The 94,796-nt window shown below is 36.9% G+C and carries 78 protein-coding genes and 1 pseudogene; 45 read left to right on the forward strand and 34 right to left on the reverse strand.

The window, feature by feature from the left end:
• The 7 genes and pseudogenes from B0A80_RS21110 to B0A80_RS02685 all read right to left on the reverse strand — a co-directional run.
• A pseudogene (locus B0A80_RS21110) lies at nt 1-158 on the reverse strand (DUF7507 domain-containing protein); the annotation flags it as partial.
• Between the two features lie 11 nt (nt 159-169).
• Nucleotides 170-2,302 (reverse strand): DUF11 domain-containing protein, encoded by a 2,133-nt coding sequence (locus B0A80_RS02660; RefSeq protein WP_124020554.1) that lies wholly within the window; start codon nt 2,300-2,302, stop codon nt 170-172.
• A gap of 363 nt (nt 2,303-2,665) precedes the next feature.
• Nucleotides 2,666-3,286, reverse strand: a complete 621-nt coding sequence (locus tag B0A80_RS02665) for a response regulator transcription factor (RefSeq protein WP_124020555.1) — start codon at nt 3,284-3,286, stop codon at nt 2,666-2,668.
• A 47-nt stretch (nt 3,287-3,333) separates the two neighbouring features.
• A complete protein-coding gene (locus tag B0A80_RS02670; protein WP_089076318.1) occupies nt 3,334-5,178 on the reverse strand; it encodes an ATP-binding protein in 1,845 nt (614 codons plus the stop codon).
• 301 nt (nt 5,179-5,479) lie between these two features.
• Nucleotides 5,480-8,302, reverse strand: a complete 2,823-nt coding sequence (locus tag B0A80_RS02675; RefSeq protein WP_233430690.1) for a M16 family metallopeptidase — start codon at nt 8,300-8,302, stop codon at nt 5,480-5,482.
• 251 nt (nt 8,303-8,553) lie between these two features.
• Complete coding sequence (locus B0A80_RS02680; protein ID WP_089076320.1) at nt 8,554-9,456, reverse strand: hypothetical protein; 903 nt, start codon at nt 9,454-9,456, stop codon at nt 8,554-8,556.
• On the reverse strand, nt 9,453-9,881 hold the full coding sequence (locus B0A80_RS02685) for a DM13 domain-containing protein (RefSeq protein WP_089076321.1): 429 nt from the start codon (nt 9,879-9,881) through the stop codon (nt 9,453-9,455). Before B0A80_RS02685 ends, B0A80_RS02680 begins: the two co-directional genes overlap by 4 nt.
• Nucleotides 9,882-10,063: 182 nt before the next feature.
• Here B0A80_RS02685 and B0A80_RS02690 point away from each other — a divergent pair, with 182 nt between their 5' ends.
• Nucleotides 10,064-11,029 carry a hydrogen peroxide-inducible genes activator gene (locus tag B0A80_RS02690; RefSeq protein ID WP_017497551.1) on the forward strand — a complete coding sequence of 322 codons (966 nt, stop codon included), beginning with the start codon at nt 10,064-10,066 and terminating at the stop codon, nt 11,027-11,029.
• A 447-nt stretch (nt 11,030-11,476) separates the two neighbouring features.
• Here the strand turns inward: B0A80_RS02690 and B0A80_RS02695 are convergent, their stop codons facing one another.
• Complete coding sequence (locus B0A80_RS02695; RefSeq protein WP_165769213.1) at nt 11,477-12,274, reverse strand: alpha/beta hydrolase; 798 nt, start codon at nt 12,272-12,274, stop codon at nt 11,477-11,479.
• Nucleotides 12,275-12,344: 70 nt separating this feature from the next.
• On the reverse strand, nt 12,345-12,764 hold the full coding sequence (locus B0A80_RS02700; RefSeq protein ID WP_017497553.1) for an OsmC family protein: 420 nt from the start codon (nt 12,762-12,764) through the stop codon (nt 12,345-12,347).
• Nucleotides 12,765-13,229: 465 nt separating this feature from the next.
• Here B0A80_RS02700 and B0A80_RS02705 point away from each other — a divergent pair, with 465 nt between their 5' ends.
• Nucleotides 13,230-13,823 (forward strand): hypothetical protein, encoded by a 594-nt coding sequence (locus B0A80_RS02705; protein ID WP_089076323.1) that lies wholly within the window; start codon nt 13,230-13,232, stop codon nt 13,821-13,823.
• 29 nt (nt 13,824-13,852) lie between these two features.
• On the opposite strand, the gene B0A80_RS02710 is transcribed toward B0A80_RS02705, so the two are convergent.
• Nucleotides 13,853-14,620 carry a methyltransferase domain-containing protein gene (locus tag B0A80_RS02710; RefSeq protein WP_089076324.1) on the reverse strand — a complete coding sequence of 256 codons (768 nt, stop codon included), beginning with the start codon at nt 14,618-14,620 and terminating at the stop codon, nt 13,853-13,855.
• 566 nt (nt 14,621-15,186) lie between these two features.
• Between B0A80_RS02710 and ribB the strand changes: the two genes are divergently transcribed.
• The 5 genes from ribB to B0A80_RS02735 all read left to right on the forward strand — a co-directional run bounded on the left by ribB (nt 15,187) and on the right by B0A80_RS02735 (nt 18,237).
• Complete coding sequence (gene ribB, locus B0A80_RS02715) at nt 15,187-15,849, forward strand: 3,4-dihydroxy-2-butanone-4-phosphate synthase (RefSeq protein WP_089076325.1); 663 nt, start codon at nt 15,187-15,189, stop codon at nt 15,847-15,849.
• Nucleotides 15,850-15,916: 67 nt separating this feature from the next.
• Complete coding sequence (locus B0A80_RS02720; protein ID WP_089076326.1) at nt 15,917-16,495, forward strand: Crp/Fnr family transcriptional regulator; 579 nt, start codon at nt 15,917-15,919, stop codon at nt 16,493-16,495.
• A gap of 175 nt (nt 16,496-16,670) precedes the next feature.
• A complete protein-coding gene (locus B0A80_RS02725; RefSeq protein WP_089076327.1) occupies nt 16,671-17,234 on the forward strand; it encodes a Crp/Fnr family transcriptional regulator in 564 nt (187 codons plus the stop codon).
• 74 nt (nt 17,235-17,308) lie between these two features.
• Nucleotides 17,309-17,635 carry a DMT family transporter gene (locus B0A80_RS02730; protein WP_017497559.1) on the forward strand — a complete coding sequence of 109 codons (327 nt, stop codon included), beginning with the start codon at nt 17,309-17,311 and terminating at the stop codon, nt 17,633-17,635.
• 254 nt (nt 17,636-17,889) lie between these two features.
• A complete protein-coding gene (locus B0A80_RS02735) occupies nt 17,890-18,237 on the forward strand; it encodes a hypothetical protein (protein WP_089076328.1) in 348 nt (115 codons plus the stop codon).
• Nucleotides 18,238-18,336: 99 nt separating this feature from the next.
• Here B0A80_RS02735 and B0A80_RS02740 read toward each other — a convergent pair whose 3' ends face one another.
• Complete coding sequence (locus B0A80_RS02740; protein ID WP_124020556.1) at nt 18,337-18,651, reverse strand: hypothetical protein; 315 nt, start codon at nt 18,649-18,651, stop codon at nt 18,337-18,339.
• A gap of 41 nt (nt 18,652-18,692) precedes the next feature.
• Here B0A80_RS02740 and B0A80_RS02745 point away from each other — a divergent pair, with 41 nt between their 5' ends.
• The 5 genes from B0A80_RS02745 (at nt 18,693) to B0A80_RS02765 (ending at nt 24,663) form a co-directional block, all read left to right on the forward strand.
• A complete protein-coding gene (locus B0A80_RS02745; RefSeq protein WP_233430691.1) occupies nt 18,693-19,166 on the forward strand; it encodes a DUF4625 domain-containing protein in 474 nt (157 codons plus the stop codon).
• Between the two features lie 10 nt (nt 19,167-19,176).
• Complete coding sequence (locus tag B0A80_RS02750; protein ID WP_233430692.1) at nt 19,177-21,603, forward strand: TonB-dependent receptor; 2,427 nt, start codon at nt 19,177-19,179, stop codon at nt 21,601-21,603.
• Between the two features lie 37 nt (nt 21,604-21,640).
• Nucleotides 21,641-22,543, forward strand: coding sequence for a DUF4625 domain-containing protein (locus B0A80_RS02755; RefSeq protein ID WP_165769214.1), 903 nt, complete (start codon nt 21,641-21,643; stop codon nt 22,541-22,543).
• A gap of 24 nt (nt 22,544-22,567) precedes the next feature.
• On the forward strand, nt 22,568-23,782 hold the full coding sequence (locus B0A80_RS02760; protein ID WP_089076333.1) for a hypothetical protein: 1,215 nt from the start codon (nt 22,568-22,570) through the stop codon (nt 23,780-23,782).
• A 296-nt stretch (nt 23,783-24,078) separates the two neighbouring features.
• The gene (locus tag B0A80_RS02765) at nt 24,079-24,663 is read left to right on the forward strand and encodes a hypothetical protein (RefSeq protein ID WP_070908423.1); all 585 of its coding nucleotides are present in this window, start codon (nt 24,079-24,081) and stop codon (nt 24,661-24,663) included.
• Nucleotides 24,664-24,770: 107 nt separating this feature from the next.
• On the opposite strand, the gene B0A80_RS02770 is transcribed toward B0A80_RS02765, so the two are convergent.
• Nucleotides 24,771-26,468, reverse strand: a complete 1,698-nt coding sequence (locus tag B0A80_RS02770) for a ribonucleoside-diphosphate reductase subunit alpha (RefSeq protein WP_017497565.1) — start codon at nt 26,466-26,468, stop codon at nt 24,771-24,773.
• Nucleotides 26,469-26,485: 17 nt separating this feature from the next.
• Nucleotides 26,486-27,460, reverse strand: coding sequence for a ribonucleotide-diphosphate reductase subunit beta (locus B0A80_RS02775; protein ID WP_089076334.1), 975 nt, complete (start codon nt 27,458-27,460; stop codon nt 26,486-26,488).
• Nucleotides 27,461-28,062: 602 nt separating this feature from the next.
• Between B0A80_RS02775 and B0A80_RS02780 the strand changes: the two genes are divergently transcribed.
• The 5 genes from B0A80_RS02780 (at nt 28,063) to B0A80_RS02800 (ending at nt 37,971) form a co-directional block, all read left to right on the forward strand.
• A complete protein-coding gene (locus B0A80_RS02780; protein WP_089076335.1) occupies nt 28,063-28,617 on the forward strand; it encodes a GNAT family N-acetyltransferase in 555 nt (184 codons plus the stop codon).
• Nucleotides 28,618-29,001: 384 nt separating this feature from the next.
• The gene (locus tag B0A80_RS02785; RefSeq protein WP_089076336.1) at nt 29,002-30,564 is read left to right on the forward strand and encodes a histidine kinase; all 1,563 of its coding nucleotides are present in this window, start codon (nt 29,002-29,004) and stop codon (nt 30,562-30,564) included.
• Between the two features lie 105 nt (nt 30,565-30,669).
• Nucleotides 30,670-33,270: a zinc-dependent metalloprotease gene (locus tag B0A80_RS02790; RefSeq protein WP_089076337.1), complete on the forward strand. Its 2,601-nt coding sequence runs from the start codon at nt 30,670-30,672 to the stop codon at nt 33,268-33,270.
• Nucleotides 33,271-33,295: 25 nt separating this feature from the next.
• Nucleotides 33,296-36,640 (forward strand): SusC/RagA family TonB-linked outer membrane protein, encoded by a 3,345-nt coding sequence (locus B0A80_RS02795; RefSeq protein WP_089076338.1) that lies wholly within the window; start codon nt 33,296-33,298, stop codon nt 36,638-36,640.
• 11 nt (nt 36,641-36,651) lie between these two features.
• Nucleotides 36,652-37,971 (forward strand): RagB/SusD family nutrient uptake outer membrane protein, encoded by a 1,320-nt coding sequence (locus tag B0A80_RS02800; RefSeq protein WP_089076339.1) that lies wholly within the window; start codon nt 36,652-36,654, stop codon nt 37,969-37,971.
• 166 nt (nt 37,972-38,137) lie between these two features.
• Here the strand turns inward: B0A80_RS02800 and B0A80_RS02805 are convergent, their stop codons facing one another.
• Nucleotides 38,138-38,569 (reverse strand): response regulator, encoded by a 432-nt coding sequence (locus tag B0A80_RS02805; RefSeq protein ID WP_070908431.1) that lies wholly within the window; start codon nt 38,567-38,569, stop codon nt 38,138-38,140.
• Nucleotides 38,570-38,581: 12 nt separating this feature from the next.
• Nucleotides 38,582-39,892 carry a sensor histidine kinase gene (locus tag B0A80_RS02810; protein WP_089076340.1) on the reverse strand — a complete coding sequence of 437 codons (1,311 nt, stop codon included), beginning with the start codon at nt 39,890-39,892 and terminating at the stop codon, nt 38,582-38,584.
• Between the two features lie 646 nt (nt 39,893-40,538).
• Between B0A80_RS02810 and B0A80_RS02815 the strand changes: the two genes are divergently transcribed.
• Nucleotides 40,539-41,297 (forward strand): LytR/AlgR family response regulator transcription factor, encoded by a 759-nt coding sequence (locus B0A80_RS02815; RefSeq protein WP_089076341.1) that lies wholly within the window; start codon nt 40,539-40,541, stop codon nt 41,295-41,297.
• A gap of 34 nt (nt 41,298-41,331) precedes the next feature.
• On the opposite strand, the gene B0A80_RS02820 is transcribed toward B0A80_RS02815, so the two are convergent.
• Entirely contained in the window at nt 41,332-43,683 is a 2,352-nt protein-coding gene (locus B0A80_RS02820) for a TonB-dependent receptor (protein ID WP_089076342.1), read from the reverse strand.
• Nucleotides 43,684-43,893: 210 nt separating this feature from the next.
• On the opposite strand from B0A80_RS02820, the gene B0A80_RS02825 reads away from it, so the two are divergent.
• Together B0A80_RS02825 and B0A80_RS02830 are read left to right on the forward strand one after the other, a co-directional pair.
• The gene (locus B0A80_RS02825; protein ID WP_233430693.1) at nt 43,894-44,982 is read left to right on the forward strand and encodes a sensor histidine kinase; all 1,089 of its coding nucleotides are present in this window, start codon (nt 43,894-43,896) and stop codon (nt 44,980-44,982) included.
• A gap of 4 nt (nt 44,983-44,986) precedes the next feature.
• A complete protein-coding gene (locus B0A80_RS02830) occupies nt 44,987-45,691 on the forward strand; it encodes a LytR/AlgR family response regulator transcription factor (protein WP_089076343.1) in 705 nt (234 codons plus the stop codon).
• An 18-nt stretch (nt 45,692-45,709) separates the two neighbouring features.
• On the opposite strand, the gene B0A80_RS02835 is transcribed toward B0A80_RS02830, so the two are convergent.
• Both B0A80_RS02835 and B0A80_RS02840 read right to left on the reverse strand, forming a co-directional pair.
• Entirely contained in the window at nt 45,710-46,723 is a 1,014-nt protein-coding gene (locus B0A80_RS02835; protein WP_089076344.1) for a zinc-binding alcohol dehydrogenase family protein, read from the reverse strand.
• A 165-nt stretch (nt 46,724-46,888) separates the two neighbouring features.
• Entirely contained in the window at nt 46,889-47,767 is an 879-nt protein-coding gene (locus B0A80_RS02840; protein ID WP_089076345.1) for an NmrA family NAD(P)-binding protein, read from the reverse strand.
• A gap of 81 nt (nt 47,768-47,848) precedes the next feature.
• Here B0A80_RS02840 and B0A80_RS02845 point away from each other — a divergent pair, with 81 nt between their 5' ends.
• The 6 genes from B0A80_RS02845 to B0A80_RS02870 all read left to right on the forward strand — a co-directional run bounded on the left by B0A80_RS02845 (nt 47,849) and on the right by B0A80_RS02870 (nt 51,922).
• The gene (locus tag B0A80_RS02845) at nt 47,849-48,217 is read left to right on the forward strand and encodes a winged helix-turn-helix transcriptional regulator (protein ID WP_017497582.1); all 369 of its coding nucleotides are present in this window, start codon (nt 47,849-47,851) and stop codon (nt 48,215-48,217) included.
• A 70-nt stretch (nt 48,218-48,287) separates the two neighbouring features.
• Nucleotides 48,288-48,725, forward strand: coding sequence for a DoxX family protein (locus tag B0A80_RS02850; RefSeq protein ID WP_089076346.1), 438 nt, complete (start codon nt 48,288-48,290; stop codon nt 48,723-48,725).
• Nucleotides 48,726-49,011: 286 nt separating this feature from the next.
• Nucleotides 49,012-49,254, forward strand: a complete 243-nt coding sequence (locus B0A80_RS02855; protein WP_124020557.1) for a hypothetical protein — start codon at nt 49,012-49,014, stop codon at nt 49,252-49,254.
• A gap of 188 nt (nt 49,255-49,442) precedes the next feature.
• Nucleotides 49,443-50,279 (forward strand): sulfite exporter TauE/SafE family protein, encoded by an 837-nt coding sequence (locus tag B0A80_RS02860; protein ID WP_017497585.1) that lies wholly within the window; start codon nt 49,443-49,445, stop codon nt 50,277-50,279.
• Nucleotides 50,280-50,283: 4 nt separating this feature from the next.
• Nucleotides 50,284-50,673, forward strand: coding sequence for a DUF1634 domain-containing protein (locus B0A80_RS02865; protein WP_233430694.1), 390 nt, complete (start codon nt 50,284-50,286; stop codon nt 50,671-50,673).
• Nucleotides 50,674-50,899: 226 nt separating this feature from the next.
• Nucleotides 50,900-51,922, forward strand: a complete 1,023-nt coding sequence (locus B0A80_RS02870) for an LLM class flavin-dependent oxidoreductase (RefSeq protein WP_089076348.1) — start codon at nt 50,900-50,902, stop codon at nt 51,920-51,922.
• A gap of 143 nt (nt 51,923-52,065) precedes the next feature.
• Here the strand turns inward: B0A80_RS02870 and B0A80_RS02875 are convergent, their stop codons facing one another.
• Nucleotides 52,066-54,453: a TonB-dependent receptor gene (locus B0A80_RS02875; protein ID WP_233430695.1), complete on the reverse strand. Its 2,388-nt coding sequence runs from the start codon at nt 54,451-54,453 to the stop codon at nt 52,066-52,068.
• 210 nt (nt 54,454-54,663) lie between these two features.
• On the opposite strand from B0A80_RS02875, the gene B0A80_RS02880 reads away from it, so the two are divergent.
• From B0A80_RS02880 to B0A80_RS02895, 4 genes are all read left to right on the forward strand, one after another.
• The gene (locus B0A80_RS02880) at nt 54,664-55,944 is read left to right on the forward strand and encodes an acetyl-CoA C-acetyltransferase (protein WP_089076350.1); all 1,281 of its coding nucleotides are present in this window, start codon (nt 54,664-54,666) and stop codon (nt 55,942-55,944) included.
• Nucleotides 55,945-56,091: 147 nt separating this feature from the next.
• Complete coding sequence (locus B0A80_RS02885) at nt 56,092-57,192, forward strand: hypothetical protein (protein ID WP_089076351.1); 1,101 nt, start codon at nt 56,092-56,094, stop codon at nt 57,190-57,192.
• Between the two features lie 387 nt (nt 57,193-57,579).
• A complete protein-coding gene (locus B0A80_RS02890) occupies nt 57,580-59,490 on the forward strand; it encodes a fumarate reductase/succinate dehydrogenase flavoprotein subunit (protein ID WP_089076352.1) in 1,911 nt (636 codons plus the stop codon).
• Between the two features lie 17 nt (nt 59,491-59,507).
• Nucleotides 59,508-60,254, forward strand: a complete 747-nt coding sequence (locus B0A80_RS02895; protein ID WP_089076353.1) for a succinate dehydrogenase/fumarate reductase iron-sulfur subunit — start codon at nt 59,508-59,510, stop codon at nt 60,252-60,254.
• 230 nt (nt 60,255-60,484) lie between these two features.
• Here B0A80_RS02895 and B0A80_RS02900 read toward each other — a convergent pair whose 3' ends face one another.
• Entirely contained in the window at nt 60,485-61,234 is a 750-nt protein-coding gene (locus B0A80_RS02900) for a 4-hydroxy-tetrahydrodipicolinate reductase (RefSeq protein WP_089076354.1), read from the reverse strand.
• 428 nt (nt 61,235-61,662) lie between these two features.
• On the opposite strand from B0A80_RS02900, the gene B0A80_RS02905 reads away from it, so the two are divergent.
• The 10 genes from B0A80_RS02905 (at nt 61,663) to B0A80_RS02950 (ending at nt 71,133) form a co-directional block, all read left to right on the forward strand.
• A complete protein-coding gene (locus tag B0A80_RS02905) occupies nt 61,663-62,013 on the forward strand; it encodes a hypothetical protein (protein WP_070908460.1) in 351 nt (116 codons plus the stop codon).
• Nucleotides 62,014-62,304: 291 nt separating this feature from the next.
• Entirely contained in the window at nt 62,305-63,000 is a 696-nt protein-coding gene (locus tag B0A80_RS02910) for an ABC transporter ATP-binding protein (RefSeq protein WP_070908461.1), read from the forward strand.
• A gap of 34 nt (nt 63,001-63,034) precedes the next feature.
• On the forward strand, nt 63,035-65,335 hold the full coding sequence (locus B0A80_RS02915) for a TonB-dependent siderophore receptor (RefSeq protein ID WP_089076355.1): 2,301 nt from the start codon (nt 63,035-63,037) through the stop codon (nt 65,333-65,335).
• An 8-nt stretch (nt 65,336-65,343) separates the two neighbouring features.
• Entirely contained in the window at nt 65,344-66,792 is a 1,449-nt protein-coding gene (locus B0A80_RS02920) for an ABC transporter permease (protein WP_089076356.1), read from the forward strand.
• A 1-nt stretch (nt 66,793) separates the two neighbouring features.
• Nucleotides 66,794-68,149 (forward strand): DUF3526 domain-containing protein, encoded by a 1,356-nt coding sequence (locus B0A80_RS02925; RefSeq protein ID WP_089076357.1) that lies wholly within the window; start codon nt 66,794-66,796, stop codon nt 68,147-68,149.
• Between the two features lie 288 nt (nt 68,150-68,437).
• Nucleotides 68,438-68,764, forward strand: a complete 327-nt coding sequence (locus B0A80_RS02930; protein ID WP_070908465.1) for an ArsR/SmtB family transcription factor — start codon at nt 68,438-68,440, stop codon at nt 68,762-68,764.
• A 57-nt stretch (nt 68,765-68,821) separates the two neighbouring features.
• A complete protein-coding gene (locus B0A80_RS02935) occupies nt 68,822-69,286 on the forward strand; it encodes a DUF6428 family protein (RefSeq protein WP_089076358.1) in 465 nt (154 codons plus the stop codon).
• Between the two features lie 151 nt (nt 69,287-69,437).
• A complete protein-coding gene (locus B0A80_RS02940; RefSeq protein WP_455550103.1) occupies nt 69,438-69,845 on the forward strand; it encodes an arsenate reductase ArsC in 408 nt (135 codons plus the stop codon).
• Nucleotides 69,846-70,020: 175 nt separating this feature from the next.
• Complete coding sequence (locus tag B0A80_RS02945) at nt 70,021-70,674, forward strand: VOC family protein (protein ID WP_089076360.1); 654 nt, start codon at nt 70,021-70,023, stop codon at nt 70,672-70,674.
• A gap of 60 nt (nt 70,675-70,734) precedes the next feature.
• Nucleotides 70,735-71,133, forward strand: a complete 399-nt coding sequence (locus B0A80_RS02950) for a tautomerase family protein (protein WP_089076361.1) — start codon at nt 70,735-70,737, stop codon at nt 71,131-71,133.
• A gap of 102 nt (nt 71,134-71,235) precedes the next feature.
• Here the strand turns inward: B0A80_RS02950 and B0A80_RS02955 are convergent, their stop codons facing one another.
• From B0A80_RS02955 to B0A80_RS02995, 9 genes are all read right to left on the reverse strand, one after another.
• The gene (locus B0A80_RS02955; protein ID WP_089076362.1) at nt 71,236-73,224 is read right to left on the reverse strand and encodes a heavy metal translocating P-type ATPase; all 1,989 of its coding nucleotides are present in this window, start codon (nt 73,222-73,224) and stop codon (nt 71,236-71,238) included.
• Nucleotides 73,225-73,461: 237 nt separating this feature from the next.
• Nucleotides 73,462-74,694: an efflux RND transporter periplasmic adaptor subunit gene (locus B0A80_RS02960; protein ID WP_089076363.1), complete on the reverse strand. Its 1,233-nt coding sequence runs from the start codon at nt 74,692-74,694 to the stop codon at nt 73,462-73,464.
• A gap of 1 nt (nt 74,695) precedes the next feature.
• Nucleotides 74,696-75,958, reverse strand: a complete 1,263-nt coding sequence (locus B0A80_RS02965; protein ID WP_089076364.1) for a TolC family protein — start codon at nt 75,956-75,958, stop codon at nt 74,696-74,698.
• A gap of 155 nt (nt 75,959-76,113) precedes the next feature.
• Nucleotides 76,114-79,239: an efflux RND transporter permease subunit gene (locus B0A80_RS02970; protein WP_089076365.1), complete on the reverse strand. Its 3,126-nt coding sequence runs from the start codon at nt 79,237-79,239 to the stop codon at nt 76,114-76,116.
• Between the two features lie 107 nt (nt 79,240-79,346).
• Entirely contained in the window at nt 79,347-79,670 is a 324-nt protein-coding gene (locus B0A80_RS02975; RefSeq protein ID WP_035746830.1) for a DUF6660 family protein, read from the reverse strand.
• 1,089 nt (nt 79,671-80,759) lie between these two features.
• Nucleotides 80,760-81,809, reverse strand: coding sequence for an NAD(P)-dependent alcohol dehydrogenase (locus B0A80_RS02980; protein ID WP_070908472.1), 1,050 nt, complete (start codon nt 81,807-81,809; stop codon nt 80,760-80,762).
• 153 nt (nt 81,810-81,962) lie between these two features.
• Nucleotides 81,963-82,367, reverse strand: a complete 405-nt coding sequence (locus tag B0A80_RS02985; RefSeq protein ID WP_089076366.1) for a cupin domain-containing protein — start codon at nt 82,365-82,367, stop codon at nt 81,963-81,965.
• Nucleotides 82,368-82,462: 95 nt separating this feature from the next.
• Nucleotides 82,463-82,879: a (R)-mandelonitrile lyase gene (locus B0A80_RS02990; RefSeq protein WP_089076367.1), complete on the reverse strand. Its 417-nt coding sequence runs from the start codon at nt 82,877-82,879 to the stop codon at nt 82,463-82,465.
• 184 nt (nt 82,880-83,063) lie between these two features.
• Complete coding sequence (locus B0A80_RS02995) at nt 83,064-83,936, reverse strand: helix-turn-helix domain-containing protein (protein WP_089076368.1); 873 nt, start codon at nt 83,934-83,936, stop codon at nt 83,064-83,066.
• 214 nt (nt 83,937-84,150) lie between these two features.
• Between B0A80_RS02995 and B0A80_RS03000 the strand changes: the two genes are divergently transcribed.
• The 3 genes from B0A80_RS03000 (at nt 84,151) to B0A80_RS03010 (ending at nt 86,886) form a co-directional block, all read left to right on the forward strand.
• Nucleotides 84,151-84,741, forward strand: coding sequence for a TetR/AcrR family transcriptional regulator (locus B0A80_RS03000; RefSeq protein WP_089076369.1), 591 nt, complete (start codon nt 84,151-84,153; stop codon nt 84,739-84,741).
• Between the two features lie 65 nt (nt 84,742-84,806).
• Nucleotides 84,807-86,357, forward strand: a complete 1,551-nt coding sequence (locus tag B0A80_RS03005; RefSeq protein ID WP_089076370.1) for a DHA2 family efflux MFS transporter permease subunit — start codon at nt 84,807-84,809, stop codon at nt 86,355-86,357.
• Between the two features lie 145 nt (nt 86,358-86,502).
• On the forward strand, nt 86,503-86,886 hold the full coding sequence (locus B0A80_RS03010; RefSeq protein WP_089076371.1) for a hypothetical protein: 384 nt from the start codon (nt 86,503-86,505) through the stop codon (nt 86,884-86,886).
• A gap of 397 nt (nt 86,887-87,283) precedes the next feature.
• Here the strand turns inward: B0A80_RS03010 and B0A80_RS03015 are convergent, their stop codons facing one another.
• Nucleotides 87,284-87,763: a hypothetical protein gene (locus tag B0A80_RS03015; RefSeq protein ID WP_089076372.1), complete on the reverse strand. Its 480-nt coding sequence runs from the start codon at nt 87,761-87,763 to the stop codon at nt 87,284-87,286.
• Nucleotides 87,764-87,832: 69 nt separating this feature from the next.
• Nucleotides 87,833-88,327, reverse strand: coding sequence for a TlpA family protein disulfide reductase (locus tag B0A80_RS03020; protein ID WP_089076376.1), 495 nt, complete (start codon nt 88,325-88,327; stop codon nt 87,833-87,835).
• 229 nt (nt 88,328-88,556) lie between these two features.
• On the opposite strand from B0A80_RS03020, the gene B0A80_RS03025 reads away from it, so the two are divergent.
• Entirely contained in the window at nt 88,557-88,859 is a 303-nt protein-coding gene (locus B0A80_RS03025; protein WP_017497055.1) for an ArsR/SmtB family transcription factor, read from the forward strand.
• 6 nt (nt 88,860-88,865) lie between these two features.
• Nucleotides 88,866-89,972, forward strand: a complete 1,107-nt coding sequence (locus B0A80_RS03030; protein ID WP_089076373.1) for an NADH:flavin oxidoreductase — start codon at nt 88,866-88,868, stop codon at nt 89,970-89,972.
• Nucleotides 89,973-90,203: 231 nt separating this feature from the next.
• Here the strand turns inward: B0A80_RS03030 and B0A80_RS03035 are convergent, their stop codons facing one another.
• The 3 genes from B0A80_RS03035 to B0A80_RS03045 all read right to left on the reverse strand — a co-directional run bounded on the left by B0A80_RS03035 (nt 90,204) and on the right by B0A80_RS03045 (nt 94,725).
• Entirely contained in the window at nt 90,204-91,340 is a 1,137-nt protein-coding gene (locus B0A80_RS03035) for an acyltransferase family protein (RefSeq protein ID WP_089076374.1), read from the reverse strand.
• A 227-nt stretch (nt 91,341-91,567) separates the two neighbouring features.
• On the reverse strand, nt 91,568-92,218 hold the full coding sequence (locus tag B0A80_RS03040; RefSeq protein WP_070908481.1) for a DUF1349 domain-containing protein: 651 nt from the start codon (nt 92,216-92,218) through the stop codon (nt 91,568-91,570).
• A gap of 290 nt (nt 92,219-92,508) precedes the next feature.
• Entirely contained in the window at nt 92,509-94,725 is a 2,217-nt protein-coding gene (locus B0A80_RS03045; protein WP_089076375.1) for a glycoside hydrolase family 3 C-terminal domain-containing protein, read from the reverse strand.
• Nucleotides 94,726-94,796: the final 71 nt, after the last annotated feature.

The raw sequence follows: 94,796 nt of genomic DNA on the forward strand, positions 1-94,796 counted from the left end.
AAACTAGACGAATCTGTTGCACCTGGAGCTAAACTCGCTAAACTTCCGCTTACCACTGCGTTAGCATCGGTAATGGTTACCGGAGCCAAGGTTACGTTACCTGTGTTGGTAACTGTAAAAGTATAGTCAATTCTATCGCCTACGTTTACAATACCATCTGCATTAGCATCTACATAAACTCCTTTTTTGCTACTTCAATTTTTGGTGATGCTATAAAAATAACCGTTAAAACATCTGTTTTTACGTTATTACAACCCACACCGCTAGGCGTTCCGTCACATTCTACATCAGGATCTACCGGAGGTGTACCGATATGTGTATCTGCTGTGGCATCCGGATCTGTTAAATCTGCGGGACGCATGATCGTGGCTTTAACCGTAGGATTACTTCCAGCTGCTGCTAATACTTTTGCGACAATTGTGAAAGTAATAGTGGCGTCTTTTGGCAAGTCAACCATAGCATCAAGCACACCGCCAGTAATCGTCTGTGCTGTAACAGCGCCTCCCAAAGTAGAAGACGAGGTAAAAGATTGTACCGCTAAATTTGCCCCTGAAGCTAAATCTGAAAATTTAAACTTTGCTCCAGTTACATTATTCGGTCCTCCAATATTTTTTACAACTACTGTATAGGTAACATTTGATCCAACATTACCACTGACCACATCACTAATACTCGTTACCGCTAAATCGGCCTCATTTTGTACAATTGGTACAGATATTGGCGGCCCGGGTGTAGTATACACATAAGCCCATGTATCCAGTAATTGTAAGTCTCCATACCCTGAAGAACGAGACGAACTAGTAGTCCACTTATGTGTACCAGCTAAACTACTATTGTTTAAGGTACGCGAAGAAGCATCCAACAAATTTGGAGGAAATTTATCGGTACTACCCGTATCTGTTCCAATCGGCGTGTCGTTCCAATACACATTACTATTAGGATCCGGTCCATTCGATCTGGTAATTATAATACCGTTAGTATTTCGTTCAGCATCTAAATATGGAAAGTGTACCTCTCCATTGAAAAGGACAATACTTAATTTTAAACTAGTATTATTGGTTATAGGATTACGCGCACCATCTCTACCATCCCATCTTACTTTATTTGCACCCGCAATAGCAGTACCTGTCAAAGTTACATCTATGGCATCTGTCATCAATCCATTTCCATTAACATCAATTTCGATAAGATAATTAGCGTTAACAGTAGCCGTAAAATTGATAAAAGCTCCTAGAGGATAAATTCCCATCCCACTGGTGCCTTCTACTCCATTTACCGAAATAGCTGAAATAGCTTGTGTAACAATAGGCACATTCAACCAGGTTGTGGAAGCTGTGCTCCCCGGAAAAAAAATAGGCGCAGAAGCCGGTAAGCTTGCGTCCGGTAGATTAAAAAATATTTTGGATGTCGTATTGGTTAAATCATCAACAATTGTAGGATCCTGAAAAGAAAAATCAGTTTTAGTATTATCTAAATTATATAAACTCGCCATAGACGTGCTTTTATAACTTGGAGCTCCTGTTGCTGCTGAACCAGTTCTAACCCCTTTATTGTTACAAAAAAAAGCAAAGTAATAAGGTGTCATACCATTAGGTTTAACCGTATACCTAAAACCATCATTTGTAATAATATTACAAGTAGACATAAAGCTATTTGAAGCAGAACCTAAAGATCCTGTTAAAACATTAGTATACACACGCCCTTTTTGTGCAGTTCCTCCTTCATTGGCTACTGTAATATCCCAAGCAACAACATAAGGACTATTATTAGCTTGTGTCCAGTTTCCGTCAGCTGTAAAAGTATGAGCAGCGTAAATAACATTAGCAGGATCTAAATTTACATTAGGTGATATAAACTCTACTACCCACACTCCCGTTTCTCCTGCCGGTACTTTAAAACTATATGGTGTATAACCACCCGTAGTCAAATTTACAGGACCATTAATTTCTTGCGTCCTATTGGTAATTAAACCAACTGTAGTAGAGTTCCCACTACTAAAGCTAGTATCACCGGTTGGACTTGTCAAAAGAATTGTTCCTCCGCGAATACCTTGAGCAGAAGACCCTAAATAAAGGGTTTCGTTGGCTTTCGCATAAACAAACATTCTTCCTTTGTTTACAATTGCGGTACTAGTAGGTGCTATTCCAGAACTAGACAACATCATTCTATTCCCTGTTGCCCCACTGGGAAACAAATCCTTAGACCCTTCAGCAAAGACATTCCATCCGTTAAAAAGAGAAAGGAAGCACAGTATAAAGGTCAGCTGCAATTGCCTTAATTTTAATGTAATTTTATTCAACATTTTAATAGTTTTGATTAGTAGTAACTGCTATAGTATTTATCTCCCGATAACAACCTGAATGCAACTTTAATTCCTGCTGCCGTAGCGAATGCATGAGAGGAAAAGAAAGATTTTTAATACGTGTACCGAGTGAAAAACGATTACTTTTTCGGATAAAAGCATCAAAATCAAGCGAAGTAAAAGAGATTAAGAAACCCTCCTTCAGAGCGCTTCTTCTAACAAAAAACCGGGTTATAAAAAAAGTAAAGTTCACCATATAATAAATAATTAAAATTCCATACAAAGTCTTTTCAAATATCCCTTGATATTCAAAAATTACAGCGATTAGACTCAAGTCGAAGGGACCTAAATCATCACTATACTCTAGTTGATATGCCCCAGTTTTGATGCCTCTCGCACCATACCGGCAACATTACTCACATCGAGTTTGCTAAAAATGTTTTTTCTGTGATTTTCGACCGTATTGACCGAAAGTTTTAGTTCGCCGGCAATATCGGCTGTAGTAAATTCTCTAATAATGTATTGCATGATCGTAAGCTCTTTAGCCGTTAGCGTAATTGCCGTGCCTACCCTATTTTGTTTAGATAAAAAGGCATAGTCGTCCGGCAGATAAACTCCGCCTTCCCATACTAATCTAATAGCTTCTAAAAGATCTTCGCTGTCCTGGTTTTTATTAACGTAACCTTTTACGCCCATAGCCAATAGGTTTTCGACTAATATGGGACTCGAAAGAGAGGTAAAAGCAATTACTCGCAAATCAGGGTGATTTTTATGAAGGTATTCATAAACTTCCAGTCCCTGCACATCACTTGCAATCAGATCTACAATAATTAAATCTAATCCTGAATGCTCCTGAACTTTAAGATATAAATCTTGCTTATTTGTCGCGTAAAAAAACACTTCCAAATCTTTCTGATTTGAAAAAAAACTAGTAAGACCCCCACAAACAATAGGTTGGTCTTCAAAAAATGCAATATGTATCATAGTACAAATTAGCGACAAAAAAATTGTTAAATAAATAGCGGTTTTCCCTATTTCGGCAAGATAATTTTGAAAGTACAACCTGCTGATTCATTGTTAAAAACAGCAAGTGTTCCTTTGTTTTTCAGCATTAATTCCTGACATAAATAGAGCCCGATTCCAAACCCCGATTCCAAATTAGTGCCTAGTCCCGGATTTATTTTCTGTTTGAATAATTTGTCAATCTTTTTTTGCTCAATTCCTTTCCCCGAATCTGTTACGATTATTTCATGATGATCATATTCTATAACAATAATACTGTCTGCATAGCTAAACTTAATGGCATTGTTAATAACGTTTCGCAAGACTATACTTAAAACAGCCGAGTTAAAAATAATGATTGTACCTTTTGCTACTTTAAGTTCAATTGTAATATTCTTAGCCTTTACCTGATGCCCTAACTCCTTACAGGCCGCGCTGATAAGGTTGTGCAGCATGATCTCGCTATAACCCGATTGTGCAGTAATCAGTTCCATTTTGGCCCAATCGAGTAAACTGGTAAGCATGGCATCCGATTGTTCCAATTGCTGCCCAATAGCTTTCATGTAGGTTGAAACAATCTCATTTTCATTTTTAAGTATCTCTTCTTTCTCTAATAAAATTTTTAAGGTTGTGATTGGTTCCTTAAAGTCATGAGAGATTACGGTAAAAATCTTTTGGTGTAATAAATTAAGACGTTTAAGATCATTATTTTTTACTTCAATTTGCTCTTTTTGCAGTTTTAGTGTTTCATTGGTAATTCGTTGCTTTTTGGTCAATACTACAATCGAATACAACAATATAATTAATAAAGTAATTCCGATTAACGAAGCAATAAGAGCCACTTTCTGTTTTTGCAGACGCTCTTCTTTATTATCGTTGATTCTTTTCAGGTAAGTATTCTGCTGTTCTTTTAACTTGATTTTGTTCGCAATTTCAAACGAATCGATTCGGCTGTTTCGAATCTTCGTATCCTCTATTCCTACTAATCGATCCAGCCTTTCGAATGTTTTATGAGCAGCTTCAAACTCTCCCTGCTCAACCATAATTTCTCTTAAGGTTCGTAAGGCGTTAATTTTATTCTCTAAATCATTGCAGCTGTCAGCCACTCTTATACTTTCGGTAATCGCTTTTTTTGCTTTTTCTATTCTATTTTGCCTACTGTACACACGGGCAGTTTTAACATAAACTTCCGCAAGCTTACATGGATTATATTTTTTTGCCACACGTTCTGTGAGCAAAAATTCTTCCATACTTTTCTTGTGATCGTAATTGATGTAATAATAGTATCCAATAATTAAATGCAGTACTATATAATTGCTCGGACTGTCAGCTGGAGAAATTTCGTTTTGGCATAAATTGGCATAGTAAAATGCTTTTTTATAATCTTTTTTAGTAAATAATAAATCCGATAATATATAAAGACTCCTATAATACGTTTTCAGCGATTCTCTTCCTTCACCTTTCAGTGCAATAGATTTATTTAAAGAAATGATCGCATCCGATGATCTACCGATGATTTTATAGTAATTCGCCTTAAAAAAATGCAACAATTGAAGTTCATATACAGTCAAATCAGGCTTTGTTAGATGTTTATCAATTAAGTAACTGATACTGTCTGTTTGATTGCGATTATCTAAATTTCTTAATTTCTCTCCTAGCAGTTTGATTCGGGGTGTGATTTCCTGAACCTGAGCCTGAGAATGGAATGAAACTAAGAAAAAAGCGAGAATGAAATACTTTACGGAATTAGTTAATTTTACCTTATTGTCAGGTAATATGGATCTAAAGCTAAAAAAAGAAAGGAATTCAAAAAAAATACTCTTAAAAAGAATAAAAGACTTCTGAATATGTTTGGGCCAATTGTCTACGGTCATAAAATTAACTTACATTTTTTAGTAAATCTCTTCACAACTCAACCCCTATCCATTTAAAATTTACAGCAGCAAAATTATCAATAACAACCTAATCCATTGCTATGAATTCAATAAAATAAACCATTTAAATTTAAAGAAATTGCCTTTAATTCAATTTTTAATAAATTAACAAGATATTTAGCAATAATTTAAAAGCAATTAAATATAATCCTACTGTGTGATTCTTTTATATACCCAGTCTTTATAACCTTTTAAAGGTAATGACATTTTAAACAAAGTCCCCCTCCTATACCAATACCCGCTACTTCAACGGTTTAAAAACAATTTCGTAAGACTTGGCTTTGTTTAGAAATGCATTAGCAAACTCCTGAATGTCTTTTTCAGTGATGCTATTTACAATATCTACATAAGCTGCAGGATCATCCATGTTTATATTGTACTCAAAAAAATTGTATAATAAACTCAAACTGTAGCTGTTGAAATTTTTACTGTCTTCTCTTGATTTCAAGTAGTTGCTTTTGGTTTTCGTAAGGTCCTCTTTTACCAAAACGCCTTTTTTAATTTTGTTAATTTCGTCGTACACTATAGGAAGTAAGCTGTTCACTTTGATCGGATCTGAATCAAAATTTATCGATAGGGCAACCGTATTTTTTGGAAATCTTGAAGCTGCCGCACTGACCTGAACACCATAAGTTCCTCCTTCTTTTTCTCTAAGATTCTCTGTGTAGCGTAAAGTCAAAATGTCACGCAGCATATCCGCCAAAACAGCATTTTTGGAAGTGTATTTAAAATCGCTTTCAAACTGAATATTGACAGTACTTTTAGGCGTTTCCATTTTAATTAAAACTTCTTTGTTAATTTTATTGGAACTCCAGACAGGTGTTTTGTCTTTGAATGTTTCTTCTCTTTTTATACCGGGAATACTGGCGATGTATTTTTCTAATAGTGGTTTCAGCACTTCCGGTGTTACATCACCTACAATAAAAAACTCAAAGTTAGAAACATCACAAAATCGTTCTTTATAAATTGCTTCTATTCTTTCAAAAGACAAATCATCAATAAACTGCTGATCCAAAATTCTTACTCTGGGATTATTTTTTCCGTAAACGATTGCATTGATACTATCGGTCATTTTTGCATTGATATCCTTGTCTTTGTTTTCGAGATAATTTTGAAGATCTAATTTCTTAATATCATAAATTTCCTTGTCGAAACGTGGCTTTACAAAACGCAGATGCACCAATTGCAGCATTGCTTCGAGATCCTTTACTTTAGCATTACCCGAAACCGTCTCATTTAAAGCTCCTACATTTATTCCCGTACCGACAACCTTACCTGAAAGGATTTTTTCCAAATTAATATTAGAGAATGCTCCCACACCTGAAGCATCTGTCAAACCGTTCAGTGCAAATGTCGATGGCAGATCTTTGAGATCATATAACGACGCCCCCCCGAAACTTTCCGCATACAACTGTACATCATTTACATTTTTATTTGCAAATTTATAATGCACCTTTACACCATTGCTTAAAATATAAGTAGTAGCACCGATTTCTTTACTTTCCTTTTCAGCAGTAATTTTGCCCGGAACAATTGTCACATCAGTCAACAGTGACTTATCATTAAAACTGTCTGCATAAGGCTTTAAATTAGGATTGTTTTCTGATTTGGCAATAATAGCAAAAGCGTTCTCTTTTGTTAAATTGGTTTCATTTTCCATCCCTTCAACGGTCACTACTCTGTTTTTTGAAGTATATCCACTAGTTAATTCGACCTGAAGAGCTTTTGAATCGATATCTTTCAAAATAGATTGTATCATTTCAAACTCGCTTTTAGTATCTGTAAACAGTCGATGTAAAAGATAATCTGATTGTATACTATTGGCAATACTGCTATGTGAAACTTCTTTCTCTGATTGGATATAGTTTTCGTAAAAAGACCTAATAAAAGTTACTTTTCTTTGAATTTCACCTTCCGAAAAACCAAATTTTCCGGCACGTATATACTCATCCATAACTACAGCTAAAGCTTCTGCCTGTTTATTTGGTTTTGGAGCAATATCCATCCCCATTACATCATTCACTCTTCTAAAATTAGAATAATAAGCCTCCGCATTTTTAAACGGACAATTTTCTTTCTGTGCTAATTCATTCAATCTGTCGTTGAGCATCGAAAACGCCATTATCCTCGTTATTGACTGCTTCAGATCAGCAAAAGTCTGACTCTGACCTGCGCCATTTTGAATGATTTTAAAAGATATAGTCGAATTTGTTATTTCTTTATCGAGTGCTAACTTAAAAAAAGGTTCCTCATGATCGGGAATTGCGACCTCAAATCGTTTCTTCGGGTTTTTAGCTTTCGGAATATCAGCAAATAATGTTTTTATTTTTTGCTCAATTTCTTCAGCATTTACATCCCCAACAACTGCAATTGCCTGCAAATCGGGACGGTACCATTCTTTGTAAAAATCTCGTAACAAAGCGTAATCAAAATGTCTTACAATATCCATATCACCAATAGCAACAAGGTTTGCATACAGCGAATGGTTATACAAATAAGGGTTGAATAAATTAGAAATGCGGGTTGCTGCGTTTTGCCTGGTTCTCCATTCTTCAACAATAATACCACGTTCGGCATCAATTTCCTCATTGGTCAATAGTAATGAATGAGACCAATCGTGCAAAATCAGCAATGCAGTATCAATTACTTTAGGATCTGTTGATGGAATATTGTCAAAATTATAAACCGTCTCATCAAAACTGGTGTAAGCATTTATATTATCTCCAAAAACAGCCCCTTGTTTTTCGAGAGTCGTCAAAATTCCTTTTCCGGGAAAATTTTTAGTTCCGTTGAAAGCCATGTGCTCCAGAAAATGTGCCAATCCTTTCTGATTGTCATTCTCTAAAATAGAGCCTACGTTTTGAATAATATAATAACTTACTGTGTTTTTATTTACCGCTGTTGGATAAATATAATATGTCATGCCATTGGATAGTACTCCTTTTTTAAGAGTTTTATTTCCAATTAAGACATCAGCAGGTTTGTAGTTTTGAGCATTTATGGAAGCAACTCCAATAAATAATAATAGTAAGTGTAAAATTTGAGCGTGTACAGATTTCATCATTTTTGATTTCGGCATTTAAAGTAAGAATATATTATTCCACATCAGTTGAGAGTATAAGTATTTCCCCTACTTAGAAACATCTTCGCATAAGGACGGGCATAGCTCTTTTTCCGTTCATCTGATCATGGTTTGCGCAAAATAATTAAAAATGATGTACGAAAAAATTTGCGTTACTTATTTAACACATTAAATTTCTGTGCGACACTATTTCTGCTCAACCTATTTATACTTGAGTCACCATCCCATTTTTTTTAAAAACGCACTTTATAGCTCACCCCTGCTGTCCATGCCCGTGTAAGTCCGTCCGGTCTCACTTCTCTCACTACAAAAGGCGTCGCAACCGAGGCTTCGATACTGCTTCCGGATGAAAAATGATATCCTGCAATTAGATTTCCATTAATGGTAAGTCCGTCAGAACCTTTAATCGTCTGTCTTTGTCCGTAAATATCTTCATAAGTATCTTCCCCTAAATGATAAATGAAAAGCAAATTCGGCTTGAACGAAAATTTACGATTGGCTGTATTTGTGGTGTAGGTTCCGCGTAAAAGAACGTCCGGTTTTCTCTCAAATAAATTAGTGGTCACGAAATCATCTGTACCGGAATATTCGCTGAAATAGGAATTCTTGTTTAGATTAATCACAGGCAATTGTATCGCAGAATTAAAATCCCAGTTTTTATAGTTCAGATTCACACTTCCCAAAAAATCAAAAGTTCCAAGACTGCTTTGGTAATCCATTGGAAGTGGATGATCGTTTATTTTGAGATTACTTTGATTAAACGGAACTTTAATCCCCGAAGTAAAACTCCATTTGTACAATTTTATCGTAACCGGAGTATAGTTTGCCGTTAAAAAAGCATCTCCAACCGAGCCCCTTCCTCCGAAACTTCCATTGGCATACTGAGAAGTCACTTTTACATTTCCCGACCACTTTTCATTAAAACTTCTGGTGTAAGCAATATAGCCCGACCAATATTTCACATCTACATCGCCTTTCCCCAGAACAGTTCCAAATTCGATATGGTTATTTTTCTTCTCTTCGTTTTCGTGAAATGCTCCTCCAATACTGCAAATACCGGCGTCACTACAGCCTTGTGCTTTACTATAATTGAATATAAAAAACGTGGCTAAAACCATCAAAAAATTAATTTTCATAATGAGTTGGATTTTAAAGCAGCAGTAGCAAAAAGATGATTGAATTGCTGACAATGAATTAATACAAAAGGATAGGCCATTAAATTTACTCCTGGCGGAATCGTATAGGTCTGTGAATTTCCTGTTCCTAAACTTCCCAGGTTTACAAAACTGTCCTGCCGGTTGGTTTTAGAAAGATAAACCTTAAGATCAGGCCCACTGGAAATGCTAAAATCTTTAAGTGATAATTTGTACAGATCTCCTTCTTTGTAAATTTGGGCAGAACCACTAACGGTATTGCCTCCCTCAGCTTCAAAAGTTCCTGCAGAAAGCAAAATTGCTTCTGAAGAAACTACCATTGAGCCAATTTTTTCTCGGGTCAGTTCTCCTTCAGATTCACATCCGAAGAGTATTAAAATAGCTATAAAAGAAAATAGTGTTCTCATGTGATATCATTTAGTAAATCGAAATTAAGAACTCTTACAGTCTCCTAATGTCGGCTAGTTTACATATCCTGAACATTTTTGATATTCTCCGTTTGTATTTTACATTTTCTCGTGCTTAGATTAAAAAACACCGAAACGCTCCGTTATATTTTTCTACCTTTATATCCAATATACCAATCGAGATGACAATTCAGCAATTAAAATATATTGTAGCATTAGACGAGGAACGTCATTTTGCAAGAGCCGCAGAAGTTTGCCTGGTATCACAGCCCGGACTAACCATTCAGCTAAAAAATCTGGAAGAAGAAATTGGAATTAAAATTTTCGATAGAAACAAAGTTCCGTTAACCCCTACAGTTCTAGGAACCGAAATTATAAACCGAGCCAAAAAGATACTTCGTGAAGCCGATGAAATCAGAGATTTTGTGGTGAATGAGAAAAACAAACTGGAAGGCGAAGTTAAAGTTGGAATCATTTCGACTTTATCCCCTTATCTGATACCACTTTTTATTCAGGCCATGAAAAAAGCCACTCCAAAAATGCAATTCATTATAAAAGAAGCCAATACCGGACAATTGATGAATGATGTTATGACAGGAGCTTTGGACGTAGCTATTATGGCAACTCCTACCGGAAATCCTCATTTAATGGAGCATCCGGTTTTTAAAGAACCTTTTGTGGCGTACTTAAATACGGTACATCCTATGGCCGCAGCATCGCATTACGAATTGCAGCCTTCAGACCGGGCCGAATTGCTTCTGCTTCAAAACGAATATTGTTACAATGCACAGCTCCTTGATATCTGTGATATCAAAAGTACGGGAAAAATTAAAGAACAATTCAGTTATGATATTAGCTCGATTGAAACCCTTAAAAATTTGGTACGAGCCGAATTAGGATTCGCCATAATCCCTCAACTTTCGATGATTAATGAGGTAGAAACCGGCCTTTTTAAACATTTTAAAGATCCTAAACCCGTACGCGAAATCAGTCTGGTGGTGTCTGACACTTTTTCTAAGAAATTATTGCTTGAAAAAATGAACGAAGCCATCTGGAATTGCTTACCGGAATCTTTGCAGCAAAATTTTGCTTATCGTAAAATAAGATGGAACGATTCTCCCTATTTTATTAAAGCTACTACCCGATAAATAGCTATCGGGAATCAATATAAAAAAGCCAAAATACCTTGCAGTACTTTGGCTTTTTGTATTTAGAAAAATGCTTCAATTAGTAAGATCAATGGGGAAAAAAACGTCATCAAATTAAAACAATCAAAAGTTCTTTCATGCAGATTCTGCAGATTGAAACAGATTCATTAAGATTTTATTAATTGCTCCGCGTACATCTGCTCAAATCTCTTTTAAATCTGCGGGAAACCAAAAAAATACATCATCAAATTAAAATAATCAAACCTTTTTTCTCGCAGATTCTGCAGATTGAAACAGATTCTATAAGATTTTATTAATTGCTCCGCGTACATCTGCTCAAATCTCTTTTAAATCTGCGGGAAACCAAAAAAATGAATCATCAAATTAAAATAATCAAACCTATTTTCTCGCAGATCTCGCAGATTGTGCAGATTCTATAACATTCTATTATTTTCCGCTTAGATCTTTAGCTGCACCAATAATTACGTTTGCCACAGCTTCCGGTTGTGAGATAAAAACACAGTGACTTCCTTTTACTTCTGTCGCTTTCGTTTTCGAACGTTTGTACATGGCACGCTGAATGGAAGGATCGATACTTTTGTCCTGTGTAGCAATTACTGCATAAGCCGGTTTATCTTTCCAGGCCGCTTTTGTAATAGGTGTGATAAAACCTTTGGCATAAAAAGCACCTTGCGAAGCGTACATAAAAGCGGCATCTTCTTTACTAATGTCCGCACAGAAACCGGCATGAAACTTGGCCTCATCATAATAAACGATCCCTTTATCATTTGGAGCCAAAACACCATTCTCGGGAGCGGGAGCAGCCGTTTGCAGCCATTGCAAAGCCGATTCTCCGTTATCCGGCTGAAAAGCGGCTACATATACTAATCCCACAACATTAGCGTGATTACCGGCCTGTGTAATTACAGCACCTCCCCAGGAATGTCCTACCAAAATCGTTGGGCCATCCTGATTGTCCAATACCACATTGGTTGCTGCTACATCATCTTCAAGAGAACTTAACGGATTTTGAACAATGGTAACTTTATATCCTTTTTTTGAAAGTACATCGTATAAATTTCTCCATCCTGAGCCGTCAGCAAATGCTCCGTGAACCAATACTACATTTTTAACTTTCGCCGGCGCAGTTTGTGCGATTGAAGTGGCAGACACTAATAAGGTCAAAATTAAAGCGGCAGACATGAATAAGCGATTCAATTGTCTTTTTAGATTTATTGTTTTCATTTTTTTATTTTTTTAAGATGTTGCTTGTTAGATTTAAATTAAAGTTGAGATACCCTGTAATGACAATTATTTAAGACAATAAAGACACGTTTAAAGCGATCTCTGTATTTAGCAATTTTGAAATAGGACAAATCTCCTTTGCTTTTTGAGCTGTTTTCTCAAAATCATCTGTAGTAATCCCCGGAACCGATCCCGAAAGTTCAAGTGTAATTAAAGTAATCGTTCCGTCTTCAAAAGTTACTTTGGCTGTAGTATTAAGATCTTCGGGAACAAAACCCGCCTCTGATAATAAAAAGCTCAATTGCATTGTAAAACATCCCGCATGTGCGGCAGCTACTAATTCTTCAGGGTTAGTTCCTACTCCTTCCGCAAAACGGGTTTTAAAAGAGAGTTGAGCATTGTTTAAAGTAGTACTTTGTGTCGTGATGGTTCCTTTTCCTTCCATTCCTGTACCTTTCCAGTTTGCGTTTGCGTTTCTTGTAAATTTCATGATTAAAGTTTTTAATGTTATCAATTTTTAATTTTCAAACCGTTGTTCTGATTTGATGAGACAAATTTATGGCGGACATCTTCATAAATCAAATTGATAATTTTACAACCTTATAAAATATAATTATAATCTTAACTTAAAATCTTGAAACTTTATCTGATTTCTCTAGCTTCAACCCAATTTATCAGAAAGTATTAACGGCAAGATTCTTGTTTACTTTTTAATGCAATTTATTTTCTCCAAATCATAATGAAGAGGAAAACAACAACTAAAAGAGATTTGTATTCATATAAACAGCATAAGCATCTGCGAAAAAAAACGTAAATTTATAACTGATTGTCTGCATGTTACAAAACACTAGAAATAATTAACTTTCAGTAAATGCAATAAATAGTTATACTTAAATGTTATCTATCCGGATACAAACACATTCGTTTGATGTTTGTCTTAAAACCTTAAAATAATATGAAAAAGATACTATTAACTATTATACTAACCGGTGCTGTTTTACAGGGATATGCGCAGAAAGAACTCGGTGGCAAATACAAGCCCATTGATTCGAAAAATGTTGAATTAAAAGACGTACCACCTCCAACAGAAACTCCGTTAAATCCCGATCTTCCGCTGCCAAAAGAGCCTACCGTTTTAAAAATCAATCCGGAAGATTTGTATAAAAACAACAGTCTGTACAAACCGGAAGCCAATGTGGAAGGGATTTTTTACAGAAGAAATGAATATTTGGGAGGTTTTGTCACCAATACGGCTGTATCTACTGTTCGTTATCGTGATGCTGCTTTTGTAGATGGCGATAAAATACGTGTATACCTGAATGATAAAGTAATTGAACCCGAAGTAAGTTTAAACGGAGATTATCAGGGTTTTAAAATTACCTTGGTAAAAGGAATGAACAAAATTGACTTTGAAGCTTTAAATGAAGGTTCTGCTTCACCTAACACAGCTGAATTTCAAGTGTATGACGACAAAGGAAAAGTGATTGAAGCAAGTCAGTGGAATGTGGGAAAAGGTTACAAAGCAACTATTATTCTCTATAAAGAATAAAGTTTTCTTCACAAGTAAATATCCTTTCGTTAGGTTTTACGACCATAAAGTAAGAGTCTTTTAAAAGAATAAATAGCGGGAAGTTTGGGAAAACCTTCCGCTATTCTCTTTTTATAGGTTTCAATAAAAAGTAGCTTCTCCTCTCCTTCCAGTCTTTCTGTATACGGAATCAAAGCCGATCCCGAGATGAAACTAAAAAGGGTTTCATGATCTTTGGCTATAATTGGATATACTTTTTGCTGAATCTGAAGATCTTCCAATCCGCCATCAAACAAAATTTGTGTGTACTCATCGATACTTAAAACCGGGGATTCTCTTTTAAATCCTTTTAAGAAAGAGACGAAAGGCTCTTCCTGTACCAGCTCTAAAAGGATTTTATTGAGTTTGTTTTCCGTCTGTACCGGCATTTGTACAGCGAATTGTCCTTTCGGGGTTAACTGTTGCAGCAATCTGGTAAATAACATCTCATGATTGTCTGACCATTGTAAAGCCGCATTACTAAAAATCAGATCCCATTTTTCACCCGATTCTATTGTTTCTTCTGTGGTGGCTTTTCTGAAATGCAAACGATCCGTTTCTAAAGACTTGGATTGTTCCAGCATTTCCGGCGAAGAATCGACTCCCAAAAAGTACGCTTCTTCAAATTGATTAGACAGAATCGCCGTTTCTTCTCCTGTGCCACAACCTAAATCAATGGCTTTCATTCCTTTTACTGGCTGAATAAAATTGGCCAAATCATAAAATGGCTGATAACGAATATTTTTAAACTTATTATAAATTTCGGGATTCCAGGGCATTGCTCACTTATTTTGTAATTCATACTGATTACTAAAAAGTTTATAATCAGTACAGATCTAGATTAATAAAGACTAAGATACAAAATTATTAAAGGAAGATGTAACAATAAAAACAGACATTACAATGCGTATTTATACGGCTTTTAGTAAAAGTATGTCGTTTCGTAGTAGATTGATTTAAACATTTACAAATCCGACAGGTTTTAGAAACCTGTCGGATTTAAAATAATAAGTATTTATACGTTTTTAACTATCCATGACCCAGTAGTAAAATTAGCCACAGATTAGAAAGATTTCCACAGATTTCTTTAATAATAGTAAGTAAAATGGATTTAAATTTATAAAATCAGTGGCAAAAAGTATTCTTAGTACTACTAAGAACGATTATATTAATTTAAGAATGTAAATCCGACAGGTTTTAGAAACCTGTCGGATTTGGGATAATCGGTATTTATACGATTTTTACCTTTTAAAGAATCCTCCTCATTTTATTGACCTAGATCAAACTTTTGTGTCTGAAACAAGTCTAGCTTTGCTGCTCTTTAATTCAAAAAACGCAACAAAAGATGATCAGCACATTATCCTATCCTTTAGAAAAATTTGGTTTAACCAGTGTCGAACGTGTCGAAAATGCTTTACGACAACTGCGAAACGGAAAAGGAATTCTATTAACTGATGACGAAAACCGCGAAAACGAAGGCGATTTAATTTTTTCGGCACAACACATCAACGTACAAGACATGGCCATGATGATACGAGAGTGCAGTGGAATTGTCTGCCTTTGTCTGACCAATGAAAAAGCCGATCAGTTGGAATTACCCTATATGGTGAAAGAAAACACCAGTAGTTTTCAGACGCCTTTTACCATTACAATCGAAGCAAAAGAGGGTGTAACTACGGGAGTTTCGGCAGCAGATCGAATTACAACCATTAAAACTGCGGTTGCTCAAAATGCAAAACCCACAGATCTTGCAAAACCCGGGCATATCTTTCCTCTACGTGCCAAAAACAACGGCGTCCTTGAACGAAACGGACATACTGAAGGCAGTGTAGATTTAATGAAATTAGCAGGTCTAAAACCGGAAGCCGTCCTATGCGAATTAATGAACGAAGACGGAAGCATGGCTAAACTGGACAAAATCATTAGCTTTGCAGTACAACACGATTTGGTAGTACTTTCAATAGAAGATATTATCTACTACCGAAAATATGTAAAAGACTATGTTTAATGGTTAATTGTTGATACTCATCATCTAATTATACAACAATCTAATTATCTAATCATCTAATTAAAAAATGCCCTACAAACAACTTGGTGCTTATATAAGAAGTCGTATTGCAGTTTCTGATAAAGATCTCAATATTATTTTGTCGCACTTTAAACCTGTACAGCGGGACAAAAACGACCTGTTGCTTTCGGCCGGGCAAACGAGTCAAAATAGTTATTTTGTAGATAAAGGCTGTTTGAGAATTTATTACATCAACGAAGAAGGAAAAGACGTCACCCGGTATATTGCATTCGAAAATCAATTCGCTACGGCTTTGGTGAGTTTTATTACCAAAATGCCTTCGACAGAATACATACAGGTTATCGAGAAATCGGAGTTATTATATATCAGTCATGAAGATTTCAATCATTTGATGGAGATTGTTCCTCAATGGAGGGAGTTTTATTGTTCGTATCTCGAAAAAGCCTATGTCAATAATACCAACAGACTAATGTCGTTTACCACTATGGGGGCTTTAGAAAGATACACCCAATTGCTCAAAATCAATCCCACAATTGTAAAACGATTGCCCAATAAAATTGTAGCTTCCTACATCAATATTTCGCAGGAAACACTAAGCAGACTGAAATCTAAGGTTTTAATTTAGCTTCCTGTAAATCTGTGAAATGCGAAATCTTTTTAGTGAGATGTGAGATATTAATAGTCAACGCCCCAGAGTAAAGAATAAAGAGTAAAGAATAAAGAATAAAGAATAAAGAGTAAAGAATAAAGAGTAAAGAGTAAAGAATGAAGAATCAACCATCAACAATTAACAATTAACAATGCACATCGATACCATTCTTGACAACATCTTTCAGCTTCCTGAGGAGTCCAAAAATGCACTAAAGCTTTGTATTAGTGAAATAAAATATCCCAAAGGACATATACTGTTAAATGCCGGAAAGGTTGAGTCTGCACTCTATTTTATAAAAAAAGGAATTGTGCGGGCGTATGTTGAGGAGAATGATAGTGAAGTTACGTTTTGGTTCGGAAAAGAAGGACAAACCGTTGTTTCGATGAAAAGTTATGTTGAGGAACAAAAAGGTTATGAAACGATTGAACTTCTGGAGGACTGCGAACTCTACGAATTAAAAAAGACACATCTTCAGCAATTGTTTGATACCGATGTTCATATTGCCAATTGGGGCAGAAAATTTGCCGAACAAGAACTTGTTAAAACCGAAGAACGTCTGATTTCAAGGCAGTTTAGAAATGCCACTGATCGTTACTTGGAACTTATGAAATACCATCCTGAACTACTTCAAAGAATTCAATTGGGACATATTGCCTCCTATCTGGGTATCACGCAGGTTAGTCTGAGCAGAATCAGAGCTGATCTGAAATAAATTCATTTTTTATCATTTGTTAAATTTTTATTGCGGGAGTTAAAGGAACTTTGCGCCATAAAATTATTACACTTATGAACTGGATTATTCTAATTATTGCGGGACTGTTTGAAGTCTCTTTTGCAACTTGTCTCGGAAAAGCCAAAGAAGCAACCGGTACCGATGTTTATTTATGGTACACCGGCTTTTTTGTATCACTAACCATAAGCATGCTGTTACTGATTAAAGCCACTGAAACCTTGCCTATCGGAACGGCCTATGCAGTATGGACAGGAATTGGAGCTGTTGGAACGGTATTGATGGGTATTCTTGTTTTTAAAGAGCCTGTTGACTTCTGGCGATTATTTTTTCTGTTTACTCTGGTAAGTTCTATTATTGGATTAAAAGCGGTATCACATTAATCAGACCACAACATTTACCATAGTTACTTCAAATTCAAATGTCAATCAGGGAACGGAAATTTTATTCAGTACAAGCTGATTTTTTTGCCATTTTTCGTTCCCTGAAGCGACAAAAGAGACCTACAACTGTCTTTTTACTTATAAGATTTATCCTTTTATTTTTTTCTTTATTTTTTTAATGAAACAATGTTGCATTTACAAATAAGAATTCTATATTTGTACTTCATTGCTTTATTAGCTATGGATTCATTAGAATGAAAAAGAAATTTAAATTTATAAATCTTTTGATGCCGTTGGTGGTAGTATTTGCCATACTATTTCCGGCGATACATTCATATGAACACATACACAGTCACACTTCCACTGCTAAAAAAGTCGTACTTTATCCTACCGATAAAAGTGAATTTAAAATGCAGGATCACTCTAACGAAGAGTGTGCTATTTGTCATTTCAAATTCAGTCCGGTCAGCACTTTTGACTTTGTAACTTTTCAGTTTTATAAAAATAGTACACCAATTCCTTATGTACATTTTTATTCCAAATCATTTGCTCCTTTTTTCAAAGGTTCTTTATTTGCCCTTCGTGCACCTCCTATTGCCTAAAACGACAAAAGTAAATCATTTCAATTTTGAGAGGATGTGCTGTTATGCGTTTTAGATACTCTCCACACTGAAAAAGTATTTCACTTTTTCACTACAGCTTTATTTTATGTCTTTTTCTATATTTAGAAAAATACTTTGATCGATACTGATTGACTCTATTATTCCTTTTTTAGGAATACCACTTTCGTACAACACTATTGTTTCAAAAAGAACTTTGCTGTCGGTTGATTGTCTGCAACTGTACAATTCAATACCTGTAATTGGGTATTGCGTTGGGTCCCCTGTACACCCTTTTACTTTTGTTTCCCAATTTCCTTCCCGATGAAAACAATGCTTTTTGCGGCCTAATCCTGTGCCCAAAAACTGCCATTTTCCTAGTATTATCGGGTTTGGAATATGCCTTTTGTAACCCACAATTTTCACATATGAATACCACAAAACTCAAACCAAATCGAATGAGAATTTCAAAAATGCTTTTGGCTTTTTTGGCGACTGGCTTTGCTTTCACAAGCTGTGACAGTGATAAAACCGAAATTGATACCGAATATCCTGTAATTGATGTTTCTGCTGCGAATGCATTTCCGATACAATGCAGTACAATCACTCGCGGGCAAAAATTTACTTTCAGAGCAAAGTTTTCAGACAACGCACAACTGGGATCTTATAGTCTGGACATTCACCACAATTTCGACCATCACAATCACAGTACCGAAGTAGCCTCCTGCAATGAGGATCCTATCAAAAAACCGGTAAACCCGATGCTTTACATCAATTCTGTTACGATTCCTTCCGGGCAAAAGAGTTATGAAGCAGTTCAGGAAATTGAAATTCCACAAAACATTGATGCCGGAGATTATCATTTCCTGATTCGTTTAACCGATAAGGAAGGCTGGCAGACGATCAAAGGTTTGAGTATTAAAATTTTATAAATTGATTTTGATGAACAAGACTAAGTCAAATCAATTGCGGACTTATTGCGTGCTGCTCTTTTGTTTTGTTTTGGTTACAAAAGTAGCAGCCCAATCCGTTCGTGTTTCCGGCACCGTATTTTCTAAAGATCAAAAACCTTTGGAAGGTGCTTTGGTCACGCTGTATCCGGCTCATATTAGCACTATAACCAACAAAAAAGGAGCGTATTTCCTAAATCAGGTTCCTAAAAATACAAAGCGAATAATGGTAACCTATTCCGGCTATGCTTCTTATGAAACGGCAATTGCTATCAGTCAAAACACAATTGTGCTCCCTGCTATTTTCTTAAAACCGGAAATACAAGAGTTATCAGAAGTTGTCATTAGTGAAGGTTACGAAGTACGTCGCAAAAAGCAGGAATCTCTTAATCTTGAAATCGTAAACAGCAGCTTTATCCAACGTAATCTTGGCGGAAGCTTAATGCAGTCTTTGCAAAGACTTCCGGGTGTTAAGACCATTTCTATTGGTTCCGGCGGTTCAAAACCACTAATTCGCGGACTGAGTTTTAATCAGGTTATTTTGGTTGAAAACGGTATCAAACACGAAGGTCAGCAATGGGGAGCAGATCACGGTTTAGAAATCGATCAATATGCTGTAAACCGCGTGGCAATCATCAAAGGTCCATCATCGTTTATGTACGGCTCTGATGCCATTGGCGGTGCCATAAACATACAACCTGTACCTTTTCCTGCTCAACATGTTTTGGGCGGAACAGTTGATTTTACAGGTAAAAGCAATAATGAACAATTCGGAGGATCTGTCAATCTTTACGGTAGAAACGAAAAATGGTTCTTTGATTCCAGAATAACTGCTATGGATTACGGAGATTATCGCGTTCCCACTGATACGGTACACGTATACAATTATGCTGTTCCTTTATACAAAAATCACTTGCGCAACACGGCAGGGCGAGAACTCGATGTACACGCCAGTACCGGTTATGTGACGGATCAATTGAAATCGGTTTTCTATTTCAGTAATATTTATACCAAAAGTGGCTTTTTTGCCAATGCACATGGACTCGAACCACGAAATGTAGACATCCAACTGCACGATCGTTCCAGCAGAGATATTTTAATGCCATTTCAGGAAGTTACACATACCAAAATCAGTAATACCACTTCCTTTTCGTTAGGTTCACACCGTTTCGAAACACAGTTGGGTTTCCAAAAAAACTTTCGTAGGGAATGGAGTCATTATGTCAATCACGGTTATATGCCACCCCTGTATCCTTCTGATATGTATGCTCCGAAAGATCTGGAAAGGCAATACGATAAAGAAGTATTTTCTGCTGCTTTTAAGGATGAGTTTTCCATCCAGAATCATCAATTCACCGCAGGAATCAATGCCGAACAGCAACAAAATAGCATTAACGGCTGGAGTTTTCTGATTCCTGCTTTTAAACAATTCAATGCCGGAGGATTTGTTTATGATAAAATTCAGCTTAACGAATTATGGCTGCTTCATGCCGCTGTACGGCTCGATTATGGCAAAATCAAAATGAAACAGTATTCAGATTGGTTTCCTAGCCAAGTCACTGAAAACGGTCAAACAACTGCCGAATATTTGAAACGTTCTGAAAACCTGACCCGTACTTTTCAGAGTTTCAACTGGTCTGCAGGCGTTAATTATACACCGGGACAATGGTCCTTAAAAGCCAATCTTGGAACGAGTTTCAGAATGCCAATTGCTAAAGAACTGGCTTCAAATGGGGTAAATTATCATTATTTCAGATTTGAAAAAGGCAATCCCAATTTAGCAGCTGAACGTTCGTATCAATTGGATCTTGGTATGGAATGGAAAAATGCTAAGTGGTCTTTTCAACTGAGTCCGTTCTTCAATTACTTCCCGAATTACATTTACCTCAATCCAACTTCGCAACATGATATTTATTACGGAGCCGGCAATCAGGTATTTGAATACGAGCAGAGTAAAGTCATGCGTTATGGTGGTGAATTACAGCTACGTTATCAGTTTTTGGAAAATTTAAGCGGTGAAGTTTTAGCAGAATATCTGTATAGCGAGCAAATGTCGGGAGATAAAAAAGGATACACATTGCCCTTCTCTCCGCCCCCATCGGTTTTGTTTGGCATCACTTACAATCCAAAAATAAAAAGTTTAAAAGACACCTATTTCTCTCTTGATTATCGCTTTACTGCCGAGCAGCATCAGATTGTCCCGCCTGAAAAGAAAACGGCAAGCAGTAACGTCTTTAACCTGGCCATGGGAACTAAACTAAAAACCGGACAACAGGATTTTATCATTAGTCTTCAGATTCAGAATCTGTTCAACACAAGATACCTGAATCACACCAGTTTCTACAGGTTAATAGAACTTCCTGAAGCCGGAAGAAACATCATTCTGTCGCTTAAAATTCCATTCTTAATACACAAATAAATACCCTATGAATTTAATTAATCAACCCAGTACCCTAATGAAAACGCTAAAACTAATACTGCTCTTTCTGGCTGTTAATCTATCTTTTACAGCCTGTAGTAACGATGACAACAAAGAAATTATAAAGCCCAAAGCTGAAAATATTGAAATTGGTACCGCCAATAATAAAAAGGCCTTAATTGGACGTGACTTTCACTTTAATGCTGACGTGCTTGCCGGAGATAAAATTGCCGATGTACAGTTGAAAATCCTTCCCATAAAAGGTGAAACTTATACCAAAGACTGGAAGTTTGAACTGTCCTGGGCGGAATTCAAAGGCGCAAAAAATACTAATGTACACAAACACTTCAATATTCCGACTGATGCCCCGGAAGGTAAATTTGATTTCCTTTTTATTGTTACAGATGAAAACGGATCTAAACTCGAAATTAAAGAAGTCGTTACCATTACAGATCCTGCCAACTTGCCTGTCGATCCCGTAATTGGCCGCGATAATCTCTCCCGAAACGATAATCTGATTTACTACATGAATACCTGGGTTGAACCGGAACTTATTTTCAAAAAAAATGATCTTCTGACTGCGCATGCACAGGTAAGTCAAATTATGGGAGATGGAATTTTATATTCTGTTTTGATTAAAAAAAGTGCCAATTACAATCCAGAAAGTATCGACAAGCTCGATTTGAAGAAAATCATTGTCATTTCAAAAGTCGAACATAAAGGTCTTGGGGCTGCTTCAAAAATTACTACACTTCAAAAAATAAACGGTGTTTTGGGCGGTCAAAGCATCACTATTGGTGCAGCTACAGATTTCGAAGGAACTCCAATAACCGGAGACAAAGCCTGGCAATCCGGAACCTACAACTGGGTTATACTCTATAAAAACACTACACACAATATCAGCGTCTATAAATCGATGCCTATTACCATTAATTTTTAAAAATCAACTTTAATTACCTTTACCATGAAAAACAATTTTTACAAACTCATTTTCCTATTCGCCTTATCTGCAACTCTATTTTCCTGCAGCAATGACGATGACAATACTCCTGAAACTCCCAAAGAAGCTTTAACCGAGTATAAATTCTTAAGGATTTTACTTTCTGATGAAAAAACAACTGAGATCACATTAGTTAATCCGGTTGAAGCCACAATAAGCTCTTTTAATGCTAAATTTGCAAAATCTACTGTTTATACTTCAGAATCCAAACGATATGCCGGAATCATTCACAGAGCCAGCAATACAGTTGAAACTTTCGACAGCGGTTTTGAAGGTCATGGTGATCACGTGGATGTAGACGGAATCCCTAAATTTGGTGCTTTAATTGGCCAGTCGCCTATGCCTACCCATTTTAAAAGCAAAAGCGGAGAGTTAATGACTTTTAATGACGGCGACGGAACATTGGCTGTTGCTAAAGAATCTGAAATTAATACTGTGGGAGCTAAATTTAAGATTATAAATGCTGGTTTATTAGCTCATCACGGCGCAATGGCTACTTTTTCTAATGGTACTTATGCTATTACCGAAAAAGACAATTCGGTAGCAGGAACACTCCCGGAAAAAGTCAAAATCATTGATAATTCCGGTAAGACTCTTTTTAATGCGACAGTTGCTACGAAAGGAATTCACGGAAATGCTTCAGATGGAACGTATGCCGTTTTCGGATCAGCAAGCGGTGTCCTTGTAGTGGAAAGTACCGGAAAACAAAAGCTTATCGCACTCCCTGCTGATTTTGGAACTGCCTGGTTTGGAACTATTCTGGAAACAAAAGCGCAAGGAAAATTTGTGGGATATACTGCTGCAAAAGGAGCTTACTTAATTGACGTGGCAAGTGAAACGATTAAACCTATTTTAGCAAGTACTGCTATCATGCAATGTAAAGTGAGTTTTAATGCTACTAAACTGGGAATTCTATTGCATACGGGCGAATTCAAATTGTACAACCTTACCAGCCTGCAACTTGAAAAGGAAGGTAAAGTTATTGCCGAAACTGCCACTGATGCGCCTTTAAAACCACAAATTCAGTTAACAGAGAACTTTGGTTATATTACTTCTCCAACTACAGGAGAATTACTGCAGCTGAATTTGTCTACCATGGCAATTACAAAGAAAATCAAGGTTTCGAATACACCTTATATGATTACGATTCTTGGTTTTGAAAACAGTAAAGGCCATTAAAAAATACTATCTGCATCCATTTTATCAAAAGGTCGGGCTTTACCCGGCCTTTTTAATTTTATTCCAATATAAAGACTTTCCTCGCTCTCTCTTACTAAATGCTTTTTGAATGAAAGCTTTTAGATATGCATTCCAAAAACACCATTTTAACCAAAAAAATATTATTTTTACAAATACAAATCAATGATAAACAAATAATTACACACGAATTCTTCAATTTCTATATTATTATTTCACGACAAACAGGTACACTCTTAACAAACAAAATACATGTTAACCCTAAATAATTGAGTACTATGAAACAAGTGTTATTAAAAAATTTAGACGAGAGCAGAAGTAAAGATATTTTTCCATCGCTCGAAATAAAAGAAAATTTAGTCAATGCTTTTTTTCCGGAAAATACCCTTACACTTACTCAGAACTTATCGAGTGTGACTGCGGGTTTTTACGGTCTGCTATTAAAGAATATTGGTACCGCTTTCGGAAATGATAAAATAGACGGACATTCTAAGAAATTATTCTTTGAATTAGGAAAACTGAAGACCATGCAGGCTTTTCAGCTATACCCCGCTCTGGAAAAAGATACAAGAGCATTTGCTGCAGTTGTTATTTATACGATATACAATTCAAGTCCGGAATACAACTTCAGATTATTAAAGTACACCGCCGAAAATACCATTTTAGAACTTACGGGAGTCGATCGGTATTTGAAAATTTTAACGGAGTTGGGAATCGAAGAACACATTACTATCCCCACGTTCTTGCCCTTTGTGGACGGAATTAAAGAAGTCGTAAATATTCCCTGTCAGGTCGATTATACGTTTGAAAGAACCAATCAGGACTTTGCCATTAAATCGGTGTACAGTATCAAACGGCTTTAATAATGGAAGCGTAGATTCAAAAATACAGCATTACAATCACGAATAATCAGCACCTTACCACATATAACTCAAAAATAAAGACCGGATGATACATCCGGCCTTTTTGTTTATGATTCACAACTGCTGCAGCTCACCAAACTGGTTACCAATTCTTTCGAGACACTTTGACTGCGTTGGTAATACAAACTTTTGATACCAAGCTGCCAGGCTTCAATTAGCAGTCGGTTTACTTCCTTAATGGGTAAATCGGCAGGAATGTTCAAATTGATACTTTGCCCCTGATCTACAAACTTCTGACGTATGGAAGCCTGCTGTACAATTTCTAACTGACTGATTTCTTTAAAGGTTTTAAAAACGTCTTTCTCTTCTTTTGTCAGCTGAGTCATGTGTTGTACACTTCCGCCATTCAGCATAATTTCTCTCCAGACTTCTTCATTGTCGAGCCCTTTTTTCTCCAGTAACATTTTAAGGTATTTGTTTTTACGCATAAAATTTCCTTTACTCAGACCGGCTTTGTAATAATTACTGCTGAAAGGTTCAATTCCAGGTGAAGTTTGTCCTAAAATAGCCGATGATGATGTTGTTGGCGCAATAGCCATAGTGGTTGTATTACGTCTTCCATATCCTTTTAACAGTTCTGGTTCTCCATAAATTCTGGCCAGATCCTGAGTGGCTTTATCGGCTTTATCACTGATATGTTGGAAAATTTCGGTAGTTTTCATCTTGGCTTCCATTCCTTCAAACGGAATCATATTTTTTTGCAGATACGAATGCCATCCCAGTACACCAAGTCCAAGTGCACGGTGTCTTTTGGCAAATCGATTGGCTGCCGAAAGGTAATAATTACCTTCTGTTTTTTCGATAAATTCCTGCAATACGGCATCCAGGAAAAAGATCGCTAATTTTACGGCTTCAGTATCTTTCCATTCGTCGTAAAGTTCAAGATTCATTGACGAAAGACAGCAAATAAACGATTCGTCAATGCTTGAAGGCAACATAATTTCGCTACACAAATTACTGGCATTAATGCGCAGGTTTTTGTCTTTGTAAACTTGTGGTTTGTTTTTGTTTACGTTGTCACTAAAGAAAATGTATGGCAATCCTTTTTGCTGACGGCTTTCTAACACCTTAGCCCAGATTTGTCTCTTGTCGACATCACCATCAATCATTTCCTGCATCCAGTAATCCGGCACACAGATTCCGGTAAATAAATTCTGAATCGGGTTTCCGATACTTTTAATCTTCAAAAATTCCTCAATATCCGGATGATCAACATCTAAATAAGCTGCAAATGCTCCACGGCGAACTCCTCCCTGAGAAATGGTGTCCATTGTAGTATCAAAAAGTTTCATAAAACTAACAGCACCACTGCTCTTACCGTTATCTGTAACAGCACTTCCTCTTTCGCGTAATTCGCCGAAGTATCCCGATGTTCCGCCGCCAATTTTGGTTTGCATGATCACCTCTCCCAATTTATGTGTAATTCCTTCTATTTCATCGGGAACATGCACATTAAAGCACGAAATTGGCAAACCGCGTTCGGTTCCCATATTGGCCCAAACGGGAGAGCTGATACTCATCCAGCCACGTTCGATCATTTCTACAAAAGATTCTTTTAGTTCGGGTTTGTATAATCTTCGGGCCGCAGCGGTACAAATTCTGTCAATTGCACCTTCTACAGTTTCTCCCTTCAAAAGATAACCACGATTTAAAATTTGCTCACTTTCAGAGTTTTTCCACCACATTTTATTCTCGGCTTCACTTAACGGAAGGCTGTTTGCTGAAGTTGTGTCTATTGTATTCATCATTGTAATTTTGCTTTTTAGAACAAGTCGTTTGCGGTAATGCTTTTGTCGTGTTTAGTATATTCTACCGGTCTTTTGGCAAAGAAATCGTCAAGGCTGTTGGCAAAAACTTCTTCTTCAAACCAGGCCATCGCTTTATAATCATCTACCGGAACATTAAAAATAGTCGGGATATTGATCTGAACCAGACTTTCGTCTATTCTGAATTTCATGAAATTAACCAAATCAGTCTTATTGATTGTTTCAATCTCACCTTCTTCAAAAATCCAGTCTAATATATCAGCTTCTACTTCTATTGAATTTTTAACGGCTTCACGAATAAGGTTTAACGTTTCCTCATCGAAATAATCCGGAAACTCTTCACGTATTTTGTTTACGATATAAATTCCGCCATTAGCATGAATTTGTTCATCGATAGAAGTCCACGCAATAATATTACTCACATTTTTCATGTAGCCTTTGAATCGCGTAAAAGACAGTAAAATTGCAAACTGACTGAAAAGCGACACATTTTCGATCAGAATACTAAACAAAATCAGTGAAACTACATACTTTTTATTGTCCTGAGATTTGGTATCCTTAAGCACATCCGAAAGATAATCGACACGTTTGCGGATAACCGGAATCTCCATCAGTTTTTCAAATTCATCATTATAACCTAAAACTTCCAGAAGACGTGAATAAGCCTCAGAATGTCTGAATTCACATTCGGCAAAAGTAGCCCCTAGCCCGTTGAATTCCGGTTTTGGAAAATGCTCATAGATATTTCCCCAAAAACTTTTCACGGCTACTTCTATCTGTGCAATCGCCAAGAGACTATTTTTAATGGCGGTTTTCTCTGCAGCATTTAAATGAGAATGAAAATCCTGTGTATCGGCTGTAAAATCAACCTCTGTATGAACCCAATACGCTTTATTTATGGCTTCTGTAAATTGCAAAACCTCCGGGTACTCGAAAGGTTTATAATTGATTCTTTTATCAAATATAGACATATATATAAGTATTAAATGGTGAATGAACCTGGATAAAAATGCTTCGTTCTTGGGGAGGTATTTAACGACATTTTTATAGTTACAAATTTAACCCCGAGATCTTCTTTCACCCGTTTTTTGATGTTAAAAAACAACGCAATTATCAACAGTTGTACACCTCAAAATCGCCCCCTAGATTTGGTTTTTATCAACAGGTAGAAAATAAAGCTTAAGAGGCGAAACATCAGTTATTTATACTAAATCTAAATAGAGTTATCAACAGCTTAGGGGCAAAAAAAGGCTCCTTCCTAAAAACAGTTATCAACAGCCAATCTTGAAAAAATAGCATTTATACTACAAAAAGTAGCGTTTTGCGCAACAAGGAAAACGCTAACCACGGTAATTTTTGAAATTATTACACTCGATCAGTTAAATAAAAAAGCACACTTTAAAACACACGTAAGCACCTAATAATAAAAACATTAACTAATTAAAAATTATACTCTATAGTGCCAAATATTTCTTTATAAATTATGAAAAAGGCAAATTTTTATCACAAATATTGAGCAAAATTGATTCATCTGTAAAAGTTGGTGTAATTTTGTACACTAAACGCATTTATCATGATTATCAGAAAAGCAACAATCGAAGATTCAGAAAATATTACAGCGCTTTTGCTGCTGGCAATGGAGGACATTATCTATAAATTTACAGGTGAAAAGGATCCTAAAACGGCCTACTATTTCCTGCTTCATTTTGTTGAAACCGAGAATAATCAATACTCTTATCAAAATTGTTATGTAGCGGAGGAAGACAACGAAATTATTGGTGCTGTTGCTGTTTATGACGGAGGACAATTGCATTCGTTGAGAAAACCAATTGTTGATTATGTTCGTCTGAATTTCAATGCTAATTTTAATCCTGAAGACGAAACGCAAAGTGGTGAATTTTATATTGATTCGGTTGGAGTAAGTCCAAATCATCAGGGAAAAGGAATTGGTTCTAAACTGCTGCAATTTCTAATTGACGAGTATGTAACTCAAAATCAAAGAACACTCGGACTATTGGTGGAAGACGCCAATCCGAACGCCAAAAAACTGTACTTAAAATTAGGTTTTAAAGTGAAGGGTACCAGAACTTTGGTAGGAAAGAATATGGAACATCTGCAGATTGGGTGATTTTTTTAGTTTCAAGTTTCAGGTTTCAGGTTTCAGGTTTGAAATGAGAATAGAATTGTGATATGATTTAACCGCAAAGTCCGCAAAGATATACGCAAGGTTCGCAAAGTTTAAGTATAGCTTTGCGAACCTTATTTTTTACAAAACCCTGCTTAGTAAAAAACCTTGCGGACCTTGCGGTTAAATTCTGTAAGCCATACACCTATTTCAAACCTGAAACTTTTTACTCTTAACAAGATTTTTACTAAACGTGCCCCTCAAAATACTGTTAACTTTTGCTAACTACAACAGTATCAAATAAAAAGTTTTATATTTGCACCCTAAAAAATAAAATTTATTGCTTTTTAAGGTCTGAAATACTACCTTATATTTTAATCTACATCGTTGAAATTTACTTTTAAAAATACCTTTTCCCGCAGGAACTTCTTCATTTTAGGAATCATTTTCATTGTCCTCACACTGCTTTCAATTTATATTCTGAGCAGTTTTATAACTGAGATCACCGAAAAATCAAATACTGCAACTGAAGAACGAGGCTTTCTGAAAAAACAGGAAGTGCTTGTACAGGAATTGTCGCATTTTTTAGAAATTCAAAATGAGTTAAAACGTATTGTTGAAATGAGCAATACACAGAATCTGTCGGATAATCTGAAGGTACTCAGTACAATTCACGCCAATGACAGTCTTATTAAAAACAATTGGTTTCAAATTAATAAGGAACATATCACTTTTGTAACTGCTAAAAACAGTCCAAATCTGGAAGCTTCCATAAAAGATTTTGCTGTTAAAAACGGGAATCTCAGTACCTACAATTGCATTGTCGAGAATAAGCAGGATTTTTTCTGGCGCATTTATTACAAGTACATCGCGACAAATGGTACAGTCATTCGATACGGATATGACATTGATTTGAAAGCACTTCAAACCTATTTTTCTACCATTGACCAAAAAGCGCTCAATTATGCTTTTGTGTTTGATAAAAAAGGAACAATCCTCTACCATCCTGAAGTAAAATTGTTGAAGAAGAATGTTTTCAAGATCACAAACCTTCGTGCAAGTGATACTACTTTTACCAATAAAAACAGTTTCAGCCGACAAATTGCGCTTTCGGAATATTTAGGTCTTGACATTGTACGCTATACCAAACGACTCAATATAAGAGGAACGGATTGGTACATCTGTGTTAATTTTGCGGAGAAAATATCTAATGAAGATGTCAATACCGTAAAAAAGTATGCTTCCTTAATTTACATCGTTACAACAGCTATTTTAATTGTATTCTTCTATTTATTTACTCTTTTCACCCGTAAAAATTTTCAGGAAAAAGAAGTACTGGCGCAGGAGAAAAACAATCTTTTGATAGAAAACGAAAAAATTAATAAAGAGAAAGCACTCATTCAGCTGCAACAATTAAAAGAACAGATCAATCCGCACTTTCTGTTCAACTCGCTGAATTCGCTATACATGCTTATTGAAAGTAACACGGCTGTTGCCCGAAAATTTACCCTGAATCTGTCCAAAATTTACCGATATCTGATTACGCCCCCGGTTAACAATATTGTTACGGTACAGGAAGAACTGCTTTTTATCGAAAAGTATATATTTCTGCAACAAACCCGTTTTACGAAAGAATTTGTCTTTTCGATTCAGATCGAAGACGAAAATAATCTGGCTAAAAAAGTACCTTATCTGGCTTTTCAGATTGCGGTAGAAAATGCCATAAAACACAATATCGCTTCTGAAGAAACCCCTTTAAAAATAACAATTGACATTAAAGAAAACGTTGTAATTATTACCAATAATTTAAACGAAAAGCAAAACTTTGGTAAAGAATCCAAGTTTGGTCACAAATACTTAGAAATTATTTACAAATATTATGCTAAGGACGATTTCGAGGTCTTCAAAAAAGACGGCGATTTTACTTGCATTTTGCCTTTAATTGGATAAAAGAAAACATTCACTCCCGAAAAAAAGCCACTCACTCCATTTTGTTTTTTTTAACGTAACCCCTGCAATATTTTTAGCCAAAAATTAACCTAAACTTAACTTTCAATGAGAGAAAAGGCATTGTTGATAAACCTTAAAAATATCGTTTTATTGGTATTGGTACTGAGCACCAGTACTATGGTTTCTCAAAAAAAGAATAAAAAGAATAAAGAAGACAAAACTGTACAAGTTAAAGATTCATTAAAAGATTCGAAAGGAAAAAAGTACGATGATCTTGTTAAAAAAGGAACTTTCAAAAAAGGACTTTTTAACACCATTCAGGTCAAAACAGATTTATACCTCGAAATTAACGATTCTCTTTTTCAAAGAGAGTTTTTAGTAGTTAACAAAATCTCGAGTGTTCCTTTGCCTGTTAATGATGCCGGATTGAATAAAGGAATGAATTACGAGAATAAAATTATAACGTTTCACAAAGATTTAGTGGCCAAGAAAGTTTGGGTAAAATCTTCTGTTCCAAAGGTTTCATCGCCTGTTGGAGATGCTATTACAGCTTCGGTAAACAATAATTTCTCAGAATCCATTATTGAAGTTTTTGACATTGAAACCAAGAATAACGATTCGACTTCGGTTGTTATTAAAGCCAATAAAGTTTTTGATGGTAAACAAAAAAGTTTCAATGATGTATTGAGTAACATTGGCTTTGGCGGATCTGTAAAATCAGAACTATCGTATATAGAAAATGTAAAAACGTTTCCTAAAAATATCGTTGTAAAATCACAGCTTACTACATCTGTAAGCGAAGGTGGTCCTGCTCTTTCGGTTACTCTTGGAGTGACGTCCAACATTATTTTACTGGATAAAACACCTATGCAACCGCGTTTTGCAGACAAGCGTGTGGGGTATTTCTCTGAAAAACACTGGTATTTCAGCGACAGTCAACATGCTATGCAGGAGAAAGAATTAATCACGCGCTGGAGACTGGAACCTAAAAAAGAAGATATCGAAAAATACCGCAAAGGCGAATTGGTAGAACCTAAAAAGCCAATTGTGTATTACATCGATCCATCGACACCAAAACAATGGCGTTCTTATATTATAGAAGGGGTTCGCGACTGGCAGGTTGCTTTTGAAAGAGCCGGATTTAAAAATGCCGTAATCGCCAAAGAGCCAACTGAGGAAGATACTGATTTTGATGTCGACGACGTACGTTATTCTGTAATTACGTATGTGGCTTCTCAAAAATCTAACGCTATGGGACCTGCGGTAGTAGACCCAAGAAGTGGTGAAATTATAGAATCGGATATTATCTGGTGGCACAATGTAATGACTTCACTTCAAAGCTGGATGCGCATTCAGACAGGTGCCATTGATCCGAAAGCCAGAGGAAATAAATTTAGTGACGAACACATGGGAGAAGCGATCCGTTTTGTATCGTCTCATGAAGTGGGACATACTTTTGGTTTAAAACACAATATGGGTGCTTCGTTTGCTTATCCGGTAGAATCGTTAAGATCTAAAGATTTTACAGCAAAAATGGGCGGAACGGCTCCATCAATCATGGATTATGCCCGTTACAACTATATTGCTCAGCCTGAAGATCATGTGGAAGCCATTACACCAAAAATTGGTGAATACGATAAATATGCTATCGAATGGGGTTACAAATGGTACGCTGATCAAAAAGAAGAGCACACTGCGCTTAACGATCTGATTGCAAAACATCAGAATGATCCGATTTATTTCTACGGAGAGCAGCAGGACGGTGACAGTACAATTGACCCGCGTTCGCAATCTGAAGATTTAGGTGATGATGCCATGAAGGCCAGCGAATACGGGCTTAAAAACCTTAAAAAAGTGGTGGGTAAAATCCTTGAGTGGACGTATGATAAAGATGAATCTTACTATCAAACGGGTAAACTTTATATTGGAGCAATTGGTCAGTGGAATCTTTACAACTACCATGTGTTAACGAATGTGGGAGGAATTTATCTGAATACCACGGTTCACGGTGACAATAAAGCCAGTTATGTTCCGGTTCCGGCTGCCATTCAAAAAAGAGCTGTTTCGTATTTACTGAAAAATAGTATTGCGCTTCCGGAATGGTTGTTTTTTAACCCAATTCTGGACAAAACAAATCCATTGAAAGATTCTCCTCTTGGACCTTATGAGTACACTCCTTACACGCTGGCAAGAGAATTACAATATGGAATTTTATACAACCTGTTAAGTGATGATCGTTTGTTGAGAATTACAGAAAATGAGCTGTTCCAACGTAACGAAGCCAGAGAGAATGTTTATACCGTAACACAATTATTTAAAACCGTTCATCAAAACATTTTCGCTCCTACGATTCAAAACAAATCGCTTACGATTATGGAACGTATGACACAGAAAAATTATGTAGATGTATTGATTGTTTCGACCAATAAACTTTTTGAGAAAACAGACAGCAAGAAAATTATTCAATTAGAAGAGACTTTAAAAATGCCTCATTTATGCGATTATCTGCAAGAATCAAAAATGGCGCGCAACATCAATCAGTCTTCATTAAAGAGAGTTTCCGAAGTGACTTCTGATAAAAAAGGAGAATTGAATCAGATTCTGAAACTTTTAAAGACGAAAAGAAACATTGGAAATCAGGAGACAAAGAATCATTATTTCGATCTGATCCAACGTATTGAAAAAGCACTAAACAACACACTTTAAATTAACATAATCCAAAAACAACCCAATGAAAAATTTATTTTACATGCTGAGTTTCCTACTTACCCTCTCGGGGTTTGCGCAGGAAAGGACTATTAAAGGAAAGGTACTTGATGCCAAAGACGGACTGCCGATACCGGGGGTTACCATTGCTGTCGAAAACAGTTCCGTATCAAACAACACCTCTGAAAAAGGAGTAATTCAAAGTGCCGGTCTGGGAACTGTAAGTGACTTTGACGGTGCCTTTGAATTGAAAATAAACAATAATATCAAATCTCTAAGAGTAACCTATATGGGTTATCTGCCTTACACAATTGACATTACAGATAAAAATCAATACAACATTTCTTTAAAGTCAGATGTAAGCGAATTAAAGGAAATCGTAGTTACCGGTTATCAGAAAATCGAAAAGAGAAAGCTAACATCTGCTGTTGCCAAGGTGGATATGGCTGATATCAAACAAGCGGGTGTTGCGAGTTTAGATCAAATGTTAGTAGGTCAGGTTGCGGGTGTTGCGGTAACACAACAAACAGGAGCTCCGGGAACCATTGCAAAAATCAGAGTTCGTGGTACTGCCTCTCTTAACGGTGCACAGGATCCATTATGGGTTTTGGATGGTTTGCCACTTGAAGGAAATGACATTCCTCAAAATTATGACAAAGACAATATTGATGTTTTAAGCAATTTTTCTATCGCAGGTTTAAATCCTGAGGATATTAAAGATATTACCATATTAAAAGATGCTGCTGCAACTGCCATTTACGGAGCAAGAGCTGCGAATGGAGTTATTGTCGTAACGACTAAAAAAGGAAAAAAAGGAAGCATGAAAGTAGATTTGAATGTCAATACTTTTGTGACTCAAAAACCTGATTTTTCTAAATTAAACCTTTTAAATGCTTCTCAAAAAGTAGATTTTGAACTTTCACTGGCTTCAAGAGAGGATTTGACGTACAGAGACGGTAACGGAGAAATTTCCCGTATTCTTAAACAGGCTAATGAATTAGGAGCCTACAGATCGGGAGGTTTTTCGTCTCTTAGTACTCCCACTCAAAATGCAATCAACGCTTTAAGAAACAACAATACCAATTGGGGTGACTTATTGTATCGCAGTGCCATCAACAAACAATATACTTTAAGTTTATCCGGTGGTGGAGAAAAATCAGACTACTATTTCTCTTTAGGAGCTTACAACGAAGAAGGTGCTACTATCGGAACCGGTTTTGACCGATACAACCTTACCTTAAAAAATAACTTTGATGTAACTGATAAACTGCATGTTGGTGTTGGAATTTTTGGTACACAAAGTAAAAAATCATCTTATATTTCAGATACAGACACTTTTACCAATCCTGCTAATTATTCCAGAAACGCAAATCCATATCTAACTCCAATAAACGCTGATGGAAGTTATAATTATGATAAAGACATGACCGGATATGGAAATGGAAGTGTATATATTCCTTTTAATTACTTAGAAGAAAGAGAAAACACTAATTACGAATTGACAACAAGATCTATAAAAGCTTTACTTGATGTTGACTATAAGATTACAAAAGGATTAAAAGCAAGTACACAAATTGGTTTACAGTTTGACAACAATGCTTCTGAAAAATATGCTGGCAAAGACACTTACTTTACAAGAAAAGAAAGAGAAAAAACAAGTGTATTTGCAAATGGAGCTTATACTTATTTCCTTCCTGTTGGCGGAATTATTCAAAATTCAAACACTGACTTTTTTCAATACAACTGGAAAACGATGTTAAACTATAACACTACTCTTGGAGGAAAACATGAGTTAGAATTTATGGTGGGTAATGAGTTAAGAAAAAACAAAAACACAGCTATTAATACAAAAGGTTTTGGTTTCGACCCGAAAACATTGACCACAACTCAAATTGTTTTTCCAACTCAAAATTATGCAACTAATCCAACCTATAGAACGTATTTAAAGAGTGAAAACGAAAATGCATTTGCATCATTCTTCGCAACAGCATCTTATACATATGACAGAAAATATACGTTCTTTGGAAGTGTTCGTTACGACGGTTCAGATTTATTTGGTGCAGATCCTAAATACAAATACTTGCCATTATGGGCAGTTTCCGGTTCATGGGCAGTATCTGAAGAAAATTTCTTAAAAGATAGCGAAATAGTTTCTAATTTAAGATTACGTGCGTCTTACGGTTTACAAGGAAATATCGATAAAAATACTTCTCCGTATGTCGTTGGAACAAATCAAACAACTATTATTTTACCGGGACAATCAGAACCTATTATTAGTGTAGCTTCTCCTCCAAATGATAAATTAAGATGGGAAAAGACGACCAATACCAACTTTGGAATGGATCTGGGGTTATTCAACAACCGTATTAACATTATAACCGATGTTTACGGAAGAAAAAGTACTGATTTAATTGGCTTACAATCACTTCCTGTTGAAAACGGTTTTGAATATACAAACGCTAACTGGGCTCAGGTAACGAATAAAGGATACGAGATTTCTTTGTCTACAAGAAACATTGACCGTCCGAACTTTAAATGGAACACGACTATTAATTTTGCTCATAATAAGAGTACTGTTGATCGTATCCAGACAAGATCTAACACCTATTTACCTTCAAGACAAGGATTACCTGTTAATGCCGTATTTGCCTTAAAAACTAACGGAATTGATGAAAGTGGTTTCCCTTTATTTGTAAACAAAAAAGGAGAAACTGTAAACACGCAAACTCTTTTTGGTCTATTTGATCCTTATGCAGATTTTTTCCCGGGAGTTTTCTCGCAATCAAAACTTACGAATGAAGAAACAAGAGATTTGTTTACTTATGTTGGAGATGCAGATCCTAAATTTACCGGTGGTTTTATCAACACTTTCAAAGTTCATAATTTTGATCTTACTATTGCTACCACTTTCAATCTTAAACAAACTGTTGTTGAAAAACCAAATTTTAATGGTACACAATTAGATCGTGGTCAGAACTACACTACAGATGTACTTAATGCATGGTCACCTACTAATACCGGTTCAAACATACCTGGAATTACCAGTCCAACTTCAGGAACAGGAGATTCATGGATGGCTTACCAATGGTTTTCTCCAGCAGGAGCACCACTTAATGTTTACAACTATTTAGATACTTGGGTTCATGAAATGAGCTATATGCGTTTAAGCAGCGTTCGTTTAGGATATTCATTGCCTAAAACAGCGACAAAAACGTTGTTTATGGATAGCATTAGATTTAGTATCGAAGGAAGAAACTTATTTGTAATCAGCTCTGATTATAAAGGTTACTTTGACCCTGAAACGTTCGGAAATATCTATGCACAACCAATCCCAAGATCAATATCTTTAGGATGTAACCTAACTTTTTAATCTGATTTAAAATGAAAAATATACTAAAATACGTATTCTTTGCCGGCGTAGCCATTACTTCTGTAAGCTGTGATCATTATCTTGATGTTGAGCCGGTAGGTAAAGTAATTCCGGAAACTTTAACTGATTATAGAGCAGTATTGACAACCGGTTATTCTACAAATCCTATTCATAAAGCATTATCTACTATTAGAACAGACGAATTGGTTTTAGATGAATCTAATGATAATGCTACTTTCTACAGAGATCATTATATCTGGAACGATGCCAATCCTGATAAAACTACCAATAGTTTTCCTTATGCTGCTTTGTACAACAGAATTTTCTATACGAATGTTATCATCAATGAAGCAAGCGCAAAATTAGCGCCTTCTGCAGAGAAAGACCAATTAATAGGAGAAGCTTATGCACTAAGAGCATTATCTTATTTTGATTTATTGAATATCTTCAGTAAACCTTTTAATGCTGCAACAGCTGCAACAGACAGAGGGGTTCCGTTGGCTTTAAAAATAGATTTAGAGCAGGCTTACGTTCCTCAAAGTGTTGCTGTTATTTACGACCAGATTTTATCTGATAACGAAGAGGCAAAAAAATTATTGAATTTAGACACTCAAACAACGGGTATCAACTACCGTTTTTCTAAAGCTGCTTTATATGCAATGGAATCCCGTATTTTCCTTTACAGAAAAGAATGGGCAAAGGCTATTGCTGCTGCAGATAAAGCAATGACATACAAAAGTGCTTTAATCAACTTAAACACTACTGCTGCTTTACCTAATCTTTACAACGGACCAGAATCCATATTAGCTCTTGAGGATCCTTTCATTAATCTTTTGAAAGGAACATCATATGCCGCACCAACTTTAACAGGCGTTTATGATAAAACAAATGACTTACGTTTTGCGTTGTATTATCAGGCAAGCGGAAGCAGATACAGATTTAGAAAAGGTGGTGATATTGCACAAAAATGTACTTTTAGAACCGCTGAATTGTATTTGACAAAAGCAGAAGCATCGGCACAATTAAACGATCTGACAACGGCAAGAACAACGGTAATCGCTTTCATCAAAAACAGATATAAAACTACGGCTTTTGATCAGTTAAGCCTGTCGATTGCTGCCATGACACAAACTCAGCTTCTTGATTTTATCGCTCAGGAAAGACAACGTGAGTTTGCTGTAGAAGGTCACCGCTGGTTTGATTTGCGTAGAACAACTCAAAAACAAATCATCCATACTTTCAATGGAGAAAATTATACGCTAATAGAAAATGATCCGCGATATACACTTCCATTTCCTCTGGATGCACGTTTAAACAATCCTGAATTGTAAGTCCATAAAATAACTTCAAAGTAAAATTGCCCCAAAATTTTAGAGAATTATATACTTACAATAATGAGCCCGATGTAATATCGGGCTCATTGCTTTTTTAGACTTATACAGTCATCACGGTCGGAGCTATACTAACTAATAAAATTGAGCTTTCAGTCATCTATGTTTAATGATTTTTTAATAGAAACTCCTGTTTTATACCTTCAAATTTCTCTTTACAAAGGGGTTTATTCAGAAAGCCTATTACCAAGGGGTTACTTTCTGCCCGTTTGAGATCTTCGGGATGCGTTGAAGAAGTAATCATCATTATAATACAATTTAGTTTGATTGATTCAGAAAGTTTTGCATATTCCTCAAGAAACTCAAAACCATTCATTTCAGGCATGTTGATATCGAGAAAAATAAATTGCGGAAGTAAATCAGGTGTATCTTCTAACGAACGTAAATATTCAAGTGCTGTTGTGGCTAACTCTTCTAAAACAATTTCCTCAGCAAAATAATACTTTTCAGCCATTCGCTTTGCAATATAACGATCTGTAGCACTATCGTCTATGACAAGGATTTTTCTAAAGTAGGGTTGTGTTGCATTCTGTTCCATGGGTTAAGGTATTTACTTGTTTGGGATTTTAATCGTAAAAGTGGTTCCATGACCAATTTCAGATTGAACTTTTATATCTCCATTGAGTTTATAGATTGCTTCTTTTACAATATAAAGTCCCAATCCTGAACCAACCGACTCTCGGGAAACACGATAAAACATGTCAAATATTTTTGGATGTAAATCTTGCTGAATTCCAATTCCATTGTCCTCAACAACAATATTGGTTTCGATGTTAGAAATATCTATTTTAATATTGACAAATGGGTTTGAAACCTTAAAATTTTGATAGCGGATTGAATTTGAAATCAGATTGTTCAGAATAGTCGTAAGCCGATTTTTATCGGAGTAAACCGAAGCATTACCAATAATATCAACTTTAAAATCAACTCTTCGGTTAGTATCACCCATGAATTTTAAATTTTGGGTTACCTCTTTGATAAGTTCTCTAAAATTGATCTTTTGCTTCTCGATCTCCATCCGTGAGTTTCGCGAATAATCAAGGATATCACAAATGAAGTTATCTAACTTTTCGGCATTCTCCTTCAACATTTCAAGATGTCCGATCATTAACTCTTCCGCTGTATCGTCTTTGGCTATTTCAATAAGTCCAAGCATAGAATTTAATGGAGCACGTAAATCATGAGAGGTACTATACACAAAACGATCCAATTCGTAATTTGCCGTTTTTAATTCCCGATTTTCAATTTCTCTCTTTTTAAACGTCTGATTAATATGAGCTTCACTGTAATTTTTAAATTGATAAGCCCACAATCCACAAAGCCCGAAAATGGTCGTGGCTAATAGTATATGAATAACAAAAGTGCGCAGTGTCATATAATCCAACTGAGTAAAATAAATACCACTGACACCACTATATTGCAAATAACCAAATAGTGCATGATGAATTATTACTACTAATGTTAATGGTATTTGCAGTTTCCAGTTTTGATAAGTGATAAGTATAGCACTTGCAACAAATGCCGTAAAATGCATCTCAAACATACCATGCATCTGATAAATAAACTGGCACATGAAAATCCCCAATACGGTACTGAGAACATACTGATAAAAGTCAGATTCAGGCAATGCTAATTTTGATGAATAATAGGCAATAAGCAATATTCCCCCCACTCCAATTGCAATCTCCCAGGTATCAAAACAAAACGCTAATAATAAACCTATAATAAAAAAAGCGACCAGAAAGTAATTAATTAAATTATCCGATTTTCTCTTTATTGCCAAAAGAAATTCCTGAATGTTCTTAGATTGTTCCAGATTTTCGATTTTCTCTTTCATACTTTTTTCAACTTGGTACTGCATTGCGATACTCTTTTAAAGTAAAGGCAATTGGATTAAAAAAGGACAAGAAAAGCAGTTTTATGCTTAGTGTTATGTTCATTAATTCTTCGCTTCAGCAAATGAACACTAGTTAGCTTTCAGATAAGAGATCTTGCTGAACTATACTTGCGCTCCATCATTATATCTCAAAAGCGAAAAAAATGCACCTGAGTAAAGTAGTCATCCCATAGTACATCATTCTGCAGCAAAAAGCTGACGAACAACACCATTAAAGCTTTAGCTAATTTAATAAAAAAAACGATAAAGTAGGATTTTATCTATTGCAATATATCTAAAAAGCGGGTAAAAAACTCAGTCACTATAGCAAAACACCCTTGATAATAAGACAGTTAAAACCAAAATCTTGTAAAATAGTTTATATCTAACACAAATACAGTTAACGCTTAATTACTCTGACAGAAGATCGTATACAGCATATTTCTGACAGCAAATCAATTGTATTGCTATAAAATAAACTGACCTGCCAAATTAGGACAGGTCAACTTTTTACCATTTCTTGCTTACGTTTTTTCTATTCTCTTAACGAGTTCGATATAAATTGTACCTTGCAAAACACTAAGGTTTCACAACATTCCGTTTTTTTTTAACTTTACAAAAAATAAACGAAATGAAAATAGTCATCATTGAAGATGAACATCTCGCCTCCACCTATCTCAAAAATATTCTGGAAGAGCAGACTGTCCTTCCGATCAGTGAAATTACAGTACTGAAATCTGTAAAGGGTGCTGTTGCCTTTTTTAAAGCGAATACCGTTGATCTTGCATTTATGGATATTCATTTGGGAGATGGTAAAAGCCTCGATATTTTCGAGCAGGCTCTCGTGTCATGCCCCGTTATTTTTATCACTGCTTATGACTCTTATGCAGTAAAAGTTTTCAAACATTTTACTATCGATTATCTTCTTAAACCTTACGAAGAGGAAGAATTACTCGAAGCTTTACACAAATACAAAAACATAAAAGAGACCTTTAACAGCAATTCAGTTGTTGAATCTTTGGTTGAAATTGAGAATCAAAGTAACATTCAGCATCATTTTCTGGTGAGCCACAGAGATAAACTAATTTCTGTTAACGACACTTCAATTCCCTTTTTCTTTGCGACCGGAAAACATTTGTTTATCTACACCAACTCCGGCAGTAGTTACCTGTACAATAATAATTTGAAAGACCTCATCAATAAACTCGATCCGGCTCTTTTCTTTAAAATCAACAGAAAGTATATTATTAACCGCCATTCTGTTCAGGAAATTGTGAAACATTCGAGCCAGAAAATCGAAATTTTACTGAATGTTACCGTTCCGGATACAGAACCTATTATTCTAAGCAAAAAGGAAATCAATAATTTTAAAAACTGGCTCGATTCCTAAAATTCAATTGGAGTAAAGAATATAAATTTCCAGACTATTCAGAATCCGGAAGTCTGTCGGCTTCATTCTTTTTTCGGTTGAAACGGTAAATTACAGTCAGTCTGATATATCTTCCCTGCGAACGAAACTCTGATTCTAAATAATAGAGCGGTGTGCTGACCGTTTGTTTGGTTAGTTGCGAATTGAAAAGGTTGTTCACATTTAAAGTAACCGACATTTTATCGTTAAAAAAGTCCTTGTTTAAACCAATATTGGCCGAGTATTGTGCCTCGGTAACCGATTGAACTCCCTGATTTTTACCTCGGTATTTAAAACTAAAATCACCTGAAATTATTTTTGGAAACTTCACAACCGAACGAAAGCCTGACAACCAGGTTTCGTCTTCCACATCATAGATCACTTCCTTGTAAGTGCCTTGCTGCTTAAATTTGTAGTAATTAAAATCCAAAGACAGTCTCAGCCATTTTGTTGGACTGTAAGTTGAAGAAACTTCTGCTCCAAAACGATCTTCAGTGTCCAGATTTACCGGTGTTCTCACAAAATAATTTTCATCTGTGCGCTGTAAAATATACTCGAAAAAATCGATAGTGTGCTGATAATATACAGACGGATTGATGCTAAATTTTCCGGGTTTAGCCAGTAAAGTCAATTCAAAAGAATTCGTAAACATCGGATTCAAATCAGGGTTTCCTACGGTAAGATTGCGCAAATCTGAAAGCCCGGAAAAAGGATTCAACTGCCAAAACCTCGGACGGTTGATTCGTTTGCTGTAGCTAAGCTGTAAATCTGTTTTCTCGGTTAGATTGTATACTAAATGAACAGTTGGAAACAGGTTGATATAATTTTTAGTGTTGCTGAACAAATTCTTTGAATCGGCAATTTTAATATCGGATAATTCCGCCCGCAAACCTGCCAGATAACTGAACTTTTTTACTTTACTTCCAAACTGAATGTAACCACTATAGAGGTTCTCGTCGTATTTTAATTTATTGGTAAACTGATCCTGCAAAACTTCATCCAAAACCGTATAATAATCACTTCTAATGGCGCGCAAATCACTTCTGATTCCCATCTCAATTTTAGAATTTTCGTTTATCGGATTTACAAAATCAGACTTTAGAAAGATATCGTTACTGCTTTCAATATCACGGCTGTACAGATTAGAAACTTCCGGTTCATAAGGCATCGTTTTTTGCTGATCGATGTATTGATTTTCATCGTCGTGCCAAAAATCATATTGCAGGCTGGTCGTCCATTTTTTATCCTTTTTATCAAATGTTTTTACATAATTTAATTCTAAGGCATTGTAAAACTTTGGTTCCTTATAATTTTCGTGGCGATTGATGATACTGTCAGTTGCATTACTGGCGTTGGCATACTCGTACTCAATAGCCGTTTTGTAATTGTTATTGTTTCTGTCTCGATAGTAGCTTCCGGTTAAGGTATTTTTGGCATTAATGTAATAATCTCCTCCTATGTAAATATTGTAGATACTATTATTTCTTCGGATATCATCGTATTGATTCAGCGTGGTTACTGCATTGTTGCTGGTATTGTGCTGAAACTGTCTGTTGGAAGCAAAAACGTCAATGTAACGGTATCCTATATTGGAAAACAAATTGACTTTTTCGGTTTTATAACTCACATTGGCATTCAGACTATGATTTGCCGGATTTCCTATTCCTGCCTGCAGCGAACCGTTAAATCCCTGCATACTGTTTTTCTTTAGTATGATATTTATAATTCCTGCACTCCCCTGCGCTTCGTAAGCCGCTGAGGGATTTGTAATAACTTCTACCTTTTCAATATTCCCCGCCGAAATTTGAGACAAACCGTTATTAGCGGTTAACATGGATGGTTTTCCGTTAATTAAAACCGTAACACCGCTATTGCCTCTAAGGCTTACGGCCCCCGCAATATCCACATTTACTGAGGGAACATTATTCAAAATATCGTTAGCTGTTCCGCCTTTTGAGAGAATGTCTTTTCCAACGTTGAATACTTTTTTATCCATTTTTAGTTCTACGGCCGATTTTTCAGCTACCACATTCACTTCATTCAGTTCATTAACTTCTTCTTCCAGTAAAACGTCTTTTAAAATCAGATCTTTCTGAAGTGAAATCGCGTTTACGGTGAATGGTTTGTAGGATATAAATTCGATTTTCAACTGATAATTTCCGGGAGGACTCTTGAAAACGTACATCCCGTTTTCATCAGAAGAAACCGTTCTTTTTTTCTGATCAGACGATTCCAGCGTGACGGTAACATAGGACAGAGATTGTTTTGTTTTTGAATCCATAACTTTTCCTTTAAGCGTAAATTCATTGGTCTGTGCCACAGCCTCAAAGCCTAAAGAAAGGATGATGAGTAAGATGAGCTTTTTCATTTTTGGTTTCGTTTATAATTTTCACCAAAACTCTTCTTTAATTGTATGCAAAAATTAAGCGCATGCTATACAGTTCTTTCAGATCGATCAACCATTAAATAACGAGTATTAACGATGTTTATCTACGTTTTTTATGCGTTAATGTCATTTTTGAACCTGTTTGTCGACACATTCTTTCTCTTTCTAAATAAATACTAACTTTGGTCTGCTATGTCAATATTCGAAAAACTCATCAACTATTCCTCAGCCCACAGAGTTCCAACACATATTGTGTTTTGGTTCTGCCTGTATATTATGTTCCTTGGTAAAAATAATTTTGATGATCCTGCATTAAACATTCCAAATGAAATGCTGGGAATTGCATTCGATCTGTTTTTCTCTATGCTGTTTGCCTATTTCCTTTCCTATCGTATTCTTCCGCGCTTAATGACGCCCAAAAATCACAGTATGGTCTGGCTTGAATTTATAGTGGGCTGTTATCTTATCTCGGCTATTAATCGAACTATAATCATTTATGTACTGGAACCTATTGTACGCACCCCTCCTTTTATACAGGAGTCCATTTTTGAAATCTTTACAGATATTTCAAAGTTGTTTCGATCGTATTTTATTCAATCCTTTTTTCTTTCTTTATTCTTTGTTTTTGTAAAACAGGTTAAAAACCAATATTTAGTTCAGAAAAAAGCATTGTTACTGGAAAAGCAAAAGGCAGAAACGGAACTAAAAGTGCTAAAAGCTCAATTGAACCCTCATTTTTTGTTCAATACGCTCAACAATATTTATTCCTTGTCTCTTGTTAATTCGCCAATTACTTCACCATCAATTGCGGTTTTGTCTGAAATATTAGATTGCATTTTATATCGTTGCAGCGGTACTTATGTTCCTGTTTCGCAAGAAATTGCATTGCTTAACAATTATATTGCACTTGAAAAGTTGCGATATGACGAAAGGCTCAGTGTCATTTTTAATACCGATATCGACCATAATGATGTTATTGCGCCTTTAATTTTACTTTCATTAGTAGAAAATGCTTTTAAACATGGTGCCGGAGAAGATACGGATTCCCCCGTTATAGTTATTGATTTAAAACTAAAGAACAGTCATTTTACTTTTACGGTTAAAAACACTATTGGGAAGAGTGAAACTGAATCTGAAAACGGTAAAATTGGACTGAACAATATCATACAGCAGCTGGACAAAATTTATCCGGAAAATTATACTTTTGAGGTTACCAAAAACGATACTCATTTTACAGCCCATTTAGAAATCAAGCTGCAAAACGATTCCAACCAAGCTTAGAAAAATGAAAATAAGATGTTTATTAGTCGATGATGAGCCTTTGGCCATAAACCTGCTGCAAAATCACATCAGTAAGCTGGATTATTTTGAGATTGTAGGAACCTGTCCGAATGCCTTAAAAGCTGCCGAAGTATTAAGAACTACGGCTGTTGACCTCATGTTTCTGGATATTAAAATGCCTCAGATCACGGGAATTGATTTTTTAAAGACATTGAAAAACCCTCCGGCTATTATTTTCACAACGGCTTATCGTGAATATGCTTTGGAAAGCTACGAACATGACATTGTAGATTATTTACTCAAACCTATTACTTTTGATCGCTTTTTTAAAGCCACCGATCGTTATTTACGTATCAGTGGCCCAAGCAATACAAAAATTATAACGCCACCTCTCGAGAATTTTATTTACATCAGAAGCGGTACTAAATTTCATAAAATCAATACGGACAATGTTTTGTTTATTGAAAGTGTGAAAGACTACATTGTGGTGCATCAGAAGGAAGGCATAAAACTAACCTCTAAATACAAAATCGGCGATATTGAAGCGGAACTTCAGGGAAAAGATTTTCTTCGCGTACACCGTTCTTTTATCATCAATTTAAAAAACATTACTGCCTTTACCGCTTATGATGTTGAAATTGGCTCCATAGAAATTCCTATCGGGGCAAGCTACAAAGAATATGTTTTTAAAATATTAAAAGGTTCATAACCGCCTCCCTCCTTGTCTTTAGAACTTAATAGCAATTTTTCCTATAGTTTTTCCTGACTCTAAAAGTTCATGCGTTTTTTTGAAATTCGATACCGTTAAACCTGTTAACGTTACATTTAGCGTTGATTTTAGCATGCCCTGATCTAAAAGATCAGCCAATTTATTAAGAATAACGTGCTGTTCCTGCATATCATCGGTTTCATACATCGATCGTGTGTACATAAGCTCCCACGAGAAGGAGGCACTTTTATTTTTCAGTTTGTTCAAAGCCACGGGATCACTGCTTCCGGTAATAGAGGCAATATGTCCTTGCGGTTTAATCAATTCTGCCATAGTATCCCAATAAGAATTCGTATCTACAAAATCTAAAATAAAATCGACCTGTTGAAACCCGGCTTCCTGAACCGAAGCAATTAAATTTCGGTGATCAACTACATAATCGGCTCCCTGCTCTTTGCACCAGGCTATAGTTTCTGGGCGGGATGCGGTTGCAATAACCGTGAGACCCGCTACTTTTTTGGCCAATTGAATAGCGATCGAACCTACTCCTCCTGCCCCTCCAATAATTAAGATCGACTTACCTTTATCTTTTTCAGGATTGATTCGGATGCGGTCAAAGAGAATTTCCCAAGCCGTTAAACCGGTTAAAGGTATGACTGCCGATTCTTCAAGACTTAAGGACTTTGGTTTTCTGCCTACAATTCGTTCGTCAATAACCTGGTATTCGGCATTACTACCCGGTTTGGTAATATCTCCGGCATAAAAAACTTCATCTCCCACCTTAAACAGGCTTACTTTCTCTCCTACCGCTTCAACAATACCCACAGCATCCCAGCCTATAATCTTCGGAGTTTCTAAAACGGTATCTTTTGTACTATTTTGACGAATTTTAAAATCGACGGGATTAACAGATACTGCACTAATTTTTACTACTAAATCACGCTCTCCGGGAACTGGTTTTGGGGTTTCAAATGCTATAAAACTCTCTTCTTCAGCAATTGGTAACGATGTTTTAAATCCTATGGCTTTCATCTTTATAATTTTTAAATTCTATTATTACAAAGATAAATACAGTCCGAATCTTACAAACGGTATATTTTTATACTAAACCAGTATATTCTTATCAAAAGTCAATAGCACCTTAGAATTCTCAAATACTAAAAAAAGCTGATCCTAAAACCAGCTTCTTACTTTTATTTAAAATTTAGCAGCAAATTCTTTTGCAAAATCTTCCAGTTTAATTTGTCCCTCAACAGAACTATAATCGCCTAAAAAATGTGCTGCAATTTTACCGTTTCTAAAACCTGATCCCATTTCGGTATACAATTCAGCAATTTCTTCCGGTAGTCCCCCTTGTTTCATTCCGTCAAGAGATTGTACATCGGTAAATTCTATCCATGGTAGATCCGGTTTTCCAATGGCTAAGCCTAAAGTTTTGGCTACTTCATTTGGAGTTCGCACATCACTTACAATATAACGAATGTTCTTTCCCGCTATCGTTTTTAGTAATTCTTCAGACACTGCTGCGGCAATATCTTCAGGATGTACAAAAGGAATTGTAGTGTTAGAAGGATAATTTGCTCCAATAATTCCCGCTCCCTTAATCATTGGAACATCATGGTACAAATTCGTGTAGAAAAAACCCGCACGAAGATACGTAACCGATACGTTCTCTAATGACTCATATAATTTCTCAATATTATGAAGTCCGGCAATTGGACCATTTCCTCCCGGTAAATCTGCACCAATACTGCTCAACATTACAACACGTTTTACTCCGGCAGCTGCTATGGCTTTTGCAAGTGCTTTACCGGCGTCCGTAGTATTGGTAATGATATTAACTCCTCCCATATTAGGCGGAGTCATTGCAAATACAGCATCAGCTCCTTCAAATGCGCTTTGCAAAAAAGCGGCATCACTTACAGAACCTATCGCTGCTTTTGCTCCTGCTGCTTCAATCATTTTTACGCGGTCTGAACTACTACTGATTACTGTTACCTCATGTCCCGAGGCAATAAGTTTTTGGGTCAATGGCTTACCTATGTTTCCTAATGATCCTGAAATTGTAATTTTCATCTCTGTTTATTTTTTTATGTTCTGTAACAAAGGTATATTTGTACTTACTTTTATACAAGTACTTACCCTAAAGTATGCACTATGACCGCCATCAAAGAATCATCGACTATTCAGGAAAACAAGCAATATGCTTTAGACCAATGTCCTGTAACTTATGTTATGGAAAAAATTGGAGGCTATTGGAAACCCATTATCATTTACCATCTTTCAGGCGGAAGCAAACGTTACAGTGAACTAAAAAGGGCTATCCCTGCAGTTACCGAAAAGATGCTGATACAACATTTAAAACAGCTCGAAGCCGACCATCTTGTCATTAGAGAAGCTAAACCGGTTGTACCTCCTTTTGTGACCTATAGCTTAAGTCCGTCGGGAAAAGGTTTAATGCCTGTTATCGAAGCTATGGCGACATGGGCCTTCAAGGATAAGGAAGATGGATTTAAGAGTTCTTAAAATAGCTTGGTCTCAAAAATAATCATCAAAGTAGCAGAACATCTTGTTACCTTTACATAAAAAGATCCAAATGAGAAAAATTGGTACAACACAAGCAGGTTTTGTTTTAAGAATTGTTTTAGGAATTACGATGCTCTCTGCAGTTGCCGACCGTTTTGGTCTTTGGGGTGCACCCGGCGCTCCCGGAGTTGCGTGGGGAAACTGGGACAATTTTATTATTTACACCCAAACCTTAAACTCCTTTGTCAGTAAATCCTTAGCAGAAGTATTGGGAGCTTTGGCTACTTTTTTCGAGATTTTGTTTGGTTTGTTTCTCATCATAGGATTTAAAACCCGTTACATTGCTTTGGGAACTGCAGGTTTAATGCTTCTTTTTGCATTCTCCATGGCTGTTTCAGTCTCTATAAAAGCTCCTTTTGATTATTCGGTTCTAACAAGTGCCGCAGCAGCTTTATTGCTTTCTTCTTTGGACAAAACGTATCTCGCTTTAGACAATCGATCCCAATAAAAATTTATAAAACTCATTCAAAATATAAAATCCTCAAAAAATAACTACCTCGAAAAAGGTCAAAACATTCGGCTTTCAACAACCTGCTTACCTCAAATACAAATTTTGTAAATCGCAATACAAATTATATAACAATTTCCAAATCTAAATTCTCAATTTAAACGTATGTATGAAAATACGATACTCCGGAGGAATTAAACTCAAATGGTAATGGTTTTTGGGGCATATTGAGCTTAATAACCTCCCGGGATATCGTTTATTAAATAATTTTAAACGAAGGAAAAGAGTGGAAAAGTTAAATGTCGAGAGATTAAAAAACAGTCTGGATTACTTGCAAAGCAAACAAAGGGAACTAAAAAGGCAAAATGAGGAAGATACCCGAACTCTCGAATCTCTCATAAAGTATTTAAAAAAAGACATGATTGATCAGTATAAATTAACCAAATACGATTTATACATCAAGCAGGATGTTAAGGATACGGAGACTTTTATCAATAGTGTGCAAAAAATAATAGAAGACAACCTGTAAATTCTTCAATCTTAGCGTATCATCAACCTCCCTGATTGTCATTTAAAAATCAATCAGTTAGAATTATTTTGGCATTATTTTTCATCCTTTATACTTTTGGTTGCTGTCATTTTAGTTTTTAATTAAGAAATAAAAAAGTTCCTCTCCCAATTTCAATTCGTAAATTAGCGGTAACTAAATCGATTCGAATGACAGTACTTACGTTTACCCTGATTATGATTCTTGGTGCTTTTTTAGCAGGTTTTATTGGCTCATTATCAGGTTTAGGTGGCGGGATTATCATAATTCCACTTTTAACAGTCATTCTTGGCGTTGACATTCATTATGCAATTGGTGCAGCCTTGGTTTCCGTAATTGCAACTTCTTCAGGTTCAGCTGCAGCTTATGTGAGAGAAGGAATCACCAACATGCGATTGGGTATTTTTCTGGAAATTGCCACCACAATAGGTGCTGTTTGCGGAGCCCTGCTTTCAACCATCGCTCCTACTTCGTTTATTGCCGTTTTATTCGGGCTTACTTTAATTTTCTCGGCTATCAATTCGCTTCGTAAAAAAGAAGAACATATTGTTTTAGAATCTAGTCCTTTGGCTAAAAAACTAAAATTAGAAGGCACTTATCCTGCACATGATGGCAAAGTTATTCATTACGGAACTAAAAATGTTATAGGAGGTTTTAGTATGATGGGAATTGCCGGAATGATGTCCGGTTTATTAGGAATTGGTTCCGGAGCTTTTAAAGTAATCGCCATGGACAATATTATGAGAGTTCCGTTTAAAGTTTCTACTACCACCAGTAACTTTATGATGGGAGTTACTGCAATGGCAAGTTCTGTCATTTACATTCAGAAAGGATACATCGAACCCGGAATCTGTATGCCTGTAGTGGTTGGTGTGCTTTTTGGAGCGATGGCAGGAGCGAAAGTTCTCGTGAAAACAAATCCTAAGAAACTGAGAATATTCTTTGCCTGTCTCATCTTTGTATTGGCAGTAAATATGATCTATAACGGAATTAATGGAAAAATCTAAGACTATGCAACACGAAAAATTTGGAGAAAAAGATTTTCAAACCATTATCGGAAATTTATTGCGCTATGGCGTCTGGATTTCTTTATCCGTAGCTTTTATTGGTGGAATTGTTTACTTAATGCATCATAGTACAGACATTGAAGATTATTCGGTCTTTCATGAAAATGACCGTAATATCTTTGAAGTAATTTCGGCAATTTATCAGGGTGTAATTCAGGGAAACGGTGAATCTTTAATCTTTTTTGGAATTATTCTGCTTTTTCTAACCCCGGTTTTACGTGTTTTACTATCACTATTTTCGTTTTTACTGGAAAAAGATTATCTGTATGTAGGCATCACCTTAATAGTTATTGTGATTATTCTGATTAGCGTTTCCTTTGGTTTTTCTCATTAATTATAAGCTTTAGGCACTAAGCTTTAGGCTTTCTTAAAAAGCTTACTGCTTAAAGCCTAAGGCTAAAAAAAATAATAACCGCGATAAGTATTGGGCTGTAGGCTTTCTAAAAAAAGCATATTGCTTAAAGCTTAAAGCTATAAAAATACTAACCGCGATAAGCATTTGGCTGTAGGCTTAATAAGAAAGCGTATCGCCTAAAGCTTAAAGCCTAAAGCTATAAAAAATGGAAATAGGAATTGACAGTTTCGCTTCGGCGATGTATGGAGACCACAATATGCTAAGCAGTGTTGATGTAATGGAACAATTACTCCAAAGAATCGAGCTGGCAGATCAGGCCGGACTTGATGTTTTTGGTATTGGTGAACACCATAAAAAAGAATTTTTAGATTCGGCAACCGCTGTTATTTTAAGTGCTGCTGCGGCACGAACCAAACGCATTCGACTGTCAAGTGCTGTTTCAGTTCTAAGTGCTGCCGATCCGGTAAGAGTCTATCAAAGTTTTGCGACTCTTGATTTAATTTCAAAAGGAAGAGCCGAAATTGTAGTAGGCCGAGGGTCTTCCATTGAAGCTTACCCTCTTTTTGGATTTAATCTGAATGATTACGATGAACTTTTTAAAGAAAAATTAGATCTCTTGCTTCAAATCAGAGACAATGAATTTGTGACCTGGTCGGGAAAATTTCGTCCGTCCATAAATAATCTTCCGGTTTATCCCAGAGCTTTGCAAGAAAAACTTCCTGTATGGCTGGGTGTTGGCGGAACTCCTGAATCATTTATCCGCGCCGGATCGTTAGGGCTTCCCTTGATGGTCGCAGTTATTGGGGGTCAGACTCATCGTTTTCGTCCTTTAGTTGACTTGTATCGTGAAGCAGGAAAAGCTGCGGGTTATCAACCCGAAGAACTTAAAGTGGGTCTACATTCACCCGGATTTGCTGCAAATACAACCGAAAAAGCTATTGAAGAATATTATCCCGGTTATGCTGAACTTTGGACAAAATTAGGCTTGGAACGCGGTTGGCCGCCCGTGACCAAAGCCAAATTTGACGGATTAATTGACGATCTGGGTGTATTGGTTGTGGGAGGTCCTGAACGCATTGCTGATAAAATTTTGCGTCACAGCGAATCACTTGGCGGTATTTCCAGATTCACCTTTCAAATGGACAATGCAGGTCTCACGCACACACAACTCATGACTGCTATAGAACTTATTGGTGCAAAAGTGATTCCGCTCATTCAAAAAGGGTAGTTTTTTTTTGCCACAGATTGCACAAATTAAAAGGATTTCTTATTTCATAACAACAAAAAAACCCGACAGGTTTCAAAAACCTGTCGGGTTTACTCTTAGAACCTTAGAACCTCAGTACCTTAGAACCTTAGAACCTAAAAAAATTAAAACTTATACGTTACCCCCACTCTAAAGTTTCTTGGCGCTTCTGTTTGCCAATAGTAAGCAGAAAGCCACTCATAGTAAGATCCGCTGTAAAGGTATTTATCCAAAATGTTAAAGACGTTGGCAGTAACTTTAAACTTTCCGGTTTCATAAGATAACCCTCCATCCAGTTTAAAATAGTTTGGTAAGCTTATAGCTCCTACACTCCAACTGTCTGTCTGACGGCCCGCAAGATAAGTCCCTCCTATAGAAGCTCCTAATCCTTTTAACTTTCCGCTTTGAATGCTGTAGTTCAACCACGCATTTGCAGTATGTTTGGCAAAGCCCGGTACTACTGAACCAACTACAATAGTTTTAACTACTGAACTTGTAACTACAGATTCTGTAAAAGCATAATTGGCAATAAGGTTAAGTCCGTCTAATAATTTTCCTCTTACGTCAAATTCAACACCCTGTGCTCTTTTCTCTCCCAAAACAATTTTATAAACATCATTTGGTCCATTTTTAGGATCAGAAGTAAGCTCATTTTGTTTTACGATACGATAAGCCGACAATGTAGTACTCCATGATCCGTCAAACCAATCTTTCTTAACCCCAAATTCCAAATTATTTCCTGTAAGTGGTTTTACCTGATCCCCATTTTGAATAATTCCGGATTGTGGTATAAAAGCCTGATCGTATAAACCATATACAGCCAGATTATCAGTCACAGAATAACTAGCTCCCACACGTGGCGTAATATGACTGTCAGATTCATCCGTTCCCCAACTGTTTTGACTAATCCAGGTGTATCGTGCCGCAAGAGTCAATCTCAACCTGTTTTCAAAAAAACCTAACTCATCCTGAATGTAACCTGCAGCGTATTTTTGTCCTAGTCTACCTCCAATTCCGGCTCTAACAGAAAGCGGTGTTGCACGATCAAAAGCCGGAAAACCATTAGAAGGTGTACCATAATTTGGATGGTAAACATTAAATGGATTCGCTGCCGTATCAAGATCATGAGACTGTCCCCAATCTGCCATATAATCTTTATTCCCCAAATCTACACCACTTAGTATTTTATGCGTAACAGCTCCTGTATTGAACTTCCCATTTACGAATACCTGACCTAAATACATATTACTTTCTGCATCCCAGATACCCACATTTCTAATAATGTTGCCTTTACCAAGGGTATTTTCACTGGAGCCAACGCTGGCAGGCCATGAACTGTATCCTTGCTGAATGTACTTGAAATAAGAAGTTTGTGCTGTTAGTTTCCAGTTATCATCAAACTTATGCTCAAACATAAAATACCCGCTATGGTCCTGAATATTAGTATCCGGAATACCAGGCTGTGTCAGAGTAAATCCAACCGGTAAAGTGGCATATCCATCAGATTTAGGTCCAAACACATAATAAGAACCTACCTCAGTCATGTTGGCATATTGAAAATTATACTCCGCCGTAATTTTTGTTTTATCATCAATCTGGTAGGTAAGTACCGGAGCAATTACATAACGGTTATTGTGTTCAAAGGAACGGTGCGAACCTCTGTTTTGGGCTGCAGCATTAAAACGGTACAATAACTTTCCTTTTTTGTCCAATTTACCGTCAAGATCAATACTCGCTCTGTAAAAATCATAACTTCCCGCAATTACAGAAGCTTCACCCTTTGTCATTCCGGTTGGTTTCTTAGTTACCACATTGTACAATCCGCTTGGATCACCGCTGGAAAGCATAAATCCTGCCGGTCCTTTTACAAACTCGATATGATCTACAAAACTCATGTCTTCCGTAAGTGGCCCCCAGAAAGAAGTAACTACATTAAAACCATTACGGAACGCCTGAACCTGCGAACCACGCATTTTTATATTGGTGTACAAATCTCCCCAATGTTCGGAGCGTACAGCGCCACTCACATTTCGGATTACTCCGTCACTCATACTCACAATCTGCTGATCTTTTAATGTCTGACCGCTCACAATCTGAATATTCTGGGGAATTTCTAATACTGGTGTTTGAAGACGTAAAGATAAAGAAGGCTTGTCTTGCTTGTATTTGTTTTTAGTAATCACCACTTCGTCCAAATCTTCCTGGCTCTCCGCAAGCATGAAATTTTTAGTTGTCGTTTGCTTTGATGTCACTGTAATTCTGTCTTCAACGGGACGAATTCCAACTGCACTGATGCTGATGGTATAACTGGCAGGCTTAACATTTTTAATTTCGTACTGTCCGTGTTCGTTCGTTATAGCACTGTATCTTGTTCCTTTAAGAGCAACAGAAACACCTTCTGCCGGTACATTTCCCGTTAAAGAAACCCTTCCGGTTATTTTTCCGTTTTCCTGCCCCATCATCACTAATGAGTTTAGAAAAATCAGAAAAAATAAAACTTTTTTTATTCTCATGGTATTCATAATTATTTGTATTGGTTTTTATTTCGCTGGCAAAAGTAAGGGCTAAAACATCGTTTTGCAAATTATTTTTAATTATTCTAAATAAATATAATTCAAAATCAAATCGTTAAATGCAATGGCAAGACCTATTATTTTAGATTTTAAATCCTTCAATAGTAAATAACTCTGCTTATCTTTAAGGACAAAAACACCACCTGAGTTATGAATCACACAAACACAATCAAAAAAGTAGCTATTGTGGGATACAACCGTATTCCGTTTGCAAGAGCTAATACCGCCTACGCCGAAGTTGGAAATCAACAAATGATGACCGCCGCTCTCGATGGTCTTGTAACCAAATACAATCTGAAAGGAAAATTAATCGGTGAAGTTGCCGGAGGGGCCGTAATCAAACATACTTACGACAATAATCTAATGAGGGAATGTGTCCTGAGAACAACACTCGATCCCGCTACTCCTGCCTGCGATTTGCAACAGGCTTGTGATACCGGAATCGAAAGTGCCATTTATATCGCTAATAAAATTGCATTGGGACAAATTGAATGCGGAATTGCCGGAGGTGTTGATTCTATAAGCGATATTCCGATGGCGGTGAGCGACAAACTTCGGAAAATTCTACTCCATGCCAGAAATGCAAAATCAATTACTGAAAAAATAAAGTTCTTTTTAAAAATTCGACCTGGAGATTTGGCTCCGCTGGTTCCCAAAAATGAAGAAGTTCAAACCGGACTTTCAATGGGAGGCCACACCGAAATCACTGCCAAACATTACAAAATCTCTCGCGAAGATCAGGACAACTTTGCACTTAAAAGTCATCTCAATATGGCGAAAGCCTATGATGATGGCTTTTTTAACGATATGATTACCCCCTTCAACGGACTTGACCGGGACAATAATTTAAGAAAAGACAGCACGCTGGAAAAATTGGCCAAGCTAAAACCAGCCTTTGACAAAATCAATGGAACTTTAACGGCAGGAAATTCAACTCCGCTAACGGATGGCGCTTCCTGCATTCTTTTAGCCAGTGAGGAATGGGCAAAAGAACACGATCTGCCCATTTTAGCTTACATCACCTTTGCTGAAATTGCTGCCATCGAATATGTCAAAAATCAGCAGAATCTTCTATTGGCTCCTTTGTTTGCTGTCAGTCGCATGCTTGATAAAGCAGGTTTGACCTTACAGGATTTTGATTATTATGAAATTCACGAAGCTTTTGCCGCTCAGGTTTTAGCCACTCTGAAAATCTGGGAAAGTCCTGAGCTAAGTGCTCAAATTGGACTTCCTAAAACCCTCGGAGCAATCGATCGCGAAAAACTAAATGTGAAAGGAAGCAGTCTCGCAGCAGCACATCCTTTTGCTGCCACGGGAGGTCGTATCATTGGTGTTATGGCTAAACTGTTAAACGAAAAAGGGTCCGGACGTGGGCTGATTTCCATCTGTGCCGCCGGAGGACAAGGCGTGACCATGATAATCGAAAAGTAATTAATTCCTATCGTTGTAAGCAACAAACCGGACAGGTTTTAAAAAACTGTCCGGTTTATTATTTTAAAAAATCAAAACTGTAACAAAATCGAAAAAAAAGTCTCTATAGTATAAAAAATGCTAATCCATTAATCCAAACATTGCTATATGAGAACTTTAAAACTTATCACTTTACTCATTTTCACTTTCTTTTCATTTTCGAAAGTAAATGCTCAGACCACTCCAAACGACAGTATAAAACTGGATTACACTAAAATTTACTCGTTGGCTTTAGATGGCAATCCAAAATCAGCTTTGCCGCTATTGGAAATCGATACCAATAAAAAAATAGCTGATAAAGACTTAAAATTCAAAACCAACTTTGAAAACCGATTTAAGTTTACAGAAGACAAAAGTGATTTTCTGGAAACCCGAAAATCAAAAATAGATCAGCTATTAAAGATATACAGAGATTACTGGCGTTTCTCTTTCCTGAACAAAGAAAAGAAAACCGATACACTGATCCTGAAAAACGTTTCGAATTTTCTTAAAACGAATTTCCCGTCTGCCAAAAACCTAACGCTTAACGAAGACAGCATCAATGTGTATCAAAAAAAATACATCGCAAGTTTAGGCTATCATACTACCGGATTTGGAAAAACAGGAGGTTTATATGACTTACTGGTTTGGAAAACAGAAAAAGACACCATCTATAAAGTTACCTATGATGGAAAAGAAACTCCAATTAAAATCTATTTTATGGATGATTTTGTCACCCTGGGCTGGAGCGAATATGCTACTCTGGGACGCTATTATCCTGCGGGCTGGGCTACAAAAGAAGCTTTGTTTTGCGTAAAAAAAGCCTATGACTTAAAATCCGAAAACTTTAGAGTAAGCTACATTGGTCACGAAGGAAGGCACTTTGCCGACTATAAACTATTCCCAAAATTAAAAGGGGTTGGTTCTGCCGATCTGGAATACAGAGGTAAATTAACTGAAGTTTCTCTTTATTCTCAGGAAGGTCTGATGAAACGATTGCAGTTTTTTATCAATACCGGAAACTATGATAGCGATAATGGCCATTCAATAGCCGCTTATTGTGTGATAAGAGATTTATCAAGAGTTTTATTTGGAAACGATTTCGAAAAGGACATCAACAAATGGAAAGCAATTCCGGCAAGCAAAATAAATGAAGCTGCTGCTAAACTTTTGGCCGAAAACACAAAAGCACTTGAGAAAATCCCGAATGTAGAGAAATTCATCAAATAGTACTTACATAAGATATGAAAAGCATTAAACACATAGAAACATAGATTTGAATTCTAAAGAGAGGGTACAAAAGACAAAAACATTTCTTTCGTCCCGATGCATCGGGACATTTTATTTAAAGTGCAACGTCTTCTGTTCCGTTCGAAAACCTATGTCTCTATGTGTTAAAATAAAACCACAGAAATAAACCCAAAACCAGAAAATCAGCTAAAACACTTTAAACCAACATACTAAACTCACAACCTAATTGTTTTTGAATTGTAATAAACAGTTCAAATAATAGTTTTTTCTTTACAAAAAATCATTTTTTTATAGTAAATTAGACCTCCTTTTAAATCAAGTCACTTATAAAATTTGTGTATAAATTCATTTTAAACTAAAATAAAAATGATTGACTCCAAAATACCCGAAGGTCCACTAGCCGATAAATGGAATAATTACAAAGCAAAAGCAAAGCTTGTAAATCCAGCCAACAGAAAAAAACTGAACGTTATTGTTGTTGGAACCGGACTTGCAGGTGCTTCCTGCGCAGCATCTCTGGCTGAACAGGGTTATAATATTCAATCATTTTGTTTTCAGGATTCTGCCCGACGTGCCCACTCTGTGGCAGCACAAGGAGGAGTTAACGCTGCAAAAAACTACAAAAACGATGGCGACAGTACTTTCAGAATGTTTTATGATACCATCAAAGGTGGTGATTTCAGATCGCGGGAAGCCAATGTATATCGTTTGGCTGAATGTTCCGCACATTTGATCGACCATGCTGTGGCGCAAGGCGTTCCTTTTGCCAGAGAATATGCCGGATATTTAAACAACAGATCTTTTGGAGGTGTTCAGGTTTCGAGAACCTTCTACGCACGCGGACAAACCGGTCAGCAGCTTTTATTAGGTGCATATCAGGGATTGTTGCGTCAGGTATCCTTAGGAAAAGTAACGATGCACACCCGTCATGAAATGCTGGAATTAGTAATTATTGACGGAAAAGCAAAAGGCATTATAGCCCGAAATCTCGAAACAGGAGCTTTAGAACGTCATGTTGCCGATGCAGTTGTACTGGCTTCGGGAGGCTACGGAAAAGTATATTATCTTTCTACACTGGCTATGGGCTGCAATAGTTCTGCCATCTGGCGAGCACATAAAAAAGGCGCTTATATGGCCGGAGTAAGCTGGATTCAGTTCCACCCTACCTCACTTCCACAACACGGAGCCAACCAATCTAAACTCACTTTAATGTCAGAATCATTGCGGAACGATGGTCGGATCTGGGTTCCGAAAAAAGCCGAGGACGCACGAAATCCCAATACCATTCCCGAAGAAGAACGTGATTATTATCTCGAACGTCGTTACCCCTCTTTTGGAAATCTGGCACCACGTGATATTTCATCGCGGGCGGCTAAGGAACGGATTGATGCCGGACATGGTGTCGGACCAATGAAAAACGCTATTTATCTCGACTTTTCAGATGCTATAAAAGCACAGGGGAAAAATACTATTGAAGCCAAATACAGTAATTTGTTCGCCATGTATGAAAAAATTACCGGTATCAACGCTTACAAAGAACCTATGCTAATTTCTCCCGCTGCCCATTTTACTATGGGTGGACTTTGGGTCGATTATGAATTAATGACCAGTATTCCCGGGCTATTTGCTTTGGGGGAAGCCAATTTTGCCGATCATGGCGCTAACAGACTCGGAGCGAATTCTTTGCTTCAGGCTTGCGTAGACGGCTATTTTATTGCTCCGTATACGATTCCGAATTATTTGGCAGGAGAATTAAACGCTCCAAAAGCAACCATCGACCACCCCGCTTTTGAAGAAGCCGAAAAATCCGTGAGAATGCAGCTCGATCGTTTTTTAAATAGCAAAGGCACCCTTTCAACCGATCACTTTCATAAAAAAATTGGACGATTACTTTATGAAAAATGCGGTCTTTCGAGAAGCAAAGAAAAACTGGAAGAAGCCATTGAAGATATAAAAGCCCTGAAAGCTTCTTTTGAAAAAGATTTACTGATTACCGGAGATGATACCTTAAACAGTGAACTCGAAAAAGCCGGAAGAATTGCCGATTACATAGAGCTGGCCGAATTAATGTGTTACGATGCTTTACAAAGAGAAGAATCTTGTGGAGCTCACTTTCGCGAAGAATACCAAACTACCGATGGTGAAGCAGTTCGAAATGATAATGATTTCTGCTATGTTTCAGCATGGGAATGGAAAGGGGAAGCCAAACCGCCTGAATTGCACAAAGAACCTCTCGTATTTGAATCGGTTGAACTTGCAGTAAGAAGTTACAAATAATCAAAAGTTGAAGAAACATGAAACTTTCTCTTAAAATATGGCGGCAATCTGATAGTTCCTCTAAAGGAAAAATGACCGATTATGAGATAGATGCCGTTTCAGAACATATGTCTTTTCTGGAAATGCTCGATCTTTTGAATGAATCCTTAATTCAGAAAAAAGAACGTGTTATTGAATTTGATCACGATTGTCGGGAAGGAATATGCGGACAATGCGGTGTGATGATCAACGGAAGAGCTCATGGTCCTCTAAAAAATACCACCACCTGTCAGCTCCACATGAGAAGTTTTAAAGATGGAGATACTATTTATATTGAACCTTTTCGGGCAAAAGCTTTTCCTGTACTCAGAGACTTAAAAATCGATCGTTCGGCTTTTGACGCCATCATTGCATCCGGTGGTTTTATCGGAGCTTCAACAGGTCAGGCACCGGAAGCAAATAGCATTCCCATATCCTATGAAACCGCCGAAGCGTCTTTTGATGCGGCAGCCTGTATTGGGTGTGGTGCCTGCGTAGCCACCTGTAAAAATGCCAGTGCAGCCTTATTTACGGGTGCAAAAATCACCCATTTGGCTTTGTTGCCACAAGGACAAATCGAAGCTCAAAAAAGAGTACTGAGCATGGTAAGCCAAATGGATGCCGAGGGTTTTGGAAACTGCTCAGACACCAGGGCCTGCGAAATTGAATGTCCACAAGGTATTTCGATTCTTTCGATCGCCAAAATGAATGCCGAATATACCAAAGCTTTAATTTTTAAAAAATAATACATCAATCATTTAATAAAATACACATAGAAACATAGACTTATCAAACTCAGAAATATCATTTCATAAGTTGAAAATACAAGCAACAAACCATGCGGAAGAAATGTATTTCATTTTGAAACCTTTTTGCCCCATTATTTCTATGCTTCTATGTGTTTATTAAAATAAAATCGTCTTAAAAAAAACAAACCCGACAAGTTTTTGAAACCTGTCAGGTTTACTTTATTAGATCAGACAGTAAAATAAGGTGTTAAAATATCTTCAAAATTATACAGTCCCTTGGGTTTGTTTTTCAGATTTTCGGCAACAAAAACAACTCCGTTTCCAAATGCTTCCCTCGAGATTGATTCATGAATTAAACGAACCGTCTGATATGGAAATCCAAATATAACCTCATGCTTACCTACTATTCCACCTGCCCTTACTGAGTTGATATTGTTTTTATCAAGTTCCAAAGCTTCCGCAATTTTAACCGCTGTTCCTGAAGTTCCTTCTTTCTTTTTAAAATGTTCTTCGTTTACTTCAATATCCACCCAGGGAGCAATTTTCTTTAAAAATTTAGCCGCAAAAAGCAGGTAATTAACCCCAAGCGTAATATTGGGCGACCAAAAGACCGTAGTTTTATGTGCCAGTTTCTTTAGTAACTGCAACTCTTTGTCTTTGTAATGAGAAATTGCCGAAATAATCTTAACCTTTCGCTTTGCAGCAACTTCTCCATAACTATAAATACCTTCATTGGAAGAAAAATCAATAATAACATCAACAGGATGTTTGTCTAATAATTCTTCCATCGTCGTTTTAGAACTGGAGTAAATAACCCCTTGTTCTTCTGACGGAATGCCCAAAAACTCTGAAACAGATCTCTTTTCCAAAACCGTACTTTGTCTTAAAACCCATTCCAGGCAAAATTTATTGTTTTCCAGTAGTACAGTAGCTACTGATTTTCCAGTCTTTCCGAATCCTATTAAACCTATTTTCATAATTCACTTTTTTATGAGCAGACTGCCCGTTTATAAAATTGACACTTTTGAAACTTCATGTCAAATCAAAAATTCAATTATTAACTAAGCTGATAATTATCCTCTTCTAGTAAAAATAGAGATTATATGCCGAGATCACTAGCAATAACTTTCATAAGTAACGATAATCGAACACGTTAACAGGAATACTACTGTAAAAATATTTTATAAGAAGCTCTAAAGACGTTTTTGGAATGATTGCCCGAAGAATATTAGTTTAGCTGTATTTTTATGCATAATTAGGCTTTACAAAAAATTGAGAATTTGTTTTCCCAATAAAATAATAATCGATTCTGGCACATTTTTAAATAAGATATCTATATTTGCAACAACGTTGCGTTAGTTTATAAGCTACCAAGTCCTTTAAAAATGGGCTTTTTCCATTAAGAATGAAAAAGAAAAATGTATTAATTCCTCTTTTTATGTCTGTAACTGTATTGTTTGCAATGCTGTTTCAGACGCTGCATTCTTACGAGCATGTTTACAAGCAGCTAACGAGTAAACATTGTGAGCATACTTATATTGAGGGGCAAAAGCAAATCACACACAGTCATACTGTAGACAACAATTGTCAGATTTGTCATTTTACGTTTAGCACCTTTATACCAAACACTTTTCAAACGTACTCTTTTCTTAAAGCAACCGTTGAAACTTTCAGCGTGTTCTTTTACGAAAAAACAATTTCTGTTGTTTTCAAAGGCAGTCTTTTTGCACTTAGGGCACCGCCATTTATTCGCTAGTTTACTGCATTTTCACCCGAAAAATTAAAAAATAGCTTTTGCTTGTCTTTTTCAAAGATCAGGTAAAACGCATTTGTAATCTTATTTGGTCTGTTTTCAATAAAACAGCTCCAATTAAGATACGAAAGACCATTTTGGTTTATCTAATTTACCTACTCTTCGGTTGTTCCCAGTAAATTCTACTCTTCCTATTTCGTCACCGGTTAAAATGTTTCAGCCCTAAAGGCTGTTACTATAACTGTGCATGAAAAGAAAAACCCGTACTAAAAATCATCCAAATACATCAAAACTATGCTTATAGCTGAAAATCTAACAAAAAAATATGGCGACCATATTGCTCTAAACAAACTCAACTTAACCATTAAAGAAGGGGAGATTTTTGCTTTATTGGGGCAAAATGGTGCCGGAAAAACCACCACAATCAACCTTTTTCTAGGTTTTATCGCTCCAACAGACGGAGAACTAAAAATTAATGACATATCCGTCATCGGCAACGCACAGGAAACGAAAAAATATGTTGCTTATATCCCCGAAACTGTCATGCTATATCCTAACCTTACCGGTCTGGAAAACTTAAAATTCTTCTCGTCGCTGGCAGGATTCAAATATTCGCAGGGAGAACTGACTTATTTCCTGTCTAAAGCAGGGCTTCAGATTAAGGCGCACCATCAAAATTTAGGTGGTTATTCTAAGGGAATGCGACAAAAAGTTGGAATTGCCATTGCGATTGCCAAAAAAGCCAAAGTGCTCTTACTGGATGAACCTACGAGTGGTTTAGACCCTAAAGCTTCCAACGAGTTTTCCCAAATACTAAAAGAACTTTCTGCTGATGGAACAGCCATTTTAATGGCTACACATGATATTTTCAGAGCGCGGGAAGTTGCTTCTCATATTGGCATTATGAGACAGGGAAACCTTGTTACCGTTATCGAAGCCGATAAAATCTCAGCAAACGAACTGGAAGATTTGTATTTACAAACTGTATAAAGGGAAATTACTTTCTCAATCCTATCCAAAAAAAATGAAACACTATATTCTCTCACTGTTTTTATTAAGCATTACTTCGTTTGCCCAATCGCAAACCGTTAATAAAAAGATATCTGATAGTATTCCTAAAGATTCTGTCAGGGTAAAAACCGAACACACACAATTGCAAACTGTCGAAATCATTGGCCGTTCGACCAAAAAATACAATAGCGATTATTCTTTTGCAGCCACAAAAATAGCCGCTCTCAACAAAGACATCCCACAATCCATATCCACGATCACCAAAGAATTAATTGCAGACAAAGGTGCTATTTATCTGGCCGATGCTGTAAAAATGGCCAGTGGAGTGATCCCTGCAAGTTATTACAATCAATATACCATTCGCGGAATCAGTCAAAATGAAGAAGGCCAGATCATAAATGGAATGCGAACGCATCAACATTACTTTTTACAACCTTTAACAACCAATATTGAAAGAGTTGAAGTGATCAAAGGGCCTTCGAGTGCCACATTTTCATCGGTAGATCCGGGCGGAAGTATCAATATGGTTACTAAAAAACCGCTGGCTGTTGACCGAAAAGAAATAAGTCTGACTGCAGGAAGCTTTAGCACTTTGCGAGGAACCTTAGATTTTACCGGTCCATTGAACGAATCAAAAACCCTTTTATATCGTGTAAACGGAGCGTATCAGGAAGCCAAATCGTTCCGGGATCTGATTCGTAATAAGTCATTCTTGATTTCGCCCTCGTTCAGCTACATTCCGAATGAAAAAACAGCGATCAATACCGAACTGATTTTAAGCAACATGACTGGAGTTCTGGATCGTGGACAGCCCATTTTTGGTGCAGTTGCAGGTGTTACCAGTTTAGACAAAACTCCAATTAGTTTGAACTTAGGTGCTCCCAATGATTTTTACAAATCAAAAGAAATGATTTTGATGACGAATTTCGCTCATAAATTCAGCTCTAAAATAGGGTTTAATGCTTCGTACATGAAACAAACCTGGACAGAAGACCTTCAGGAGCACAGAACTACAAATGCTTTTGCAGTCGATATGAACAATAAACCGGTTAGCAATCTGGCCATGATGCAGTTTGTACAGCGTCAGCAATATTGGGACGTTGATAATCTCACTTCTTATTTCAACTTTGATTTAAATACAGGAAAAATCAAACATAAATTGTTAGCAGGTTACGATTTAAGCAGCTGGAACAAAACCAAAGGTGGCGGACAAAATGCGGCCAGAGGTTATGTATTAAAAGATGGAACTGTAGCCCCTTCATTTGTTGCTGCTAATGCTGCCAATTATCAAACCATAACCGTTGACGGAGTAGTTTTACCTAAACCAAATGTCAATTATTTTAATCTCAACAATCCCGCTAATACCTTAACAAACCCCGACGATTATACGCTCAATGTCCGTACCGCATTACCTCCTGCACTAACTACTACTAATGCAATCTACATTCAGGATCAGGTGCAATGGGAAAGATTTACCATCTTACTGGGGTTGCGCCAAGAATGGTTTAAAGACATTACAAACTACAAATCCAACAATGAACTAACCGTGAAAAAATCGGCTTTACTGCCGCGTATTGGAGTGACTTATGCCGTAAACAATCAGATTAATGTTTACACGACTTATTTGGAAGGTTACCAGCCACAATCGAACACCGTGTCCTTAATGCCTCAAACGAGTAGCCTGCCCGCGGGAATTTTATTTGATCCGCTGGAAAGCAACCTGAAAGAGCTTGGATTAAAAGCTACTTTTTTCAATAATTCAGTAAGTTTCAACGCCGCTGTTTACGAAATCAATCAGCGCAATATTTTAATGAACGCCAACGACCCTGTAAATCCCGATCTGCTGGTGACAAGAGGTGCCGAAAGAAGCCGTGGTTTTGAGTGTGATATAGCCGGTTTTATTACGGCAGACTGGCAAATAAATGCTTCATACAGTTATATTGATGCTAAAATCACCAACGATCGTGATCCATCGTTAATTGGCGCACAAAAGCAAAATACACCCAAAAACAGTGCTAATTTATGGACGCGATACAATTTCAATTCTGATTCGGCTCTAAAAGATTTGGGCATTGGTTTTGGAATGCAATACCAAAGCAGCAAAGTACCCTGGTTTACAAGAGCTTTTACACTACCAGATTTTACGGTTTTTGATGCCGCATTCTACTATAAACCCAACAAAAGCAATATGCAAATTGCTCTTAATGCGGGCAATTTATTCAATAAAACGTACTGGCTGGGTGCTCAGAATTACCTGCGCCTGTTTCCCGGTGCACCACGTAACTTCAGTCTTACCGTAACTTATAAATTTTAAACTGTATCATGTCATTACATAAAGAAATTTTAATTGCCAGGCATTTAAAAAAGGCTGTTTTTAAAAATACGGCAGTCTATATCATCACGATTTTTATCGGTATCCTGTTGCTTTACGCCGCTTTTTCAGGTTGGGAAAATTACAGTAACCAGAATCAGACGAGCGAAAAATACCAGCATGAATCACGCGAAGACTGGCTCAATAATCCGGATAAGAACCCACATCGAATGGCGCATTACGGGAATTTTGCGTTTAGAAAAAGTACCCCCCTGAGCGTTTTTGAATTCGGGATGGAACCGTTTTTCGGAAATGCAATCTTTCTCGAAGCGCACAAACAGAACAGTGCCAATTTCTCAGAAGCAGGCTTTTCCAACAGTATGCTTCGTTTCGGAGAGATTAGTATTGCTATGGTTTTACAACTTTTATTGCCTCTGTTGATTTTTTTCTTAGGATTTAATGCTGTCGCAGCCGAAAGAGAAAACGGGACGTTAAAATTAATTTTAAGTCAGGGAATCAGTTGGAAACAACTCTTAACAGGTAAAATATTAGGGGTTGCAAGTGCCATTCTGCTCATTTTTGTTCCTACGATTATGGTTCTTGTATTGCTTTGGCTGCTGTTGCAGGATTTTACGATTTCAAGCGATGAAACCATCAAAATGGTATTCTTTATTCTGTTTCATTTTATTTACCTGATGTTCTTTTGTGTCATTGCTGTTTTGGTTTCTGCTGCGAGTAAAACTTCCAAAAAAGCATTAATTTCCTTAATCGGAATCTGGCTGGTTCTTACTATTATTTTACCCAGAACTACTCAGGCAATTGGCGCTTATCTTTATGAAGCTCCTTCCAAAATACAGTTCAACAGTGCTATCGAGAAAGACATCCTCAAACAAGGTGACAGCCACAACCCGAACGACATACATTACAAAGCCATAAAAGATTCCCTACTACGTGCCTACAAAATAGATTCTGTACAAAAACTGCCTTTTAATTATTCGGGATTTATCATGACGGAAGGAGAGAAAATCAGTTCGCGAATTTATAACGAACACTTAGAAGAGCTGCTAAAAGTTTACGATCAGCAGAACAGTTTTTCTAAGGCCGTTTCGTTCCTGAATCCCTATATCGCCATACGAAACCTGTCGATGGGATTATCCAACACCGATTATGGTTCGTATATTGATTTTCAAAAACAAGCTGAGATTTACCGCTATACTATGGCGCAAAAAATGAATGCCTTGCAAGTCAAATACATCAGTAATAAAAAGCCGGGACCAAATGACAAGCCTTTATCCATCAGCAAAGAACACTGGGCTGATCTGGAAGAATTTCATTATGAGCCAAAAGAAATCCCGGCTATTTTAAAATCCGAAATCCTCTCTGTAGTCTCTATTTTTCTCTGGATAATCCTGCTTTTTGCTCTCCTGCGAATTGCAGCCAAAAACCTTAAAGCCCTCTAATATGTTAGCATTACTTTTTAAAAATTTCATTCGCTCAAAAGGTACCAAAATTGGATTAATATTCCTGCTGCTTATCGGATTCATCGGTATTTTAATTGGGCAGCAGTTTCAACAAAAGCAGCAAAACAATATTGTGGAAGCTGCATTGTACCAAAAAGAGCATATTGCACGAAATGCCGCTTTTCACAAAGACGAAATGGGGCTCCTGCTCTACTACATCAAATTTTCTCTCATCAATAAAACATTGCCTCTCAATCCTCTGGCAATTGGTCAGCGTGATGTAAATCCGTCGATTCAAAGCGTCACGATTCGGGGTTTGGAAGGTCAGAAATACGACTCGGAACTCAACAATCCGAACAATCTTTTATCCGGAAATATCGATTTTAGTTTTGTATTAATTTATCTGTTTCCTCTTTTGATTATAGCATTCTCGTACAATCTGGTTTCGGAAGAAAAAGAAAGCGGCACCTGGAAAATTGTTTCTGTGCAAAGCGAAAATACCTTTTTATACATTCTTAAACTGTTTTATGTCCGAATTATAAGTCTGATCGCATTGTTCTCCTTTTTACTTCTTTTAGCCATTTTGATTCTGGGAATTCCTTTTGACTCCTCACTGCTCGCCTTTTACGGACTTGGTGTTTTGTATATTTTGTTTTGGTTTGCAGCCAGCTTTTTTATCGTTTCCCTTCAAAAAAACTCCAATTTCAATGCGGTTATTTTGCTAACGATCTGGTTATTTCTAATTATCGTTCTGCCAGCCGTAATCAATACGTATATTGTGAATAAATATACTATTCCGGAAGCTTTGGAGCTGACTGTAAAACAACGTAATGCCTATCATGAAAAATGGGATATGGATAAGAAAATCACAATGGATAAATTTTACCGACATTATCCGCAATTCAAGCGATATCCTTTGCCTGATACAGAGTTTAACTGGCTTTGGTATTACGCCATGCAGCAGGCGGGCGACGACGATTCGGCAAAACAATCTCAGGAACTGCAAACTAAACTGGAACAGCGCAACAAAGCCAGCCAGTTTATTGCTTTATTCGTTCCTACCCTGCATGCCCAACTTCAACTGAATGAAATTGCGAAATCTGATTTAGGAAACCAGCTTTTATTTTTGAAGGAAACCAAACATTTTCATGAAAAAATGAGACTGTATTTTTATCCGAAAATTTTTGAAAATACGCCAGTGGTTAAGGAAAATTGGTCGAAGTTTAAGGTAGAAACTTTTACAGATCCATCAAAAACTAATGGTATAAGAGCCTTTTTGCCATTGTTGCTTTTTAATTTGTTACTGATTGGTTTGGGTTGGATGAATTTCAAAAACAGCAAAAAAGAGACCTTTTAGAAGTTGATACTCTCAACTTAAGAATTTTAAACACATAGAAACATAGATCGAAATGCAGAAAAAGGCGTTTCATTTTAAATAAAATGTCCCGATGCATCGGGACGAAAGAAATATATTTCTCATTCGTATCCTCTTTTAAGAATACAAATCTATGTTTCTATGTGTTTCATAATTTTAGCATTCCACCATCGGAATCAATATTTCAATTCACCTTATTTAAAAATTCTAAAATAAATCCTTTAATTTAAAAATTAATATCGTAATATTGCAATATTATATTTAAATCATATGGGAGCTTCTAAAACGGAACATTTTACCGACAAACAAAATCAGATCGCCACTATAGCCAAAGCATTGGGGCATCCGGCCAGAATTGCTATAATTGAATATCTGTTAAAAGTAAACGAATGTATTTGCGGAGATATCGTAAATGAGTTACCCCTGGCACAGCCTACCGTTTCACAACACCTGAAAGAACTAAAAAATGCAGGACTTATCAAGGGAAACATTGAAGGAAACGCCATCTGTTACTGTATCAATGAAGAAACTTTTGATGTTCTAAACACCTACTTTTCTGGTATTATTACCGTTACAAAAAATCAAAAATGCTGTTAAAGGCTTTTTTTATCTTACTATATCGCAATATTGCATTATAACTATAAAACAAGAAAAATGAAACTATCAGACATTAAAAACGTTCTGCCTACTCTCGAAAATGTAGCATTTCAATTGGAAAACGGAACTTTTGTTCCGGAGCATTTTCACGTTACCGAAATAGGAATGATTACTAAGAATTTTATCGATTGCGGCGGTGTAATTCGTCAGGAAAAAAGTGTCAACTTTCAGCTTTGGAATGCGGACGATTACGAGCATCGACTAAAACCCGGCAAACTTTTACATATCATTAAACTTTCAGAAGAAAAACTAAATATTGAAGACCTGAATATCGAAGTTGAATATCAAAACGAAACTATCGGAAGGTACGATTTAGAGTTTAATGGTAATCATTTTGTATTGAAAAACAAAGTCACAGCCTGTCTGGCACAGGATGCCTGCGGAATTCCATCACCATCCGGCTTTATCGAATTAAGCAAGGACAGAACAAACTCCTGCTCTCCAAACTCGGGCTGTTGCTAAACTATGAGCGCTTTCTTTCTTAAATATAAAAAACCAATTATAATCACTACAGCTGTTATTGTACTGCAACTGATTTATGGCTTTGAGCCTAAATTTTGTATGATCAATATCATTTGGTTACTCGTTTAAAACTATGACAAAAAATATTCTAGTGCTCTGTACAGGAAATAGCTGCCGAAGTCAAATCGCTGAAGGGTATTTACGCCACTTCCTGGGCAACAAAGCCCACGTTTACAGCGCCGGTATTGAAACTCACGGTGTAAATCCAAGAGCCATTGCGACTATGAAAGAAGATGGAATCGATATTTCAGAACATACTTCAAATCATATTGATGAATATCAAAACATCCATTTTGATATTATCCTGACAGTTTGTGATCATGCTCATGAAAAATGCCCTTTTCTTCCAAGCCAAGCTCAAAAATTTCATCAAAATTTTCCGGACCCGGCCAAGGCAACAGGAACCGAAGCAGAGATTATGCAGGAATTCCGTACTGTGAGACAAATGATTAAAGCGTATTGCAACACGTTTGCAAAAACGATTTACACAAACTACTAAATACAAATCTATGTTTCAATGTGCTAAATAACCTTATCAACGAGCTGTTTCTTATCATAATTTATAATACATTCATCAAAGTATAAAATGATGCGATCGACAGAATACCAATGGCCTTTTTTAAATTTGTTGGAAACGAAAAGAAGCTTCTGCCTCTTTGTAAATCTACCTCATCATGAAATTACAACACCTTCAGATTCAATCCAACAATATTCAGGAAACAGCGGCATTCTATCAAAACGTACTTAACCTTCCAATTCTTGAAAAAGATTCCAGGTCAGTTACTATTCAGGCTGGTGAATCGGTTTTACAGTTTATCGAAAATCTTCAACTCGACTCTATCTATCATTTTGCTTTTAATATTCCTCAAAACAAGCTGCAGGAGGCCATTCAGTGGGCCACAAACAAAGTGGATTTAATAGTTATTGAAGACACTACTGTTATCGCTAATTTTGAGAACTGGAATGCCAACGCGATCTATTTTTATGATAACAATGGTAATATACTGGAATTCATCGTTCGATATGACCTCAACAATGCTCAAACGGAGCCCTTTAGTTCTCAATCTATACTCAACATCAGTGAAATTGGAATTCTCAATGAGAATCCTCTTGTTCTGGCTAACCAACTCATAACGCAACACAACTTAGAATTTTTCAGAAAAAATGACAATAGCGAGCTCTTCGCTGCCCTTGGAGATGATGAAGGCCTGCTCATTATGGTACGCCCGGGTCGAAACTGGTATCCTACTCAAATACCTTCTGAAAGCAATACAACCGAAGTGCGATTGGAGAATAACGGAATTCAGATTGAATTGAAGTTTTTCTAAAGATTTGTCTGCTCCTCCTCCACTTTTTTTTATTTTTATACAAAACTCAAAATCTAAAAAATGCCATTTGTCCGAATCAGTTTACCTAAGAAGCTTTCCTTAGAAACCAAAAACAATATTTCAGAAGCGATTCATCAATCTTTAATAGCAGAATTTCATATTCCAAGTGCTGATTATTTTCATGTAATTGAAGAATTAGAACCACATCAGATAAAATATCCCGAAAGTTATCTTGGTATTTCACATTCTGAAGAAATTGTATATGTTCAGATTACCGCAGGACAAGGCCGAACAGTAGAACAAAAAAAGAAATTATACCACCAAATTGCAACAAGAATTGCCGCAACAACAGCGATTCTAATTAATAACGTGATTATTGTTTTATTAGAAAATAACGGTTTGGAAAACTGGTCCTTTGGTAACGGAGAAATTCAGGAACCAACACATTTAAAAAAATAAGCTTTTATAACACAGTCTTTATCCCGCTCCGGTCATTCTGGATGCGAATAAAGCAAAAAAACAAAACCGTTTCAGTTTAAACTCTGAAACGGTTTCTTTCTATTAAAATTTCATCTTTTGAATCCTCACGGCATTCAATATAGCCAGTAAAGCAACTCCAACATCAGCAAAAACAGCTTCCCACATGGTTGCGAGTCCGCCGGCACCCAAGATAAGTACGACAGCTTTTACAACGAAGGCCAGCGTAATATTTTGCCAGACGATTTTTTTGGTTTGTTTTCCAATGTTTATCGCCATCGGAATCTTGCTTGGTTTATCGTCCTGAATGACCACATCGGCAGTTTCGATCGTGGCATCACTGCCTAACCCTCCCATCGCAATTCCAACCGTACTTAAAGCAATTACCGGAGCATCGTTTACACCATCCCCAACAAAAGCTACCGTTTCGTTTTTGGCTTTAATTTCGTTTAGTTTATTCACCTTATCTTCGGGTAATAAATCTCCAAAAGCATTTGTAATGCCTAACGTTTTGGCTACAAACTGCACTACATTGGTTTTATCACCGCTCAGCATGGTTACTTTAACGCCGAGAGCTTTCAATTTGGTTACTGCCTCTTGCGCATCTGCTTTAATTTCATCGGCAATTGTTAAATAACCTGCAAACTTATTGTCGTAAGCAATGGCAATGGTCGTATAAACCACCGCATTTGGATCAACATCGTATGCTATACTGAATTTATCCATCAGTTTAAAATTTCCTACGTGCAGTTCTTTTCCGTCTATTTCAGCTTTTAATCCGTGTCCGGAAATCTCCTCGACGTTTTTCAGTAGTACTGAGGAATCGATTTGCCCTACATAATTGTGAATGGCAGTCGCAACGGGATGTGTACTCTGACTTTCAAGTACATTGACCAGTTTTAAAATTTCGTCTTTGTCAAAACCGTCCTGAATAATCACTTCCTGAACTTTAAAAACACCTTCGGTCATTGTACCTGTTTTGTCCATCACAACATTCTGAATGGTCGAGATACTGTCTAAGAAATTACTTCCTTTAAACAGGATACCGTTCTTGCTCGCTGCTCCGATTCCGCCAAAATAGCCTAGCGGAATGCTGATCACCAAAGCACAAGGACACGAAATTACCAGAAAAACCAATGCTCTGTACAACCAGTCACTAAACACATAATCGGATACAAAAAGCATGGGTAACAAGCAAATGGCAATCGCCAGATAAACTACAATGGGCGTATAAATCTTAGCAAATTTTCGAATGAACAATTCTGCGGGAGCTTTTTTAGTAACGGCATTCTGAACCATTTCCAAAATCTTAGACAATTTACTGTCGTTGTAAGCTGCCGTTACTTTTACCAATGCAATGGTACTTCCGTTAATCATTCCGGCCAAAACAGCTTCTCCTTTTACTTTGGTGTCCGGTTTGCTTTCTCCCGTAAGTGCTGCAGTATTAAAGGAAGCCGAATCGGAAAGTAATTCTCCGTCCAGTCCCAGTTTTTCCCCTGCTTTCAGCTGCACAATCGCTCCAATGGCAACATCGGCAGCTTTAACTTTAGTCGCAACATTATTTTCCAAAACACTTACCTCATCAGGACGCTGGTCCAACAAGCTTTTTATATTTGATTTGGCACGACTGACTGCCAATCCCTGAAAGTTCTCACCAATAGTATAAAACAACATCACAGCAACGCCTTCCGGAAATTCTCCAATGGCAAATGCTCCGATAGTGGCAATACTCATCAGGAAAAACTCCGAAAACACGTCGCCTTTTCTGATGCTTTCATAAGCTTCCTTTAAAACAGGGAATCCCACCGGCAGATATGCGATAACATACCAGGCGATTCTAACAGGCCCCGAAAACCAATTTTGTTCGAAATACTGATCGAATCCAATTCCAATCAGCAATAAAACAAAGGAAATAATGGCCGGTAAAAACATTCTAAACCATCCACTATCCGCACTATGACCGTGATCGTGTCCGTCATCGTCTGAATGTACAGGCTCGTCATGTGAGCAGCAGGAACCGGGTTGATTTATTTTATTTTTTTTAATCTTTTCTTCTTTATGTAGATGTTCCATGAGAAATTTAAAGTTTTAGGTTTCAAAGTTTCAAGTTTAAACTTTGCTTCAATAATGTTCTAAATTTACGGATTTTGTATTAATAGTTTTTAGGCAATAACAATTAATCTGGCAAAGGCAATGCAAAGCAGGAAGCTATCCAAGAACTTACAGGTTCCCAACGAGATACACTGCCATGCATTTCTACAAAAAAACCTTTGTTCCTTTGTGCCTCTGAACCTTTGCCCCTATTAGGATTTAATGATCATGTTCTCCCCCGCCTTTCATAGCCGAAAGCAAATAGAAAGCTCCTTTCGTTACGATTTTTGCATTTGGATCAACATTTTCTACAAATTTTATTTCTGTAAAGCCCAGATCTGTTGTACCCGGAATAACTTCCACTGCTCTAAAATGAACTTCTTTCTCATGATTTCCTTTTTCCGGCGTTTTCTTCTCTTCATGTGCTTCTTCTTCCACATAAACAAAATACTTATCGGCATTTCGGACTACAGCATCTTTTGGTAACGCAGGAACGGTAGCATTGGTGATATTAATGTTAGCCGAAACGTACATCCCCGGAATCAGTCCTTTAGCGTCAGCAGATTCGATTTTAGCATGTACCGCAACGGTTTTACTTTCGTTTGAAAAAGACTTATTAATTCCGAAAATCTTCCCTTTAATGGATTTATTGGACTGATTGGTTAAAACAAAATCGATAACCTGACCAATTGAAATCGACCCCAGATCTTTTTCATACACGTTCAAATCCAAATGCATCTGACTGTTATCGACCACTTCAAACAAAACGACTCCCGTTTGAGCATAAGCCCCTTTTGCAATGCTTATCTTCCCTACATAACCGTTGATTGGCGCTACAACCGGGACTAACGAAGTGCTTCCTTTGGTACTTACATGCAAAGCTTCCAATTTGTTCTTCGCAGCCTGTGCACGGGCTCTTTCTGCTGCCAGTTTTGATTTTACTTCCTGAAATGTTTTTCTTGGATTTACATTTTCATCGCTCAGCGTTTTCTGACGGTTGTATTCCAATTGCAGGTATTCGATATTGGCTACTGCCGAATGGTATTCTTCCTGCATTTCGATTACTTCCAGATTTTGAATGGTCGCCAGTACTTTTCCTTTGTTAACGTACGTTCCTTCCAAAACAAAAATATCTTTGACTGTTCCTCCTATTAAAGTCGAAACTTCTGCTGAATTTTGTGGCGGAACGGTAGTGTAACCGTTGGCTTTAATAACCTTGTTAAGATTTCTGTTTTCTACCAAACCAGTTTCAATCCCAACCGTTTTATATTGCGCTTCGTTTAAAGCAACTTCTGTCTGCGATTTTTCTTCCTCCGGAGCCTCTTCTGTTTTCTTTTGACCACAGGATGCTAAAACCACTATCGAAGCTACCATTAATCCCAAATAAGCGAACTTTCTTTGCGATAAAACCTTTGTCCTTTTTACTGTTGTATTATTATTGATCTTTTTCATTTTAATTGTTTTTGATGGTTGGAAATTGCAATTCGATTGCGCTCTGATTAAAGTTGTGCGTGGCCTCTGTATATTGCTTCTTAATATCAATTGCCTGATTTAAGAAACTGATGTACGACCAATAACTCAAATCGCCATTGGCATAACTTTTCTGGGCCGTACTAATAATCTGATCGGCATACTGCAATCCTTCTTTTTGAAAATAGTCCATTGCTTTTTGCTGCTTCTCGAAATTGTTTTGCAATTCCTGTTTTTGCAGATTCAACGTCAGCTTGTTTTTGTCCAAAGCCAGTTGCGACTGCGAAATACTGATTGCCGAAGCCTTAGCTTTTGCTGTATTTACCCCTCCAAACAACGGAATCTGCAATCCCGCCGTAAAACCCTGAAACAAGGATTGTGTGTTGATCGTTTGTGCAAAATATCCCAATCCAACTTTTGGTGTTCGCATGGCTTTGTGTGTATTGGCTTCTTTCTGATACACCGAAATTTGCTGCTGATAAAAATCGGTCATTAAAGTCTCTGCTTTTGAACTTCCTTCTTCCTTTACCATGGAATATTGCAAGGCCGTTTGATCGTCCGGAATGACATTCTCATCCGTTTGCACAAAAAACTGCAGCTGCTTTTGGTAAATCGCTAAATCAAATTCTATCTGTGCTTTTTGAGTTTCAATCTCTTTTACTTTTGCCTTTGCACTTATGACTTCAATATTTCCGCTTTCTCCGGTTTTAAAACGAAGCTCAGCATTCTTCAGGAATTTGGTATAAATTTCATTCAGTTCCGAGTTTAGCTTCTGAATGGAAACGCCGTACAGGTATTGATAATAGGCAAGAGTAACGGCTTTTTCTACTTCATAAGTCGACAACGCTTTTCGTTTTTCGGCCAGTTTTGCTAATTCTTCCTGCAATTGTCTATTGGCTTTTGTGACATTCCCTAACGGAAAAAACTGCTGTACGGAAACATTATGGTCGTAATCGGCACTATTGAACTGCCCACCCTGGTATTGCACCTGAAGCGGATCTGCCTGAAATGCCGTCTTTTTCAAAACGGTTTGTTTTTCAATTTCTTTATCGGCAATCTTCAAATCGATGTTGTTTGATTTTGCCAGTTCGATTGCTTTTTCTAAACTGATTTTTTGCTGTGCTGTTGTTAATGTCGTTGCAAACAAGAGTGCTAGCACCAACTTGTTTAACCGCAAAGCACGCAATGCATCTTTCGCAAGGTGCGCAAAGGAGCTTGTGTTTATATGCTTTAGTATGTTTTTCATTTTTATATTTTTTGTTTCTCGCAGATTTTGCTGATTGAGCAGATTTTTACTTTTTATAACTGAATCTCTTTAAACCTGCATGAAAAATTATTCTTTCTTCTCGTAAAATCAGCTAAATCTGCAAGAGAAATCATTTTACACTAATCAGTAATTATCTAGTTATCTTTTTTGTCGTTAAACTTCTTCTCTAACAACAAATACAGAATTGGTAAAACAATTAATGTCAGTAAAGTTGCTGAGACTAATCCACCAATTACTACGGTTGCCAAAGGTTTTTGTACCTCTGCTCCTCCGCTTGTAGACAATGCCATTGGCAAAAATCCTAACGAAGCTACGGCAGCAGTCATTAAAACCGGACGCAATCTGGTTTTGGTTCCAATTAGAACTCGTTGCAGCGGATCAAAAACTCCCTCTTTTTTGAGCTGATTGAAATATGAAATCAATACAATTCCGTTTAAAACCGCAATTCCAAACAAAGCAATGAAACCAATACCTGCCGAAATACTAAACGGCATTCCGCGCATCCAGAGTGCAAAAACTCCCCCGATTGCTGATAATGGAATGGCTGTAAAAATCAATCCGGCCTGCTTGAAGCTTTTAAAAGTAAAATACAGTAACACCAATATCAATCCTAAAGCGATTGGAAGCGCTACCGAAAGTCGTTTAGTAGCTTCTATTAAATTCTCAAACTGACCTCCGTAGGTTACATAATACCCTGCCGGAAGTTTGTAGTCTTTTTCCAGTCGTTGTTGAATTTCCTCTACCACACTTTTGATATCACGGCCACGAACGTTTAATCCAACCGTGATTCTGCGTTTTCCGTTTTCACGGATTACCTGTACAGGACCTTGCTCGTACTCGACTGTAGCCACTTGCGAAAGCGGTACCTGCTGTCCGTTAGGCAATGGGATGAACAAATTGCTCACGTCTGTAATATCGGCACGATTGTTTTCATTCATTCGCACTACGACATCAAACCTTTTACTTTCATCATAGATTTTTCCGGCACTTTCTCCCGCAAAAGACGAACGTATAATTTGATTGATATCTGAAATATTCAATCCGTATAAAGCGATTTTATTGTAGTCGTATTTCACCGTAATTTGCGGTAAACCGGTAACTTTATCGGCTTTTAAATCGCCTATCCCTTCAATACTTTTAATTTTCGAAATTAACTCTGTTGCTTTAGCGTCCAGAATCTCCAGATCGTCTCCAAAAATCTTAATGGCTATATCACTTCGGCTTCCGGTCATTAATTCGTTAAATCGCATCTGAATAGGCTGAGAGATCTCGATATTGGCTCCCGGAATGACTTCCATTTCTTTTTTCATGGCATTGGCTAAATCTTCCCAGTTGTCATATTTGCCTTTCCATTCTTTTTTGTCTTTCAAAACAATGATCAAATCACCACTTTCGATAGGCATCGGATCGGTTGGAATTTCCCCGCTTCCAATTTTGGTTACGATGGTTTTAATCTCAGGAAATTTAGCTTTTAAGATCTGTTCGTATTTCGTAGTAGTTTCCACCATCTGGGTTAACGAACTTCCGGTCATGATAGTTGCATTTATAGCCAAATCGCCTTCTTCGATGGTTGGTATAAACTCTCCTCCCATTGAATTGAAAACGACTAAACCAAGGGCAAACAAACCCAGTGATATTCCTAAAACTACCTTTTTAAACTGTAGTGCTTTTTTCAAAAATGGTGTATAAACAGCTTCCAGCCAGGCCATCATTCTGTCGCTGAAATTTTCTTTGTGTTCAGTGCTTTTAGACAAGAACATCGCACTCATCATCGGTACGTAAGTCAAAGAAAGAATAAAAGCTCCTGCAACTGCAAAACCTACTGTCATCGCCATCGGTTTAAACATCTTCCCCTCAGTTCCAACCAAAGCAAGAATTGGCAGATACACGATCAGGATAATGATTTCCCCAAAAGCAGCACTGTTTCTGATTTTCGAAGCCGAATTGTACACTTCGGCATCCATTTCATTTTGTGTTAACGCTTTCTTGCGTTTGAGCTGCTGCAAGTGGTGCATGGTGGCTTCCACAATAATTACAGCTCCGTCAACGATGATTCCAAAGTCGATTGCCCCAAGACTCATCAGATTTCCACTTACGCCGAAAGCATTCATTAAAATAACGGCAAAAAGCATGGCCAGTGGAATAACTGAAGCTACAATTAAGCCTGCACGAAGATTCCCCAGAAATAAGATCAGTACAAAAATAACGATCAAAGCTCCTTCTAATAAGTTCTTTGAAACGGTTCCAATAGCGCTGTCTACCAACTTTCCTCTGTCGATAAAAGCTTCGGCAACAACTCCTTCGGGCAGACTTTTATTGATCTGAACCATTCTTTCATGAATTCTATTGACTACGGCGCTGGAGTTTTCTCCTTTTAACATCAAAACCATTCCGGAAACAATTTCCCCTTTTCCATCTTTCGTTGAAGCTCCGTAACGCAAGGCAACACCTTCGCGAACTTCGGCTACATCACGAACCAAAACGGGCGAACCATTTCGGTTTTTCACTACTACATTTCCTAAGTCTTTGGTTCCTTTCGCCATACCAACACCACGAATGAAGTACGCAAACTGGTCTTTTTCGATATAGGCACCTCCTGTATTTTGATTGTTTTTTTCGAGTGCATCAAAAATCTCTGTGATGGTAACTCCCAAACTGTTCAGTGTATTTGGATTTACGGCAATTTCGTATTGCTTTAGTTTTCCACCCCAGGTACTTACATCGGCTACGCCTTTGATACCCTGTAATTGCGGGATAATGATCCAGTCCTGAATGGTACGTAGTTTTATAGCATCGTATTTGTCTTCATAGCCTTTCTTGGCATAGACATCGTACTGATAGATTTCCCCTAAACCGGTACTGATTGGGGCCAATTCAGGGGAACCGGCATAAGCTGGGATATTCTCTTCTGCCTGTTTAAGACGTTGAAATATCTGTTCCCTGGCCCAATAAATGTTCACATCGTCCTCAAAAACGACCGTAACTACTGATAATCCGAAACGTGAAATACTGCGAAGCTCTATGATATCCGGAACTGTTTTTACGGCCTGCTCTAAAGGATAGGTAATTAATTGTTCGACTTCCTGACTGGCCAAAGTAGGTGCTGTGGTAATAATCTGCACCTGATTGTTGGTTACGTCAGGCAAAGCGTCTAATGGTAATTGTTTGATCGAATAGCTTCCCCAGGCTATTAATACAAGGGTTAATAATAGTATAACGAACTTATTCTTTATACTAAACTGTATGATTTTATCTAACATTTTAATGATATAATGATGTGAGAAATGAGGCAAAGTGTTGCCTATTTAAATACTGCGGAAGATCCGCAACGCTCTAGCCCACATTCCGACTTATCGGATGGGCATCATTATGCTATTTGTGGGGGCTGCCAGACACTTCCGTAGAAACTGGAAGCAAAAACAGAATTGTAATTGGGTAATGGAATTGAGATGATGGAATGCGCAACAGGGAAATCAAAGCTTAAGAAAGTCTGATAACTTAAAACCTGCGCTCCACAACAATTGCACGCACAGAAAGGCGAGCATAAATCATTGTCTTTATCGTGTGTGTGATTGGCTTCAGAAGAAAACTGAGCTGTTTTGTGAGCAGCACTATTGATTTCCATATCTGCACAAGGCATATTGGAAAGCGCCATTAAATAAATCGATAATATGATTGTTATCCATTTCACGACACAAAAATAGTATTTATTTCAATTGAAAAACTGAATTATTGAATTTGATGCTTCTAAAAAAAGACGGACGAATCAAAAAATTAACAAAATCCCCTGTATATCAAAATTACTTTCTTAAAATAACAATCCCGCTGATTCAAAAATTTAGTCAACTTTAACAACAATTAACATTTCATTCTAAAATTTATTCCTTCGAACCAAGACACACTTTTCTACAATAAAGTAAAAGCCTCCCATTTCCTTATCAAACATCAGCCATGTGAGAGAAATGTATTTCACTTTTATATTCTTTGCTTATACTAAAAAACGATGTTGTTAGGTGTTGAATATTATTTTTTAGAATCACAACCACAAAACATAGATCACTATTGTTAAACAAGTTACAACAATTAATTAAAACCTATACTTTATATTTAAAAACAGCTACTGCAACTATTAAATAAAAAAAACAATACTATTAAAGCAATAACCTTCCCCTCAAAGCTTTTGCAATTAGCATTACTTAAAAACCTCATCAACAAGCAATTAAAACCACATTCAACGGGATTTATTTTGAAGCCATATTGTTCCCTTTGGCAAAATATAAAATTGTAAACCTTAAACATTTTTCCCCCTCAAAAAAGTGCTTTTTCTTCAAAGAAATTAGAGTTAAAACTAAAATTCTTCCGGCTTTTTTGTTTCACATCTAAATCATTTTGGTTAAAAAACAATTATAAAGTTATAATTCAACAAAACAAACCTAAAACACTGGAAACAAAATAATTCAAAACAAAAACAAAACACAACAAGACAAACTGTCAGTATCAAAAAACAGCCTTTTTTATTCTCAATAACCTCATTTCTTTAACGCTATTTTATACCAAACAAATACCTCTTCTTTGAACATCACTATTCAGGCTAATTTATTCCATTCCACCCTAAAAATTAAAGCATAAATACCCCTTCAACTCATTACCCATTCTCTCCAAAAAACAACAAACCCCTTAAGAAATAAATTCCTTAAGGGGTTTGTTTTTCACATCAGGCTACACCGTTTCAATAAACTTAGCATCTCAGCAACTTAATACCTCAGAACCTTAAAAAAAACTACAAAGAAGCCATATCAATTACAAAACGATACTTAATATCTCCTTTTAACAGCCTTTCATAAGCGTCATTTACTTCGTTTACGCCAATCAATTCAATATCGGCAGTAATATTATGTTCAGCACAAAAATCAAGCATTTCCTGAGTTTCTTTGATTCCGCCAATAGCAGAACCCGCAAAACTTCTTCTTCCCAATATAAGACTGAACGAAGTTACCGGAAGAGGTTCCATCGGAGCACCAACCAAAGTCAGCGTTCCATCTACTTTTAACAGGTTTAAATAGGCATCAATATTGTGTTCTGCCGACACGCAGTCCAGAATAAAATTCAGGCTTTTAGTGTATTTCGCCATTTGCTCAGGATCTGTAGACAGTACCACCTCATCTGCCCCTAAACGTTTTGCATCTTCGGTTTTAGACAATGAAGTTGTAAAAACAACCACATGAGCCCCCATCGCTTTCGCTAATTTGATTCCCATATGCCCCAAACCACCAATACCAACAATCCCCACTTTTTGCCCGGGACCTACATTCCAGTGTCTTAATGGTGAATAGGTTGTGATACCTGCACAAAGCAATGGCGCAACACCTGCAAGATCTAATTTATCAGAAATATGCAACACATAATTCTCATCGACCACAATACTTTGTGAATATCCTCCAAACGTTTGACCGCCTAAATGCGTGTCCGGAGAATTAAAAGTTAAAGTACTGCCGGCATCACAAAATTGCTCTAAATCGCCTTTACAATGCTCACATTCCCTACAAGAATCAACCATACAGCCTACTCCGGCCAAATCGCCTACTTTGAAATTCTTTACGTGATCTCCCACTTTTGTTACCCTCCCCACAATCTCATGCCCTGGAACTATTGGATAAATCGTCCCGTGCCATTCGTTTCTGGCGGAATGCAAATCGGAATGACAAATTCCACAATATAAAATTTCTATTTCTACATCATGAGCCAATACCGCTCTGCGCTGAATGTCTAATGTCTGCAACGGTGCATCCGCAGCCTCTGTTCCAAAGGCTTTTATGTTTTTTACTTCCATGTTTTTATTGTTTTTTAGTTTTATTTGTTTCAGGTTTTCTTTGTTTCAAGTTTTATTTGTTTCAAGTTTCAGGTTTCACACCCCACATTTCACATTTCAGCTTACAAAAAATACAGGCATTCCCATTCAGAATTACCCAATTATCTAATTAAATCACTTCCCGTAACTGTAATATTCTTCATCGGTTACACTATCGAGCCAAATTCCGGCTCCTTTATCAATTTCAGTGATAATGGCAATGTGTGAAAAGGAACTGAACGGAGTCGCTCCATACCAGTGTTCAATGCCTGGCAGAATTGTAACTACTTCATCTTTATGAAGCAGTCGGATGGCTTTTCCTTTTTCCTGAAAATAGCCAATCCCGTTTGTCGCAATAAACAATTGTAGTGTGGGATTAACATGCCAGTTACATCTTGAACCCGGTTCAAAAGAAACTTCTTTTATAACTGTATTATCAGGATGGATAGCACTGGTTTGCTTTTTATACGAAACATCACCAGTCATATAGGTATTCGGGATTTTTCCCTCTTCAATAACGGAAGTGTAAGGTGTTGACATAAAATTGATTTTTTTGAGATTGATTTCTTTTTTAAAATAACCCGACCATAAAAGCTGCTTTCAATTATCAGACCGGACAACACTAACGCTTTAAGTCATTTAAAGCTGTTGTATTGTTCATCGGTAACCGGCTCAAGCCAGTCTACAATTCCTTTTTCGGTACGGGTACTAATAGCAATATGAGTAAATTCACCGTCAGGAGAAGCTCCATGCCAATGTTTTACTTCCGGCTGAATATTCACAACATCCCCTTCCTGAAGCAATTGAATAGGCTTTCCTTCTTCCTGATAAAAACCCTTTCCCTGAGTGACAATCAAAATTTGTCCGCCGGGATGTGTATGCCAATTGTTGCGTGCTCCGGCTTCAAAAACGACATTACCCACTGCAGTATTCAAAACCGGATCATTGGAAACCAGCATTTTTACCCATGCTTTTCCTGTAAAATAATCAGAAGAAGCTAAGTCTCCTTTGGGAAAAATGGTTTTAGCAATTTGATTTTCTGTAGTACCCATAATGATTTGTTTTTACCATCAGTTCAAACTAAATCATAAAAGCGGGAATATGCTTTGTGAAGTCGTATTTAGCTTATCGAAAACTGACTACTGATTAATACTAATTATTTCAATGCAAATTTACACTGGTAAAGATGCAGCGAGATAACAATAATCAAACAAAAAATTAAGAATATGAAACAATTTACACTCTGAGTGATTTTGGAATTGTTCCCGTAATTCTTTTAAAGTAATTATTAAAATAGCTTGGATATTCAAATCCTAAAGAATAACCGATATCCGAAATACTCCAATCCGTATGCTGCAGCAAAGCTTTGGCTTCACCAACAATTCTTTCTGAAATATGTGCCGTTGTTGGTTTTCCGGTGACTTCTTTAACGGAACGATTTAAATGATTCACATGAACAGCAAGACTTTGAGCATAATCCTGCGGCGTTTTTAGCGCTAATGGTTCATTTTTGGTTTCTATAGGAAACTGTCTCTCCAACAATTCCAAAAACAAAGAGGTAATTCGGGAGGAGGCATTTCTGGGTTTAAAGAAATTCTCCGAAGGCTGCATTTTCATAGATTCGTGCAAAATCAAATTGATATAATTACGAATCAAGTCATCTTTAAAAACATAATCAGTTTCCTGCTCCTGAATCATTTTCTGAAACAACGAATCAATAAACACCTTTTGATCAGCTGATAAAGAGAATATTGGTGTACCGCCAATTTTAAACAAAGGCGATTCATGAAGGCTTTCGGAACGATCTTTTGCTTTTAGAAAGTCTTCCGTAAAAACACAGGCATAACCTTCATACGAAGGTGAAATAATTTCCCAGGAATACGGAATATGCGGATTCCCGAAAAATAATATTGTTCCGTCCGTTTCGATCCCTCTGTCAGCATAATGAATAAAACTCTTACTGGTATTGATGCAAATTTTGTAAAAGTCCCTACGGTTATACGTTGGAATCTTACTCACGTCACCGTTTACTTCATACACCTTAAAGCCTTTCAGCTTCAAATCACTAATTCCAAGTTCTGAACCCTGTTCTTCTAATTGCTCTTTCATTTTACAAAGTTATGAAATTCAAACAAAAGTTGATGGAGTTGTTTTTTTAGTTTGTTTCAGGTTTGAAGTTTCAAGTTTCAAGTTTCAGGTTTCAGGTTTTACATTTCAGAGAGGAACTGCTCTAAGATTCATCCCAGTCTTTGTGTTTTTTTTTCAAAAAACTTGTTATTTTATACCGATCGGTATATATTTGTGTTTTAAATTTTCTAATACCATGAGTAAAGCCGAAAAAACCAAGCAATTTATTATAGAGAAAACCGCTCCTATTTTCAATATGAAAGGGTACAGCGGAACTTCTATGAGTGATATCACCGAAGCGACAGGCCTTACAAAAGGAAGTATTTACGGTAACTTTGAAAACAAAGACGAAGTAGCCTTGGCGGCTTTTAAATTCAATGTAAAAAAACTTCAGAATGCTTTTACGCGAGAAATCGACAAACAAACTACGTTTAAAGGCAAATTATTGGTTTATCCAAGACTCTACTCTAATTATTACGAACTAAGAATCACTCAGGGTGGATGCCCTATTATCAATACCGCCACCGAAGCAGACGATACCCATCCGGTACTCAGAAAAAAGGTCGAAAGCATCATTCTGGCCTGGAAAGAAAAACTGGTTTATTTTATTGAGCAAGGCATCGCTGCGGGAGAATTTAAAGGGGAATCTATAAATCCGGAAAAAACCGCTCTAACCATCATCGCTATTATCGAGGGTGCTGTCATGATTTCTAAAATAACGGGCGACCTGTCTAATTTATCCACTATTATGCTTTCACTGAAAAAGATAATTGATGACTTAGAGTAAAATCAATAAAACAACAGTCCTTTTTTTTAACTAAAAATATACCGATCGGTATAAAATATTTATCTATGACACCATTAAACCGAAAACTACTTATTCTGACTGTCATATTAGCCGCCATTATGGAACTGATAGACATATCGATTGTAAATGTCGCGCTTTCCCACATGAGCGGAAATCTGGGCGCTACGCTTGAAGATACCTCATGGGTGATTACGGCATATGCCATTGCCAATGTGATTATAATACCTATTACGAGCTTTCTAAGCGCCAATCTAGGGCGGCGCAATTATTATATTGGTTCTGTTGTTTTGTTTACGTTCTGCTCTTTTATGTGCGGGCATTCGTCTAACATTTGGATGCTCGTTTTTTTCAGATTCTTTCAGGGAATTGGTGGCGGTGCCTTGTTATCCATCTCACAAGTTGTGGTTTTCGAACTTTTCCCAAAAGACAAACAATCTACAGCCGGAGCTATATTTGGAGCCGGAATCTTCATTGGCCCCACTATTGGCCCTACTCTGGGTGGTTATATTACCGAAAATTACGATTGGCCCTGGATATTCCTCATCAATGTTCCGATTGGAATTCTCGTCATGATTTCCTGTTACTTCCTACTACAGGAACCTCTTGTAAAACCTGAAATCACTAAGGTCGACTGGACTGGTATTACTTTACTGGCCATAGGAGTTGGTACCTTGCAAACGGTTCTCGAAAGAGGCGAAGTTGAAGACTGGTTTGAAACCCGCTATATTGTTGTGCTTACCTTTATTGCCGTGACAACCCTGCTCCTGTTTATCTATTGGGAACTTACGATCGAAAAGCCTGTCGTAAATCTTCGGGTACTCAAAAGCAAATCTTTAAGTATTGCTGCAGTCTTAACTTTTGTAACCGGATTTGGCATGTTTATTTCCATCTACATTAGTCCGGTTGTTGCACAGCGTTTATTAAGCTTTTCGCCTTATCAAACCGGATTGCTTTTGTTACCCGGGGCGCTGTTTGCATTACTGGCTTTAAAAATGTGCGGAACCTTACTTCAAAAAGGCGTTTCACCGGTACTTATTATCGCAGCCGGATTTCTTTTGTTTATTTATTTTAATTGGAGAATGTCCGGAATGACTTTAAACACCAGTGCTGCGGAAGTGGCAACTTCTTTGATTTTTCGTGCATTAGGAATGGCTCTGCTTACTGTTCCGCTTACCATGCTGGCCGTCTCCTCTTTAGAAGATAAGGATGTTGGTCAGGGCGCCGCTTTGAATAATATGATGCGGCAATTGGGCGGTTCTTTTGGCGTTTCGATTATCAATACTTATGTAGCTCATCGATTTGCAGCACACCGAAACGAACTAATTTCGACTGTTACCCCAGACAACGATATCGCAATGGACCGGATAAATGCCTACATCAGGTATTTTCAAAGCAAAGGTTTTGCTTATAATGAAGCTAAGTTTAAAGCACTCCGACTTATGGAAAATGTTGTTTTAAGACAATCTTCTTTATTAAGCTATAGAGATGCTTTTTTCCTTGTTGGATTGTTCTTTTTGGTAACCTTACCCTTGCTTTTGTTCGTAATGAATAAATCAAAAAAAAGAAAAACCGATCTTATGCTCTCCGATCACTAAGGGGCGCTTTCTTTCTGATAAACAAGCCTGTAATCTCTTTCTATAAAATTTAGAATCATTCTATTGCCTCTCTTTTAACAATTCACTTTGTTTTGGCGTAATTTTATATTGAAATTAACCTAAAAACAAAAAACAGCTATTAGTTATGAGTGTTATTAAAGATGAAAATAAACTTATTAGCACCATTAAACGAGTTGATCAGAAAATCGACAAGCTTAATGATCAAAAGATCATTGCCTTTTTTGAAGCCCTTGGATTAAATGAAAGAGCAGATGTTCCTAAAAATTATCTGGAATGGGAGACCATTCTTATCGTTGTGCCGGACCGACATATTTCCCATGAACTAAAGTATTACAAATATTCTATTGCAAGACTCGCTTTTGTCACCAATCCGAATGCAACTGAAATTCATGTTTTTGATTTCAATGAATGGAAAAAAGTCACTCAGAATAAAACACAATTTCAAATTAGAGAATTTCTAAAAAACAACTTTGGCGGTGTTCGAAATCATGCGGACAGATTGAATTAAGTTCATTTCAGCTTCAGGCCATCATCTAAATAATAAAACCTTTGTCAAAACACAGAATTGACAAAGGTTTTATTTTTAAAGTTCTATCTGTTTTGGAAATATTGCTCTGAAAGAGCTCTAGCAACAGGATCGTGTGCAGCACCATCAATAACGATAACAAATATCGGTTACGCCCTGAAAGGGCATAAGCTTACACGCAAAAAGTTGGTCTTATATCATTTTGAATTATATTTTATAAAAGAGCGGTTTGTTCTTTATTGAAAATTATAATATATAGTTTGCTCTTGCCCTTTCAGGGCAATTCTGCGCCTTAATCCAATTCATAATGCTGCGCACGATGCTGTTTCTTTTGGGCTTTCAACCCTTTCTTCCTAACTTTTGTTCTTGATTAATTCTATCACCAGTCTCTTTTAATTTCAAAAATCCTGAGGAACTTTTTCTCTAATTTCTTACGCCTTCTTTCTTCTTTCCATCTGGAATAGAAAATGGTAATAAGTAAAAACAAATTCACAATGGTAGAAGCTCTCCTGAGTCCTCTCGCAAATACAACAAAAAACAGGTTGATTGCAATTATAGCCACTACAGGTGAATATTTCACCCAAAACAATTGAATTTTACTATTGGGTTCAATCGTATAATTTACTTTAAGTCTGTTATCAACATTTTTATAGCTTCCTTTTACAATAAAACAGGTGGGAGATGTTGCCGAATTTATGGTCAAACGAAAACTTTTATCATCAAAAAGACCGTAAAAAGGCTTTAATTCACCAAATCTCGGAAATATTCTCAAGTGGCTGAATTTTATTTTCAAAGAACCAATTTCAGTATTGTTTTTTAATCTTGCCCTAAATTCAGCTATACTTAATTTTGATTCCATTCCATCCGTTTTATATTCTTCTTACCTACATTCTTTCTCAAAACAATACTATTCTCAAAGTTTCTACTTTTACTGAGCCGTAAGTAAGCTTTTCAACATTTCATTCAATGCGTTTCCATGAATGTTTTTTGCCAGTATAATTCCATTTTTATCAATCAGAAAATTTAAAGGCACTGATTGAAGCATGTAATCGCCAATAACCGGAGAATTCCAATATTTTAAGTCGCTTACCTGAGTCCATGGCAGTTTTTGTTTTGCAATGGCTCCGGTCCAAAGAGCTTTTTTCGTATCCATTGAAACACTGTAAATAGAAAACTTACCGGAATAAGTGTTGTACAGTTTTATCAATTCGGGCTGTTCTTTTATGCAGGGACCGCACCACGATGCCCAAAAGTCAACTAAAACAAGCTCTCCTCTTAAGGAAGAAAGCACAATATTATTCCCTTTTGTATCCGGTAAATCAATTTCGGGAGCAATGTCGCCAATGTCGGTTCCTACCACCTGTGCTTTCGAACTCGTGACGACACAGCATAGGAAACTTAAAATAAGTAGTGTTTTTTTCATAATCTTCATGAATAAATTTGGGGTTATTTTCTTGACAGCTCTTTCAAAAAACTAGTAATCACAAGGTATTGTCCTTTACAAATTCTGCAATTCTATCGTCAGAAAAGCACTGTTTTCAAGTGGAAACAAATATAAATACTTCTCACGCAAATTGCATCCCTACTCTTAAAATTATACTAAATAACTTTCTTTAAATTGATATATCGGGAAAAGTCGATATATTTGCACTATGGAATCTATAGAAATCTTTAAAGCATTAGCCAACAAATCCAGATTACAAATGCTGGAATGGTTAAAAGAACCCGAAATCAACTTCCCGGATCAGCTCCAGCACTCGGGATTTGAGCATGGGGTTTGTGTGGGTCAGATACAAGCCAAAGCAGGTCTTACCCAATCGACAGTCTCAGAATACCTGTCTATTTTACAACGCGCAGGATTTATCGAATCCAAACGTGTTGGACAATGGACTTATTATAAACGCAACGAAGGTGCCTTTGAAGCACTCAGTAAATTAATTCAATCTAATTTGTAAATTACTATGAGTACAAACAACCTGTTTTCGCCATTTAACTTAAAAACGTTAAATCTTAAAAACCGAATCGTAATGGCGCCTATGACGCGCTCCTTTTCTCCAAACGGAGTTCCAACTGACGAAGTAGCTTCTTACTATCAAAAAAGAGCTGAAGGTGAAGTTGGTTTAATATTATCTGAAGGAACTGTTATCGACAGACCTTCCTCTTCAAACGATGCTAATGTTCCTCATTTTTATGGCAATGAAGCCTTAAACGGATGGAAAAAAGTAATTGAAGAGGTTCATACCGCCGGAGGTCAAATGGGCCCGCAAATCTGGCATATGGGAATTATGGACAATCATCATTCAGGATGGGTTCCACCAGTGCCTTTTGAAGGACCGTCAGGCTTAAACCGACCTGATTTTAGTAATGGAAATACCATGTCAGAGAAAGACGTTGAAAATACTATTATCGCTTTTGGAAAAGCAGCCGCCGATGCTAAAAGACTAGGATTTGATACGATCGAAATTCACGGTGCGCACGGTTATCTAATTGACCAGTTCTTTAGAGCCGAAACTAATTTGCGTACGGATCTTTACGGTGGAAAAACATTACCGGAACGCAGCCGTTTTGCTATTGAAGTCGTAAAAGAAATCAGAAGACAAGTCGGTAACGATTTTGCAGTGATTATGAGATTTTCTCAGTTTAAACCTTCTGATTACAATTATAAACTGGCTAAAAACCCGCAGGAATTAGAAGCCTGGTTAAGTCCTATCGTTGATGCCGGAGTTGATATTTTACACTGTTCTCAGCGTCGTTTCTGGGAGCCTGAATTTGAAGAATCTGATTTGAATTTCGCAGGCTGGGCTAAAAAAGTTACCGGAGCACCAACTATCACGGTAGGTTCTGTTGGGCTTTCAAGCGATTTCTTTGGCGCTTTTGCAGGAGAAAGTTCTGAGCCAACTTCCTTAGAGGAACTAAACAGACGTTTCGACAGAGGCGATTTTGATTTAGTTGCCGTGGGAAGACCTCTTTTATCTGATCCTAACTGGGTGGCCAAAATCAAAGCAGGTCATACGGATCAATTAAAAGGCTTTAGCAAAGAAGCATTAGGACAATTGATTTTAGAATAATTTTAGGTACTAAGACTCTAAGATTCTAAGATTCTGAGAAACAAAGGCTTTCTCCCTTTAAACCTTTGCGACTTTGCAACTCTGAACCTTTTTTCAAGAACTCTCATAAATCAAAAAAGGGACGAAAACAATACTGTTTTCATCCCTTTTTTTAGGTTCAAAGCGACATAGACTCAAAGCAGCTAAGGTTTTACCTCTGTCTCTTTGAACCTTTGTACCTTAGCCCCTTTTTTAAGAAACTTTTCTTTTTTGAAATTTATTCTGAAACCAGTTACGAACAGGCTCATCATAAAACTTCAGGCACAGGTAAGCGATTACAATACTCGAAATTACAATACCTATTCCGATTCCGTAACCATCCTTTAACGGTACTTTGTTTTCGAATACCCACGCCATATAACAATAAATTAACGGATAATGTATAATATAAATTGGGTATGAAATATCTCCCAAAGCCTTGCATATTTTTAATGAAAGCGGATTTTTGATCTCTCCTCCTGCTCCAATAGCTACAATTAAAGGAAACAGCAGTATAATGGCGATGGATTCATACAAACCGTTCATCCACAAACTGTTTTCATCACCCAATCTCGGGATGCTGAAAATAACGATTATAAGAATGCTGCAAACCCAAAAAGCGCCTTTGATGTGAATGAGTTTTCCTAAACGGGAGAGTAAAACTCCGGCAAAGAATGGATACAATAAACGGGTAAATCCAACATACAATTCCTGCATCGTTAGTGACCAACCTCCAATAACATCTCCTTTTGGACCAAAAACAGTATATTGAACAAGCATTCCCGCGAAAATCAATACCAGAAGCCCTAAGACTTTATTTGAAAATTTACGAAAGAACAACGCATACAGAATATTAGCAATGTATTCGAAAAAAAGGGACCATGCCGGTCCGTTAAGCGGAAACGTTTCTCCCCAGCCTCTAATTTCCATTGAAGGCGGAAGCGGTATTAGTACAAAACCGGCCAACATCACTAAAATTAGTTTCCACACAGGCATTGTAGCAATTTGTGGGAAAGCAACATTCGAAGCCTGAAGATAATAAAGCGACGCTCCAATGACCATCCCCATAATAACCATGGGCTGTAAACGGATTAAACGTCGTTTGTAAAATTCCCATTGTGACATTTTCTCCCAGCGATCGTCGTAGGCATACGCTACCACGAATCCTGACAAAAGAAAAAAGAAATCGACAGCCAGATAACCATGATTCATAAGCTGTTTAAATCGGCTTCCTTCATTAAAGGCTTCCAGAGCATGAAAGATAACGACTAAAATTGCGGCTACCCCACGTAAGCCGTCTAAAATTTCATAATGTTTTTTGGGTTTAATTTCCATTGAACTTGAATTCATAAAATAGTTTTTGGTTGTTAAAAGGTTAGATTAATTTTTTGGTGGAAGCTAAAATAGCGATATTTCCCTAACAGGCTGGCGGATTGAAGCTTGTAATCTTAAAGAAAGAATGGTTATTTGTTACAATAATTACAGTAAATCCTAATAGGGTAAGAAAAATCCTTTCTTCATTCATTTCCAGCTGAAATTTGGAATTTGAATTCTCAGAAAATTGGCTTTTAGCGTTACTATTCCTGGTGTTTTTTAAGCCATTCGAGTCTGCGTTGATCCGGTAAATGAGTTACTTTAAAATTTTCGAATTTGGCTTCAAAGCCTTTACCGTCCGGTGATGCAGCCATCAGGCCTACCATGACCGGTGTATTGTCTTGCAAAGGTGCATTTCGGGTCAAAATATAGTTTTTATCATCATACGAAAAGAAGACTTCAACGGCATCCAGTCTTCTTACCACTTTTATCCATACAAATGGTGGTGCTTTCTCTAAAGTGGTTACACTCCAGTCACTTTTATCGTGTGTGACAACGGTACTTATATTAAATTTTCCATCCACAAATTCAACTCCGGTTTTAATGTAATTTTTCTCATCAATACGAAGCATAAGTCCCATTTGGTCAAAACGGGCGATATAATTGCCGGTTAACTTTACTTTGGCTTCAAACTCTCCGCCGTAAGTAGCATAATAAAACGGTGCGTCGTCTACAGTAAAACCATAATGCGAAATGCGCCAATAATCACTATTCGCTGTCACATTCATGATCAAAGCATTGTTTTTAATTTCCCATTTTTCAGGTTCGTTAAACCATTGCATTTTGTTCAGGCTTTGTGCCGAAAGACTTTGTGTTAAAAATAAGGTGATGACACCGAGTATGACTTTTTTCATAGTAGCATTTTAAATAATAGACTTTTTATTTAACGTATTGGTATAATTCATTTTTAGCACATAGTGACATCGCTTCTTTATCTAAAAAAAGGCGTTTCCCTTCCTTTAAATGCATGTAGTTTTTTTTATGCAAAAGAAATATGTTCCTGTTTTTTTTCTCTTCTTACAGTTAAAATCTATGTTTCTATGTGTTATTTTTTTGGCAATTTCCCCAAACAGAGTTCATAAAAGTAAAGCCACAAGTTTTTACACTTGCAGCTTTACAACCAACCATTTTTAGAAACATGAAATTATTGAAGTGAGAAACTCACTTTAGATTTTATAGCTGTAGAAGATGCTCCAATGATGGCTTCAAAAGCTCCCGGTTCAGCAACCCAGTCGTGTTTTTTATCATCAAAAAAGCTAAGTGCTGTTTTATCGATGGTAAAAGTCACTGTTTTTTCTTCTCCCGGCTGAAGCGAAACCTTCTCGAAGCCTTTTAATTCCTTAACGGGACGCGGTAATGAAGATTTTAAATCACTAATGTAAAGCTGAACGACTTCTGAACCTTCTCGTGTTCCCGTATTCTTTACCTTTACAGAAAAAGTGATCTGATCGCCCGCTCCCATTTGTTTTTTGTCGGCTGTTACTTTTCCATATTGAAAAGTCGTATAGCTCAAACCATGACCAAAAGAGAACAATGGCTTTGCTTTTTGCTTGTCAGCCCAACGGTAACCTACAAAAATGCTTTCTTTGTATGTAACGTCATCTCCGCCCGGAAATTCACCTAATGCATGGGCTCCGTTATCTGATAATTTCACAGGAAAAGTAAACGACAGCTTCCCTGAAGGGTTCACATCTCCTACTAAAACAGCTGCTAAAGCATTTCCTGCTTCTGTGCCTAAAAACCAGCCTTGTACAATTCCCGGAACGTCTTTAACCCATGGCATTGCCACTGCATTTCCTGAAATATTCACAAAAACGATATTTTTATTTACTTTGACCAATTCTGCTATCAACTGATCCTGACCATACGAAAGACCTAAATCCAGCCGATCAAAACCTTCAGCGTCTTGTTTATCACTTTTATTTGTACCTCCGATAAATAAAACAACATCTGCGGCTGCCGCTACTTTTACAGCCTCAGCAGTTAACTCGGCAGCAGAACGTTTGTCTTCCAGACTTACTTTGGCCACCACTCCGTTATAGTTACTTGTCGGATCTCCCACGTACCCACGGGCGTAAGTAATTTCGGCCTGATTTCCAATTCTTTTCTTTAATCCTTCAAGTGGCGTAATTTCGTATCTCGCTTTCAATGAAGAACTTCCTCCTCCAACAGTCATCATTTTGATGGCATTTTCTCCAATAACCGCAATTTTCTTTGTTTTAGAAAGATTAATTGGCAAAATGTTATTGTTGTTTTGAAGCAGCACAATTCCTTCCTCAGCGATTTTCAAACCTGCTTTGGCGTGTTCTTCTGTTCCAAAAGAACCGAAAGGTCTGTTTTTATTCATCGTCGTTAAGAATGACAGACGTAAAATACGACGTACCTTTTCGTCTAGTTCTTTTGTCTCTACCTCGCCTTTTGCAATCATAGTTGAATAGGGTTTGGCCAAGAAGTAATTATCATAAGCATTACTGGTTCCCCATGAAAGTCCGTTTGTCCAGGAACCGAACTCCATATCCAATCCATTGTAGATGGCCTGTTTGGTGTCATGAACGCCTCCCCAGTCTGACACTACAACTCCTTTAAAGCCCCATTCTCCGCGCAGAATATCATTCAGTAAAAACTCATTATGACAGCAGTGTTGCCCTTTGTATTTATTATATGCTCCCATAATTGCCCAGGCATCTCCTTCCTGAACAGCAGCTTTAAAAGCCGGTAAATAAATTTCATATAAAGCACGGTCATCAACGATTACATTAACGGTATTACGTCCTATTTCCTGATTGTTTAAAGCGAAATGTTTAACGCAGGCAGCTACTCCATTTGCCTGTACCCCTTTGATATAAGGAACCACCATTTTGGAAGTCAGGAAAGGATCTTCTCCCATGTATTCAAAATTACGACCGTTTAAAGGTGATCTGTAAATGTTAACTCCGGGTCCTAATAATACATTTTTATTACGGTAACGTGCTTCTTCACCTATAGATTTACCGTATAGAGACGATAATTCTTTGTTCCAGGTAGCAGAAAGTGCGGTTAAAGCCGGAAAAGCAATACAGGAATCATTAGTCCATCCTGCCTGATCCCATTCGTCCCATAAAACTTCGGTACGAATTCCGTGTGGTCCGTCGGTCATCCAGTTTTCCGGAATACCCAAACGCGGTACACCCGGTGAGCTGAATTTTGACTGCGCATGTATCATGGCAATTTTCTCATCGGTTGTCATTCTTGCAAGGGCATCTTCTACGCGTTCATTAATCGATTTTTTATCGTCTAAATAAACCGGAATTTTATGCTGTGCACTCGCACCGACAGCACTCAACAGTAGTAAAACAACAATTGTTTTAACATTTTTAAACATAACTATTAATTTATTAAAGCATTTAATTTACAATGGGAAGAAAGTATAAGCAGTATCTCTTTTTAAGAATA

This window comes from Flavobacterium tructae (genome assembly GCF_002217475.1).
Classification (GTDB): domain Bacteria; phylum Bacteroidota; class Bacteroidia; order Flavobacteriales; family Flavobacteriaceae; genus Flavobacterium; species Flavobacterium tructae.

Bases quoted from the DNA above. Each gene is read 5' to 3' on its own strand.
- B0A80_RS02660 (WP_124020554.1), bottom strand. From the start codon at position 2,302: ATGTTGAATAAAATTACATTAAAATTAAGGCAATTGCAGCTGACCTTT.
- B0A80_RS02665 (WP_124020555.1), bottom strand. From the start codon at position 3,286: ATGATACATATTGCATTTTTTGAAGACCAACCTATTGTTTGTGGGGGT.
- B0A80_RS02670 (WP_089076318.1), bottom strand. From the start codon at position 5,178: ATGACCGTAGACAATTGGCCCAAACATATTCAGAAGTCTTTTATTCTT.
- B0A80_RS02675 (WP_233430690.1), bottom strand. From the start codon at position 8,302: ATGATGAAATCTGTACACGCTCAAATTTTACACTTACTATTATTATTT.
- B0A80_RS02680 (WP_089076320.1), bottom strand. From the start codon at position 9,456: ATGAAAATTAATTTTTTGATGGTTTTAGCCACGTTTTTTATATTCAAT.
- B0A80_RS02685 (WP_089076321.1), bottom strand. From the start codon at position 9,881: ATGAGAACACTATTTTCTTTTATAGCTATTTTAATACTCTTCGGATGT.
- B0A80_RS02690 (WP_017497551.1), top strand. From the start codon at position 10,064: ATGACAATTCAGCAATTAAAATATATTGTAGCATTAGACGAGGAACGT.
- B0A80_RS02695 (WP_165769213.1), bottom strand. From the start codon at position 12,274: ATGAAAACAATAAATCTAAAAAGACAATTGAATCGCTTATTCATGTCT.
- B0A80_RS02700 (WP_017497553.1), bottom strand. From the start codon at position 12,764: ATGAAATTTACAAGAAACGCAAACGCAAACTGGAAAGGTACAGGAATG.
- B0A80_RS02705 (WP_089076323.1), top strand. From the start codon at position 13,230: ATGAAAAAGATACTATTAACTATTATACTAACCGGTGCTGTTTTACAG.
- B0A80_RS02710 (WP_089076324.1), bottom strand. From the start codon at position 14,620: ATGCCCTGGAATCCCGAAATTTATAATAAGTTTAAAAATATTCGTTAT.
- ribB (WP_089076325.1), top strand. From the start codon at position 15,187: ATGATCAGCACATTATCCTATCCTTTAGAAAAATTTGGTTTAACCAGT.
- B0A80_RS02720 (WP_089076326.1), top strand. From the start codon at position 15,917: ATGCCCTACAAACAACTTGGTGCTTATATAAGAAGTCGTATTGCAGTT.
- B0A80_RS02725 (WP_089076327.1), top strand. From the start codon at position 16,671: ATGCACATCGATACCATTCTTGACAACATCTTTCAGCTTCCTGAGGAG.
- B0A80_RS02730 (WP_017497559.1), top strand. From the start codon at position 17,309: ATGAACTGGATTATTCTAATTATTGCGGGACTGTTTGAAGTCTCTTTT.
- B0A80_RS02735 (WP_089076328.1), top strand. From the start codon at position 17,890: ATGAAAAAGAAATTTAAATTTATAAATCTTTTGATGCCGTTGGTGGTA.
- B0A80_RS02745 (WP_233430691.1), top strand. From the start codon at position 18,693: ATGAGAATTTCAAAAATGCTTTTGGCTTTTTTGGCGACTGGCTTTGCT.
- B0A80_RS02750 (WP_233430692.1), top strand. From the start codon at position 19,177: ATGAACAAGACTAAGTCAAATCAATTGCGGACTTATTGCGTGCTGCTC.
- B0A80_RS02755 (WP_165769214.1), top strand. From the start codon at position 21,641: ATGAAAACGCTAAAACTAATACTGCTCTTTCTGGCTGTTAATCTATCT.
- B0A80_RS02760 (WP_089076333.1), top strand. From the start codon at position 22,568: ATGAAAAACAATTTTTACAAACTCATTTTCCTATTCGCCTTATCTGCA.
- B0A80_RS02765 (WP_070908423.1), top strand. From the start codon at position 24,079: ATGAAACAAGTGTTATTAAAAAATTTAGACGAGAGCAGAAGTAAAGAT.
- B0A80_RS02770 (WP_017497565.1), bottom strand. From the start codon at position 26,468: ATGAATACAATAGACACAACTTCAGCAAACAGCCTTCCGTTAAGTGAA.
- B0A80_RS02775 (WP_089076334.1), bottom strand. From the start codon at position 27,460: ATGTCTATATTTGATAAAAGAATCAATTATAAACCTTTCGAGTACCCG.
- B0A80_RS02780 (WP_089076335.1), top strand. From the start codon at position 28,063: ATGATTATCAGAAAAGCAACAATCGAAGATTCAGAAAATATTACAGCG.
- B0A80_RS02790 (WP_089076337.1), top strand. From the start codon at position 30,670: ATGAGAGAAAAGGCATTGTTGATAAACCTTAAAAATATCGTTTTATTG.
- B0A80_RS02795 (WP_089076338.1), top strand. From the start codon at position 33,296: ATGAAAAATTTATTTTACATGCTGAGTTTCCTACTTACCCTCTCGGGG.
- B0A80_RS02800 (WP_089076339.1), top strand. From the start codon at position 36,652: ATGAAAAATATACTAAAATACGTATTCTTTGCCGGCGTAGCCATTACT.
- B0A80_RS02805 (WP_070908431.1), bottom strand. From the start codon at position 38,569: ATGGAACAGAATGCAACACAACCCTACTTTAGAAAAATCCTTGTCATA.
- B0A80_RS02810 (WP_089076340.1), bottom strand. From the start codon at position 39,892: ATGCAGTACCAAGTTGAAAAAAGTATGAAAGAGAAAATCGAAAATCTG.
- B0A80_RS02815 (WP_089076341.1), top strand. From the start codon at position 40,539: ATGAAAATAGTCATCATTGAAGATGAACATCTCGCCTCCACCTATCTC.
- B0A80_RS02820 (WP_089076342.1), bottom strand. From the start codon at position 43,683: ATGAAAAAGCTCATCTTACTCATCATCCTTTCTTTAGGCTTTGAGGCT.
- B0A80_RS02825 (WP_233430693.1), top strand. From the start codon at position 43,894: ATGTCAATATTCGAAAAACTCATCAACTATTCCTCAGCCCACAGAGTT.
- B0A80_RS02830 (WP_089076343.1), top strand. From the start codon at position 44,987: ATGAAAATAAGATGTTTATTAGTCGATGATGAGCCTTTGGCCATAAAC.
- B0A80_RS02835 (WP_089076344.1), bottom strand. From the start codon at position 46,723: ATGAAAGCCATAGGATTTAAAACATCGTTACCAATTGCTGAAGAAGAG.
- B0A80_RS02840 (WP_089076345.1), bottom strand. From the start codon at position 47,767: ATGAAAATTACAATTTCAGGATCATTAGGAAACATAGGTAAGCCATTG.
- B0A80_RS02845 (WP_017497582.1), top strand. From the start codon at position 47,849: ATGACCGCCATCAAAGAATCATCGACTATTCAGGAAAACAAGCAATAT.
- B0A80_RS02850 (WP_089076346.1), top strand. From the start codon at position 48,288: ATGAGAAAAATTGGTACAACACAAGCAGGTTTTGTTTTAAGAATTGTT.
- B0A80_RS02860 (WP_017497585.1), top strand. From the start codon at position 49,443: ATGACAGTACTTACGTTTACCCTGATTATGATTCTTGGTGCTTTTTTA.
- B0A80_RS02865 (WP_233430694.1), top strand. From the start codon at position 50,284: ATGCAACACGAAAAATTTGGAGAAAAAGATTTTCAAACCATTATCGGA.
- B0A80_RS02870 (WP_089076348.1), top strand. From the start codon at position 50,900: ATGGAAATAGGAATTGACAGTTTCGCTTCGGCGATGTATGGAGACCAC.
- B0A80_RS02875 (WP_233430695.1), bottom strand. From the start codon at position 54,453: ATGAGAATAAAAAAAGTTTTATTTTTTCTGATTTTTCTAAACTCATTA.
- B0A80_RS02880 (WP_089076350.1), top strand. From the start codon at position 54,664: ATGAATCACACAAACACAATCAAAAAAGTAGCTATTGTGGGATACAAC.
- B0A80_RS02885 (WP_089076351.1), top strand. From the start codon at position 56,092: ATGAGAACTTTAAAACTTATCACTTTACTCATTTTCACTTTCTTTTCA.
- B0A80_RS02890 (WP_089076352.1), top strand. From the start codon at position 57,580: ATGATTGACTCCAAAATACCCGAAGGTCCACTAGCCGATAAATGGAAT.
- B0A80_RS02895 (WP_089076353.1), top strand. From the start codon at position 59,508: ATGAAACTTTCTCTTAAAATATGGCGGCAATCTGATAGTTCCTCTAAA.
- B0A80_RS02900 (WP_089076354.1), bottom strand. From the start codon at position 61,234: ATGAAAATAGGTTTAATAGGATTCGGAAAGACTGGAAAATCAGTAGCT.
- B0A80_RS02905 (WP_070908460.1), top strand. From the start codon at position 61,663: ATGAAAAAGAAAAATGTATTAATTCCTCTTTTTATGTCTGTAACTGTA.
- B0A80_RS02910 (WP_070908461.1), top strand. From the start codon at position 62,305: ATGCTTATAGCTGAAAATCTAACAAAAAAATATGGCGACCATATTGCT.
- B0A80_RS02915 (WP_089076355.1), top strand. From the start codon at position 63,035: ATGAAACACTATATTCTCTCACTGTTTTTATTAAGCATTACTTCGTTT.
- B0A80_RS02920 (WP_089076356.1), top strand. From the start codon at position 65,344: ATGTCATTACATAAAGAAATTTTAATTGCCAGGCATTTAAAAAAGGCT.
- B0A80_RS02925 (WP_089076357.1), top strand. From the start codon at position 66,794: ATGTTAGCATTACTTTTTAAAAATTTCATTCGCTCAAAAGGTACCAAA.
- B0A80_RS02930 (WP_070908465.1), top strand. From the start codon at position 68,438: ATGGGAGCTTCTAAAACGGAACATTTTACCGACAAACAAAATCAGATC.
- B0A80_RS02935 (WP_089076358.1), top strand. From the start codon at position 68,822: ATGAAACTATCAGACATTAAAAACGTTCTGCCTACTCTCGAAAATGTA.
- B0A80_RS02945 (WP_089076360.1), top strand. From the start codon at position 70,021: ATGAAATTACAACACCTTCAGATTCAATCCAACAATATTCAGGAAACA.
- B0A80_RS02950 (WP_089076361.1), top strand. From the start codon at position 70,735: ATGCCATTTGTCCGAATCAGTTTACCTAAGAAGCTTTCCTTAGAAACC.
- B0A80_RS02955 (WP_089076362.1), bottom strand. From the start codon at position 73,224: ATGGAACATCTACATAAAGAAGAAAAGATTAAAAAAAATAAAATAAAT.
- B0A80_RS02960 (WP_089076363.1), bottom strand. From the start codon at position 74,694: ATGAAAAAGATCAATAATAATACAACAGTAAAAAGGACAAAGGTTTTA.
- B0A80_RS02965 (WP_089076364.1), bottom strand. From the start codon at position 75,958: ATGAAAAACATACTAAAGCATATAAACACAAGCTCCTTTGCGCACCTT.
- B0A80_RS02970 (WP_089076365.1), bottom strand. From the start codon at position 79,239: ATGTTAGATAAAATCATACAGTTTAGTATAAAGAATAAGTTCGTTATA.
- B0A80_RS02980 (WP_070908472.1), bottom strand. From the start codon at position 81,809: ATGGAAGTAAAAAACATAAAAGCCTTTGGAACAGAGGCTGCGGATGCA.
- B0A80_RS02985 (WP_089076366.1), bottom strand. From the start codon at position 82,367: ATGTCAACACCTTACACTTCCGTTATTGAAGAGGGAAAAATCCCGAAT.
- B0A80_RS02990 (WP_089076367.1), bottom strand. From the start codon at position 82,879: ATGGGTACTACAGAAAATCAAATTGCTAAAACCATTTTTCCCAAAGGA.
- B0A80_RS02995 (WP_089076368.1), bottom strand. From the start codon at position 83,936: ATGAAAGAGCAATTAGAAGAACAGGGTTCAGAACTTGGAATTAGTGAT.
- B0A80_RS03000 (WP_089076369.1), top strand. From the start codon at position 84,151: ATGAGTAAAGCCGAAAAAACCAAGCAATTTATTATAGAGAAAACCGCT.
- B0A80_RS03005 (WP_089076370.1), top strand. From the start codon at position 84,807: ATGACACCATTAAACCGAAAACTACTTATTCTGACTGTCATATTAGCC.
- B0A80_RS03010 (WP_089076371.1), top strand. From the start codon at position 86,503: ATGAGTGTTATTAAAGATGAAAATAAACTTATTAGCACCATTAAACGA.
- B0A80_RS03015 (WP_089076372.1), bottom strand. From the start codon at position 87,763: ATGGAATCAAAATTAAGTATAGCTGAATTTAGGGCAAGATTAAAAAAC.
- B0A80_RS03020 (WP_089076376.1), bottom strand. From the start codon at position 88,327: ATGAAAAAAACACTACTTATTTTAAGTTTCCTATGCTGTGTCGTCACG.
- B0A80_RS03025 (WP_017497055.1), top strand. From the start codon at position 88,557: ATGGAATCTATAGAAATCTTTAAAGCATTAGCCAACAAATCCAGATTA.
- B0A80_RS03030 (WP_089076373.1), top strand. From the start codon at position 88,866: ATGAGTACAAACAACCTGTTTTCGCCATTTAACTTAAAAACGTTAAAT.
- B0A80_RS03035 (WP_089076374.1), bottom strand. From the start codon at position 91,340: ATGAATTCAAGTTCAATGGAAATTAAACCCAAAAAACATTATGAAATT.
- B0A80_RS03040 (WP_070908481.1), bottom strand. From the start codon at position 92,218: ATGAAAAAAGTCATACTCGGTGTCATCACCTTATTTTTAACACAAAGT.
- B0A80_RS03045 (WP_089076375.1), bottom strand. From the start codon at position 94,725: ATGTTTAAAAATGTTAAAACAATTGTTGTTTTACTACTGTTGAGTGCT.